Below are 115343 nucleotides of genomic sequence, written 5' to 3' on the forward strand. Positions count from 1 at the left end.
AAATTATTCGAAGCGCCTTCAAATTAGTTAGCAATTCAGGAGGTGTTGCTGCCGGAGGGCCTGGGATTAGTATGAATGGACCCGGTAAAGGCTCCAATTTTACGCCTGGCTATAGCTACAGGAACCTATATTCGCAAAAAGCTCCGGGAGAATTGCAATTGGCCAGACAAAGCTCCTATTATTTTGTCGATCAAAATGAGCGTATTTACCGGGCGCAGAAGGCTACCTTGCTGAAGCTATTTGGCAGGCACAAAAAGGCAATTGAACACTATGTAGATACCAATCAACTAGATTTTACCCGGGAAGAAGATTTGAAAAAGCTACTTGTGTTCTGTGCTCAATGGACTGAAAAGTGAAAAGATAAATGATGAAGATAATCATTGCCAGCATCAACCCCATTGTTAGTACTGCTTCCAGTATACTTAGCTCAGTGAGAAGCCCCAGATGCTGCTATAAGCAAACTAAACGATAGGGCTTTTTCTTATTTTGTAGGAATAAATAAGAGCTTTTTTAACTAAAAATGCTCTTTATGATATAAAATAATTTCCAAAGTATGGAATGCTGTTTTCCGCCTTTACACTTATAAGCGTAAGTATGTTATGTTCAAACTATTAATTTTGCTAAGTATACTCTGCTCAACGGGCAATTTGCATTCTCTTGCCCAATCTCCCCAACTTTATGAGCTAAAGGCCGGACAAATTTTCAAACAGGCCATGCCCCTTCATGCCAGATATGGCTATGAGAGCTTTCAGGCAGGAGAAGTATCCTTCATCGATGGAAAATCTGCCAAGGGTAGGTTCAATTACAATTATTTTTATGCGGCCATGGAGTTTATCTCCACAAACGGAGATACCCTGTTGTTAACCAATGCCTATAGAATCCAAAAGGTAGCTATCGGGGAAGATTTGTATCTGCACTATTACACGCAAGGCTATTTTCAACAGCTAGCTGAGTTCGCTCACCTAAAACTAGCCAGAAAAAGGCAACTCCTGCTGAAGAAAATTAAAAGTAAAAATCCTGTTCGAAATGGCTATGAACCACGTGGCCCATCCATTTCCGGCGTATCATTGCTCGATCCTGCAGTTGATTATTCCATTAGTTACAGCCGGGTGTATGAAAATCCCTGCCAAGAAGATCTGCTGTTTGCCAAGGAAACATCCTTCTACCTGATTGACAAAAATCAACGCCTTTATCCGGCGACAAAAACTACTTTTTTGAAGTTTTACTCCAAAAACAAGAAAGATATTCACCAGTACCTGCAAGCGAATAGCATTAATTTCAAGAAAGAGGAAGACTTACTCAACCTACTTTCTTATTGTAGTCAGTTGGGTACTTTGTAAGTAACTGTGCCGGAGGAAACAAACGTTTTTACCAGTAGCTGACCCAAGCAGGTGAAATAACAGCTTAGTCCATTGATTTATGATTTGATACTTGCCAACGAAAGGAATCTAACTAAAAGCTAGCTTGTAACTCCCATCCGGCAACAACTGGTCTTTAATCACAATGGACCTATCACGGGGATTTTTACTGCAGTATAGCAAGTAACAATGATAACCAGGTGTAGAAAATAGTGAATGATATAATGGAATATTTATTTTTAGTATGTTCTTTCTTTAAACCTCTAATCACTCTATGAAACTATATTACTTTTTGATTTGGCTAGTGTTAAGTTCTTTACTAAGCTGTAAAAAAGAGGATAGCCCTACGGTTACTTCTCCGCAGGCACAAGCGTACATAGAAGAAGTAGTGGCAATCATGCAACGCTACTCCGTAAATCGTAAACAAATTGATTGGAATGATTTCAAACAAAAAATTACGGGTTTGGCAAATGGTGCACAAACTATTGCCGATACGTATCCAGCCATTACGCTCGCTTTAAAAATGCTTGAAGATAATCACAGCAGCTATGTTGCCGCAACTGGTGGCAGGGTATTAAGTGGGAATACGAAGGCAATCTGCGTAGATTTTGCTCCGGTAAAGGTGCCAGAAACTGATGGTATAGGCTATATTCACCTACCATCCTCAGGAGGGTATGATGCCAATGGTGTGAAGTATGGATTGATAGGACTTGAATATGCACAACATATTCAGGCTTTAATCAAACAACAAGACCAGCCAGCGCTCAAAGGATGGATTATTGATCTGAGGGGAAACAAAGGAGGAGATATGTGGGCGATGTTAGCAGGGGTTGGCCCTTTATTGGGAGAAGGGACGGTAGGCTATTTTATGGACCCGGATGGAAATTATTATCCCTGGTCCTATACAAATGGGGTGGCTTCTGAACGTTCGCCTATTTACACAGTGGCTAATCCGTACATACTGCAAAACCCTGCCCCTAAAATAGCTCTTTTGACAGATGGGGCTGTTGCTAGTGCAGCCGAAGGCATCACTATTGCATTTAAAGCTAGAGCAAATACAAGAAGCTTTGGCCCGGCCACCTGTGGTGTGTCAACGTCTAATGCGCCATTCTACCTAAGTGATGGCGCTTTACTAAGCCTCACCGTTGGTATAATGGCAGACCGCACTAAAAAAGTGTATGGCGGCCCGGTACCTAGTGATGAAAATTTATCTTCTCTTACTGCTGTACAAAAAGCAATAGAATGGGTAAGCCAATAAATCGCACCATAGGGAAAATGACTGCTACCAAAATTGAAAAACCTACCATGCTTAATCCGTCCATCTGTGCTCCTCAGCTGATAGCCACAACTCAACACAGCGTGTGGGAGTTAATAGGCTATACATTTGGCAGTAAGCCAATAAAAAATACTGGCGTATAGCATTTAAAACGAATTTTGATTATTTAGGAAGGAAAATGGCCACTCTACCCATGAAATACATCCTGCTATGTGTTTTAGCCTGGTCTTCTGCGCATATGTGTTTACAAGCACAGCACAAACAAAAGTACACTATTCACACAGGAGAAATCGTAACTCAGGTGATACCAGCTGCTGAGCGAATGCACTATGAGCAGTTCAAACCTGCAACGGTAAATTATCACAATGGAAAATCAACGGCTATTTATAACAATTACAGCTATTTGCCTGGGGAGATGCAGTTCATTGGACCAAAGAAGGATACACTTATTATGATTGATGACCCGTTAATCAAAAGTATCCGCGTGGGAGAGGATGTATTTTATTACCTACCTGGAATAGGTTATTTGCTAGCCTTGCGTGACACTTACCCCGTAAAGCCTGTTGAAAACCATATTATCAAGATTATAAAGGGTGCTCCGCTGAGTGGATATCAACCGACTAATATAGTGGTCACCACGGATTTCAATACGGGAATTGCTCAGGGCACCGTGACTGACAAGTATGTAGGGCCAAAGCCGAGTAATGATCAGCTCTATTATCAACCAGCCCCCAATTTAATGCTGCTGTCCCGGAAAATATCCTTTTATCTGATGGATAAGAACCAGCGATTTTATGAGGCCAAAAAATCCAATCTTTTCAAACTCTTTCCTAGCTATTACAAGCCCATTAAACACTATATCCAAGAACAAGCAATAAACTTTAAAAGCAAAGAAGATCTAATTAAGTTAGTAGAGTTCTGCAATCAATTACAAAGAGACCATCCTGCTGAGAAATAATCTTGCGGAAACTAACCTGCTGACACGCAGAACCAAAACACGAAAGCCTCGCATTGTGAATAGTTGATATATGCGCATTCAATAAGATATATGCGCATTCAATAAAAAGATACAGATATGCCACTAAAACTCATGGTTATTTTTGCCCTTATCCTGCTGTATGGTAAGGATTCAATGAGCCAAACCGGTAAACACCAATTTCCCTTAAAAAGCATGGAGGGGCTTGAGCCTGTGCATGTAACCTTGAAAGCGGCTAATTACTTAGGCAAACAATCGGTACAAGTGACTGATACGGCAAAGGGGATAACGTCGGAAGTAAAATACGTCAAACTCAAAGATATCTCATTCCATAATGGAGTAATTGAAGTAGAGTTAGCTGGAAAACCCTCGGCTACAGCCGTAGAAACCGCGCGGGGTTTTGTAGGCATTGCTTTTCGCATCAGTGAAGATAACTCTAAATTTGAGTGCATTTACTTAAGGCCTACCAATGGCCGGGCTCCCGACCAGGTCCGGAGGAATCACTCAGTGCAGTATATTTCGTATCCGAACCTACCCTGGGAAAAAAGCCGGAAAGAAACACCTGAAAAGTATGAATCTTATGTGGATTTGGTAGTAGGGGAGTGGACAAAAGTCAAAATTGAGGTAGAAGGAGAAAAAGCTACCTTATATGTTCATGGCCAAGCGCAACCAACCTTACTTGTGAACGACCTGAAGCACGGCGCTACTCAATCTGGTAGTATTGGATTATGGATAGGATCTGGAACAGAGGCCTACTTTAGAAATTTGGTGATTACAAAAAAAGAGTAAACAAACGTATGCAACCACCTTATTACTGGTATCCGGCCTCTTTCAATCACCATCGCTCACTGCACCAAGAAGCGTTTACAGAAATAATTAATTGATTGACATGACAGAAAACACGAAGATAAGCAAGAAAATAACCCGCATTTGGCATGGGATAACAAAGGCAACGGATGCGGAAGCCTACCTGGCGTATTTAGAAAAAACAGGCGTTGATGGGTATAAGAAAACGCCAGGCAATCTGGGAGTACAAATACTTCGACGAATTGAAGGCGACCGCTGCCACTTCTGGACGGTGACACAATGGGATAGTTACGAAAGTATTAAGGGGTTTGCCGGGCCGGATTATGAGAAGGCACGGTATTATGAAGAGGATAAAAATTATTTATTATCGTTTGAGCCGCAGGTTATTCATTGCGAAACATTTGAATTTTAGAAAGTACTACCCTTAATCCTTGCAAGCCGTTGACTTGCTCTTTTCAAAGGCAAAGTCTTACCTCAGCGAACCCGAATCCAGTTGCCGTTGGTCTATTGGGTGTAACTAAATTGTTATCTTTCAAGTACATACTGAGTACTTCCTATGAAAATTACTATATTCAACTATCTTTTCATCTTTTAACACGAAAATTATGCTGATCTATCTGGGAGCTCTATCAGTTGGTGAAATCCTTTTTTCAATATTGCTAACAAGTTTGTTTTTCTATGGTATTTATTATCTGTTAAGAGGCATTATAAAAGCTATAGTAAAGGATGTTCTAAAAGACAGAAGAAGCTACTGAGTTACAAATGACATACTAATTAAAAAATAGTCCGGTTCTTTTCCAATACCGGCAATATTGCTAAGGATAAATCCATTTTATAGGTAAATCATTAAAAAGTATACGAAAAATAAATACCTGCATCTATGTTACAGCCTGTTTTTCCTTTGATACTTATTCGTAGCCAGGAAGGGTTACAAGTCATACCAACAGAAGCTGATCTTTGTAAGGCAACTCCTTTTGGCAAAATCAGAAACACAGACCAGGAACTGGTCTTTGATAAAGAAGGCAATAAATGGACCTATCGGTTAACGTCTCCTCAATCCAAAAAAAGCCTAGCAAAAAAAATATTAGATTATATTTTGTATAATCCAGTGATAGAAATTAAGCCGGAATGGACACAGCGGGACACGTATCAGATGCAGGAATTAAAAGAGCTAATGCACCAATGTATTACCAGACATACGGGCACTATTCCAATAGCTGCTAGGAATGCTATAAAAATGGGCATCGCTAAAGCAAGTTCGTTTACCGATTTATATCAATCTGTAAACCAGCTAGCTTTTTGATGTACGCCAGTAAGAAGTTTTCCCATCTTCATCCGGTTAGCTACGTTAAATAACCAATTATACTTCTGGCAGAAGTACTTGAATCTAAAATTGTGGAAAAAGTAGAAAAACTATCTTTACTTGACTAAATAGGGTAGAATTTTTCACAAGTTTTGGACTTCAGCCGAACTTAATTTCGATTTAAAAGATTAATTAGCTATCTTGCCAACCTTTCTAACTGAAATTTTATCAATAGTTTTTGAATAAAATTTTCCTAAATTCCGTAAACATACGAGCTCAACAAGCTCTTAAATATATCATTCACTTAAATCTTTTGTTACCGTGATTATTTTAGTTTTCTTCTTTGCGCACTGGTATTTATCCTTATTCTGCCAGACATTTTTCCTGCACCGTTATGCAGCACACAAGATGTTTACAATGAACAGATTTTGGGAAAGGTTTTTTTACCTGTTAACGTACGCTACCCAAGGATCTTCTTATTTGAGCCCCCGTGCCTATGCTATTTTGCACCGGATGCACCATGCGTACAGCGATACAGACAAAGATCCACATTCGCCACACCATACAGAAAACCTGATGACTATGATGTGGAAAACAAAAGATATTTATAATGGCTTTGCCAATGGTACAGTAGCCCCAGAACCGCAGTTCGACAGAAATTATCCGGTATGGGATAAGTTAGAGAAAGTAGCCGACACCTGGGTATCCAGAATCAGTTGGGGTGTATTTTACTCTCTGGTTTACATTGCTGCTTATTTGTTTGCTGATATGCACTGGGCTTTCTTCTTCTTATTACCTATCCACTTTTTAATGGGCCCAGTACATGGGGCTATCGTTAACTGGAGTGGGCATAAATATGGCTACCAGAACTACGATAACCATGATCAGTCTAAAAACTCGCTGATTTTTGATGTATTAATGATGGGAGAACTGTTTCAGAATAACCACCACAAATTACCGAACCGGGTAAACTTTGGCACCAAATGGTTTGAGTTCGACCCAACTTATCCGGTAATTAAATTTTTACATTGGACAAAAGTCATTAAACTGAAGCCTGAAAAAGTAAAAGCAAAACATAAAGCAGCTATTATAGAACATTAATCGTAAACTGCTTACCTACTAAAAAGGGGATACATTTCAAATGTATCCCCTTTTTGTTTTACCTGCTTCAAAGTTTTTCCGGTAAAGCGTTACTGATATTTTCTTTTAAAGATTTCACTCAGTATAAAAGCCGTTTTAACATTTTGTGGATCTCTTAGCAAACGGGCATATATAGTTGTTTTACTAGACGGAGCAGCCATATCAAAGGCAGCAAACCGCTTTTTCTGATCGTCCAGGCCTGCATAGGTTGATCTTTGCGGATCTTCATAGTCTACGTCGTTGGCTTCATTTCTATACACTGGCACATATTCTTCCTGTGAAATCTGCTCATACGAAAAAGGCTTTTCTCTGTCCGTTTGCTCAAGTTGTTTTCGGGTTTTGTCCTGCGCCCGTTCTAACTTCTGCGAAACTTTTTTTCTGGTTTTGTCAAGCGTTTGTTCCGCTTTCTTCCGGGCAGTTTCAGCCGTTGCCTGTTTAGTGGTTTGTTTTTTCTGAGTAACCTCCCCAAATTCATCCAGTAAATCATCAAACGAGAAGGGGCCAGTTTTGCGGGGCGGACGGTTTGTCTGAGTTGTAGGAACGGAAGGTTCGCCAGTAACTTCTACAGGAGGTGTGGTGCCCTCAGGTGGTTTCACGGCTTTATTTACCCCTTTCAGAATCAAATAAATAACCGCAATCGCAATATATACCAGAATTTGTATCCCATCCATACTATCAAATATGTAAAATAATGATAAATTTGAAAGCTATAAGAATGTATAAGGAAATGTGTATAGAAGTATACAAATAAATACATTTTTAAGCAGTAACAATTTTTATAAACATCTTATACAACTTGCAACCAGTTAAATTTAACACAAATAAGCTGATTTGTTACTATACTTCTAAGACTTATCCTGTACATACCCAAGTATATTATTGTTATAACGGCGGATGCAATTAAATAAATTAGAAATAAAAGGTTTCAAGAGTTTTGGGGATAAAGTAATTATCAACTTTGATGAAGGCATAACCGGCATTGTTGGGCCGAATGGATGTGGCAAATCGAATGTGGTAGATGCTATCCGTTGGGTGCTGGGTGAGCAAAAAACAAAAGCCCTGCGGTCTGAAAAGATGGAAAACATTATTTTTAATGGTACCAAAACCCGCAAAGCCCTGCAAATGGCTGAAGTATCGCTCACCTTTAACAATAACCGCAACCTGCTGCCTACCGAATATTCGCAGGTAACAGTTACCCGCAAATATTACCGCACCGGCGAAAGCGAATACATGCTTAATAATGTAGCCTGCCGCCTGAAAGACATTACCAATCTGTTTCTGGATACTGGTATTGGCTCCGATAGCTATGCCATTATTGAGCTAAAGATGGTGGATGAAATTCTAAACGATAAAGATAATTCCCGCCGGGGGTTATTTGAAGAAGCCGCTGGTATTTCCAAGTTCAAAATCCGGAAGAGAGAAACTTTACGCAAACTGGAAGATACCGATAATGACCTGAGCCGGGTAGAGGATCTGCTGCATGAGATCAGCAAAAACCTAAAAACCCTGGAAAAGCAGGCTAAACAAACGCAGAGTTATTTTAAATTAAAAGAAGAATACAAGCATTGGAGCATTGCCCTGGCCTGGAAAACCATTAGCAAGCATAGCGATGCCTTTATCAGCCTGGGAAAACATATAGAAACCGAACAAAACCGGCGTTCCAGTTTACAAGATTTGCTGCTAGAAAAAGATGCTCAGCTGGATAAAGAGAAGAACGAACTTTTGGAAAAAGAAAAACTACTTTCCGCCCGCCAGAAAACGTTAAATGAATACATAAACAAAATCCGGCAATACGAAAGTGAAAAGAAAATACGCAGCGAACGGCTCAACTTTTTATCTGATAAAGTGTCTTCTTTACAGACTGAAATAGAAACCGATACAGAGCAGAAAGAAAAATCGGAAGAATCGGTGCGGAGGTTGCAACTAGAAAAACAGGCGGCAGAAGTTAATTTCCGGGAAACCGAAGCCCAGGTAAAAGTATTGCTGGAAGAATATCAGGAGCAAAAGGAACTTACGCAGGATCTGCAACGGGAAGCTACACTTTTAAACCAAACGTACCGCAGTAAGCAGGATGAAATCTTTCAGCTGAAAAAGGCACTGGAGATTAAGCAGATTCAACTGTCGTCACTTAAACAGGAGTTGGAAAGAGCATCTTCAGATAATGCTGCCCAGAGTAGTAATCTTTCTTTGTTTGAAGAAAAGCTATATGAGGTAAATACGCAACTAGAAGAACACCAGGAGAAATATACCACCCTCCAGAAACAGGTTCAAACGTTACAACAAGAACTTGGGCAAACAGAGGTAGCTATAGAAACTACCCGCCAGGATCTTGCCCAGACAAACCGTACGCTAGATGCCAAACAAAATGAATATAAGCTGACTAAATCTCTGGTAGACAATCTGGAAGGATTTCCCGAAGCTATAAAGTACCTGAAAAAGCACCACGGATTTGATAAAAGTGCCCCATTGCTTTCAGATATTGTTACTTGCTCCAGCGATTACCGCATAGCCATCGAAAATTATCTGGAACCGGTAATGAACTATTATGTGGTGCAAACAGAAGAACAAGCCTACCAGGCAATTGGTTGGTTAAGCCATGCCGAGAAGGGGAGAGCCCACTTCTTTGTACTGGATAATGTAAAAGGCTACCAGTCTCCCAAGCCTGCTTTGGCTGATCCTGCGAAAGGAATTGTGGCTGCTATTGACATTGTGGATTATGAAGAGAAATATAAACCCCTGATTAGTATTTTGCTAGAAGGCGTGTATATTCTTTCTCAAAGCCATAGTTCTATACCCGGTAATGATGGAGCCATTTTTATTACGCAGAACGGCAAAATTACGCGCCGCCGCTTTAGTATTTCCGGAGGTTCGGTAGGTTCATTTGAGGGCAAACGGATAGGCCGGGCCAGAAACCTGGAAAGCCTAAAGACAGAGATAGCTGAATTATCAGAAAAATTAACTCAGTATACAGCGGCTCAGCAAAAGCTGCAACAGCGTAAAGGAGATTTGCTTAGCAAAGCCGGAGAGCTAAACAACCAGATAAGCCGCCTGCAAAAGGAGATAAATACATTGAGCCAGGAGCAGATCTCAATTAAAACAAGGCAGGAACAAACGGCTCTGTTACTTAGCAACCAAACTATGCGGCATTCGGCTATACTTGAGCAAATGGAAGTGTTACAGGAAGAAATAACTGAGCAGGAGCCGGAAGCCGAAAAGTGGGGTAAAGAGCTTAAGGCCATGGAATCAAAGATTAATACGCTTAACCAGGATTTGCTTACGCAGAATGAAATGCTGGGATTGCGTTCTTCGGCCTACAATCAAGAGACCATCCGGTTTCATCAGCAGCAGAACAAAGTAGCTGGTATTATACAGGAAATTACCCACAAGGCAAGCATATTACAAAGCAGCCACCTGCGCCTGGAAAAAAACCAGGAAGAATTAACCAAAGCACAAATGGCGCTGGAAGAGTTAATTGGCAGCGGCGAACGCAACGACGACGAACTAGTGGCTATGTACAAAGAAAAAGAGAACATAGAAACTGGTGTAAATGAAGCAGAAAAAAATTATTACCAGGCCAGAGGCACCATAGATAAATTAGAAAAAGAATCGAAAGAAGTACAACGGCAACGGGAAACTACCGATTCGCTGATTTCGGAACTGCATCACCGGCTGAATGAAACTAAACTCCAGCTGACCTCTGTAAAAGAAAGACTTTCAGTAGAATTCAGCATTGACCTGGATACATTTATTGAGGAAAAACAAACGGCTGCTGGTAAAATTATTATGGAAGGTGTACCAGAAGATATAACCGAACCAGCCATTAAAGAAAAGGTACAGGAAATCAAGAGCAAAATGGACCGGATTGGCCCAATTAACCCACTGGCTTTGGAAGCTTTTGAAGAAATGAAGAGCCGCTATGATTTTATTAACTCCCAAAAACAAGATCTGGTAAATGCCAAACAATCGTTATTAGACACCATACAGGAAATAAGCATGGTAGCTAAAGATAACTTTATGAAAGCCTATGAGCAGATCAGGCAGAATTTTATAAAAGTATTCCGCTCCTTATTTTCTGAAGAAGATACCTGCGACTTAAAATTATCTAACCCGGATAATCCGCTGGAATCAAGTATTGAAATCCTGGCCAAGCCCAAAGGAAAACGTCCACTGACTATTAACCAGCTATCTGGCGGAGAAAAAACATTAACAGCTATTTCTTTATTATTTGCTATATACCTGCTGAAGCCGGCCCCTTTCTGTATATTCGATGAGGTAGATGCTCCACTGGATGATGCCAATATTGATAAGTTCAACAATATTATCCGCAAATTTTCCAATGAGTCGCAGTTTATTATTGTTACGCATAATAAACGTACGATGGTATCTACTGATATTATTTATGGAATTACCCAGACGGAAGGAGATATTGGCGTATCTAAAGTAGTACCAGTAGACTTGCGGGCTTTAGTCTAACCATTCCATCTGTAGAATAGAACTATAAATTTTTGTTGAATTGTTGGGTTTAGATTTTACGCAAACGAAAAAGGCTGTCTTACGGAGACAGCCTTTTTTATATTCACTTGTGTATGTTCCGGTAATCATAGTTGCACATCTGCCTGTTGCAGCAGCACAACTACCAATTACTTACCAAATGCATAGTAATACACGGTTGGGTTGCCAGGATACATTCCTTCTAACATCACCCCGCCATCGGTACTTTCTATGGCTGCTTTCACTTCCTCCACTGTCTTTACTGCTTTCTTATTCACTTTGGTAATGACAAAACCTTCTTTAATTTCAGTTTGTGCACTTAAGGCACCAGGGTATAATTCTTCTACTTTTACGCCACCAGTTATACCTAATTGTTTGGCTTCTGTTGCACTAATAGCACTCAAGTCTGCACCCAGGCCTCGTAAGGTTTCACTGCTGCTGGCTCTCACTAGTTGAGGCGTTCCGGCGGCTCCTTTTAAGGCTACTTTCATATCTTTCTCCTTGCCATCTCTTACGATCACAATATTTACTTTTTCACCTGGTTTATGTCTGGTAACGGCTTCTTGCAATTGAGACACAGAGCTTACTGTCTTATCATCTACTTTAAGAATTACATCTCCTTTTTTCAAGCCGGCAGCTTTTGCAGCACCTTCTTCAGTTACCCCTTCAATGTATACTCCCTGTGTTACATTTAAGCCGGTTTCTTTAGCCAGTTCACTGTTCATATCACGGATCTGAACACCTAAATATCCACGTTTAACTTCCCCAAACTCGATCAGATCTTCTACCACCCGGCTTACAATGCTGGTTGGTACCGCAAAAGAATATCCGGCAAAAGAGCCTGTTTCAGAGAATATAGCGGTATTAATCCCTACTAAGTCACCATTCAAGTCTACTAACGCACCACCACTATTACCTGGGTTCACAGCAGCGTCTGTCTGGATAAAAGATTCAATGCTGCCTTCGCTACGGATTATCTGGTTACGGCCTTTAGCACTTACAATACCTGCGGTAACTGTTCCAGATAAGTTAAATGGATTACCTACCGCTAATACCCACTGTCCTACTTTTATATTATCTGAGTTAGCCAGGGCTAATTTTGGCAAATTTTTCGCTTCAATCTTTAGTAAAGCTATGTCAGTAGAAGGATCAGTACCTATTACTTTAGCGGTAAAAGCCCGTTTATCGGATAAAGTAACTTCCAGTTCAGAAGCACCTTCCACTACGTGGTTGTTGGTGACAATATAGCCATTATCACTAATGATAACGCCGGAGCCAGAGCCCATAGATGGTTGCTGTGGCATTTGTTCAAGTCCACCGAACTGATCTCCAAAAAACTCACGCAATTGTGGCGGAATAGATTGTGCCCGGCCACTGCGTGCACCTGCTTTCATAGTTGATTTGATATGCACTACTGCAGGGGTAACTTTAGCAGCAGCGAAAGAAAAATCAACTTGTACAGAACCATCCGGATTGGTAGTATAAGCAGCTACATTCTTAAAAGAAGCAGGTGTTTTTTCAATAATGATTTTTGAGTCGTTTTCGTTAAATGCTTGCGAAGCCCCAAAAGTAATGGCTCCTCCCAATACAGCAGCTACAACGGTTTTTCCAAATTCTCTCATGTTAGTTATACTTTTTAAAAGGGTTGATACAATACTAATTTTTAATGTCTTGCAGATAAAATCTGTCTGATGTTCAAATATAAGAAAATACTATGCCAGAAAATTGTTAAAAAATGTTAATTTTTGCATTTAAGCTATATACTAAATTATAGATAAATGCTTTACTGTGTTATTGTTGGCCAAATTTACCACTTATACATTATATAGGTATTTTGTACTTTTTATATACCACTGGTGTAAATATAAGTTAAAGGGCAGGCCATTTATAGAACACTTATTTGATAGATTTTTGTTCATTGTATACTAAATTTACTGCTATGAAGAAGATATGGAAAAGTGAAATTACCAGCTGGGCAGTCATGCTTACTGTCATCTTAACATTATACCTGACAGGTTTACATACGGAAGTGATCGGCCGTGTTCAGCAAGTCTTTCTGTCTACTGGTTTATTAAAGCCTTCAGTTGACCATAGTTTGCAGGAGTTACCAGCTCAAGTGCAGCAACCCATATATGATATTCCATTGGCCAAATTGAATGGAGAAAAAGTGAATATGAAAGATTTTGCAGGCAAGGTAGTATTTATCAATTTATGGGCTACCTGGTGCCCACCTTGTATTGCTGAAATGCCTAGTATTCATAAATTATACGAGCAAATAGATACCTCGCACATACAATTTGTGATGCTTACCCTGGACGAAGATCTGGAAAAGGCTAAAAAGTTTATTGATAGAAAGGGATATACATTTCCTGTGTATGCCACTACGCAGGAAATGCCTTCCGCTTTTGCAACAAGTAGCATACCTACCACCTTTGTACTTTCACCCAATGGCAAAATCGTACTTAGAAAAGAGGGAATGGCTAAGTATAATACCGAAGAGTTTAAAAATTTCCTGACTGATCTGTCTAAAAGTGCCAAGTAGGCTCCTTACAGGATTACTTAATGCCCTTACGATTTCATATTGGTGAATTGCAGCGGTAAGCCATAATCTTTTTGACGCAGGCGGGCAATCACTGCCTGAAGTTCGTCAATCTTTTTGCCGGTTACCCGCAACTGATCATCCATAATAGAGGCTTGTACTTTTAGGCCGGAGTCTTTAATATCTTTCACCATTTTTTTTGCTGCCTCTTTATCAATACCTTCTTTTAGTTTGATATCCTGCTTCACAAAAGCACCTGATGCGTAGGGCTCCGCCGTTAAATCCAACGATTTAGCATCTAATCCTTGTTTTACCATCCGGTTAATAATTACATCCAGAATGTTTTTTAGGCGCATATCATTCTCAGATACCAGATGAATCGTAGACGTTTTTTTATCTAAGTCAATGGTGCTTTTAGAATCTCTGAAATCGAAGCGGGTTAGTATCTCTTTTTTAGCTGTATTGATGGCATTGTCCAGTGTCTGAGCATCTACTTTGCTAACAACATCGAAAGAAGGCATAGGTGGTTTGTTTAAAAGATTTATGTGAAAATAATCAAAAGCTGATAAAAATGAAAAGCTATACCGCCGCTGTAGGTATATAGGATAAATTATATATGATATAAAAATAAGTTTATCCATATGTTATGCATATTTGTCGAAAAAAATGCTGTAGAATAATTAGTTTCTATATGTTTACGTTTATTTAGGTATGTTCGAATGGAAAACTGGTAAATAAATGGCAAGCAAACAGCACTATAGCAACCACCGGTATTATAACCCGGTTTATTATTATTTATTAGTTCCAGCTGGTTTTGCTTTTCTTGTGTTATCTACAGCATATTTTGTTATACATGGGTTCATGCAACAGCAGTGGATGCAAGGAGTATATTATTTATTGGCTGGCGTCATAGTAGCAGCGGTTATTGTGTGGATGCAACAAAATGCTGTTACCACGCAGAAGAGAATTATTTTACAGGAAATGCGGCTCCGGTATTTTATTATTACCGGCAAACCCTTTAATCCAATTGAACACAAGCTCAAAACCGACCAGATTATAGCTCTCCGTTTTGCCAGTGATGGAGAACTGATACCATTACTGGAGATTACCCTCATGGAAGATCTTACCCCTTCACAGATCAAAAAGAAAATCAAGCACTGGAAAGGCGACTATCTACAAGTTTAGCTGCCCGGCCGTTATACGATTTTATAATTTTTAACAACTTTTTTGTAAGCACTGGGTTATATCTACCTGAACAAGATAAAACAGATGCTGAAAGTAGCCTGGACGCCAGCGTATGCACATCCTTTACCGGAAGGCCATCGGTTTCCTATGGATAAATATACCCTGCTTCCAGAGCAGTTGTTATACGAAGGAACCATTCAGGCGGACAGTATTTTTCACCCATCTCCGGTAAATGAAAAGTATATCTTGCTTACCCATGATGCACATTACTGGCACCGTCTAAAAAATTTAGACCTGACACCTGCCGAGATACGAAAAACCGGGTTTCCGCTATCGCCACAGCTGGTTCACCGGGAAATAACAATTGCCCAAGGTACCGTACAGGCTGCTTTGTATGCACTGGAATATGGCATAGCTATGAACATTGCCGGAGGAACACACCATGCGTTTACCGATAGGGGAGAGGGGTTTTGTCTGCTCAATGATATAGCTATTGCGGCTAATTATTTACTGTACCACCACCTGGCTACGCAAGTGTTAGTAATAGACCTGGATGTACATCAGGGAAATGGAACTGCTCAGATATTCCGGGATAATCCGGCGGTTTTTACTTTCAGCATGCATGGAGCTAGTAATTATCCATTACATAAAGAACAATCGGATCTGGATGTAGCACTGCCTGATTTTACTGATGACCGGGCCTATCTGCAGGCATTAAATACGCATTTACCGAAGATAGTAGATACTGTACAACCTGATTTTGTTTTCTTTCAGTCCGGGGTTGATGTGCTGGCAACAGATAAGCTAGGAAAATTATCCTTAAGTATGTTTGGCTGCAAGGAAAGAGACCGGACCGTATTATCTTTTTGTAAGGAAAATAAAATTCCGGTAGCTGTAAGCATGGGAGGTGGCTATTCGCAACGGATAGCAGATATTATAGAAGCACATGCCAATACCTACCGGCTGGCACAGGAGATATATTTTTAAAAGTGTATCCACCTGACATTAGGCAACTCAGTCATAGAGTCAAAAGTTATGCAAAGTTCAAGTGCCAAGTATAAAAAATAACTATAGAAACCGATGCAGCAAGAAAAACCTGAAGAGATGTACAAAACCACTCAAGCATATTATAAAAAATGGATGCTTTTTGCACCCATCGGCCTGCTTTTGATAGGTGCTGGTTTGTGTATATTTGGAACAGCCTTATTTAAAATGCGGGATAATGCAGCTTTTATTCACTGGTTTATGTGGGGTACCACCAGTCTGATAGTAATAAACGCAGGTATTTGTTTTTTTGGCTCCGCTGTAAAATATAGTATCCTGTATGAATTGACTAAACGTAAAAAAGAAGTGTAATTAATTCAAGTGAACGATCTGCCTTATCTGCTTAGTCTTCATCAAACATACCAGCTATCAGATATTTAGCTGTAGCCGGATTAGTAGCCAATGGTATATCGTGTAAATCACATAAACGCATAAGCATCTGTACATCGGGCTCGTGAGGGTGTTTACCCAATGGGTCTCTGAAAAATATAACAGCATCTAGCTGCTTTTCAGCTACCATGGCTGCAATCTGGGCGTCGCCGCCTAAAGGGCCCGATAATTTTTTCTCTACTATAAGGCCTGCCCTCTCTACATACTGGCCGGTGGTGCCGGTTGCTACCAGGGTGGCTTTATCTAACATAAATTTGTTATCCTTTAAAAAAGCTACCATTTCAGCTTTTTTTCCATCGTGTGCAATGACTGCAATCTTCTTCATATAAATAATAGGCAAATAATTCTTTCAAACAGTGTAGCTATCAAAGATAAGAAAGCCTTTGATACAATAAAGCAAATAGTAGAAATAGTATATATTGGTTTAAAATCTTAGTGTAAAATGTTGCTTAGGCTGTTCTGTCCGGAAGAACACTAAGCCTACATAAAATAAATCAATCGTAAGCCTTACCTGGGGATGAGCCTTAATTTGCTGCCAGGCTTCAGCCATCTCCGCAGACCAATATATATCATCAAACACAAATACTGACTGTGCATGCGACTTGGAAAGACAGATATTAAAGTAATTTAAGGTAGGCAGAAGGCGGTGATTGGCATCAAAAAAAACGAAATCCAGTTTTGCAATTTTGCCTACATGCAATGGAAGCGACTGGTCTATATTGCCCTGAACAGGCGTGATATGGTTATATCCAAAATGGGTAAAGTTTCTCTGTGCAACGGCTAGTGTTTGCGGGCATCCTTCAAAGGTTACTATGTGGGCCTTTGTATTTGGAGAGGCTAAATACAAGGTACTAATTCCCAGAGAAGTGCCTAGCTCCAGAATGGTTTGCGGATGAAAGTGATTAACTAAGCGGAAAAGTAATTGTGCTGTTTTTGTGTTTTTTAAGGAGTAACGGGCAATATCTTTAACTTTCCTTTTTCTGGAAAGCGTTGCTTTCGAGCCTGCACCCATATCTTCTACGATAATCTCTTCAGCAGAATTCAGCATGCGGGTACGGCAAGCTTCAATTTCCGGAAATATGTAGTACGGGTCTACTGCTAGAATTATACGGGTATACAACTCGAAAACGAACGGAGAATGTATGCCATGTTCATTTTTTGAATGCAGCAAGAATTGGATATACCGAAACAGCAAAAACTAAAAAATTTAGAAAGCCATGCAGAAATGAGGTAGTAATTTAATTCAGTTTATAAGGGACTACCATTACAAATTCAGGAATACGGGCCTGGAACGTACGGCCATCTACAATGCGTTCCATCAGATAGGTGCCATTCATTTTACCGATTCCGGTTTTTAGGTTGCATCCGGATATATATTCGTGGGTTTCACCAGGCTCCAATACGGGTTGTTGCCCTACTACGCCTTCGCCTTCTACCTCTCTTACTGTTCCATTGGCATCATGTATAAACCAATGTCTTCTCAGAAGCTGAACAGTATATTCGCTGCAATTTTCGATGCTGATTTTGTAAGTAAATACATAATGAGACTGAACAGGGCTTGAATACTCAGGTTGATATTCTGTAGCCACGGTCACTTTTACGCCTTGTGTGATCTCAGTTATCATATGATTGATTAATAATATTCGTAGGGATAATACTATGTAAACGGCTAAAATTAGTGATTAGTTTTTGCTAATCAATGCTTTTTAATGAAAACCAGTTAAACTAACTAAGTATAACTTTTTTTATGTATTAAAGGTTAGTTCACATACAGCTTACCTAAATTACAAAATTTTTAACTCAGATGCATAGCTTTTTATCATATAAAATATATTTACTTTTCGTCAGCTAATGCCTGAAATATTCACTAAACACTAAAATTATATGGACGTAAAACTGGAAAGTTCGTGGAAAAGCAGACTAATGCCGGAGTTCGAAAAACCTTATTTTCAGAAACTAATTGCTTTTGTTAAGGAAGAATATGCTACCCATACGGTATATCCTCCTGGAAATAAAATATTTTATGCCTTTGAGGCATGTCCTTTTGATGCAGTAAAGGTAGTATTGATTGGCCAGGACCCGTATCATGGGGCAGGCCAGGCTCATGGATTAGCTTTTTCTGTGAATGATGGAGTAACCAAGCCACCTTCTCTAATCAATATATTTAAAGAGATAAAAGACGACCTGGGTAAACCTATTCCTCAATCTGGCAATCTTTCCAGATGGGCGCAGCAAGGAGTATTGCTGTTAAATGCCACCTTAACCGTAAGGGCCAACACTGCCGGATCTCACCAAAAAAAGGGTTGGGAAGAATTTACTGATGCCGCTATTAAAGCACTTTCCGATGAGAAGGAAGGAGTAGTTTTTATGTTATGGGGCGCTTATGCTCAAAAGAAAGGCGCTATTATCGATAGTACCAAGCATCACATATTAAAGGCGGCCCATCCATCCCCTTTTGCTGCCGATAAAGGTTTTTTTGGATGCAAGCATTTCAGCAAAGCCAATGCATATTTGCAGGAACAGGGCAAGCAAGAAATAGATTGGTAAGTAAACCGGCAAGTAACGCTCCTGCTTTAGTAGTGTAAGCGTTACTTGCTACAGCGCTGTTTCGTCTGCAGGGTTTTTGATTATGCTGCGTTTTGTTTTGCTCACAATGGCAGGCAACTCCACCGTAAAAATACTTCCTTTATCTATCCCCTTACTTTTGGCTTTTACCCTTCCATTGTGTAGTTCTACCAACTTTTTTACAATAGATAGGCCAAGCCCGGTAGAGCCTTCTCCTTCAGTAGGCCGGGCCGATAGTTTTTGGAAAACGCCAAACAACATATCCATTTCATCTTCCGACAAGCCAACGCCCTCATCTTCTACCTGTATCTGAATAAGACCTTCTTTTTTAGTTACATCAATATAAATGCTTTTCCCTCTGGGAGTAAATTTAATGGCATTGCTGATCAGGTTTTCCATCACCTCTTTTATCATACACACATCCACCATAGCCATACACTGGCCTTTAATGTATAAATGTATTTGCTGTTGCTTCCACTGGGCTTGTATGCGGTTCCGTTCTATCATCTCTTCCAGCAGGGTACCTATATTTTGCTTTTCTTTTTTCAGCGAAACATGCCCACTATCCAAACGCACTGTGTGAAGCAAATCAGAAATTAAAGTTACCATATACTGTGAGGTGTTTTTAATCACACCTGCGAGTTTTTTAACTTTCGTTGTGTCGGTGGGTGTATCTTTTATCAGGTCGGCATACAGCATAAAGCAACCAATAGGGTTCTTTAAGTCATGTGCCGCAATACCTAGTAATTCTGTTTTAAATTTATTCGCTTCTTCTGCTTTTGTGCGTTGTTTAATAGCTTCGGCCTGTTGAGCCTCTGCTATATGCAAGGCTTCTTCTAGCTGGGTATTTTTCTCTTGCAGTTCATCACGCTGCCGGGATATAATAATGCCTTGTTGTTTTAATTGTTCTGTGCGTTGTAGCACCTGGCTTTCCAGCTTTTCATTTTGTGCCTGTATGCTTCTGACTCTGAGTTTATAAATTACATACCCTATAAGAACTACACTTATAGCAAGCCCTGACTCAAACCACCAGGTTTTCCAGAAAGGAGGCGTAATAATAAGCTTTATTTGGGCTTCTTCTTTTCCCCATACCTTATCGTTATTGGCCGCTTTTACCCGGAAGGTATATTCCCCCGGATCAAGGTTCGTGTAGCTAGCGAATTTTCTGGTACCTGTATAATTCCATTTCTTGTCAAACCCATCCAGCCGATAGGCATATTCGTTTTTTTCTGGCTGTGTAAAACTTAACCCCAGGAAATCGAAGGAGAAAAAGTTATCACTGTAAGGTAGGATAATGGTTTTGTTTTCAAGGCTTCTGGGCTTATCAAAAACCTTAAAGCCGGTAATTTTCACTTTGGCTGGGTACGGATTATCATGAATGCATGAGGGATTAAATTTATTAAATCCATAAACTCCACCAAAATATATTTCCCCGTTTCTGTTCTGATGTGCTGCGTAAGTGAATTCAATATTCTGTACGCCATCCCGTTCATCATAGTAGCGTAGCGTATTTTCTTTGATAGAATATTTACATATCCCATTTCGGAGTGTACTTAACCACAAATTCCCTTTGTTATCTTCTACTATTCCATTGATGACGATTTTAGCTAGGGAAGCAGGGGTAGTTATTTTATGAAACGTAAGGCTATGGGAGTTTAGATAGTAGAGGCCTCCATGATCCGAAGTAAACCACAACCTACCTGAATTGCCTTTATAGAGCACCTGTATTTTTTCATTGAGCAAACTCTGCGGTGTCCGGTCAATATATCTGGTAAAGATGCCTTTTTTATCAAAACTCATTAATCCATGGCTATATGTAGCCAGCCACAATACGCCCAGGCTATCTTCATGCATATCCATAATCCTCAAGGTATTTCCCTTTTCAGAAGTTAAGGTATTGTAATGGGTAAGAGTTTCTGTATCCAGGTCTAATTTGTCTAATCCGTTGCGGGTACCTATCCATAAATAGCCATCTTTCCCCTGAAGCAAGGCCAGAACTTCATTATGGGCTAAGCTATTTTTATTAGCCGGATCATGTAAAAACCAGGTAAATTTTTCAGTAACCGGATCAAATTTTAGCAAGCCGCCTCCAAAGAGTGCAATCCATAGCTTTCCATAACGGTCTTCCACAATGCGTAAGGCTGTATTTCGGCTCAGTTCGCCGGGAAGCGTAGATTTGTACATGTAATGCGTAAATTTGCCGCTTGGCAGATGGTACTTGTCTATACCTTTGCGGTTTCCAATCCAAAGATTCCCTTTCGCATCTTCATACAAAGCACTTACCTGGTTATCCTGCAGGCTGTTGGGGTTATTTAATTCATTTTTAAATAAAGTGAATTTTATGCTGGTTTTATCAAGTTTAGAAACTCCCCCTGCATGGGTACCAATCCACAATCTTTTTGCCCGGTCTTCATACAAAGACATAACCGAGTTATTGCTTAGCGTGGTAGGATCATACGGATTGTTTATATAATATTCAAATGTATTTTTGTTCTGGTTGTACTTGTTTAATCCACCATACTGGGTCCCTATCCATAGATCGCCGGCCGCATCCTCCTTAATGCACAGGATGGAGTTATTGTTAATTGATTGATTATTTGCAGCACCTTGTTTATAAGTAATAACTTCTTTGGTGGCAATATTCATTTTGCGCAACCCATGCCCCATGGTGCCTATCCACAGAAAACCTTCTTTATCCGCATGAAGGGCCACAACCCGGCAATTCACTGAAGAATCTTCGTTCAGCTGCAGGTAACGTGTAAACTTTTGTTGTTGGCGGTTAAACAAACTTACCCCTTTGTGGGTACCTACCCACAAATTGCCAAAGCCATCTTCATAAATAGTTTGAATGGAATTGATAGCCCAGGTATTTTTTACATCGTGGGGTTCGTGTTGATATAAAGTAAAACTCTGGGTGTTATGATCGAATTTGCTGAGGCCGAATCTGGAGCCAATCCATAAAGTACCTGCCCGGTCTACATAAGCTGCCAGGAGATCATCGTCACTGATGCTACCAGGCTCGCCAGATTTATGTATGTAATTTTTAAACTTACCGGTATGGGGATTATATGCATTCAGACCCGATTGCGTAGCTATCCAGATAGTACCACTTTTATCTTTACAAATGGCTCTGATATTATTGTTACTTATGCTAGCAGAATCAGCAGGATTGTGTTCATAGACTGTAAATGTATACCCGTCGAACTTATTAAGCCCACCTCTGGTACCAAACCACATATATCCCTCCGAATCTTCTAGGATGGCAGTAACTGAATTCTGAGAAAGGCCCTGCCTGGAGTTGAATGTCTCAAAAATGACACTCTGCGCATGCAGTGTTTGTGTAAACAGCAAACTTATGTGTACCAGTAAAATCCATTTGGATCTGCACCTCATAAAATCCGGCAGATAGTTAGTAAGTGTAAGTAATAGACCTTTTGCAGCAAAAATTATGCTCTTTTATCAAAAAAAAGTATCTGTTCTAAAGATAGTTTACAAAATCAACCAGGTACATAAATTTTTTTTCGCATAAGTATTCCTATAAATAAAAGTTACTCTTAGTTGGCAAATGCTTGAGAATTCATGTCTGAGATAAGTAAATTATTGATTTAATTGGGAGAACGCAGCACAATATCGTATCATCTATGAAATTTACAGTAATGAAAATAGTGAAAGATATGGTAGTAACCTGCATTAAGCTTATAAAAGTTCCATAGATACGCATCTCTATTTACAAAATTCCTTCCGAAAATCCTATGTAATATTTTTTAAGATTTTGAAGAATAATATACTTGCAAAAATATACCGATTGGTATATTTTTGTGGTGTATAATTTAGTATACAGTATTCAGGTGATAAAGTCAGAACGGACGAAACAATTTATTATAGAAACAGCGGCACCCATCTTTAACAAAAAAGGGTTTGCCGGCACCTCTCTAACCGACCTTACTTCCGCTACCGGATTAACCAAAGGCAGTATTTACGGGAACTTTGAGAACAAAGAAGATATTGCAGTAAATGCATTTACCTATGCAGTGGCCAAAATTCGCACAACTGTACATACTAAATTATCAACCAAACAAAAAGCGGTAGAAAAACTTCACTTATTTCTGGACTTTTTCTTAGAATATGTTTTTGATCCACCTGTTGCCGGAGGCTGCGTTTTGTTGAATACCGCTGTAGAAGCCGACGATAATCAGCCTGCATTAAAAGAACAAGTTTCTAAGGAGCTTACCAGATCTATACATCATGTAGCAGAACTCATTAGGCAGGCTCAACTATCAGGTGAGCTCAACAATTCATTGAATGCGGAGCGGATGGCCTATACTATTTTCTGTGCGGTAGAAGGAGCCATCATGATTTCCAGAGTGCAAGGCGATTTAAAACCTATGCAGGAAGTAGTGAACTACTGGCGCGAGCAGATTACCTAATTACAACTTTTATAAATTTTCTCATGTTATACCGCAAGGTATATTAACTATTGCTATGCAAACAAGAAGAGTCGTTATTACAGGGTTAGGCGCAATTACCCCAATCGGCAACAATTATCAGACATTTTTTGAAAACTTATTAAAGGGCAAAACCGGAGTGGGACCCATTACCAAATTTGATCCTACCCATTTTAAAACCAAATTTGCCTGCGAAGTAAAAGACTTCGACCCCCTGGCTTATTTTGATAGCAAAGAAGCTAGAAAACTGGATTTATATTCTCAGTATGCCATGGCTACGGCTGCAGAAGCCCTGCAGGTATCTGGTCTTGATCTGGAAAAAGTAGATAAAGACCGTTTTGGCGTGATCTGGGGATCAGGTAATGGAGGATTCAAAACCTTCGAGGAGCAAATCGCAGAGTTCACCGAGAACAACAATGTACCCAGATTTAATCCGTTCTTTATTGCCAAAATGCTGGTTAATATGGCCGGTGGCCACATCTCTATTAAATATGGGCTGCGTGGGGTAAACTATTGTACTGTATCCGCCTGTGCTTCTTCAACACATGCCTTGATTGATGCCTTTAATTATATTAAGTGGAACAAAGCAGACTTATTTATAGCCGGTGGCTCTGAGGCGCCAGTTACCATGGCCTCTATCGGCGGGTTCAATGCCATGAAGGCTCTGTCAACAAACAACGAAAACTACCAGGTGGCTTCCCGTCCGTTTGATGCCGATAGAGACGGATTCGTAATGGGTGAAGGTTCAGGTGCATTAATTCTGGAAGAATACGAACATGCCAGAAGGAGAGGAGCTACTATTCTTGCAGAAATTGTAGGCGGAGGCATGTCTGCGGATGGCTACCATATGACGGCTACGCATCCGGAAGGAGCCGGAGCTTATCTGGGTATGAAAATGGCCCTGGAAGAAGCAGGTATTCCGGCAAGTAAAGTGGATTATGTAAATGCACATGCTACCTCTACGCCACTAGGCGATGTATCAGAACTGAAGGCTATCTATAATTTGTTCAAAAACTCTCTGGATACGCTCAATATCAGTGCTACCAAATCTATGACAGGCCACTTATTAGGTGCTGCCGGTGCTATTGAAGCTATTGCTTCGGTAATGTCAGTTTACCAGGATGCTATTCCGCCTACCATGAATACGGCCAATGTAGACCCTGAAATTCCCCGGGAGCTGAATTTAACGTTAGGAAAAGCCGTGAAGAAAGAGGTCCGGTATGCCCTGAGTAATACCTTTGGCTTTGGCGGGCATAATGCCACACTGCTAGTAAAGAAGTTTGAAGAGTAATAAATACATGGTATAAAACAAAAAGCAGGCTCTTGAGCTTGCTTTTTGTTTATCTGGGTTCGGCGATTCTATTATTCTACCAGAAAAAAAACTGTACAGGTGTATCTTTAATCAGCATTTCTGTATCGTGCGGGTGAAGGGCAATTCCATCGCTGCCGAGGGTAGCTCCTATATCGCCGCTGCTGTTGTTGCGCAGAGAAACAAGGCCGGAAATAGCACCTTCTGTTACAATCTTGCAAGGAAAATACTCATCAAACTTTGCTTTTTTAGGTTTCTGGCTTAGAAAAGGCAATAGCATAGGTTCTCTCAGCCTGGTACCAAAACAAGTCCGTAAGTAAGGTTCAATAAATAACCGGCAGGCAACTTGTACCGAAACCGGATTGCCAGGTAAACCAAACACAGCACCTCCATTAGGTAAAGTTCCAAACCACAAAGGAGCGCCAGGCTTGATCTGAATGCGGTGGAAAATTTGTTGTACCCCTAATGCTTGCAATACTTCCGGCACATAATCCGCATCTCCTTTGGATACTCCCCCAGATAGCACCAGTATATTTGTATCCAACACTGACTGGATAGCTTCTGTAAGTGCCGTTTTGCTATCAGGAGCCAGTATAGTTACAGGAGATTGGATTTGATAATGCCTGAAAAAAGACCGGATAGCATAGGTATTAGAATCACGGATTTGATGAGACTGCACTTCCTGGCCTACCTGAACCACCTCATTGCCAGTGGAAATAATGGCTACCTTAGGAAGCTTTTCTACCAGTACTTCTGCATAGCCGGTAACCGCCATGCCACCCATAACTGTAGCATCAATCCACTGATTTTGAGGAATAAGAATATCATTTTTTCGGGCATCTTCTCCCTGTTTAGCAATGTTTTGCCCGGCCCTACTAGCGGTAGTTGTAAAATAGACCGTTTTTCCTTCCTGCCTAGTATCTTCTACCCGGATTACAGCATCGGCGCCTTGCGGAACAGGCGCACCAGTCATAATTTTAATGCAAGTGCCAGAGGTAACTTGTTGTGTAGCTACGCCTCCGGCAAAAAGATTTTCCAGTACTTGCAGAGAATTCATGCCCTTTTCCAGAAAATCCGCTGCTTGTACAGCATAGCCATCCATGGTTGCCCGGTTAAAGGGAGGATAATCACGGTCGGCAATAATAGGCTGTGCCAACACGCGGTTATACGCCTCATCAATGGATATTTTTTCCTTCCCGAAGGATTTAGCTTGAGCCGTAATCAGTTGAACAGCCTCTGCAACAGTGGTCATAGACTACATAATTTAGAGTTTTATAATGTCCCCATTTTTAAATCTTATTCATGTCCTCCGCCTTTCAGCATCTTGCGGGCATGAAACACGGCTGGCAGAATAGCATCTAACGATTCCCGGACTCCGCTTGGGCTTCCGGGTAAGGTAACAATCAAGGTTTCTTTTACAGAACCGGCTACTGCCCGCGACATCATAGCCAGGGGGGTTCGCATTTGGCCATGAGTACGCATAGCTTCGGTAATGCCATTGGCTTCTTTCTCTATAATGGCCCGCACCGCTTCTACCGTAGTATCTCTGGGGCCTAAACCGGTACCGCCAGTAGTGAAGATAAATGGAATATCCTGCGATACCCAACTGCGGATATGCTGTTGGATGGCTTCTACCTCATCGGGCACAATCTGATGGTCGGCTATTTCTATGTTATGTGAAGTCAGCATTTCCCGGATAACCTGACCTGATCTATCTTCCCGGTTCCCGGCAGCAGCTGCATCTGAGCAAACCAAAATAGCTGCTTTTTGGCGAGTTTGACTGAACTTAGTTCTGTCGGACTTGCCACCTGTTTTCTTTAATAGTTTTATGGAAGTAATCTCAATCTCTGGGTCAGCTAGTGGTTTCAGCAGGTCATAAATAGTTAAGGCGCTTACAGATACAGCCGTTAGGGTTTCCATTTCTATTCCTGTGCGGCCGATAGATTTTCCTTCGCCGTATACAATTACACCCCAGGCTTCTTTTACATTCACATCTTGATTGGGTTTGCCAGGTTCCAGATAGTCGTAGGTAATCTGCAATCCATCAATAGATACCGGATGGCAATGAGGAATTAAGAGCTGTGTATTTTTAGCTGCCAGAAAACCGGCTGCTCTGGCTACATCCAGAAGGTTTCCTTTAGGCAAGGCATCTCTTTTTACTAAGTCTAAGGTTTGCTGGCTGCAGATAACAACCGCTACTGCTCTGGCTGTACGTAAAGAAATTTGTTTGGCCGAGATGTCACGCATGGCTTTAATAGGTATGTTTATACTACAAAAAACTTTAAAATCTGTAGCAATACCAAATATTTTATAATTTTCGGTAATTTATTATTAACTAGAAATTATACGTAGCCTGGTTGTGTTAGCTTACTGTAAAAGATGGACGGAGTTTTTGGCCTTTGATCTTTTGCTGCTATTGAATAATATGCATAAAATAATGTAAATTAGAGTCTAGATTAGAATACAGGTGCCCCCATGGAAGAGATCATAGACAGATTTGGCCGGACTTTTAAAACGTTGCGGGTAAGCTTAACGCAGGTTTGTAACCTGGGTTGTGTCTATTGTGTGGATGAGTCCGATAAACTGGCAGATGTACCTGCATTGGCGTCTATTCCTCCTAACAGACCTGCCCTTACCACTGCCCAGTTTGCCGATACCATCCGTGTGCTTCATGAGGTGCTTGATCTGGAGACTATCCGCCTTACCGGTGGAGAGCCTACCTTATACCGCGAACTGGTACCTTTGGTTGAGGCCATCCGGCAAATGGGTATCCCGGCTATTAAAATGACTACGAATGGGTCGTTGCTGGCACAAAAAATAACTGACCTCTGGAAAGCTGGATTAACCTCTCTGAATATTTCCTTAGACGCAGTAGATCCGGTAGTTTACAATAAGATCAGCCGCAGAAAAAATTTACATAAAATACTGGATGGCATTGATAAGGCCATAGCTTTAGGAATTTCTGTGAAGATAAACTGTGTGGTAATGAAAGGGGTAAATGATACACAGATTCTGCCACTGCTGCAGTTTGCCAAGGAGCGGAACATTCGTATCCGTTTTCTGGAAGTGATGCAGATGGGGCATTTATATGAAAACTTCGAACAGCATTTCTTCTCTGAAAGGCAAATTATAGAAACTATTTCCCAGGCATATTCTTTTATAGAACTCCCCCGCGAAGAATCGGCTACGGCCAAATATTTTCTAATGAAAGATGGCTACCGGTTTGGGGTGATTTCTAACGAATCTGATCCCTTCTGCAACGACTGCAACCGCCTTCGCCTGGATAGTTATGGCAATGTATATGGCTGTCTGAGTAACAATACAGCTATCAACATCTCTGACCAGTTGCACAACCCGCAGGAAGTTACCCGGCGTTTACAGGAGGCTTTAACCCAAAAGAAATTAAAATTTTCTGGCAGCAAACTCTCTATGCTTGCCATTGGAGGCTAGAGGTACAGGCGGGTTTCCTATACCCATACATGGCTTTCGTCTTCATAAATCTCCTTTTTCCAGACTGGCACTTTGGCTTTGAGTAATTCTACAATGTCGCGTAAGGCATCAAACGATTCTTTGCGGTGTTTGCAGGACACGAAAACAAATAAGGAAATTTCTCCGGCTTTTACTGTACCTACGCTATGGTATATATGCATACAGGTAATAGGATACCGGCTAAATAGGTCTTCCCGGATTTCGGATAGTATACTTTCAGCCATTTCCGGATAGGCACTATACTCAATAGCTTTTACAGCTTTGCCCTCTTTGGCATCAGCCCGTACCTGGCCCAGAAATATAGCATGTGCCCCTATATCTGTTTTGGAGCTATGTTTGGCAATGGAATCGGCAATAAACGATGGCTGAACAGGCCCTTCTAGTAACACTTTATGTTTCTTTTTCTTTGTTTCCATATAAATCACTGTCTGAATCTTAGTTAAATTACTTCTTTATTCTTCTCTTTTTCCCATTCGTTCAACCCGCCTACCAAGTTGTATACTTCCGGCAATCCATAATCTATGAGTAAAGTAGCGGCCATAGCACTAGTGCGGCCAGACTGGCAGTAGACCACTACTTTGTTTTCTTCCATTAACTCATCTACATAGGCGGCCAGATGGCTGTAAGGTATAGCTGTGGAATGGGAATAAGCAATTCCTTCGTCATGCAAGCCTTCCCGTACATCAATCAGGTAAAGATCTGCCTTGTTGGCAAGTAACTTTCTGAGTTCCCTGGAGGTAATCTGCTGTACACCAGAAGATTGCACAGGAGTTTTTGCTGCTTCTGTAATTAATTCTGGCTTCTCTTTCAATACAGCTTCAATAATTGTCTCATTTCTGTTGATTCGTATTACCCGTTGCGTATTATATAGAGTATCGACCACTAATAATTTACCTGAAAGTGGCTGACCAATGCCTGTGATTACTTTTATGGCTTCCATTGCCTGATACGTACCGATAATTCCCGGCAATACACCAATAACCCCTACTTCACTGCAATTAGGGGCTTCTCCGGCCTCTGGAAATAAACAACGATAAGAGGCACCCTTTGTGCCGGTTTTATCCCGCCAGTTAAACAAGGCTACCTGGCCTTCAAACCGGTGAATAGAGCCATAGATAAATGGTTTATCAGCCCGGATACAACTGTCGTTAATGGCATATCTGGTGTACAAATTATCTGTACAATCCATTACCAGATCGTAGTCCTTTAGTATATCAGGAGCATTTTTTAATGAAAAGCGCAGTGTATACGTAGTAATCTGTACTTCCGGATTCATCGCCAGTAATTTTTCTTTAGCTACGTCTGCCTTATGTTTGCCTATGGTATCTGTGCTATATAAAACCTGCCGTTGTAGGTTAGAGAGAGAGACTACATCATCATCTACAATGCCTATGTTGCCTACACCGGCGCTTACCAGATATAACAATACCGGGCAACCTAAGCCACCAGCGCCGATTACCAGCACTCTGGCTGCTTTCAACTTTAGCTGTCCCTGTTCGCCTATTTCAGAAAGAAGTATGTGTTTCTGATACCGGTCCTTTTCTCTGTTAGATAAATGCATGGTCTTAGAAGAGTTTAAACCTGTTGAATTTTGATAACCTGACAAGTTTAATTCAACATAAATTCTATACTAAGGGGATTTTAGCGCTGCTAACCTCCAGAGAATGGAGGCAGCAAGGCTACTTCATCGCCTGCCTGCAGCGGATGCCCTGCACTGGAGATAGCCTGGTTTACAGCATACTGAAAGGTTTTATCCTGTAAGCCTGGGTGTTTTTTTACAAGCCATGTATGTAAATCATTCAGATCATGAATGTTTTCTGCATCTACCTGTAGCTGTGTTTCGCCGGTTACCTCGGTAAGTACGCCAAACAGCAAAATATTAATTTTCATGTTAGGTGATATTTGCTTAAATTCCTTCTACTTCAACGTTCGATATTTTACTTCAAGTTCATTATTTTTTATCAGGAATTCAATTATTTGGAAATAAAGCCATTTTAATAGTGTATTTTTCTTGGCAGTATATTCTTATGTGATGTATGTTACTGAAGCACTGCTTAAATGTGCCTAATTTTGTCATATCACCTAACTATTCAGACCCATGATTGTAGAACAAATTTATACAGGTTGCCTGGCACAAGGCGCCTATTATATAGAAAGCAAAGGAGAAGCCGCTGTAATAGACCCTTTACGGGAAATTACTCCGTATATAGAGAAAGCTAAAAAGAATGGCGCAAAGATAAAATATGTACTGGAGACTCATTTTCATGCCGATTTTGTATCCGGCCATATAGACCTGGCCAAAGCTACTGGTGCTGCCATTGTATACGGGCCTAATGCCCAGCCTGCCTTTGAGGCACATATAGCTACAGATGGTGAAGTGTTGCTACTAGGCGATATTACTATACATGTCCTGCATACACCGGGGCATACGATGGAGTCCACCACCTATTTACTTCGGAATGAAGAGGGAAAGGATTATGCCATATTCACTGGCGATACCTTATTTATTGGAGATGTTGGCCGGCCAGACTTAGCTGCCAAAAGCACGTTTACCCAGGAAGATTTAGCGGCTACTTTGTATGATTCGTTGCAAAGCAAGGTTATGCCCCTGGCCGATGAAGTTTTGGTATATCCGGCGCATGGCGTAGGGTCAGCTTGTGGCAAAAATATGAGCAAAGATACCTACGATACCTTAGGCCGCCAGAAGCAAACCAATTATGCCTTACGTGCAGGCCTTACAAAAGAGCAGTTTGTGAAGGAAGTAACCGATGGATTATTACCGCCGCCAGCCTACTTCCCGATAAATGTGCAGATGAACAAGGAAGGCTATGATGCCATAGAGGAAGTACTGAACCGCGGACTACATGCCCTAAGCCCGGATGCTTTTGAAACTGCGGCTAATGAAATGGATGCCTTGATACTAGATACCCGGAAACCTGACGTATTTACTAAAGCATTTATTCCAAATTCCATAAACATTGGCATTGACGGCAGTTTTGCTCCCTGGGTGGGTACCCTAATACCAGATGTAAAACAACTTATCTTGCTGGTAACAGACAAGGGCAGGGAAGAAGAAGTAGTAACCAGGCTTGCCAGGGTAGGATACGACTATGCCATAGGCTATCTGGATGGTGGACTGGAGGCCTGGCAAAAAGCTGGAAAAGAAACAGATCGTATAGAATCTATTTCAGCTACCGAACTAGCCAAACGCTTACAACAATCGCCACTGGAAGTAGTGGATGTACGCAAACCTACGGAATATGAAACAGGCCATATGGAAAATGCCAGTAATGTACCTCTGGACTATATAAACGACCACATGGCAGAACTCAATAAATACAGTGAACTCTACCTGTATTGTGCCGGAGGGTATCGGTCTATGATTACCGCCTCTATATTAAGAGCCAGAGGTTTTGAGAAACTGGTAAATATAGAAGGCGGATTTAAAGCAATAGCTGCTGCTGACATACCCTGTAGTGCCGCAAACTATACCTGTAAGTCCGGAAAATAAGATTTAAAGATGCTCAAATCCGGATTTGAGTAGATTATCGCAAGAAATTCCCTTTGTATTGCTCATAATTCAATAATTGCTATTATGCGTACTACAAAGGGAATTTTATTTTTATACAGTATCATCGTTCTTGTCTGTGCAAGTTCAGTTGCCTTTTCCCAGACAACTTTTATTACCCTTTCAGGGATTGTGGTTGATAAAGAAACTTCCAAGCCAATACCTTTTGCCAATGTAGGTATAGCCGGTAAAAGTATAGGCACAGTTTCCAATACAGACGGTACATTTATCTTTAAATTTCCCGCCCTTTATCAAAAGGACAGCCTGAAGATATCGTATACAGGTTATCAATCTTATATGAGGCTAGTATCGGGTATAGGTTCCGAGTTGTTGACTATACGCCTACAGCCAGCTGTGGTCGAGTTACAGGAAGTGCAGGTGAAAGCCAAAGGGAAAACTGCTCTGGATATTCTAAAGGAAGCAATGGCTGCGGTTCCAACTAATTATGATACGTCTGCTACGCAAATGCTGGCTTTTTACCGGGAAGATACCAAGTTAGGAGATGAGGAAGTTGTATTTGTGGAATCTGTGCTGGAGGTAAACCGTCCGGCGCATACCGTTAAAAACGCCGATGACCAGATTACAAGGGTAAAAGAACGGAGAAAAAACATAGACCATTCTAAAGACATTCATTTTTATATCTGGATGCAGTTAGGTGGGGGCCCCAAGTATGCCTTAATGAATACAGATTTAGTGAGAGGGTATCAGAATACACACAAGCAGAAAGCAAGTATTTTCAATTCTAAAAACTATAAGCATTACGACTATAAGCTCAATACTATAATTAACGATGGGCAGAGGAGTATGTACTTAATAGAGGTGCTTCCAAAAAATAATAGTAAGAAAGCACTCGCAAAAGTGAGGTACTATATTGATGTGGAGACACTGGCTATTACCAAATGGGAATGGGAGTTGACACCTACCGGTCTTGACAGAGAAAATAACCGCAAACTGGCTTTGAAGAAGATTGGTAATGCCATTGTAAAAGCAAATTTGAAGTTATCGTATGCGAAAGAAGTAGCAACGTTTGAACAGTATAATGGTAAATGGTATACCAAAGATGTACACCGCCATTTTGAGGCTTTGGTTAACAGCAAGAAACGCAACATGGAAGACCGTCTATGGAAAACACTTGTGGACCTCACCATAACCGATATTAACAAAGGCAAGGAACAAGGCAGAGAAGCCATATTTGCTGCCCAAAACTCTGCTGGTAAACTGATGGGTAAGGAGAAAGGAGATAGTTTCTGGGAAAATTTTAATGTCATCAACCCAACCAAAAGCAGTACAACAGGTGAATTCAGGGAATATACAGATACTACCTATCTGGCTGCCAAAACGAATGCAAAAGTAAAACCAGTATTCTCCAATCGTGAAAATGGCTTTACCAGGGCCGATACCTTGCGGGGAAAACTTACGCCCTTGCGTACATGCTATGACGTAACTTTTTACGACCTGCATGTAAAGGTGGATATTGACAATAAATCTATCAGCGGCAGCAATACTATCCGGTTTAAGGTAGTAGAACCATTTAATAAAATGCAGGTAGACTTATATGCCAATATGCAGATCCATAAAATTCTGTATGGTCAAAACGAACTGCCTTATACCAGAGAATATAATGCGGTGTTTATTGAGTTTCCGGAAACTATGCAGCTTGGTAATGAGCAGGAAATTAGTATTCATTATTCAGGAAAGCCAAAAGAGCCAAATTATGATATACCTATGGATGGCGGCTTTTTATGGGACAAAGATAAGGAAGGCAATCCCTGGGTGCAGGTAGTATGCCAGGGCTCCGGTGCCAGCCTGTGGTGGCCTAACAAAGATCACTTATCTGATGAACCCGACAGTGTACGGATTGCAGTTACCGTACCAAAAGGACTTACGAATATATCCAACGGCCGGCTGCGCAGCACAACAGAACTCCCCGGCAACCTCACCAAATATGAATGGTATGTGAGCTACGCAATTAATAATTACAATGTTACCTTAAACATAGGCAAATATGTCCACCTGCAAGATACCTATGTTACTACTGATATCTTAACCCTGGATTACTATGTACTACCTTACAACCTGCAAAAAGGAAAAGTAATTTTCAATCAGGTAAAACCCATGTTAGCCTGCCTGGAAAGCAACTACGGCAACTACCCTTTTCCCAGAGATGGTTTTAAACTCATGGAATCTCTTTACCCGATGGAGCATCAGAGTGCTGTTTCGTTCGGAAAAATACCGGAAGCCGAAATACGCGATTCCACAGAGGCACCTATGGGCCTGGTCTGGCATGAAGTATCGCATGAGTGGTGGGGCAACAATGTCAGTTGTAAAGATGTGGCCGATATGTGGATCCATGAAGCTTTTGCTGTGTATGCAGAGAGATTGCCCTTGAAGAAATCTTTTGGTAAAGAAGGAGAAACAGCTTATATATCAGGACTGCCGGAACAGGTAGTAGGTAAAGAACCTATTATTGGCGTGTATAATGTAAACCATATTCATTACGATATTGAAGATATGTATAGCAAAGCGGCCTTAATGCTGCATACATTCAGCAACGTATTGAATAATGACAAACTCTGGGCGGATATTCAGAAAGGCATACAAAAGGAATTTAAGTACAAAACAGTTACTACTGAAGATATAGTTACGTATATCAATACCAAAACCCAGGCAGATTATACCTACTTCTTTGACCAGTACCTGAAACACACGGCCATTCCTACACTGTCTCTAAAATACACAGTGAAAGGCGAACTGCTTCAGGTGTCTTATAAATGGAAAGCCGATGTGCCAGACTTCCGTATGCCTGTTAAAGTAACAACAGCCAAAGGTAAGTTTGAATTTATTTATCCTGCCAGCACCTGGCAAACCATTACCTTACCAGCTATGGCACCTGAAGATTTTGAAGTAGATGAAGATAATTTTTATATTAATGTGGAAGAGGAGGAAGAATGATTATTTTACCACGGTTACTCTAATTTTTCTGCCTTTAATTTTACCAGTATTCAATTTATCCAGTATGTCTTTGCCCTGAGTATAAGGTACGGCTACATAGCTATAATGGTCATGCACCTCAATTTTGCCTATTTCACTGGCCGATAAGCCGGCTTCTGCCATAATAGCTCCCACAATATCCCTAGGGCTGATTTTCTCTTTCTTCCCGGCTTTAATGTGCAGTGTCAAAAACTCCGGAGTATGGACTTCCGATAGATTACGGGCTTGTGCAGGCGCAGAAGTATCTAGCTTTTTCCATTGTAAATGAACATCCTGGCTCCATTTCTGCATATAACCTTCTTCCTCTGGCGATAGTAGCACATATACATTGCCTTCTGCTCCTGCTCTGCCAGTACGGCCACTCCGGTGTAAAAAGCTAGCTTGTTCGCGTAAAATTTCCAGATGTATTACCGTACCCAACGCTGCAATATGAATGCCCCGGGCTGCCAGGTCAGTAGCTACTAACAACCCTGCAGAGCCATTTTTGAATTTAAGCAGGGCCTTATCCCGGTTTAGTTGCTCCATAGCCCCATGCAAGGCTTCGGCTGTTAGTCCTTTTTTATTCAACTGCTGGGCTACTTCTTCTACACGCTCGCGGGTATTGCAAAAAATAACTGCTCTAGGCTGGCCAAGCATAGCCAATAATTGTAGCAAAGCAGTTACCTTTTGTAAATGAGGCACTTTGTATGCAATGAAAGAAATTTGTTCAGGGTTGGCTTGCTCGCCAGCTTGAATAAACACAGGAGTAACCAATGTCTGGCTTATCAGCATTTTTACCTTGTCTGGAAGGGTAGCAGAAAACAATAGACTTTGCCGTTTTTTTGGAAGAAATGCCAGTAATTGGTTAAGTTCTTCTTCAAAGTTCATTTCTAATAGCTTATCGGCTTCGTCAATTACCAGCTTCTCCACTGTTTGCAAAGTAACCGTATTCCTGCGCAGATGGTCCAGTAATCTACCGGGCGTAGCAATTAGTATTTGAGGGGGATGCCTGAAAGATTTCTCTTCTTCTGAGAAAGAATGTCCGCCATATACAGCAGAAATCTTCAGGCTTTGAATGTGTTTGCCTAACCTTTTAAGCTCTTCTCTTACCTGTGTCGCCAGCTCTCTGGTAGGTACAATAACTAATGCCTGAACCTGTTGAACATTGCCATCTATGTGCTGTAAAATAGGCAAGCCATAGGTGGCTGTTTTTCCGCTACCAGTTTCAGCTTGTGCTGCTACATCTTTTCCTGCAAGTATGAATGGAATGGCTTCCTGTTGAATAGCCGTTGGCTGGGTATAGGCTAGCAGCCTAAGATTTTGCAATAAATTTTCCGATAAGGGTAGTTTGCTGAATCCGGACATAACTGGAATTTATATGTTTATCTGAAGTTACTGGTAAGCTACTTGATTAGTGGATAGTGCAGTAACACAGTGTGTTTAATCTACTTATTATCAATAAAAAACCTTAGCTTGTTTACGGGCTAAGGTTTTGGAATACATTTAAAGTAAGGTTATACAAAATACTTTAGTTTTATTACTTCCTTTTCACTCAGGAAACGCCAGTTTCCTCTGGGTAAATCCTTTTTGGTTAGCCCGGCATAACTTACTCTGTCCAGTTTTACTACTTCATAACCCAAATGTTCGAATATTCTGCGGACAATGCGGTTTCTTCCAATATGTATTTCTATACCCAATGTAGTTTTATCAGGCGTAATAACAGCTACTTCGTCTACAGTAGCCAAACCGTCTTCCAGTTGTACACCATCTATTACCCGTTGAAAATCTTCTTTGGTAATAGGCTTATCTAATTCTACCTGGTATATCTTTTTAATATCATTGCTGGGATGAGCCAGTTTTTCTGCCAGTTCACCATCGTTGGTAAAGAGTAACAAACCAGATGTATTGCGGTCTAATCGGCCTACCGGGTAAATTCTTTGCTCGCAGGCATTGCCTACTAAATCCATTACGGTTTTCCTTTCTTCCGGATCGTCGGTGGTAGTAATATAGCCTTTTGGTTTGTTGAGCAGTACATACACTAGCTTTTCCCTGTTCAGAACCCGGTTGCCATACTTTACAATATCATTGGTTCCAACCTGGTAACCCATTTCTGTTACTACTTTGCCGTTTACTTTTATTTCGCCAGATTCTATCAGCTTATCTGCTTCTCTGCGGGAGCAAATACCGGCATTGGCAATGTAACGGTTAAGCCGGGTAGTATCGTCTTTCACTTCTTTGCCTTGCTTAGCTCTCGGGTTTTTATTGTCGTACTTCTTTAAATTATAGTCAGGCGCTTGTTGCTTAGCTGAGGCAGGAGTATACTTGCGTTTTTCTGTATAATAGCCCTCTCTTTCCGAACGTTTTTGAGGACGTTCTTCCATAGCAGCTTTTTTATCGAATTTGCCTTTGAAATCGGCTGATTCTTTTTTTACTCTCGAAGTGTCTGCAGATCTGGATCTGCGGCCAGACAAATCTTCACTTGTGCGCTTTTTCCCAAACGGACTACGTTTTTCACCGGAAAAATTAGGCTTCTGCTCCGAAGCATTGCTTGAATCTTCGGAGTATCTACGTTTCTCACCTGAGAAGCTGCGTTTGCCACCAAAAGGGCTACGCTTGTCACTGGAAGATTTGCGTCTGTCATCAGAAAAAGTACGCTTTTCACCAAAAGGTTTATTGGTTCTGCCTGCAAAGGGCTTACGTTCTGTATCCTCGTCCTCTTTGCGTTTATACGTACGTTTTGCAGCAGCCCCTTTTCCAATGGGCGAGCGTCTTTCAAAAGGCTTTTCGTCAGCGGCAGATTTGCCATTAAAGCTACTTTTTCTTCTGGGTGGCTGCGTAGCATCTGTGCTTCCTCTCCGTTTAAAAGCAGGCCTTTCTCCTAAATTATCTGCAGTTGTAGAACGCGTGGTGCGGGGCTTTCTCGTAAAATCTGTCTGCTGGTTTTCTTCGTCTGACCGCCTGAATGATTGTTTGCGTGGTTTAGAAGAGTCGAAAGTGGGTTTAGTTCTGCGGATTGGTTTTTCAGAGCCCTCTGCTCTGTTGCCTCCGGGCTTTGAGTTGTTATATTTCTTCATTTGATATGCAGTATCACTACTGGAATTATAATTATGTAAAATGTAATGTAATTAGCAGCCGTAACTAAACACGTTCCATGGATGGGTAGTTCATCAAGAAAGTATATATTCTTTAAAAATTACGAAGTCAGGCAAAAATACTGGTTGTCAATAGTTCTTTGTTTATTCACTTCCTTCACCTATTTCATTTTCTAAAGTAGCAAAATCTTTAGGCTGGGGTAAATCCCGGAGTGTATTTATTCCGAAATATTCCATAAACCTCTGGTTTGTCCCATATAAAATGGGCCTTCCAACTGATTCGGATTTTCCTTTAATCATGATTAGTTCTTTTTCCAAGAGCCTTTGCAGGGCATAATCGCAACTCACGCCACGTATCTGCTCTATTTCTGTTTTAGTTACTGGTTGCTTGTACGCGATAACCGCTAGGGTTTCTAGCGCTGCTGTAGAAAGACGTTTTTTCGACTTTTGTTTAAGCAATACACTTACACTGGCCTGATATGCAGGTTTGGTAAGAAACTGATATCCATCAGCAATCTGATATATTTGAAAAGCATATTCTTCGGCTGTATATTTTTCTACCAGTTGCATCAGCGACGCTATAATATCTGCCAGAGGTACTTCCGTTTGAAGCATCTCGTTCAAGCAGGTTTGTATTTCGTCGGCTCTCATGGGAGATGGCGAGCAGAATATAAGGGCTTCTATATGATTTTGTAGAAAGTTCAAGAATGATTAATGATATGATGTCAAGATTATACTGGTGACACCTAAAGTAATAAGCCAGCTCACCTGGAATCACCGGTTTCGGATTCAGCCATTGATCCGGATATGTAAAGATACAAAAAACGCCCACATTCACATGCAGGCGTTTTGGTATCAACTTACGTATTATAGATTATTTTATAATATAAAAATTTCTGGGCTTTTGAGGCTATGTGTAGCTAGAAGCGTTAATTAGCTTTTTTAAGCTTGGCTTCTATAGAATGTTGTGTATGGGGCACAGCACGCAACCTTTCTTTTGGTATGAGCTTACCTGTATCTACGCATATTCCATAAGTTCCGTTTTTAATACGGATCATAGCATTCTCCAGCTGTTGAGTAAACTTCTGCTGACGGGCTGCCAGCTGGCTCAAATTTTCCTTTTCTGTAGTATCTGCTCCATCTTCAAGAAGTTTTGAGGTACCGGAAGTATTATCTGTGCCGCTGTCGTTTCTTTTGCTTAGCGCTTGTTTAATGTAATTAAGTTCTTTTCTGGATTGTTCTAACTTTTGCGAAATAAGTTCTTCGAACTCTTTAAGCTCTTCTTCAGAGTACCGTAGATTTTCTTCTTGATTGGAAATTTTCATAGTTATAAAAATAAAGTTTGTTGACACTACAGATAATCTACTATCCTAAAATATAGCTTTTATCCAATACTCTATATCAAATATTATACAAAACTACAAAAAAAATATTAATATTTACAATCTTCTTATCCTGCCATTTTTATATTTTATAACGCCTTTTTCAGATAGATAGTTCTTTATTAAATAGTTGGTATATAAAAACCATAGAATATTTTTTATTTATAATAAATACATGTCATATGTAACCTTCTACAAAATCTCCCTTGCTTACTAAATTTTCTCTCAACAAAAACTTGTATTATTCCGTATGTTACTATCGGGAAAGGTAAACACAGGTTTATTTTTTATTTCAAAACTTATGTAGGTTTAATCATTACTACCGTGGAAAAATTAATAGAAAACATCACCAGATATTTGGAAGCCAGAATTGAGCTACTAAAAGTAGAGTTACAACAGAAAGTTGCCAGTGGCATTGTCAGTGGTATTCAAATAGGTTTAACTGCTTTTACATTGTTATTTGCCTTTATTTTTGCAAATTTAGCCTTAGCTAATTTTCTTAATGATGTTATTGGAAATTCGTATGCCGGTTATCTGATTTTAGCTGGTTTTTATGTAGTGCTGTTTTTTATTGCTAAAGCATCTCAGAAAGCCATCCGTTCTAAAGTGGAGGACATGACAGAAGGTATGTTTAGTGACAAAAATAATGGGGCGCATGCCAACGAAGAAGTAGAAGTTGTAGTGGATAGTGCTGCTACCCATACTATTACTACTGCTAATTACGAAGATTTAGATCAGCCAAGTGAATTGAATCAGCCAAGTCAATCCAGATAATGGCCGTATTGTTTTGCTATTCATTAATTAATCAATAACTCCACATCACATATATCCTATTATGAGCACAGAATCTACTTCTCTTGAGGCTAAAAAAGAAGCTTTAAGCAGGCAAACAGAAATTTACAAACAAGCTATTGGAGAACAGGTAAATTTATTGAAAGATAATGCCGGACAGGCCACCAAACGGATAATACTTATTGGTGCAGGACTAGCGGCCGGTTATTTTCTGGTAAAAACAATTGCTAATAGAAGCGGAAAAAAAAAGTTAAAGCAATTAAAGCCAGCTACTAGACAGAAATTAATAGGGCCCGGAAACTATGCTCAGCAAACTAGATTTGCCGGAAATAGCTATGTGCAACCAGGTTCTGCTAAGGAAACAAATCTAACTGGTTTGATAACACAACAAATTGCTATATTTTTGATAGGAATAGCAACTCAGAAACTGCAGGAGTATTTTGACAACTCCCGTAGAAAAAATTTAGAGCCTATCAGAAGAGATGACAAAGAATATATTGAACCAATTTATATCAAACAGAGCTAATGGAATAAAATCCTTTGCCGTTCTTATTGATCCTGATAAAACAGATACATCTACTTGTCTTCAACTTATTCGTAATTGTGTTGAAAACAAAGTAGATTTCTTTTTTGTGGGAGGTAGCCTGATTACCGGCAATACTATGGGGCAGGTTATTAAACTAATTAAAACACATACCTCTATTCCAGTTGTATTATTTCCTGGAAGCAATTTGCACATAGATATGTCGGCAGATGCCATTCTGTTTTTATCACTTATCTCTGGCCGTAATCCTGATTTTCTAATAGGTCAACATGTTATATCAGCGCCTATTCTTAAAAAAAGCAGTCTTGAGATTTTGCCAACTGGTTATATATTAATTGATAGCGGAAAACAAACGACAGTTTCTTACATGAGCAATACTACTCCTATTCCGTATGATAAACCCGAGATTGCTGCTTGTACAGCTATGGCTGGGGAAATGTTAGGGCTAAAACTGATGTACCTGGATGCAGGAAGTGGTGCTCAGCGTGCTATCTCATCAAAAATGATTTTAAATGTTAGAAAATCTGTAGATGTTCCTTTAATTGTGGGTGGAGGTATACGCTCTGCTAATGAAGCTCACGAAGCAATAGTAGCCGGCGCAGATACCATAGTAATTGGCAATGGAATAGAAATTAATCCGGGGTTATTGGCAGAGGTATCTGAAAAAATAGATGATTTTAATAAGGCCAAGATATAAATGAAAACAGGATAAACATTTACGTCTATCCTGTTTGTTAGGTAAACCTTAAGCGTTATATGTTCATTAATGACTCACGCCGGCGCATTTTTCCAGCTGGTATTCCAAACATCATTTTGAACCTTCTGCAGAAGTAGGCTGTGTCTTTGTATCCTACTTCAGCGCCTATTTCTCTGATGCTTTTCTTAGAGGTACGAAGCAGGTTAACAGCCATCTCCATCCGCTGGTACTCAATATAATCTTGTGGGTTGATTCCCGTAAGCATTTTAAAGTACTGCCCTACATAATCTTCAGAAACATTGGCCACATTAGCCAGGACTTTGTTAGACAGATCTCCACCCAAATATTCTTTTATATAAGCAAAAATATCTATCAGGCGCGGATCTTTAAAATATGTACTGTTAGTAGCCAGCTGTTCGACAAACAAACGGTTCTTTAATATATACCGGATTACTTCAACTACTATTTCTTCTGTCTTCAGCTTTATGACCCGTTCTTTACCCGGGTACATAGAAAGTTCCTCTACGATTAATTCATTGATGGTTTTGGCAAGCTCCTGCGTTCCATTTATTACAAAAGGAGGAATATCTAAGGATGCAAAAAAGTTAACCGAATCAAATACTTTAGCCTCGAAAGTTATATATCCAAAAGAATCGGATAAGGTTCCTACCTTAGCTGTGTCTTTGTTTATAGCAAAGTATTTTTCTTTATTACTTACAAACTCTTCATTAGAGAGAGTAGTTGGGTTAGAACCTCCATATGTCAGAGAGACCATTTTCCCGCCGGGAATAAATAAGATGTCTCCTTCCTTTACTTTTTCCTTTTCAGGTCCAAAAGAGATTTCGCCTTGATGCAGTAACACAATGGTGTTTTCCACGTCATAGAAATTCTTAATATGTATGGGCTGTAACAATTTTATGTTTTTAGCCTTTATGAATCTTACTCCTAAAGATTCAATAATCTTATTATAATCTTCCATTGGCAAATCTGCTTATTTGTTGTATAAGGTTTATATGTTGATTCGTTTTATGACGAAACTAATAAAAAAATGGATAAAAGCAAATATTTAAAAAAAGCACATTATAAAAAAAATACACTTTATAAAATATATAGCACGTCAACCTGTTTTACGATGGATTATTTAAGTATCTCCCGTGAAATTACAATTTTTTGAATCTCAGAAGTGCCTTCATAAATCTGGGTAATTTTGGCATCCCTCATCAAACGTTCTACATGATATTCCTTAACATAGCCGTAGCCGCCGTGAATTTGAACAGCTTCTACGGTGACTTCCATGGCTACTTTAGAGGCAAATAATTTAGCCATAGCACTAGCTTTCGTAAAATCTGCATGCTGGTCTTTGAGGTAGGCTGCCTGCAGGCAAAGTAGGCGGGCAGCATCAATGTTTGTCGCCATTTCGGCTAACTTAAATTGAATAGCTTGGTGCTGAGAAATTTCTTTACCAAAAGCTTTACGTTCCTTAGAATATTTCAGTGACAACTCATAGGCGCCGGAAGCTATACCTAAAGCCTGGGCGGCAATACCAATCCGGCCACCATTCAAAGTTGACATGGCAAATTTAAACCCGAAGCCATCTTCTCCAATACGGTTTTCTTTAGGCACCTTCACATCTGTAAACATCAGCGAATGTGTATCTGACCCACGAATACCTAGTTTATTTTCTTTTTTACCTACCACAAACCCTGGAGTACCCTTTTCTACAATAAGTGCATTTATGCCTTTATGGCCTTTCTCCGGATATGTTTGGGCAATTACAATATAGACAGATGCGCTGTTACCATTGGTAATCCAGTTTTTTGTGCCATTAAGCAGGTAATAGTCACCCATGTCCTGTGCAGTGGTTTTCTGAGAGGTAGCGTCTGACCCTGCTTCAGGTTCCGATAAGCAGAAAGCACCTATAATTTCGCCAGTAGCCAGCCTGGTCAGATATTTTTGTTTTTGCTCTTCGGTGCCATACTTTTCTATGCCCCAGCATACCAATGAATTATTTACAGACATCGCTACCGAAGCGGAGGCATCTATCTTTGATATTTCTTCCATAGCTAATACGTAAGAAATAGAATCCATCCCTCCGCCATTGTACCTAGGATCAACCATCATTCCCATAAAGCCTAACTCACCCATCTTCTTTATTTGCTCCGCCGGAAATTTTTGTAGTTCATCCCTTTCTATTACCCCCGGTAATAATTCTGAATTAGCGAATTCACGGGCCGCTGCCTGAACTGCTAATTGCTCTTCTGTCAATTGAAAGCTAAAACCTGGGGTAAGTACTGTAGAAGAAGCCATTTTTTGCTATTTAAGTGGTATTAGATTGTAAAAATACAAAATTTAATTTATTTCACAAAATTGTTCTATTATCTATTAAGAATAGTAACTTACCAGCGGGGTATAATTTTAACTTAAAATAGTTATAATTATATCAACAAAGCAATATTATATAATAAAAAAATTATATAGATATACATATTTATAAAAAAATCCCTTGTAGAATCAAATATCTACAAGGGATTTGTGTGGGGTTGTAATATTAAAATAATATTATTAGTCTCTTCTACCCATTAACAAAGAAGCATAATAGAGCAACGTAGCCAGTGAACCTAAAGCAGCAACTACATATGTCATGGCTGCCCACCACAACGCATCTTTAGCCATCGTATGCTCTCTACTGGTAACAACACCTTTCTGATCTATCCATGCTAAAGCTCTGCGGCTAGCATCAAACTCCACAGGAAGCGTAATAAAACTAAACAAGGTAGTTAATGCAAAAAGAACAACTCCTATCGCCAATGGAATGGGTGTGGTATTTAACAATAGTATACCAGCCAAGATGATCCATTGCATATATTGTGAAGCCACACTAAGCACAGGAACCATGGACGAACGGAATTTCAGCATAGTATAGGCTGTGGCGTGTTGTACAGCGTGTCCGCATTCATGTGCTGAAACAGCCGCTGCAGCCGCACTCCGGCCATGATACACTTCCGGACTAAGGTTTACTGTTTTGTCAGCAGGATTATAATGGTCAGTTAATGTTCCTTCCACAGATACTACACGTACATCATAAATACCGTTATCCCGTAGCATTTTCTCTGCTATTTCTTTTCCACTCAAATTGGAAGCTAATCCAATCTGAGAGTATTCTTTAAATTTACTTTTTAGGCGCCAGCTAACAAATAAGCTGATCAGCATAAATACAATACCTATTAAATAAGCACCAGCCATATCTTTTTTAAGTTAAGTTTAATAAACAGTTTTAATTTTCTCAATTATATTGGAAGTTGAGAAACCTTCTACCAATGGAATAGTCTCTACTTTTCCTCCATTACCTATAACAAAATCTGCGCCGATGATGTTTTGAAGTGAATAATCATTCCCTTTTACCAAAATGTCAGGTTTTATTGTCTGAATCAGACGTAATGGCGTATCTTCATCAAAAAATATCACTACATCTACAAATTCTAAAGCCGCCATTACTCTGGCACGGGCGTTTTGTTCTACAATGGGTCTTTTTTCGCCTTTGATCCGCCTGATAGAATGGTCAGTGTTTAAACCTAGAACCAGCTTGCTTCCCAGATTACGGGCTTTTTCTAAATAATCTACATGGCCAATATGCAAAATATCAAAGCAGCCATTGGTGAATACGATGCTTTCGCCCTGAAGTTTCCATTTATTTATTTGCTCTACGGCTTCGGGCAGCGGTAGAATCTTAGAAGCACTATTGGTCATACGGCAGGAACTTCTTGAGTGGACGGTTTAGAAATAAATAAACTTATAACAAAGCACACTCCCCCTACAATTAATGTTAATAGAGTTTGGGAAGCCCAGATAAAGGTAGCCAGAATCAATCCATCTTGCTGGTTCCATCCATAAAGTAATAAGGCTCCGCTAACTAATATATGGAAAGGCCCGGTACCGCCTTGTACAGGAGCCGCCATACCTAAGCCGCCCATCATTAATATAGTTAAACCTGCCAGCCAGGTTAGCCGTTGGGTATCAGGCAAGGCAAAGGTAAGGGAGTAGGAGGCTCCATAATAAAATATCCAGATTAGGATAGTTTGCAAAACAAAATCCCACTTGTGTTCTAGTTTACGCACACTTAATAAGCCTTCTATCATTCCTCTTACGAAAGTTCTGATTTTGCCTATAAAGGCTATCTGGCTCAGCTTTGCTCTATATTTATAAATGGCTATAATAAAGGCTAAACCTAAAATAATCAAACTAGTTAAGATTATATATACATTCTGCGATACTCCTGACAATCCACCGAATTTTGATGAGAAAAACTCGATAAAAAATCCGCTTAGCCGATTAAACTCAAGTACAAAATTGAGGCTAAGTAATAATACCAGCATAATAACGTCGAAAATTCTTTCGGCTACTACGGTACCAAAAGCTGAGTTTACTGGCACTCTTTCCATACGATGCAGCAAACCGCACCTGGTAACTTCGCCCATACGGGGTAAAATCAGATTGGCAAAGTAACCTACCATTACAGCCACAAAGGTATGAAACAGCCTAGGCCGGTAGCCTAAAGGTTGTAATAACAGGTTCCAGCGGTGCGACCGGGAGAGGTGAGCTAATAAAAGCATTATTCCAGATAAAACAACCCAATAATAATTAGCTCTTTTAAACTCTTTCACCATATCAGCCAAGCTGATTTCCTTAAATACATAAAACTTCAGGAGTAGAAAAGCAACTACTAAAGGCAAGGCGTATTTGAAAAAAGAAAGGGCTTTTGCTTTCATGCAAATTATCGGATTAAGCGGTTGCTGGCGTCAGGAAATACAATAGTAGGTTTAAATTTTTTGGCTTCCTCGAAATCCATAGATGCATAAGAGATAACAATAATCATGTCGCCAACTTGTACCCGGCGGGCGGCAGGGCCATTTAGGCAAACTGTACCTGTGCCACGTTCACCTTTGATAATGTAGGTTTCGAACCGCTCTCCATTGTTAATATTTACAATTTGCACTTTTTCGTTTTCAATCATATTTGCTGCATCCAGCAAATCTTCGTCAATAGTGATGCTTCCCACATAGTGTAACTCTGCCTGAGTCACTTTTACTCTGTGTATTTTAGATTTTAATAATTGAATATGCATTGTTAAATTTATTAATGCTATAATCTTAGCAATAAGGTTAGTTTTTTAAGTTTTTTGTAACCGTACACATAACAACATCTGGCAACAATTAGTTACTTTTCGAATAAACCGGCGTAAAATTAGTAATATATTTTGAGTATAAATTATGTATTATGCTGACCTTCGTCTGTTCATACAAGTATTGGAGGATATTATTTAAAACAATTAACAGTGGTTTTCTAACATATTCTTAATAGATGGCTGGCTATCTGTTCCAGCGAAAGAATTTTATCAGCGGCATGTAACTTGATGGCTTCCTTGGGCATACCAAAAACCACACACGATTTTTCGTCTTGTGCGATAGTACTTGCGCCTGCTTCTTTCATTTCCAGGAGTCCTTGTGCTCCATCCGCTCCCATGCCAGTCATAATAATACCTACCGCATTTCGGCCGGCATACCGGGCAGTAGAGCGGAATAGTACATCTACTGCCGGCCGGTGGCGGTTTACTAAAGGGCCATCTTTTACCTCCACATAATAGCGGGCACCACTTCGCTTCAACAACATATGTTTATTGCCTGGAGCAATTAAGGCCCGGCCCCGTAAGACCGTATCCCCATTTTCTGCTTCTTTCACTGTAATGCGGCATAGTTCATTTAAGCGGTTAGCAAATGACTTGGTAAATAATTCTGGCATATGCTGCACAATTACAATACCCGGTGCATCCAGAGGTAGAGCTTCCAAAAATACTCTCAGGGCTTCTGTTCCTCCCGTTGAAGCTCCAACAGCCACCACTTTTTCTGTAGTTTGGATCATACTGGTTGAAACAGTATGACTGATTACTGCATCCGCTGACAACTTTGGAGGTACATTTATGGGGGCAGACTGTATTGTTTTCCGTCTGATTCTGGCAGCTGATGCGGCTTTAATTATATCAAGCAATTCCTGGCGTGAGTCTTCTAAGAATTGCTTGGTGCTGCTTATCTGAGGTTTGGTTACTATTTCTACAGCGCCATATTCCAGTGCCTTGACTGCCGTTTCTGTACCTTTAGCTGTTAAGCTGGAAACAATAACGACCGGAATAGGATGTTGCGACATAATTTTTCTAAGAAAGGTAATCCCATCCATCCTGGGCATTTCTACATCTAAGGTAATTACATCTGGTATTTCGTGAGCTATTTTTCCGGCAGCTATGTACGGATCGGCGGCTGTTCCTATTACTTCTATTTCCGGATCACTTTCCAATATACTGGCTAACGTCTGCCGGACAACAGCAGAATCGTCTACAATTAATACTTTTATTCTATTTTTCATTCCAGTTACAAAATGACTACAGATGATTAAATGACTAATACTACAAGAGTTTTAATAATACTTCGCCGGTATGTGTAGCAAACTTAATTTTACGGCCCTTTTCACCTCCTACATGGTGGCTAACTACTGGTATACCGGCCTCTTTAAGCATATCAAAAGCTAGTTGTATATTTCTTTCTCCTATATTAAATACACTCTTTCCTTTTTCCAGTTGTTTAGCTCCACCAAATACTTTGGCAACTAATTTTTTTTGGTTGCAGCCTAGGAACAGCATTTTTTCTAAAAGTTTTTCCAACGCAATATTCCCGAATTTAGGTGTAGGCAGGCCATCTCCATTCCACAAAGGCAGCATAAAGTGGTTAATTCCACCAAATTTTACGTGTGTGTCCCATAAGCAAATCGATACACAGGAACCTAGTACAGTAGAGACTTCATGTGGTTGCTGGCTGGCAAAGATAGCAGACGGGTATAGGTAATGAGTTGCAATTATTTCCACGTATTCGTCCTTAAAAACCACTCGCCTTCTGTAAAAAACAATTCGTTTCCGCCGCTGGCAAAATGATCTGCCTCTGTTACTGATTCAGGAATACATACAGTAAAAATGCTTCCTTTGCCAGTAGAGCTTGTTAACTCCATTTGCCCACTCAATACTTCCAATATACCTTTGATAATAGATAACCCCAGACCATGGCCTTTATGTAACTTAACACTCCCTTTATCTAGTTGCGTGAATGGTGCAAATATCAATTCCTGCTCAGCTGCCTTCATGCCTATACCGGAATCCTTCACCAGTAAGTGAAGTGTATTTTTTTCAATAGAAGCAGTTATAGTTATTTCATTTTGCGGATAACTAAACTCTATAGCATTGGCAAGCAAGTTGGAAACAATTAGCTGAAGCTTGGCTGGGTCTGTCTTAAACAATCTTTTTACCGCTGAATCGGCATTATCCAAATATTTTACTTCTAGCTGCTTTGCTTGTAACTGGTGCGCATACATATCTACTACATTCTTGACTAAAGTGTAAACGTCTACTTGCACTACTTCCAGTACCAGTTCGCCAGATTCCAGTTCGGCGGCTGCAAAAATATTTCGTAGCTGAAAATCCAGGTTAAAAGCTTCTGCATGTATCAATGCGGCCATTGCTCTGGTTTTTTCCCATTGATCATTATCGGGCGATTGAATATTCTTGGAGAGACCCAGAATAGAAGTTAACGGATCGTTTAGCTCATTGCGGATGTTGGCTAGAAACAGGCTTTTTATTTTTTCGGATTCTTTTAATTTATCATTCAGCGCTTGCAATTGCTTAGTCAAAGCAGATAATTCTTCTACTGACCTTTTATTCTCAGAAAACCTGTGTTGCAGTTCTTCCAGTAGTTCTTTATCGGTAAGTTTACTCATACACTAGTTGCGGTTATGTGCAGAAAGCACTATTGCTCTCATGCGGCTATCGGATCTTTTTAAAAACAGTGGGTTTCAATTGTTCCAGCGGTACTTGCATACCAGTGATGGATTCTGAATGGCCTAAGAAAAAATAGCCTCCAGGCTTTACTTTATCGCAGAGTTTATTAATTACTTTTTCCTGCGTGATCTTGTCAAAATAAATAATGACGTTACGGCAGAATACAATATCAAAGTCACTGGCTATATCCAGGCTGTCATCCATAAAATTTAACCGCCCGAAGCTTACCCGGTTTCTCAGATATGGAACTATTCTTACTGTTTTTTTAGAAGGGTCTTTGCTTTTTAAGAAGTATTTACGCTTTAGTTGGAGGGGGATGCCTGCTACCCGTTCCTCACTGTATACAGCTGTTATAGCTTTATTTAAAACATGTGTAGATAAATCAGTAGCCGAAATGGAATAATTGATTGGTTGCTGGCTTTCGCAAAACTCATTAATCACCATAGCCAAAGTATAAGGCTCTTCTCCACTGGAACAACCGGCACTCCATATTTTTAGAGGTCTGATAAGGGTGTTCGACGTAAATTCCGGCAGAATCTGATTAGTCAAAAAATCAAAGTGAGCAGGTTCTCTGAAAAAATCTGTTTTATTTGTTGTTACCAGATCAATCATGTGAATTAACTCTTGCTGCCTGCCCTGCGTACTGAATACAAAATCACAATAATCTTTGTAGGAGTCCATTTGCAAAGCATTGAGCCTTTTTTGCAAACGGCTTTCCAGCATTGTTTTTTTTACAGGGGTCAGTTTTATTCCATATTCATCATAAATAAAATTACTCAGTTTAGTAAAGTCATACGAAGACATTTTAACATGAGAGAGAACCATAATTGATAGATAAAATAACTAATGTTACTAGAAAGGGAACCGCTGTATGGCTCCCTTTCTATTTCATGGTTAATGAATACTTATTAAAAATTCATCTTCGGTGTCAATTAGTATTTTTCGTACTCTTGATCCAAAGAATCGGAATTCATATTCAATTGCACGCCGTTTCCATGAGATGTATTCTTTGCTTGGTGTAACACATTACCCACAGATTTACTCTTGGCACTTACTTTCACTCCTGAAAATGTACGGCCTGGTTTTATTACGACAGATGAGGTATTCTTTCTGCTTATCTGGTGCGTATCAAGTTTAAAGAAAGCAATGGTCTCTTTGAGTTGCTCGGCCTGGGAAGAGAGCTCTTCGGCACTGGTGGCCATTTCTTCGGAAGCAGCTGCATTCTGCTGAATTACCTGGTTTAACTGCCCAATGGCACTGTTGACCTGCTCTGCCCCAGAATTCTGCTCCATGGAAGAAGCCGAAATCTCCTGCACCAAACGGGCCGTCTTCTGAATGTTAGGGACAATGCTTGCCAGTAGTTTGCCCGACCGCTCAGCGATAGCCACTGAGGACTTAGACAAAGCATCAATTTCGGTAGCTGCTGCCTGGCTTCTTTCGGCTAACTTTCGCACTTCAGCTGCCACCACAGCAAAGCCTTTGCCATGCTCTCCGGCCCGGGCTGCTTCCACAGCTGCATTCAAGGCCAGGAGATTGGTCTGTCGGGCTATCTCGCCAATGATGGTGATCTTATCGGCAATTGTTTTCATCGAGTCTACCGTTTGGTTGACTGCTAAGCTGCCTTCTTTGATATCTTCGGCAGCCTGCAGGGCAATCTTTTCGGTCTGATGGGCATTGTCTGTGTTTTGTCCGATGTTGGCGGCCATCTCTTCCATGGAAGAGGAGACTTCTTCGGCAGAGGCAGCTTGTTCGGTAGCTCCTTGCGATACCTGTCCGGAGGAGGAAGACATCTGCATACTAGCTGAAGCGATATTATCGGAGGCCGTAGTGACATATCCGATAACTTCTTTTAATTTACCTGCCATGGTATGCAGGTGACTAAGTAATTCGCCAATTTCATCTTTTCTGGATGTGTCAATAGAAATACTCAAATCTCCTTCTGCTATGGCTCTGATAGATTCTTTGGCTTCCTTAATAGATTGAGTGATCGAGTTGATGATCCAATATGAAACTCCAATGGCTATAAATATGCTGATAGAAAGTAATGCAATCATGTTGTTTTTTGCATCAGCATAAATCTCGTCTGATTCTGCTTTAGCTTCAGCTAATGCCTTTTCATTTTTAGTCACTATTCGTGCCATTATATCTGCTGCAGCTTTAGCAGAAATTCTTGCCGTAGTACGGGAAATTTCATAGGCTTGTGTTTTAGCAGAATCAGAGTTGATAACTACTGCTAGCCTTCTGATTTTAACTAAATCGTTTTGATACTGACTCCAGGTGCTAGAGAAGTCATCTAGGATAGCTAAGCCTTTTTCGTCAGAAATGCTGCGTAATTTTTCTAAGCGCTCATCGAATAAGGTGTTGCGCTCATCAATCTCTTTGCTAAGGTCCTGTAATAGTTCAACATCACTGGTGAGTATAATATCTTTTTCGCGCTTAGTAATGTACTGAATGCCCTCATTGATGCGGTTGGCTAGGTTCATCCGCTGAGCATTTACATCTACTATATAATTTAAACGATCGTTCAGAATAGACGCATTGCTGTTACCTAAATAAAAAATGGCACCTGCCAATAAGATAAGTATAGAAAAAGCCAGAATTAGCTTTCCTTTAATGGTTAATTGCATGATAGTTAACTGAGTATAAGATACAAAAATGAGAGAAACTGCCGGATAGCCTTAGGCAATTGTAGGCAGAGCCAGAGATTCTTTTACTGTAACGAGCTCATCAGAAGAAAACACTTTGTCTAAATGGAGCAGCATAATGAATTGTTCATCCGTTTTTACCATTCCTTCAATAAACTCTGACTTGTATTTACTGCCTATGCTTGGAGCTGGCTTTATTTCATCGTCGCTTATCTCAAATACTTCCTGTACAGTATCTACCAAGGCGCCTAATATAAATGTTTCAGTATCCATTTGTATGTTCAATACCATAATACAGGTATTTACTGTATCAGTAGTGGCTGTCATGCCAAATTTCAACCGTGTATCTATAACAGGCAGAACACTGCCACGCAGATTCAGCACACCCCGCATATAGAGAGGAGACTTTGGTACTTTGGTAATTTTAGGCACTTCCAGTATCTCTATTACTTTTGCAACGCTTGCTGCAAACACTTCTTCGCCTAATTTGAATGAAAGGTAAGATTGAGCGATGGTTACTTGTTCGTTATTCATAACTTAATATATTTACTGTCTCTGATTTCAAAAATTGATTAATCATTTTATTTATATCCATAACCAGGGCAATAGTGCCATCGCCCAGAATGGTGGCACCAGATATATGATCCTGGTTTTTATATAACTTTCCCAAAGGTTTTAATACAGCCTGGTACTCTCCAATAACAGCATCTATTACTAAGCCTACTCTTTTTTCTTCATACTTTATTACTACAATCTGCTCTATAGTATGGTTAGTAAGACTCATATTAAACTCTTTGCGCAAATAAAAAAAAGGTACTTTTTCGCCATCTAGCGTAATGAGATTGTTAAATTTATCTACTAGTTGTGTATGTTCAGCTTCGTAGCATTTATCTACCAATGCTAAAGGCACTACAAAATGGGTGTTTTCGATTTTTACCAGAAGCCCATCAATAATAGACAGGGTAAGAGGTAATTTAATAGTAATGGTCGTACCTATGTTTACCTTAGATTGTAAGAAAACTTCGCCCCGGAGTTCGGTAATTTTCCGCTTCACTACATCCATGCCAACACCTCTTCCGGATACATCTGTTATCTGATCGGCGGTAGAGAAACCCGGTAAAAACAATAGGTCTATCGTTTCTGCTTCCGAAAGATGGGCATCAGCAGTAATTAAACCTTTAGCGATGGCTTTGCTGCGGATTTTCTGTAGGTTTATTCCTCCTCCATCATCTGAGATTTGAATATGCACATTGGTACCAGAGTAAAAGGCTTTTAATAGAATTTTACCTTGTGCAGGTTTGCCATTTTTTATCCGTACTTCTGCCGGCTCAATTCCATGATCGATACTATTTCTTAGAATATGCAATAAGGGATCGGCCAGACTTTCAATAATAGATTTATCTAATTCTGTCTCGGCACCTTCCGTAACTAGTATGATATCTTTATGAAGTTCAGCTGAAAGGTCTCTTACTAAACGCTGAAATCGGAGTAAGATAGTTTCCAGTGGAACCAGGCAAATACTAAATGTATTGTCGCGTAACTGGCGCGAAATTTTTTCAATGTTCTCAGCGATAGAAACAAGCTCCGGAATAGAATTTTGCTCAGAAAATAAGCTTAGCCTGGCTTGGGTTGTAACCAATTCACTGACTAAATTCATTAAATCGTCTAATTTCTCAGACGCAACCCGTATGCTGGAAACAAGTTGCTCTTTGGCTACAGCGGATGTGGGTTCGTCTTCACCTTTTTTTTTTGAAGATGTGACGACTTGTTCTCCTGCATTGATCTTATTATTTGCGGATGGTTTTGCAGTAGTATAATTAGGTAAAGTATTGTTTATAGATAAACTATTGGTAGCGAGTTCTTCTATTTTAATCTCACATTCATCTTCTACAAAAATAAACACATCTTTAATTGCATTTATATCTAGCTGTGTAGTAAGGTATATCTCCCAATAAATGTAGCACTTAGCTATAGCAAATGAATCTAATGTTGGAATATCCTTCAGGTGAGCTGTTACTTTGGCTTCTCCCAGGTTGCTTAACTCATCTAGTAAGTATAAGGGATTGGTTCCGTTGATTAATATATCTGCATGTGGCTGGAATATAATATGATACGTGTTTTGAACCGCCTTGGCTGAATTATCATTTTCCGTCTTTTGTTCGGTTAGCTCATTTTGAGATAGCTGAGCGGTATCTGCTTGATTGATTAAGCGGTGTATCTGCTCCATTACCTGCTCATGTGCCAGGGCTGCCGTAGCATTGGTAAGATGCGGATCGGTAAGTAATACCTTAAAATGATCCAGAGAAGTAAACGTTATGGAGAGTAGTTCTTTTGTAACAGGCCGCTTACCTTCTCTTATAAAATCATATATGGTTTCGAGGTGGTGCGTAACGGCCCCCATTTTCTCAAACCCAAACATGCTGCTATTTCCTTTCAAGGTATGCATTACCCGGAAGACCTTCTCTACAAGGCTTTTATCTCCGGTGTTTTGTTCAAGGGAGAGAAGTGTTTTTTCTAAGGTGGCAATGAGGTCATTTGCTTCCTCAATAAACTTTGCCTGAAACTGATCCATCATCTGATTAACTTTTGCACTACAGCCAATAATTTATCTTGTACAAAGGGTTTTACTATCCAACCGGTAGCGCCAGCAGCTTTAGCTTCTTCTTTTTTGGCTGTCTGAGATTCTGTGGTCAGAAGCAATATGGGTACATATTGGTAGGTTTCCTTTGCCCGGATTTCTTTTATTAAGCCGATACCATCCATATGGGGCATGTGAAAATCAGTAATAACCAGATGTATGTCTGTGCCATTCAAATGCTTAAGTGCATCCCTTCCATCTACACCGATTAACACTTTGTAGCCGGCATTTTCTAATGTAAAGTTTACTACGTCCCGTATACTTTCTGAATCATCTACTATCAAAATAGTCTTTTCCATACTCTTATGCTTGTCTATTTATTTTTTGTATAGCCTGTTAGTTAACCATAGCCGGAAAGTCAGCTAAGCCACCATGTTCCATTACATTAGTAATCTCTACTGGTAGTTCTACTTTACAGGTAATGCGTTTTTGCTGGGAAAGGGCCGTTTGCTTGGCAGAAAGCAGCAGCTGAATGCAGGCCAGATCCAGGTTTATAATATTTTTTAATTCGATGGTGATTTCATCGTACTGCTTGATTATGTCTTTTACTTCTGCTGTTAATTCATGCAGGTTTTTCAACACCAACTCTCCTTCAAGAGTAAGATTAACACGCTTGGTATGTTCATCAATCTGGGGAGTAATAGAAATCTGTATGTTCTTCATTTGTTTGCGTTAATAAGAGCGTATCAAAATAATTCTAAATTATCGTCCGAGGAATCCTGGTTATTTTCTGTCACCTGATTTTCACTTGAACTTGCTTCTGCTTCGAGTACTTTGCGGTGTATAGCTCTTTCACTTTCCATGGTGTATAAATTCTGAAGCTGAGCCAGAACTTCTTTATGTGTATCTGTTTTGATGCCTGATACCTTGCCTGTAAAAATTTTCTGTAACTGTGTATTGATGGCCTCTACTTCTGAAGAAAATGCATTGCAAGAAGTAATCTCTGTTAACAAATGGGTAATTTGCCGGATAAGTTGTTTGGTCAGTGCAGAGGCATTTGCCAGTTTTGCTTTAGTTTCGGCAACTTCTTGCTGAGCTAGTAAAGTAACTTTCTCATCTATATAGTTGCTGTTTACCTGTACACCTTTCAGGTTTGCTTTTATACCTGCAAACGCATTCTGATAATCCTGATTGGTTTGTTCGAGCTGGGCAGCATGCAGTTTGGTAATTTCAGAAAGGATAGATACATATTTTATTTCCTTTTCATGAGTTACACAGGCGTTTTGTTGAATCAGCAGTAACTCTTCAATAATTTCATTGATGGTTTGCTGTATATGTTCCAGCTTTTGCCGCACAATGTCATCAAATTGAATGACAGTAATAATATTGCTCATGTGCAGTAAGCTCTCTTTCGCTTCTTTGATAGGAAGCATTTGCACTGAATTGATGTCAGTAGCGGCTTCTCCTAACAACTCATGTATAGCATGCACCTGCTTATAATAATTTCTGGTAGCTATACTCAAACTTTTAAAATTCTCCGATGAATTCTCATATAAGGCTTGAATCCTGGTATTGCATAGCTGAAATACATGAATCAATTCGGCAACAGAGTATACTGAATGCGAAAACTGGAGGTGTATATGGGTATTATTTTCAGCCATTACTTACTGGATTAAAAAAATGAAGTATATGAAGTAGTGCCAGTTTTATAAGTATTAAAATAATTCTACAGAAATCTTCTGAACAAAGAGTGTGTACGTATGCTCTTCGCCGTGTTTGGCTTGGGTAAGTGTAAGCAACACCGCTACATCTTCGCCATCTTTATCTGTGAAGGATACTTCTGTACGAATACCGATATCTTTTATAGTATCCTTATCTGAAAAAATTACTTTGGAAGATCCGTCATCCAGTCCGTTGTCCACAAACTTTATAGGCATGAGCAGTGTAATGCTTCTTCTGAGAACCTCTGCTCTCGAAATACGCCAGATATCTTCAGCTGCTTTGTTGAAAAATTCTACTGTTCCCCGGTGATTAAAGGCAACTACCCCATCTACACATCCTTCTAAAATAGCTGTATTTTTAGCTTTTTCAGCTTCCAAATCTTTAATCTGGATCTTCATTTCTGCTTTGGCCTCCTCAAGTTTCTTGCTGAGTGTCCGCTGGAGTTCTTCCAATTCAGCAGTGTATTTGCGAAGCTTTTCTCCCTGCTGGCTTAATTCCTGTGCCTGTTTCTTAGCCTCAAGTTCCAGATGCTTTTCTGAAGTGATATCCTGTACAAACTTTATAATTCTGCTGGGCTTCCCATCAATATCCAGAATGACATTATATATCCCTCTAACCCATATTTCCTTACCCGATTTAGTATTACGGATAAAGTCACCCGAAACAAATTCATTGTTGTTCAGTTTTTGCCACAGCTGCTTATACTCAGGCATATTCCTGCGGACAGCACTTACAAAGATGCTATGGTGTTTGCCCTGGATTTCTTCCAGTGAATATTCCATAAGCTTTAAGAAGTTCTCGTTGGCCTGTAGAATATTGCCCTGCATAGTGAACTCTACCACACAATTAGATTTACTGATAGCTTCCAGTTTCGAGTTATATTCCAGGTTTTTAATTTTGGTATCGGTAATGTTGGCTTGTACAGAAATAAATTTATCAATATCGCCTTTCTCAGTAAACACCGGATTAATAGATAGAGAAATCCAGTAAGTTTCCTGCTGCTTATTGTAGTTGAGTACTTCTCCTGTAAATGGCTTTTTTTCCTGAATACATTTCCGCATGGCCAGTACAGTTTCCTGGTTGGTATCTGGGCCTTGCAGCAAACTGCCGGGAGTTTTATTCAGCACATCTTCCAGCGTATAGCCAGTCATTCGTGTAAATCCTTCGTTTACGAATTCTATTTGACCATCTTTGTTAGTAATGATTACAGAGTTATCGGTGTTATCGGCTACAAGCGACAATCTTCTGGCCTGTATTTCATCCCGCTTTTTTTCGGTAATGTCGTGCGCCAGGTGAATAATTTTATAAGGATTTCCCGACTTATCTAATACAGGTGTATAGGAGCCGCTTATCCATCGTTCTTTGCCAGTTTTAGTGTAATTCTTTTCATCGCCTGCTTTAATTACCCCCCTTTTTAGCTCCTGCCAAAGCTGGCTGTATTCTTCTGAACGCATATATTGCTTGTCTGAAAACAAGCCATGGTGTTCGCCTTTAATTTCTTCCAGGCTATAATTCATTAAGCGGCAAAAGTTTTCGTTAGCTGTCAGTACAAACCCATTCAAATCGAATTCTACCGTCAGTAACGTATTGTTAATAGAGGTAAACAAACCGGTAAGTTCTACCTCTTTCCGCTGCATTTCTTCTTGTGTTGAATTGAGTTCCTCCAGGTTTTGCCGCATTACTTCTTCCTGCTGGCGCATCTGGTCATTTAACCGGCGGGCATCGGATAATAATTTCTTGGTCCGTTCATTTGTTTTAACAGTAGAAAGCGTAGAGGCAATACTTTCAGAAAGTTTTTCTACATATTCAATCTCATATGGAGCAAATTCTTTGAAAGAAGCCAATTCAATTACACCATGTACTTCTTCATTCACTTTGAGAGGCACAAGCAGCATGCAAGTCGGATTAGCTTTACCTAGGCCGGACGTAATGGTAACAAAGTCTTGCGGAATATCTGTTAGGTACACGGTGTCTTTATCCCGGTATACCTGTCCTACTAAGCCTTCGCCTGGTTCTACTCTTCGTTTGAGGTGTTTTTTACGGTTCCAGGCATATGCAGCAAGTAGTTCTAAGTATACATTTTCTTGCTCTTCTTGTGTAATGAAGATAGCGCCCTGATTAGCCTGCAAATACTTTATTAAATCTATAATTATTTTTTCGGCCAGGTGCTCAATAGTGTCGCTGTTAGATCTGAGTAACTCTCCGAATTTGGCCATACCCTCGGTAGCCCATATTCTTTTTCGGTCTTCTGCTGAAATTTTTTGAAGTTTTTCGCGCATAGTTACCAGCGATTGCCCAAGTTTATCGCCTTCGCCTAACTGGGTGTATTGTATCGTAAAATCTCCTTCGCCAATTTTCTCAGCAAAATCAGATAATTGAAGCTGGTTTTGTGTAACTCTGTTTAATGACTGAGCAATTTTGCCTAGTTCATCGTTAGCTTCATAGGCTATTATATGAGATAAATCACCTGAAGCTGCCCGTACAGAAACTTCGGCAATTTGCTGAATGGGAGTCTTAAAGAACTTTTCTAACAGAAGATAAACAAAACCTATCATAGCTAACATAACAATAGCTAGTAAGGCCATGGCCATATGCATCCATTGCGTATGTCTGGTGCTGAGCTCCTGAAAATGAGTATTTAGTTCCCATGTCTGCTTTTCGAGGTTGCTCAAAATGTCTTGTATAGATGCCTGTTGATTAGCCGATTTCATGGAGGCATTTCTCTGAGATTCCTGCTTATACTGGCTCCAAAGCTTATCTATTGTACGCAACAACTTGCTTGCTTTCTTATCTTCATCATCGGCCTGCGGTAGTACATAGAGGGTATTGGCTACTTTCCCCCCCTGTAGTAAAGCTACCTGAGCTGACTGGAATAAAAAGCTGTTATTTTGGATGAGTTGTGCAGATTGAGCAGTTGAATTAGCATTAGGAGGGGTACTGGCAGACAGTAATTTCAGGATCATTGCTTGCCGCTCAGTTACTGATAGCAAGTTTCCGTATTGTACTTGTTTGGTATACATCCGGTTCAAAAAATACCCGGAAACACTACCTATAATGGCTATTAAAACAATTACTACACTTTGCTTAACCCCAACATTAAAGTCTTTATATTTTTTCATCTGCTTGTATGAATGATAAATTAAGCCAACTCTTTTTAAATAATTTTTGCAATAACTTTTAGCAACGATTATGAATATGGATTATTCAGCAGATATGAACCAAAAATTGCTTGCACGTACCAACATTTACCTCTAGCTAAAAAAATTATAATTACAAGATTGAGGAAAAAAATAGACTTGCCTGATGCGGATGGTTTTAAAACAATGCAGATGTAATAGTCTATGGCAGTTTAACGGTTACTTTTCTTTACCTTACTGTCAAGCGATGGCTTAAAGCAAGGCACTAGCGTAGCTTAAAATTGTTTTTAAGCTAAAATAGCCACGCTCAAATTCTGAACTTACCTGACTGCCTGGTAGGATGTATTGGCAAAGGAACATAAAGCACTAGTAGTTAGTGTAATGTTTGGCGGAGTAGCTACTGGACAAAGGCTTAGAAAAGAAAATAATATCAGCAAACCTTTGTAAGTAATTGAAAATATTTATGCTAAATAGAAGTAAGTCCGGCTTATACTAGTATAAAAAAATAGAGTAATAAGCTGATTTATTTGTAATTAGCAGAGTTGTTCAGAAATATATTATCTATGAGCCGTATTTCCCCTATGTAAGCAGCTATGCATAAAGAAACCATCTCATGCTCGTCTACTTCTTTTACTGGTTGTAGCGTATAACTATCCACTATTTCAAAGTATTCTAGCTGTATACCTGCTGTTGCAGCCAAGTGCCTTGCAACCGCTTCTTTAACCTGCTCCACCGACATAGCTGAGGCCCATTTTTGAGCCAATTGTAAGCTTTGATAAAGCAGCGGGGCTAAGGCTCTATCGTTTGCTGTAAGACGTACATTTCTGGAAGACATAGCAAGGCCATCTTTTTCGCGTATAATTGGGCAGCAAACCAATTGTACACCAAACGATAAATCGGTTACCAATTGACGAATAACAGCGAATTGTTGTAAATCTTTTTGGCCAAAGTATACTTGATCCGGCTTTACTATATGTAATAGTTTAGATACTACGGTAGCAACACCATTAAAATGTCCGGGCCGGTATTTTCCTTCCATTACATGTTCAAGATAACCAAAGTCAAATTTCAGCAATGTTTTTTGTGGATACATCACCTGGTCATCCGGTAAGAATAATACATCACAATTTACAGACTCTAATAGTTGGCGGTCGCTGGAAACAGTTCTGGGATAATGAACAAGGTCATTAGGATTATTAAATTGAGTAGGATTTACATATATACTGCACACCACCAGGTCACATTCTTGCCGGGCTTTCTCAATCAGTGATAAGTGACCGCTATGCAAGGCGCCCATCGTTGGTACCAGCCCAATTTTTTTTCCAGCATATTTATAAGCAGTTAAAAATCCCTGCAGGGAATGTATATCAGTAAAAAGATGCATAAAACCTGGATATGAGAAGCAACTAATAGTAAAGAAATAAACAGATGGCTAGGATATGATAAGCAGATTAACCTTTACAGCTTTTGATACTTATTTTTGTTGGAAGAAATTTTGTGAACTGTTTTTAAAGCAGGATATATTCTGTCAAAAATGCTTTTGTAAGGACACACATGCGCAATAATACACCAATCCAGGTAAAAAATCTTGAAATGCGAGAATTTTTTTGTATTTTTGCAAGCCATCAAATGGGAAGTATCAAATCCACACATATATGTCAAAACTCCGAATACTTTATGTAGCAAGCGAAATCAATCCTTTTCTCCAGACCTCTGAGGTAGCAGACTTTGTAAGAAAACTACCACAGGCTATGCAAGAACGAGGCATGGAAATCAGAATTCTTGTTCCCCGTTTTGGTTTGATCAATGAACGTAAAAATAGGTTACACGAAGTAGTAAGACTTTCCGGGATTAATATTGCTGTAGGTGAAGAGGAAAAACCCTTAATTATTAAAGTTGCTTCGGTGCCGAGTGCCAAATTGCAAGTATACTTTATTGACAATGAAGACTATTTTCACCGGAAATCCGTTTTCTTTGATAAAGAGAACCGGTTTCATGAAGACAATGATGAGCGGGCTATCTTTTTCTGTAAAGGAGTAATAGAAACAGTAAAAAAATTGGGTTGGTCGCCTGATATTGTTCATTGCAACGACTGGATGACAAGTTTGATTCCTATGTATCTGAAAACTACCTACAAAAACGATCCGATGTTTAAAGATACTAAAACTGTATTCACTGTTTACAATAGTTTCTTTTCACATAAATTTGATGAAAACTTACTCGATAAAGTAAAGATGATTGACATTGAAGATGAAATGTTGACCCATCTTAAATCAGCAGATTATGAAGGGTTTATTAAAATTGGCCTGGAGTATGCTGATGCCATTATTAAGGCAGACGAAGATTTTAGCGAAAGCCTTAATAATCTGTTCGAAACATTCGATAATAACAAGAAAATTAACTTTATCGAGCCGAACGGAAATTTCTCTGATTCCTATTATAATCTGTATAATGAGCTTTTTAATTAAGAAAGTATCACTTTTCTCTCTTCTTGTATTTACTCTGTTTGCTTGCGAAGAACCTGGAGATATTGGCCTGGACATAAAAAACCCAGGCCAATCTTTTGGAGTACAGTATACAGATACTGTAACTGTTCAAACTTCTACCGTGCTAGTGGATTCTGTCCGGACTTCTCTTAGAAATGGTTTGATTATCCCTGCTTCTAACCGGTATTTGCTTTCCGGAGCTTATACAGATCCACAGCTGGGAAATGTTTCAGCTACTAGCTACTTTCAGATTTATTCCGTCACCGATTCCATTTTACGTTTTGGCGATTCGCCTTCCATCGATTCTGTTGTGCTGTCTTTGAGAAAGAATTATATTTATGGAGATACCACGACAGCACAAAGCCTGAGCCTATACCAGGTAGAAAATCAGATAGACACGATACGTTATTATAACAACAGTAGTATTTCTTTTTCCCCTGCTATCCTTGGAAGTGCACAATGGCGTCCTGCACCAAGAGTTACCGGTGATACATTGAAAATTAAATTAGACCCAAGTGTAAGTAACCAATTAATTGCATTAAACGGACAAAACAGACCAGCTGTTCGGGAGGCACTCAAAGGCTTTGTATTAGTTGCTGACCCAGGTTCAAACAGTGCTGTTGTTGGATTTAATATTTTAAGTGCAGCTACCCGCATGAGAGTATATTACCGCAATGCTGCCTCTCAAACACAAAATACTTTCGATTTTATATTGGATGAAACCCGTGCTTTTAATCAGGTAACCAGCAACAGAAATTCACCCTGGGATATGCTTTCAATGAACCAGCCCGTTTCTTCCACTGTTACTTCGCAGGAAACAGCCATTGAAGGTGGTGGTGGTGTAATGACTAAAATCGAAATACCCCACTTTCAAAAATTAAAGGAGGGTAAAACAGTTAGACTCAATCAGGCTTATATAATTGTACAGCCAGTACAAAGTAAAACAGGTAACACTACTCCACCGCCGGCTGAATTAATTCTCTACCGGGCAAATTCCAGCGGGCAACCCTTAAAAACTTCCAATGGTATATATGTACCAATAGAGGCTTTCTCTAATCTAAATGCAAGCAGAGCTCCTATAACATCTAATTACAATTCTGTAGATAACTCTTACAGATTTGATATAACCCAATATTTGCAACAAATTCTAAATAGTAGCGAAACAATAAGCCCGGCTATGTATTTAACTGTTCCTTCGCTTACATTGGAATCTTTTTATCCACCTACTTCAGGTAGACCTTCTTATCCTGTTATTGCTGGTTCTTCACTTGAAAACTCAGTTAGCAGGCTGATTTTAGGAAATCAACAGCATCCTACAAACTCTTTAAAGCTGCAGATATATTACACAGAAATAAAGCAGTAGGGATTAGTAATAGATATATAATTGTATTTATTTAATGTACCATTCATTAAGTAAATACAATTTTTTTATTTTATCAGAACGGTACATTTGTAGTTTCGCCAGTATTTGAATAGATTATCGGCGTAAAGACTGGTAACATCTGTAAATAAACTATTTCATTAAAACTTATAAATCATGTGTGGTATTGTAGCTTACACAGGCCATAAAGAGGCTTATCCAATTATTATTAAAGGTTTAAAACGCCTGGAGTATCGTGGATACGACAGTACTGGTGTGGCTTTGTTAAATGGAGGATTAAATGTATATAAGAAAAAAGGTAAGGTAAGTGATCTGGAAGCCCATTTAAAAGATGTTCATCTGGCTGGTAATATCGGGATTGGCCACACCAGATGGGCCACTCATGGAGCACCAAACGATGTAAATGCCCATCCGCATTACTCATCTGATAAAAAGCTGGCTATTATACATAATGGCATAATTGAGAATTACAGTGTAATCAAGCAAGATTTAATTAATAAAGGCCACATCTTTTTGAGTGAAACAGATTCTGAGGTGCTGATTCATTTTATTGAAGATATTCAGGTACATGCCAATTGCTCATTGGAAGAAGCAGTAAGGCTGGCACTTCAGAAAGTAGTAGGCGCATATGCCATTGTCATAATGTCGGAAGATAATCCCAGAAGGCTTATAGCAGCCAGAAAAGGAAGCCCTTTGGTAATAGGCGTAGGGAAAGATGAATACTTTCTGGCTTCAGATGCTACACCCATTATAGAATACACCAAAGAAGTTATCTATCTGGATGATCATCATATTGCGGTCATTGCCAATAACCACTTAAGTATAAAAAGCCTGGAAGATATTCCAATTATTCCTTATGTGCATACATTAGAACTGGAGCTGGAATCTATTGAAAAAGGTGGGTACGAGCATTTTATGTTAAAAGAAATTTTTGAGCAGCCCAAGTCAGTAAAAGATAGTATGCGTGGCCGGATAAATGCTCATAAAGGACATATTTTATTAGGTGGCTTACGTGAATACATCAATAAACTTACCCAGGCACAGCGGATCATTATATTAGGTTGCGGAACGTCATGGCATGCAGGCTTAGTAGCAGAGTATGTATTTGAAGAGCTGGCCCGTATACCTGTAGAGGTAGAATATGCATCCGAATTTAGATACCGCAACCCGATTATAAACGAGGGCGACGTTGTAATAGCCATATCGCAATCTGGTGAAACTGCCGATACCCTGGCTGCGATTGAACTGGCAAAATCTAAAGGAGCTATTATTTTTGGTGTATGTAATGTAGTAGGTTCTTCTATTCCGCGAGCCACCCATGCAGGGGCTTACACGCATGCCGGACCAGAAATAGGAGTTGCTAGTACAAAAGCATTTACTGCTCAAGTAACGGTATTAACTATGATGGCTATAGTAGTAGCAAAAACGAAAGGGACTATCTCAGATTCTTTGTATCGCGAGTTACTATATGCCTTAGAAGCGATTCCTGATCAAATACAAAAAACATTAAATAATCATAGTCAGATAAAGTATATATCGAGCATTTTTAGAGATGCACGTAATTTTCTGTATTTAGGTAGAGGATATAATTTCCCTGTTGCCTTGGAGGGAGCCTTAAAACTGAAAGAGATATCGTATATACACGCTGAGGGATACCCGGCTGCCGAAATGAAACATGGCCCCATTGCCCTGATTGATGAAGAAATGCCTGTTGTATTTATTGCTACGCAAGACAGTTCGTATGAAAAGGTAGTATCGAATATTCAGGAGGTGCGAGCGCGTAAGGGGCGAGTAATAGCTGTGGTTACAGAGGGAGACAAATTAATTAAACAGATGGCAGAGTTCGTTATTGAGATTCCTGCTACGCATGAAGCATTAGTTCCGTTGTTATCTGTTATACCTTTACAATTGCTTTCTTATTATATAGCTGTGATGCGTGGATGCAACGTAGATCAGCCCCGTAATTTGGCAAAATCTGTAACAGTGGAATAATTGATTAAAATTCAGTTTGAAGCCTTCTGGAAGTAAAGATCTGGAAGGCTTTTTGATAAAATTCTATCTGAAACTCTCCACTCTCAACTAAACATTAGCAAATTATATTATATCGGAATATACAGAAGTACCGTTTTCAGGTAAATGCATGGTAACTATTTGCTTATCTATTTGCTTTATGGCGTAAAAATTGACAAGACGTATCCATTGATTTCATCTGTTTATTATCTATCACAAATAAAAGCTTCTATGAAGTATTATTTTTGTTTTCTAGCAGTGTATTTAGCTTTTACTATAGCTGGTAAGGCGCAATATGCTAGCCATTATACTTCTGCCAGAACCTATACACCTGGCTCATTGGCTGTATCAAAATTTGATATTTTAGATGCACAAGCAGCTAAAGCAAAATTGTTTCAGCGGAACTATGGCGTAATACTAGGCGTGCAGCGCGGGAAGTCTACTTTTTTTGAATTCGGCAGCGAAATCCATTGGCGTAAAGTAAGGTTAACTAATCCAAGATTAATAGCTGCTACAGCCAATGTAACGTATAATATAGCAGATAATGTATTGGGCTACCAGGCAGGTTTCTGGACGAAGCGTGGTAGAATAGCGCTTACTTTAGGAGCCAATGCCGGATATTATACAGATTTTGACCATGGAAGCTTCGCTGTAGGGCCTGCTGTAGGGTTTAGATTATTAGGATTTCACCTGACTACCGGATACAATTATTTATTTAATAAAGGAGTTGCAGAAACCACAGGGGAAAAACGCTTAGCTGATAAAGTAAATAACTTTCACATAGGTTTGCGGTATTATTTTCCGCTGGATAACAAGTTTAGCTGGAACAAAAAAGACACTAATAGCAAAGACAAAGAAAAGTCTAAGAAAAAGAAGCGCAAAGAGAAAGTAAAAAAGAAGAAACAAAAAGCTAAAGAAAAGCAGAAAAAAGCAAAACAACGGGAAAAAGAAAAAAAGAACAACAAGAAAAGCGAAGACACAACAAGGAAACCCTTCGATTTTCTGAAGAAAAAAAATTAAGCATAAAACAGAAAAAAGGCTTACAGTATGTAAGCCTTTTTGGTGAATTTATTGTGCTACGCTCAATAGCAAATGCTTATAGCTATCGAAGTCTGCATCAAACATCTGGTAATCAGAAACTATTTCTTCCCCAGGAAAAATATCTTTAGATGCAATGGTTAGCCCTTCTACATCATCCATCGTATCTATTGTATTTGGTTCATATGAATGATTGATAAATCTGGCATCATCCGTACAGAGTATATAACATCCGCTGATTTTGCTCTTATAAATATAATTATCTATTCTTTCACAATCATGTTTTTGCTTAAAGGCCTGATATTCCTTCTCATTAAATTTCAGGTCTAGCTTAGGCACGAAGCGCCAAATAATCGTGCCTTTGGGTATAAACGTATCGGCGTATAAGCCAATGCCACTTATCTTACTTAAACCAAGTTTGGTTTTTACTAGCAACATGTTATTCTTTAGTTAAAGGTTATAAGATTTTTTAAATGGATGAAATTTTAAATTTTGCTCTGGGTAATAATGAAAAAAAAGTAATTAAGTAACTAAATGTGTTGGTCTTTTACGTTGATTAGTTGAGTTAGTTAACATTTTAAATCGAAAGCTTATGCTTTCTTTTGGCTTATTTAAATTCTTATAAAATCTTACTATTTATAGCATTAATAGCACAAATACAAATTAAAATTTATATAAGTTCTATTTATTTTTATCAAATAGGTTTTATTCCTACATTAGGAGGGAATATGCTATGAATGTATTTTAAATCGCTGATAATCAAGATTTTGTATTTAGTTTCTGACTAAACTGCTAAATAAATTTGTATTGAATCAGAGTTGATTTACCTAATATCCTTTCATTTTGATTATCGAATTGGCACTATTTAATCAGAAACATACATAAGTGAATTTCTGATAACACATGCTGCCATTTACAAAGTCAGCCGAAATATAAAAGGTATGAATTGAATACGTCTCTAATAAAAAGTTATGCTAGTCAAGCAACTTGATTTAAGTTATCTAACGCAGAATAAACTTCAACTACTTTTTTCATGTTAAAGTAATGACTGTAAAATGGTATGAAAGTTGCCAAACCTTACATAACAGCAGTAGGAAGCATATTTTCATACCTAAAAACTTTTAGTAGAATTATATAATTATCATAAAGTTTTTGACTACTCTGTATACTAACACATACCTTTGAAGCCTGATAAATTACAAAATTGATAGACTCATGAAGAAAGCACTTTTAATAATCCTCGGTATAGTTATAGTTTTGCTTGGCGCAGCATTCATTCTTCCGGTTATATATAAGGATGAGATCAAGGCTAAAATTGATCAGGAAATAGCTAAAAAAGTAGATGCCAACGTGTATTTCGATGCAGATGACTTCAGTGTAAGCCTATTTAGGCATTTTCCAAATATTACCGCTTCCATGCAAAATTTTGGGATAGTTGGTAAAGGAGAATTTAAAAACGATACGCTAGCAGCTATTAAATCCTTCGAAGTTACCGTAAACATCATGAGTGTTATCAAAGGCGATAAAATCGGAGTAAAGGCCTTAGACTTGGAAGAACCGCGTATTTATGCCAAAGTACTCAAAAACGGAAAAGCAAACTGGGACATTTATATACCTTCTCCGGAAGATACTGCTTCTGTGGCTGATACAGCCAAGTCCGAATTCGCTTTTGGTATTGATAACTGGTCTATCAGTAATGGGTACGTGGTATACGATGACAGAAGTATGCCGATGTACGCACGCATTGTTAATTTAAATCACCGTGGCAGTGGGGATTTTACTCAGGATTTATTTGACATGAAAACCTTAACAGATGTAGGAGCACTTACGGTATTATATGATGGAACAGAGTATCTGCGTAATAAAAAGCTGAATGCCGACATGACGTTGAGTATGAACTTGCCCGAATCCAAATATACTTTTAAAGATAATACTGTTCAATTAAATGATTTTGCCTTTGGCTTCGATGGGTATGTTGCTATGCCCGACACGAATATTAACATGGATATTACGTATAAGGCAAAAGAAAATACTTTCAAGAGCCTGCTCTCATTGGTGCCAGGTATATACACGGAAAGCTTTAAAGATGTAAAAACAGAGGGAAATATTGCTTTTGATGGCTATGCCAAAGGAACGTACAATGCCGTACAACTGCCTGCTTTCGGAGTGAATATGCAAGTTCGTGATGCGATGATGAAATACCCTGATTTGCCAACAGCTGTGACTAATATCAATGTGGATATGAAGGTAGATAATAAGGATGGTATACTTGACAATACAATAATAGATGTAAAGAAATTTCATGCAGACTTTGGTAAGAATCCTATAGATGGACGTGTGCTCGTAAAAGGATTAACCAATTATGATGTGGATGCCAATGTCCAAGCTAAATTAAACCTGGCAGAACTAACCCAAATGTTCCCGATCGAGGGAATGACCCTGAAAGGATTGTATAACCTGAATTTAAAAGCCAAAGGAGTATACAGTGAGGCTAGAAAAACCATGCCTGCTATTGATGCCAATATGAGCCTGCAAAACGGCTATGTAAAATCAAAAGATTTTCCTGCCCCTTTAGAGCAATTACAGTTTACATCAACTGTCAAAAATGAGTCAGGGCAGATGGCAGATACAAAAGTATGGGTAAATGATTTTAATATGGTGCTGGAAGGAGAACCGCTTCAAGCCAATGCCTACATCGAAAACTTTGATGATTACACCTATGATGTACAAGTGAAAGGTACAGCTGACCTAACCAAATTGACTAAAATTTATCCGTTAGAAGGGATGACCTTAACCGGAAAAGCAAAGGCCGATATTGCTACTAAAGGTAAAATGTCTGATGTAGAGGCTGAGCGGTACGATAAACTGCCAACTAGCGGCACTATGGAGCTTAACAATTTTACCTATATCAGTGCAGACATGCCTCAAGGTGTAAAAGTTGATCATGCAGCAATGAATTTTACGCCACAGTACATCAACCTGACAGATTTCAAAGGTTTTCTAGGGAAGAGTGATGTAACTATGACAGGTACATTGTCTAATTATATAGCCTATTTGTTTAAAGAAAATCAGACTATCCGGGGAAATCTGTCATTCAAATCCAATCAGTTCGATGTAAATGAATGGATGACCGAAGATCCCAATGCTCCTGCTACTGAAGAAGAACCACTTACTGTAGTGGAAGTACCCAAGAATATTGATTTTACACTGGTATCTACCATGGGCAAAGTATTGTACGATAATATGACTATGACCGATATGGCAGGTACTATTATAGTAAAAGATGGGGCGGTACGTATGGATAAATTAGGTTTTAATAGTTTAGGTGGCCGGTTCCTTACTAGTGGTACGTATGATACTAAAGACCTACAGAATCCTGCATTTGATTTTACGTTAAACATAGCTGATGTAGCTGTATCCGAAGCCTATAAGACATTCAATACAGTTCAAGCACTTATGCCCTTAGCTAAGAATATTCAAGGTAATTTCTCCACAGATTTTAAAATTGCCGGTGGTTTAGGCCAGGACATGATGCCGTTATATAATACGTTAACCGGTGGGGGTATCATCAAATTATTAAGTGCTGTAGTAAAAGATGCTCCTGTTTTGAGCAACCTGAGCAGCTTTACAAAATTAAAAGATCTAGAAACCATTCAACTGAAAGATGTTATAATGCAGGCGGAAGTGAAAGAAGGCCGTATCCATTTTAAGCCGTTTGATGTAGCCGCAGGCCCCTACAAAATGAATATAGCAGGAAGCAATGGCATTGATGGTTCTTTGGATTATAAAGTAGCAATGAATATTCCGGCCGGACAATTAGGGAATACAATAAATACAGCACTTGCCTCGCTTACCGGAAAGCCAGTTGCCAATGCTGAAACCATTAAACTAGATTTGAGCATCGGAGGTTCTTATGCACAGCCTAAAATAGGATTGGCAGGCAGCAGTGCAACAGGCACGGTAAAAGAAGCCGTTACAGAAGCTGTGAAAGATAAAGTAAATACAGAAGTAGATAAGGTTAAAGCAGAAGCAGAAGCCAAAGCACGCGAAGAAGCAGACCGGTTAAAAACAGAAGCAGAAGCAAGAGCCAAGGCTGAACAAGAGCGGATTCAGGCAGAAGCAGAAGCCAAGAAAAAGCAATTGGAAGAGGAAGCCAAAAAGCGCATAGAGGAAGAAAAGAAACGTCTCAAAAATAAAATATTTGGTGCTCCCAAGAAAGACACTACAGCTACTACCGGTAATTAAGCATATTTTTAAAACAAACGCCTGTCCGAAAAACTCAGACAGGCGTTTGTTTTTATTAGGTACTCACCTTTAATAGATGCTACCTATTTTATAGGAAATTTCATCCGGTATTCAGCTTTGACCTGTCCGCGGCTAATATCAGTCAATTTAGACTTTAGCAGACGTTTTTTCATAGCAGAGAGATAATCCGTAAATAATATTCCCTGTATATGATCATACTCATGCTGAATTACCCTAGCAGCATACCCATCAAACTCTTCCGTATGTTCTTGCCAATCGGTATCGAAATAGCGGATTTTAATAGTCTCTTTCCGGTAAATATCTGCCCGTATACCAGGTATGCTTAAACAGCCTTCTTCAAAAGCCCATTCTTTGCCACGTTCTTCTATGATAACCGGATTGATAAAAACCTTTTTAAAGCCTTTTAACTTGTCTTCATCCAACGGCTCAGCATCTATTACAAACATCCGGATGCTTTTTCCAATTTGTGGAGCTGCTAAACCTACCCCATGCGATTCATACATGGTTTCAAACATATCGTCAGCTAATTGTTTTACATCTAAGGAGCCTTTTTCTATATCTACAGCTACTTTTTTTAATACTGGGTCGCCATAAGCAACAATCGGATAAATCATTATAATGTATATTGAATATTGATTAATAAATTACGGAGCAACAGCGAAAAATTAACGATTATGTTAACTAATGAAGAAACTGCCTCATTAGTTAATTTTTCTTATCTTTTGCTCTCCATAAAACTTTGCAGAATCAAAACAGCGCTTATCTTGTCAACGTTCGCTTTGTCGCGGCGGTCTTTCTTTTTCATGCCTCCACTTATCATGGTATGCAGGGCAATACTGGATGTAAACCGCTCGTCGGCCAAATGTATAGGCGTACCGGAAAATTGCGTCTGCAGTTGTTTTACAAATTGTTTTACTAAAGGAGCATTGGAAGAATCAGTGTTATTTAATTGTTTTGGCATGCCTACAATAAAAGCTTCTATACCTTCCTTTTGCTCATATACTTTTAAGTAGTCAAAAATATCTTTGGAAGCTACAGTATCCAGTGCAGTTGCAATAATTTGCATAGGGTCAGATACTGCCAGGCCCACTCTTTTAGCTCCATAATCTATAGCCATCAATCTACCCATAGGCATACTACATACAATTAGCCGGATTTAGTTCATAGGTATAATTTTATGGATATAGTCTCTTACTTCTTTTTCTAAAGCAAGGGCTTTTGGGAAAAGAATTTCATTTTCTATACGTGCATGTAATTTTAGCTCTTGTTCAAAGGCTTTCAATTCTGAAAATATTACCTTTATATGCAATCCATACTGTTTTTCTAACAAATATCCATTTGTAATCTGGCGGATGCCCTGCATTTCATCATCGTGTGTATCGTGATCCATGGCATATTTCTGAAGAGAGTGCTTTTCCATTTCTAAAAATACCCGGCTGGCATACGATTTTTTCTTCTTAGCAGAAGCCAGTAATGCGATATAGGTGAATAGGGTATCTTCTTCTTCATAGATATGATAGATAAAATCTTCTACAAATAAAGGAAACACAATTTGTAGATCTTTGGCTAGCGGTATAAGGCTAGGATTCAGCTTCTCAATTAGCCGGGCAATATACGGCAGCTTCTGCTTTATAAATAGATGATGGGTATGTTTCAGGTATTCTATTACCAGATCTATTGGCAGCTCATCAACGGGTACTTTTGAATAAGGTGATTCTGCCGGCTCAGAGATAGATTCCAGACTCTGCACTACTTGATGCACATTTAGCCCTTTCTGTATACACACCTGCTTAAGCGTATTTTCAGAATATTCATAAAACTGGATTCCAAAATAATACAAAACATAGGCGAATACATAGTTTTCGTCTACTAGGTCTGTAATCTTCTTGTTGCTAATTTCCACAGTATTGGTAGTATTAAGAGCCTTTTACAAAGATAATTATTTTGTCAGATTAAGTCCACTGCTATATTTTATATGTCGTGTTTTTAAATGGAAATTTAACGCATAAGCCGCTCATACAGTTTAATTAGTATTTTGTAGGTTAATTAGCCAACTTTATACTACACTCTTTTGTTATACTAACGAATAACTATATGAAAATAAGTAAAGCACAGGACAGTATTTATAAAATTTTATAGACTTTCGAATTTACTTTTCTTTTAGCTTATTCGTATATTTAATTTACTTAATCTTATTATTCAGCCATTAACATCGGTCAGCATTCTCTTAACTCAAAATTTCATACAAGGTGAGTAAAATTAATAATTCAAAGTTCTATGTCAGATTACCTCTGCTTATGGCTATTGCCATTTCAGGAGGTATATTTATTGGAGCCACTATGTTTGGGGGTAGCTCTAATATGAGTAGTATAACCAAAGGTTATATGAAATATAAAGAAATATTAACGCATATCGACAGAGATTACGTAGATACTGTAAATACAGAAGACCTCATAGATTATTCTATTGAGAAGATGCTGGAAAAACTTGACCCACATACGGTGTATATTCCTGCCAAAGATCTGCAAATGGCCAGAGCCCAACTGGAAGGCGATTTTGATGGAATTGGAGTAGAGTTCAATATTTTTAAAGACACTGTTTTTGTGGTAGCCCCGATAGCAGGCGGCCCTTCTGAAACTGCTGGCATACGTGCCGGAGATAAAATTGTGGAAGTAGATGGCAAACCGATGGTTGGTAAAGAGGTGGACAACTCTACTGTATTTAGCCGGTTGAGAGGTCCAAAAGGTTCTAAAGTAAAAATAGGAATCAAACGTGGCCTGGCTAATGATTTGTTGAACTTTACTGTAACGCGCAACAAAATACCAACCTATTCCATTGATGCTACCTACATGATTGATAACAAAACTGGATATATTAAAGTAAACCGTTTTGCTGCCAATACCTATGAAGAGTTTAAGAAAGCCATGAATACTCTTAAAAATGAAGGTATGCAGCAGTTAGTACTCGACTTGCGAGGAAACCCCGGCGGCTATATGGACCGGGCAACTAATATGGCAGATGAGTTTATAGCAGGAAATAAGCTAATTGTGTATACCGATGGAAAAGAATCGCGGTACGATTCCAGAGTGAATGCTTATATTAATGGTGTATTTGAGAAGGGACCAGTAGTAGTGCTGATTGATGAAGGGAGTGCTTCTGCTTCTGAAATTGTAGCAGGCGCCTTACAAGATAATGATAGAGCCCTAATTGTGGGAAGGCGTTCTTTTGGAAAAGGTTTGGTGCAAGCCCCTATTCCTTTGGAAGATGGATCTGAGCTTCGGTTAACTATTTCGAGATATTACACGCCGAGTGGCCGTAGTATACAAAAACCATATACCCACGAGGGAGAAGATGAAGATTATACTATGGATGTGATGAAAAGGTATGAACATGGAGAACTTTTCCATGCAGACAGCATCAAGTTTAATGATTCTTTAAAATTCCAGACGGTAAAAGGCCGCACAGTTTATGGTGGAGGTGGTATTATGCCCGATGTATTTGTACCCTTAGATACAAGTTACAACACCAAATACTTGAACAAATTAGTTAATGCCAACATCATCCGTGAATACGCCTTTAACTATTATACCAAAAATAAAGCTGAGCTGGAAAAAATGAAGTTTGAAGACTTCAAAAATAACTTTGCTGTGACAGACCAGATGATGAAAGACGTAGTCAACAATGGTACGGCAGCAGGAGCCCAATTTAATGAACTAGAATACAACCGTTCCAAAGAATTTATACGTACACAGTTAAAAGCACTAATTGCCCGGAGTGTATGGAAAAGTGGCAGTGGAAGTACAGGATTGAATAATGAATACTATCAGGTAATGTCATCTAATGACGAAGTATACAACCAAGCGCTTAATCTGTTTGATAGAGCTGCCGAAATTGAAAAAGGGAAAGTAGCCGTGAAATAAACTTCGGTTACCGATCCTTTCACAGCCGGTAGTCTATAGGTTAATGAGTTGTATTAGCCTATAAACTACCGGCTGTTTCTATTGAAGAATCATTATAACCCAATTTATATGAGTTATTATTATAAATTAGGAGAAATACCTCATAAACGCCATACTCAATTCAGGCAGCCCGATGGTAGCCTGTATAAAGAAGAGCTGGTAAGTTCCAAAGGTTTTCACGGTATTTATTCTATACTCTATCACAAAAATCCTCCTACTAAAGTAAAACAAGTAGATAAGCCTATCCCTTTTGGGTATACGATTGCCAAAGATAATCCTTTGCTGCAAACTCATCTGAAAACGTCTGTTTTACAAAGTACTGGCAAAGATTTTCTGGAAGCCCGTAAAACGTTGCTAGCCAATAGTGATGTATCTCTAGCTATGTGTAATCCTACGGGCAAGCAAATGGATTATTTTTACAAAAATGGCGAATCTGATGAGGTGATTTTTGTACATGAAGGTAGCGGATATTTGATTTCCCAGTTTGGCAAACTCCGGTTTTTAGCCGGCGACTATGTGGTAATTCCACGCACCACTATTTATAAGATTCAGTTTGATGATGCCCCGGTACGGTTGCTGATTATTGAGTCTGCCGGCCCAATAGAAACAGTAAAACGATACAGGAATGAGCTAGGCCAGTTGTTAGAGCATTCACCTTATTGTGAGCGGGATATCCGGCCTCCGGCCGAATTAGCGATAGACGATGAAAAAGGAGAATATCTGCTAAAAATTAAAAAAGGCGGGTACCTGCATCAATACATCTATGAATTTAGTCCGCTGGATGTAGTAGGTTGGGATGGCTTTTTGTATCCTTATGCGCTTTCTATCCATGACTTTGAACCCATAACCGGACGGATTCATCAGCCACCTCCTGTGCATCAAACCTTCCAGGCACATAATTTTGTTATTTGCTCATTTGTGCCCCGGCTATTCGACTATCATCCATTATCTATTCCTGCCCCTTATAATCATTCTAACATAGATTCAGATGAGGTACTGTATTATGTAGAAGGAAATTTCATGAGCAGGCGAGGCATAGAAAGAGGTTCTTTCACCTTGCACCCTGGCGGCCTCCCTCATGGCCCTCATCCGGGTACAACGGAAGCCAGTATAGGAGCCACAAAAACAGAAGAACTGGCTGTGATGATAGATACTTTCCGTCCTTTGCTGCTGACAGAAGATGCACTTGAATATGTAGATAAGAACTATCCTATGAGCTGGAATTGATTATTTCTCATTGGGGAGGCATCAACAAGTACTTACAAACCAATCGGTAGGAGATACTAATAGTCTGCTGAAAATGGGTTAGGAATAAATGTTTAATCTTTTATACGTTGAAATTTGAAAAATCTAAGTTTTCCATTAACGTTTACCTTTAAAATATCTACGTTTTCTAATGACTTTATTGTAGAGGATGCCAATGGCACAGTCATTCATTTTGTCAGACAAAAACTCTTTAAGTTTATTGAGGAAGTACAGGTTTTTAATAATGAGTCTAAGTCACAGGTATTGTATACTATAAAAGCCAACAAATGGATTGATTTTTCAGCAGCCTATATTTTTGCTGATACCAGGGGTTTGGAAATAGGACGGGTAGCCAGAAAAGGATGGGCTTCTATCTGGAAAGCCCGGTACGAAATATATGATGAAAACAGGATACAAGATATGTTTATTAGTGAAGAGAATGGCTGGGTAAAAGTAGGTGATGCAATCCTGGGAGAAATACCTTTGCTAGGCATATTTACCGGCTATTTGTTTAACCCCGCTTATATAGTAACCAGGCCAAATGGAACTAAAGTAGCTAAATTGAAAAAAGAGCCTTCATTCTTTGGGCGCCGTTTTACAGTATCAAAAATATCCGATTTTCAAGAAGGCGAAGAAGAACGCCTTGTTCTAAGCTTGATGATGATGATTCTTTTGGAAAGACGCAGAGGCTAACTTAAGTTTCTTACAATTCAGGTAAGATGCCCTACTCTTTTGCGGAAGGATATATTTTCAACTCCTTATATCCACTTACTGTATCATGTTCTCTTGCAAAGCGGTAGTCTGGCATAATTCCTATAATAATTTCAGCCGTAGTATATATTTGGCTGCCTTCTACCAGGTGTCCACCAATAGTTACTCCGGTAGAGTCAGCCAGCGAAACGTGCAGATGTGATCCCTCTGTAGATAAGATGCCTACCAAAGAGACGATTTCCATTTTTTGCGGGTACACTTTATACTCTGACTGGTTTGCTAAACGTAATGTGCTTTGCTGAAGACTTCCTACACAAGTTAGGATACAGGCAGCTTTAATAGCATGGGCCTCTGTAAATTTTTGTAATTCAAGTTTTAAATCTTGGCCGGGGTGCAGACGTAGCGCATACGTTTGCATAGTAGATGGCTGAAAGGCGGGAGTAGTCATAGAACAGGCAGTGAGGATAAACAAAGCTATACTAATCAATATCTTTTGCATCAGTTGCTATAATAGTGGATAGCTTCTTTAATTTCTGCTAACGAAAGTTTCTGGTCATACACTGGATTTCCTATTCCTTGTAGGAGCACACTTTGAATAGTTCCTTTCTCATTTTTTTTGTCCTGCATCATTAATGGAATAATAGCTTCTGCATCCTGACTGGTAATTTTTGCTTTTCCATAGATAGAAAAAATAAATTCTTCTATATGATACAACGCCTGTTCATCCAGAAAATCTCTCTTATGAGAAATATAACTTTCACAAATCATCCCAATAGCAATCGCTTCGCCATGCAACAATTTTTTGCGAGGCTGTTTCAAAAAGTAGCTTTCCACGGCATGGCCAATGGTATGGCCAAAATTTAATATCTTCCGTAATCCTTTTTCCGTAGGATCTTCTGCTACCACACGTTTCTTTATTTCTACAGAATGAGGTACTAATTCTGCCCAGTTTTGTTTTTCTAAATCCCGCTTCCGAATTTTCTCCCACATGGTGGCATCGGCTATGAGGCAATGTTTGATAATCTCTGCAAAACCAGATCGTATTTCTTTAGCAGGTAATGTATGAAGAAAGTCTGTTGCTATCAGCACAGCAGCCGGTTCTTTAAATACGCCAATATGGTTTTTAAAGTCATTGAAGTCAATACCCAGTTTACCACCTACGCTGGCATCTACTTGTGCAAGTAAAGTAGTAGGCGCTTGTATAAAATCTATCCCTCTCTTGTAAGTGGCCGCACAAAAGCCACCCATATCGCCTATTACACCACCTCCCAGGTTAATGAGTAATCCTTTCCGGTCAAATTGTTTATCCGTCAGTTGCTGCCATATATAACTACAGGTTTCCAGATTTTTTCTTTCTTCACCGCTTTTTATGGCAATGAGTGTATGCCTGGGTAGTAATGCCTTGACTTTAGGATAGCAATATTTTTTTGTGTGTTCATCCACTAAAACGGCTATTTGGGAGTAAGTATTTGCCGACAGTATGGGAGAAGCAATTGGCTCAAAAGACTGGTTTATGTAAACCTTATTCATTTTAGTACAGCAGGCTTAATTCAAGAATAACTCATGCAAAGTAAAACCAAAAAACACTCTTAAACTATATAGTCAATACTTCTTTTACCTCCAGGGGTATTCTATAAATAAACAAATAAATGATTAACATATTCACCTTGATTGAGTTATTACAAAAAGAGCCTATACACATCTGAAAATGCAGAAATTTCACAATACCGGGAATAGAATTATTTAAAATGGTTCTAAATTAGAAAAACAACGACGGAAATTAATTTGCAAGCAAATGAAAATCAAAAAAATAGTGGAATATATCATCTGTTGCAGCTTGTATAATTTATTTTATGGCGTAAGGTATTTGATTAGACAAATTCGCATACTACATTTGTGGGGTTTATGCAAATACCCATCAAATTACAGATAAAATAACCAAATTGTATGTATTTTATTTATTCAGTCAAACGATTTGTATGCCGTCAACTGCTGGTGTTCTTCCTGGCTTTTCTAGGAGGATCTGCTTATGTAGTGGCGCAGAGTGCTAATCAAGACTCTACTGTAACAGGCGGAGTTGTTGATACAGATGGCGGACAAGTACCTGCTGGCGGTTCGCAACCAGTTGCACTTGATCCAGCTAAAGTAGAAGCAGGCAAAACACTTTTTAATAACAATTGTACTGCTTGTCATGCGCTTTCGGATGAAGTGCTGGTTGGGCCCGGTTTAAAAGGCATTAACGAAAGACGTCCCCAAACATGGCTTATCAACTGGATCAGAAATTCTCAGAAGGTAATTCAGAGTGGCGATAAGTATGCAGTAGACTTGTTTAACAAGTTCAATAAGACGGTAATGCCAGCTTATGACTTTAGCGATGAGCAAATCGTTTCTATCTTACAATACATTGATCAGCAGAATACGGGAGGAGGAGCGAATACGGCGGCAGGTGGTGCTACGGATGGCCAGGCTGTACCTTCTGGCGGCGGGGCCTCTGTTACGCCTGGTGAAGGTGGAGGAGGTATTTCTTCGCAATATTTTACCATCATTATTGGGGCACTTCTGGTTATTTTACTCCTCATCTTGCTGGTACTGGTGTTGATTGTTTCGTTGCTTGGCAAATTCTTAAGTGAGCGTAAAGATTTGCCTGAAGAAGACAGAGAACTAGTTAATCAGCGGATAGATGTTAAAAAAGTAGTAAACAGCAATGCTTTTAAAGGTGGAGTAGCGCTTATCTTCCTGCTGATCGTAGGTAAAGTAGCTGTAGATAGCTTGTTTAATATAGGTATCAGCCAGGGATATGCACCCAAACAACCTATTGCTTATTCGCATAAACTTCATGCCGGCCAGTATCAGATCGATTGTTCGTATTGCCACACAACGGTATATAAAGCAAAATCTGCGAGCATTCCATCAGCTAATATCTGTATGAATTGCCACAATGCTATTCAAACGAGCTCACCAGAAATCAAGAAAATTTACGATGCTATTGAAAATGACCGTCCTATAGAATGGGTTCGTGTGCATAACTTGCCTGATTTTGCCTACTTTAATCACTCCCAGCATACCAATGTTGGAGGTATCGAATGCCAGAATTGCCATGGTGAAATCCAGACAATGGAAGTAGTGCAGCAGGTATCGCCACTTACCATGGGCTGGTGTATCGATTGCCATAGAAAAACGCAGGTTAATACGGAAGGCAATGATTATTACGACAAGCTTCTGGCGCTGCACAATAGCAAAGAACCTTTAAAAGTAGCAAATATTGGCGGTCTGGAATGTTCTAAATGCCATTATTAAAATATACATATTCTCCCTTTATTTAACTAGATACGTCAGTAAAACACATATATGGAAGATAATAATAAAACATACTGGAAAGGTATAGAAGAATTATCTAACAATACAGATTTTGTAAAGTCAGCACAAAACGAATTCCCTGAATATTTATCTGTAAAAGAAAAAAAGAAAGGCAAATCAAACGTTCCAAGCGATGATATAACTGGTACTAACCGCAGAGATTTCCTGAAAATGCTTGGCTTCGGCGTTACAGCGGTTTCACTGGCAGCCTGCGATGCACCAGTAAGAAAAGCTATTCCATATCTGAATAAACCAGAAGAAATAGACGCATCTATTGCAAACTACTATGCTTCTACCTATGTAGATTCAAGTGGAGACTACAGCAGCGTTTTAGTAAAAACACGTGAAGGCCGTCCAATAAAGATAGAGCCTAACGCTATGTCTAGCATTACTCCAACGGGTACTAGTACACGGGCGCAAGCTTCATTACTTGACCTATACGACCAAGAAAGATTAAAAGGCCCTTGGGTAAAAGCTACTAATAAGTTAACTACCTGGGAAGATGTGGATGGTAAAATCAGCAGCCAGCTACAACAAGGTGGTGCTATACGCATTGTTTCCTCTAGTATTATTAGTCCTACTACCCGCAAAGTTATACAAGAGTTTATCAGCAAGTACCCTACAGCTACGCATGTGGTGTATGATGCTGTGTCTTACTCAGGCATAATCAAAGCAAACAATGCTTCATTCGGTAGAGCTGTTATTCCTTCCTATAATTTTGCCAATGCTGATATAATAGTTGGCATCAGTGCAGACTTTCTAGGATCTTGGCCAAATAGCACAGAAAATAGCTATCAGTACGGACAAACACGTAAGGTAGGGCAGAACAAAAAACAAATGTCCCGCCATTACCAGTTTGAAACCATTCTTTCGCTAACCGGTGCCAATGCAGATTATAGATCGCCTATTAAACCATCGCAGGAAGGGTTGGTAGTTGCGGCACTATATAATCGGATAGCGAGACAAACCGGCGGTTCAGCTGTAAATACCCCTGATCTGAAAATAGCGTATTTAGAGGAAGCCGCCAAAGATTTGCTTGCTGCAAAAGGCAAAGCTGTTGTCGTGAGCGGATCTAATGACGTGAACGTTCAAACAATGGTAAATGCTATTAACAACTTGCTGGGTGCTTATGGACCTGTTATCGACTTGAATACGCCAGTTAATTTGAAGCAAGGTGATGATTCAGCGATGGCTAATTTCGTACAGGAGGTAAAGAATGGACAAGTAGCTGCGGTTATTTTCTATGATGCCAATCCGGTATATAATTACCCGGCTGGAAAAGAGTTTGCTACCAACCTGCAGAAAGTAAAGTTAAAGGTATCATTTGCCAGCAGCTTGGACGAAACAGCCGCTTTGTGCGATTATGTGTGTCCTAATCATAATTATCTGGAGGCCTGGAATGATGCAGAGCCTAAAAGAGGTTTTTATAGCTTAGGTCAGCCCACGATTAGCCCGGTATTCAAAACCAGAGCCGCACAAGAAAGTTTATTAACCTGGTCAGGCAATCCGCAAGATTATTATACCTATTTAAGAAACAACTGGCGGCAAACAATATTCCCTTCCGCCTCTGGTTTTAATTCATTTGATGATTTCTGGAACAAATCCCTGCACGATGGGGTATTTGAAACGCGTAGCGCAGCACCTGTTAATGTAGCCATTCCAAGTATACAAGAAGTGCCTTCCTCTAATGCTGCTCCAGCGTCTACAGGATCGGCGGTAAGTTTTTCAGGTGATGTAAATGCTGCAGCAAGTGCAATAGGTAGTACCTACAAAGCAGCTAATCAAACTGTAGAGTTATGTATCTATGAGAAAACTGGTTTAGGTAACGGCGAACAGGCAAATAACCCGTTATTGCAAGAATTCCCAGATCCAATTTCCAGAGCTTGTTGGGGTAATTATGTAGCTATTCCTCAAAGCATGGCTAACAGTATGGAGCTTGAGCAGGATGAAATAGTACGGGTAGACATTCAAGGCAAACAGCCACTTGAATTACCAGTGCTTATTCAACCAGGCCAGGCAGATGGCACCATTGCTATCGCGGTGGGGTATGGAAGAGAAATTGCAGGGAAAGCGGGTAAAAACGTAGGTAAGAATGCCTATCCGTTTATACAATACAATGGAACTACACTTTCTTATACACAACCATCAGTAAAGCTTACTAAAACTGGCGAGAAGCATCAGATAGCCCAGGTACAAACACACCATACCATTATGGCGCGTCCGATTGTACAAGAAGCTAACCTAAAAGAATACCAGGCTAATCCGGCTGCTGGTCGCTATGCTCCAAAAATTGCCACAGCAGAAGGCCCTAAAAAACCAGGTGAAATTAGTATCTGGGATGAACATAGCTATACTAATCACTCCTGGGGTATGGTAATAGACCTGAATTCATGTATAGGGTGTGGCGCTTGTGTGGTAAGTTGTAATGTTGAAAATAATATACCAGTAGTAGGCCGTCAGGAGGTAATTAACCGCCGTGAAATGCACTGGTTACGTATAGACCGGTATTATAGCAGTGACGCAGATCCTGAAGATAAAAGCATTAGTGGCTATAAAAACCTTGAACAAGCTTCTGCTAATCCTGAGGTAGTATTCCAGCCCATGCTTTGCCAGCAATGCGGTAATGCACCTTGTGAAACAGTTTGTCCGGTTATTGCCACTGCACACAGTTCCGAAGGTTTAAATATGATGGCTTATAACCGTTGTATTGGTACCAGATATTGTGCAAACAACTGTCCATATAAAGTGCGTAGGTTCAACTGGTTCAAGTACAATAATAATGAGGAATTTGATTACCATATGAATAACGATCTGGGTAAAATGGTATTGAACCCAGATGTAACCGTTCGTTCAAGAGGAGTGATGGAAAAGTGTACATTCTGCGTACAACGGATTCAGTTAGGTAAACTGGAGGCGAAAAAGCAAAGAAGAAGACCAGTAGATGGAGAAATTGTAACTGCTTGTGCCAGTGTTTGCCCAACAAATGCTATTGTGTTTGGTGATCTTCTGGACCCTGAAAGCCGGGTAGCTAAAATTCGCCAGGCAGAATACGAGAAGCGGGCATTTGAGGTACTCAACGAAATTAATACCAAGCCTCAAATTTCTTATCTGACAAAAATCAGAAACAAAGAAGTGTCTAATAAACAAGCGTAATCTATCACATTATTAATTAATAAAAAGTATGAGTCAAGTTGTTTCACCAGTAAGAGAACCTTTAGTTATCGGAGGTAAAACTTACGCTGACGTTACAGAAGATGTGTGTCGGCAGGTAGAAGGTAAACCAACCAAGTTATGGCTAATTTGCTTTACACTTGCTTTGATAACATTAGGATATGGATCTTACTGTTTATTCTATACCTGGTGGACGGGTATTGGAGTTTGGGGATTGAACAAAACCGTAGGCTGGGCATGGGACATTACCAACTTCGTGTGGTGGGTAGGTATCGGCCACGCAGGTACACTAATCTCCGCCATTCTGCTGCTGTTCCGCCAGAAATGGAGAACTTCTATTAACCGTGCAGCAGAAGCTATGACTATCTTTGCGGTACTTTGTGCTGCCAGCTTTATTTTGGCACACATGGGTCGTCCCTGGCTGGCACATTGGGCCTTGCCACTACCAAACACCTATGGTTCTCTTTGGGTAAACTTTAACTCACCACTGGTATGGGACGTGTTTGCGATTAGCACATATCTAACTGTATCCCTTGTATTTTGGTACATTGGTTTAATACCTGACTTAGCTACTATACGTGACAGAGCCCGCAACAAAGTATCTAAATTTGTCTATGGAGCAATGAGCTTTGGATGGGACGGATCAGCTAAAACCTGGGCACGCTACGAATCAGTTAGCTTAATATTAGCTGGTTTATCAACTCCACTTGTATTATCTGTACACACCATTGTAAGTTTCGACTTTGCTACATCAGTAATTCCAGGGTGGCATACTACTATTTTCCCTCCCTATTTCGTAGCAGGTGCCATTTTTTCAGGGTTTGCGATGGTATTAACTTTGATGCTGATCACCAGGGAAGTATTTAACCTGAAGGAATATATCACCATTGGTCACATGGAATCTATGAATAAGATCATCATGCTGACTGGGTCTATAGTAGGGGTAGCCTATATTACTGAGTTATTTATTGCCTGGTACTCAGGCGTGCAGTATGAGCAATATGCTTTCCTTAACAGAGCAACAGGTCCATACTGGTGGGCATACTGGTCTATGATGACTTGTAACGTAATCTCTCCACAGTTATTCTGGATACGTAAAATCAGAAGAAGTGTAGCCGCTACCTTTATCTTATCTATCATTGTAAACATAGGAATGTGGTTTGAGCGGTTTGTAATTATTGTTACTTCGCTTCACAGAGATTATCTGCCATCCAGCTGGGCGATGTTCTATCCAACCATGTACGACATTGGTGATTACATATTTTCCTTCGGTTTATTCTTTACGCTGTTCCTATTGTTTGCTAAGTTCTTGCCGGTAGTAAATATGGCAGAAGTAAAAGCAATCTTGAAATCTTCATCAGCGAAAGTGGCAGAGAAGAGAGGCGCTGCTGTACAAACTGATTTTCAAGCCCGGCCTGCATTTAATAAAGATGTTGAATAGATGATATTCCAACATCAATAGCTCAGATAAGAAAATACAAGGCATGAGTTATTGATAGGAGAGCAAAGAAAACAATATATGGAAACAAACAAGAGATATTTAGTGGGAGTATTTGATGATGAAGATGTACTCCTGAAATCAGTAAAGAAAATACGAAACAGCGGTGTCAAAATTCATGAAGTGTACACACCTTTCCCCATTCATGGATTAGACGAAGCTTTAGGATATAAAAGATCTAGATTGCCTATTGCTGCCTTTTTGTTTGGCATTACCGGAACAACGTGTGCAGTAGCTATGATTAGTTTAATGCTGGGCTATGACTGGCCCATGATAATCGGTGGTAAACCATTTGTTCCCATTCCGGATTTGGTGCCAGTATCTTTTGAGTTAACCGTACTCTTTGCTGCCTTAGGTATGGTAGCTACGTTTTTAATTACAAATAATTTATGGCCGGGTAAAAAGCCCATATTGTTCGATAGCCGCAGCACTGATAATAAATTTATTATGGCAGTAGACCTTAGTAAAAATAAATTAGCTTCTGATGAAATAACTTCCATCTTAAGAAATTTCGGAGCCACAGAGGTAAACACCAAATTAGTAGAAGAAGAAGTAGTAGTTTAATCATTGAATTAAAAGATCATAAGATCATATGCATTTTCAGTTAAGATATAAAGTAGTTTTTGCATGGGTAATTGGCCTAGGCCTTTTTACCGCTTGTGGCAAAAACTATGACGACCCAGGTACTGAGTTCGCACCAAATATGTATCATCCGGTAGCCTATGAACCCTATGTGCAAATAAAAAATGAAGAGGACGCAGGGAAGCGGGTGGTAGCCGAAGGTGAACCAAGCGATTATGAAAGTGCCAACTCTTATAATCCTTATGGGATGTCTATGCGATTGCCAGTAAAAGGAACTATTCCCCGGAGAAATTTCCAAACCGTGTATGGAGAAGGAACCAACGCTGTAACAGACCTGATGATTTATGATATTCATCGTGATAGCATAGAGGTTGCTGAACGGACACTGAAAAATCCTGTTCCGGCAACAGAAGAAGTATTAGCAGAGGGTAAAGTATTATATAGCCGCTATTGTCAGCATTGCCATGGCGAAAATGGCAAAGGTGATGGGTTGGTAGGAAAAGCCTATAAAGGTGTACCAAATTACTCAACAGGAAATTATAAAACCATGAACAGCGGACACATTTACCATGTAATTACACATGGGAAAGGCCGCATGTGGCCACACGGCTCGCAAATAAATCCTTCCGAACGATGGAAAATTGTTCATTATGTACATACACTTCAACAATTAGATTAATCATTACGCATAAAACCTTTAAAAATGGCTGACTCAACACATCATGCGCCCATTGTTTTAGATGAACATTATACATTTCCGCCTTTGGTACGCCGGAATTTGTTTATAGCAATAGGTATTGGGCTGTTGTTATTTATTGCAGGAATTCTTTTACTCATATATGCTCCACATGAGGCGGCTCATGGGGCAGAAGAAGGTGCCGCCGCTGGGGGCGAACATCATTTCCGGTGGCAATCTCGTCTCTGGACAAACCTATGGCTGAACAATGTATATTTTACAGGTATTGCTGCTATTGGAATCTTCTTTGTAGCCGTGCAATATGTGGCTTATGCCGGTTGGTCATCGGGTATTAAGAGAATACCTGAAGCCTTTGGGAATTTTTTGCCGATTACAGGCGTGCTGATGATTATCTACTTTTTCTTAGGTGGTCATGATATATTCCACTGGACACATGAATATTTATATGATACAGCCGACCCAAGGTATGATGAAATTATAGCAGGAAAAAAGGGATTTCTGAATACTCCTTTCTACTTGTTCAGAATGGTATTTTACTTTGCCGCATGGTACATTCTATACCGTTTGTTGCGGAAAGAATCGTTGCAGGAAGATCTTACCAAAGATGTAAGACACTATGACAAGAGCATTGTTCTCTCGGCTATATTTATAGTAATTTTTGCAGTAACCTCTTCTACATCAGCCTGGGACTGGGTTTTATCTATCGACACACATTGGTTCAGTACTATGTTTGGCTGGTATGTATTTGCCAGTTGGTTTGTAGCAGGTTTAGCTACCATAACGTTAACTGTGGTTTTTCTGAAGGAAGCAGGCTACTTATCTATTGTAAATCAGAATCATTTACATGACCTGGGTAAATTTATGTTTGCCTTCAGTATTTTCTGGACCTATGTCTGGTTTGCGCAGTTCTTGCTGATTTATTATGCAAACATTCCCGAAGAAACTATCTATTTTATTGAGCGCTTACACGGATACAACGGCACATACAAAGGGTTGTTTTTCATTAACATTTTCATAAACTTTTTGTTTCCTTTCCTAGTTCTAATGACAAGGGATGCAAAGCGTCATATGATTTTCCTCAAAATTGTATCAATTGTTCTGCTTGTAGGCCATTGGCTGGATTTCTACCTGATGATGATGCCAGGTACAGTAGGGGAGAACGCGGGATTTGGACCGCTGGAAATCGGTATAGTTATGATATATGCAAGTGCCTTCATTCTAGTAGTAGCTACTACTTTATCTAAAGCACCACTCATTGCCAAAAATCATCCGATGTTGGAAGAAAGTATACACCACGAAATCTGATAATTATACATATTAATAAAATCTATTGAACATGATGAATATATTATTAGGTATTGGGGCTATTTTGATTGGAGTCATACTTTTTATGATCTTCAGAGTAGGCACCCTAATTTCCGTAGTCAGGGGTTCTCATCATAAACGGGCGGGAACCAGTAACAAGGTAAATGCTGCTTTACTTCTGGTGTTTTTGGTTTTGGGGACAATTGGTGCAGTTTGGAGTTCTTACTCAGCAGCGGATGATTTTCTTCCGGCACCTGTATCTGTACATGGTGAACAAATAGATACATTGTTCTGGGTAACCATGGGTATTTTATGCGCGGTGTTTTTTGCCACCCACGTACTACTCTTTTACTTTCCTTTTAAATATCAGTTTAAAGAAGGCAACAGAGCTGCCTTTTATCCTGACAATAACAAACTGGAAGTAATATGGACTATTGTGCCAGCTATTGTATTAACTCTGTTGGTGTTATCGGGTTGGAAAGTATGGCGGGATATCACAGCTGATGCTCCTCAAGAAGCTGAAGTAATAGAAATAGTAGGGCAGCAATTCAACTGGTGGGTAAGATATCCTGGCAAAGTAGATAAAGAACTGGGAGCTTATAATTTCCGGATGATCGATGCTTCGAATGCAGTAGGCATTGATTTATCGGATGAAAAAAGTTTTGATGATTTTATGGGCCCATCCGGAGAACTCCGGGTACCAGTAGGCAAACCAGTATTGCTAAAAATACGGGCAAGAGATGTGTTGCACAGTGTATATATGCCTCATTTCCGTCTAAAGATGGATGCTGTACCAGGTATGCCAACCCGTTTCTGGTTTACACCCACCAAAACGACTGCTCAAATGCGGCAAGAAACAAACAATCCAGATTTCAATTATGAACTTGCCTGTACAGAGGTATGTGGACGCGGACATTTTAGTATGAGATTAATAGTCGTGGTAGAAGAGCAAGCAGATTATGTAAAATGGTATAACACGCAGAAACCTTGGTTAGCATCTACCAGGGAAGACAACCTGCAAAAAGTACCTGCCAATCTGCGTGAAAAGGCTTTGCAGATAATTGGGGCGGGAGATAATCCTTCAGCCGCTGTAACGCCTGTTCAAGAACCAACAACAGAGGCTCCAGTCAATCCCGCAGTAGTTAAAACTAGTACTTCTGCACAGTAAATATTTGTATTCCATAACTTAACATACTTTATATGTCAGCGGTAGATATTCACTCAACACATGGCGTAGGACATGACGCCCACCTGGATCATGACCATGAGCATGAACACCACGACAATTTTATAACAAAATATATATTTAGTACTGACCATAAAATGATTGCCAAACAATACCTGATCTCAGGTATCTTTTGGGCAATAATAGGTATAGGTCTTTCAAGCATATTTCGTCTGCAATTAGGTTTTCAGGATATAAAATTAACCTGGCTTAAACCTATTCTAGGAGAATGGATTTTAGACTCAGGTAAAATAGATCCAAATTTTTACTTGGCCTTAGTTACCATGCATGGTACTATTATGGTATTCTTCGTGTTGACAGCCGGGTTGAGTGGTACGTTTAGTAACTTCTTAATTCCCTTGCAGATTGGAGCCCGCGATATGGCTTCCGGATTTATGAACATGCTTTCGTATTGGTTTTTCTTCGTGGCCAGTGTAATTATGTTTGTTTCATTATTTCTGGAAACTGGTCCGGCATCGGGTGGTTGGGTTATTTATCCTCCGCTAAGTGCTCTGCCTCAAGCTATGCCAGGGTCAGGAATGGGGATGAACTTATGGTTGATCAGTATGGCTCTGTTTATTGTTTCCCAGTTGCTGGGTGGTATCAATTATATTACTACCGTAATCAACTTGAGAACAAGAGGGATGTCTTTTTCCAGATTACCTCTAACCATATGGGCATTCTTTTTAACAGCAATTATAGGTTTGTTGTCATTCCCTGTGTTAATGTCGGCAGCCCTACTGCTTATATTTGACAGATGGTTTGGTACCAGCTTTTACTTATCTGAAATATACATAGGTGGGGAGGCGTTGCCAAACGTAGGTGGTAGCCCAATATTATTTCAGCACTTATTCTGGTTTTTGGGCCATCCAGAGGTTTATATTGTACTATTACCTGCCCTAGGTATTACTTCAGAAATTATTGCTACAAACGCCAGGAAACCTATATTTGGCTATAGGGCTATGATCGGTTCTATGATGGCCATTACTGTACTGTCATTTGTGGTATGGGCTCACCATATGTTCGTATCAGGTTTAAATCCGTTCCTGGGTTCAATATTCATGTTCCTGACATTGATTATTGCAGTACCATCCGCAGTAAAAGCCTTTAACTATATAACTACTCTTTGGAAAGGAAATATTGTATTTACACCTGCCATGTTGTTTTCCATAGGCTTAGTATCTTTCTTTATTTCCGGAGGGTTAACAGGTATAGCATTAGGAAACTCTGCTATTGACATTCAATTACATGATACATATTTTGTAGTTGCTCACTTCCACTTAGTAATGGGTGCAGCCTCTGCTTTTGGTTTACTGGCTGGTGTATATCACTGGTTTCCAAAGTTCTTCGGTAGAATGTTGGATGAAAAACTAGGCTATATTCACTTCTGGTTTACATTTGTTGGGATCTATCTGGTATTCTTCCCTATGCACTATATTGGTATAGCAGGTTTCCCAAGAAGATATTATTCATTTACCGGATTCCAGGTATTTAATAAATATATGGACCTGAACCATTTTATCAGTGCAGCAGCAATCTTAACTGGTATTGCACAATTTATCTTCTTATTTAACTTCTTCTATAGTATGTTCAAAGGAAGAAGAGCTCCACAGAATCCATGGCGTTCCAATACCCTGGAATGGACAGCGCCTATTCATCCGGGACATGGTAACTGGGTAGGTGAGATACCTTCTGTGTACAGATGGCCCTATGACTATAGTAAGCCAGGTGCATCAGAAGACTTTATTCCGCAAAACGTACCATTATCAGCTACGCCAGAGTCTAACCTGCCACATGAACAAGGCTTAATTGGTGATGAAATTGAAGATATGGAAACTGGTGTAGTGTTTGATAAAAAAGAAGAAATCAATGCACCAACCGTTAAAGACCATAAATTACCGAAGGGCAGTGCAGGTGCGGATCAGAACATCCGAAATATTGGCGGAGACCCTGAGAAATTGTAAGGAAGTACAAACAAAATAAATGTCAGATACTCATAGAAACAGCCACAATGCTTTCCGGAAGATGGGAATTGTCACAATTGTGGCTGTTTATTTACTCATTTTGGTTGGAGGCATCGTACGCAGCACAGGTGCAGGGATGGGATGCCCAGACTGGCCACAATGTTTTGGCTCATGGGTACCACCAACAGATGTAGCACAATTGCCAGCCAATTACCAGGAAATATATAAGGATAGGGGATATGCCGATGTTGAATTTAACGTCTATAAAACCTGGACAGAATATATAAACCGGTTGATAGGCGTACTGATTGGGATATTTATTTTTCTGACACTACTCTTATCTGTTCCATATCTCAAAACTGATAAAACCGTTTTTTTTCTAAGCTTAGTCAGCTTTATTTTAGTAGGTTTTCAGGGATGGCTGGGCTCAGTAGTAGTAGCCACGAACCTGGCTCCATGGATGGTAACTGTCCATATGCTGGTAGCAATTGTACTAGTCTTTCTGCTCATATATACAGTTGCTAGATCATTCACGGGCAAAATCACTTTAGCTACTATTGAAGGGAAATCACGTATCAACAAAATACTGTACTTTTTGCTAGCAAGCTCTGTTTTACAAATAGTATTAGGTACGCAGGTAAGAGAAGCAATAGATGAAATAGCCGCAAGTTTAAGTGGCAATGGCAGAGACACTTGGATAGAGCAATTAGGTTTAGGATTTTATATTCATCGGTCGCTATCAAGTTTAATTCTTGCTGCTCACCTATACTTGTTATATCTGCTAAAAAGGAATACGATAAAAAATCCGGTCATAACCAAATATACTGTAGCTCTGGTGAGTATAGTGCTTTTAGAGATACTTGCAGGAATGGGAATGGCTTATTTAGGAATTCCAGCTTTTTTACAGCCGATACATTTGTTACTAGCTGTAGCTGCCATTGGAATTCAGTTTGTATTATTGTTGTTCATAAACTATGATGTTGTTTTTGTAAAATCAGCTGCAAAAACTTTCAACCAAGCATATTCTTACAAATGATTATTACTAGGCCACACCAAGCAGCAGAAGTAAATCAAATCTTAACAAAAGCCAGGGCTTATTTTGACCTGCTAAAATTCAGACTTTCAATTACTGTAGTATTCTCAGGTGCTATCGGATATTTATTAGCAGCCAAACAACCTATTGATTGGGTGCATATGCTGATTTTCTGTATAGGTGGATTTCTGGTTACAGGCGCCTCAAATATTATTAATCAAATCATTGAAATAGATCTGGATAAACTAATGCGGCGTACAGAAAACCGGCCTTTACCTTCTGGCAGACTGTCTGTTGTAGAAGCGGCTGTGTTTGCAAGCATTATAGGCTTTGCCGGATTGTTTTTGTTGTTTACTTTCATAAATCTGTTAGCCGCTTTATTTACTTTGCTTTCGCTTGTTTTGTATGCATTTGTGTATACACCTTTGAAGAGGGTAGGGCCTATAGCCGTATTTGTAGGTGCGTTTCCGGGCGCATTGCCTCCACTAATTGGATGGGTAGCAGCCACAAATATGTTAGAAGTAGGAGCATTTACTTTATTTGCTATACAGTTTGTATGGCAATTCCCTCACTTCTGGGCTATAGCATGGGTGGCAGATGAAGACTACAAAAGAGCAGGGTTTAAGCTATTGCCTAATAATGGAGGTAAAGATTTGCAAACAGCTTTTCAGATCATGATCTACACACTATTCTTGTTGCCTCTTAGTGTGCTGCCTGCCAAATTCGGTATCACCGGATTGAATGCAGCCTTAATTGCTGTGGTGTGTGGATCGTTGTTTTTAATACAAACCTTTTATTTAATGAAAGAATGCTCCCGGAAAGCAGCCTTACAAATGATGTTTGGTTCATTTCTCTACCTACCACTGGTACAGATTGCGTTTTTATGGGATAAAGTTTAAAATTATGGATAGAAATATAAATTTATTGCAGGAGGAGCCACAGCAAACACTAGCAATGCATCCTAAAAAGTTTGCATTATGGTTGTTTATTGTGAGTATTGTGATGATTTTTGCAGCCATGAGCAGTGCCTATATGGTTAGGCAGGCAGAAGGCAACTGGTTGGATTTTGAGATGCCAACGATATTCTGGGTTAACTCAGGTATATTGCTAGCGAGCAGCGTAACAATGCAATGGGCGTATATGGCTGCTAAAAGGGATAACCTGGCTATGCTAAAAGTGGCTATGATTATAACTACTTTCCTAGGGCTTGGATTTTTAGTAGGTCAATGGTATTCATGGGTGGCATTGGTAGATATGAAGGTATTTTTTGCAGGTACAGCTTCTAATCCGTCTGGCTCGTTCTTATATGTGATTACAGGTTTACATGCATTTCACTTAGTTACAGGGATTGTATATTTGGTGATTATCCTAGGTGCCTCGTTTCAATATAAGATTCATTCAAAAAATTTAGTCAGAATGGAAATGTGTGCAACCTACTGGCATTTTTTAGATATACTTTGGATATATTTGTTCGCATTTTTATTACTCAACCATTAAAAATAGATTTAACTCATGTCTACTACAACTACAGTAATTGATAAAAGAAGAAAGGGGAGTATATGGGATGGGGGAAATGAACCGCTTAAAGCCAGCTATGGTAAGCTGATGATGTGGTTCTTCCTGTTGTCAGATGCTTTTACTTTTTCCGCTTTATTAGTTACGTATGGAATGATCCGGTTTAGCCATCAGGCATATGACCCTGAAATCCACGGAACTTTTAAATTTTCCCAAGACTATTGGCCAATACCAGAAAAAGTTTTTGAAGCAGTACCATTTTTGCATGGATATGAGCTTCCGCTGGTTTTCGTAGGTATCATGACTTTTATTCTAATTATGAGCAGTGTTACCATGGTATTGGCTGTAGAAGCAGGACACAGGAATGATAGAAACGATGTCGAAAAATGGATGTTGTGGACCATCATTGGTGGTTTTGCTTTTTTGGGCAGCCAGGCTTGGGAATGGACACACTTTATTGTAGGTACCGAAGAAGGCTCAGTTGCGCGGTTTATGGAAAACGGAAAATGGGTAGAAAAAACAATATTCGGTGCAAACTTAGTAGTGAATCAATATGGTCCTCCTGCATTTGCAGATTTATTCTTTTTCATCACAGGATTTCATGGGACACACGTATTTAGTGGAGTGTTGTTAAATATATTAATATTCTATAATACGGCGACAGGTGTATATGAACGGAGAGGCCACTATGAAATGGTTGAAAAAGTGGGTTTATACTGGCACTTTGTAGATTTAGTCTGGGTATTTGTATTTACGTTTTTCTATTTAATTTAATAAAAAAGTATATAAAAGATGGCTGGACATTCTCATTCTCAACATCCTGCATCTACTGGAGGTGCAGCAAAACCAAATACAAAATTAATCTGGCGTACATTCTGGATATTATTTTTCATCACCGCTCTTGAATTCCTAATTGCTTTTACCATGCCCTCAGGCTGGTTACGGGTTTCTATCTTCGTTATTATGACGTTGGTAAAAGCTTTTTATATAGTAGGAGAATTCATGCACTTGAAAGGCGAAGTAAAAACCCTGATATGGTCAATCGTTCTTCCTTTGGTGTTTGTAATTTGGTTAATTATCGCTCTCTTACTGGAAGGAGATTCTATCTTACAGGTAAGATAGAAAATGTGACAGGTTAGAAATTTGAAATCGATTTTACGTGTTATTAAAATCAAAAGCATACGAAGTAATATTGCTTTTTTCAATTTTCACTGTTTCAACTTTTCAAATTAAGGTATATGAATACATACATAAAAGCCGGGTTGCTAGTGGTTGTGCTGGTAATTCCGGCTTTAGCTTTTTTATTTCTTAAAAATTTTGGCGAAAACCATTATAGTTTGCCTAGGTATATTCCCAGAATAGATTCTACCACAGGCAATATAATGATGGAGACAAAAGTAGTAGATGGCCAGGAGGTAACTGATACGGCTTTTCATACCATACCCGACTTCAAATTAACTGACCAGTATAACAATCAGGTTACATCAGCAGTTACTAAAGATAAAATCCATGTGGCAGATTTCTTTTTTGCACGTTGCCTGGGTATATGCCCTAAAATGACATCACAATTACAACGGGTACAGGAAGCTTTTCTGAATAATCCTGATGTACTTATTATGTCGTATACAGTAGATCCTGAAAATGATACAGTAGAGGCCTTGCAAAGTTATGCGGAGCAACACGGGGCGGTAAAAGACAAATGGTATCTGATGACAGGCGAAAAAAAGGACATATATAAACTTGCCAAACAAGGCTACTACGTAACGGCTAAAGAAGACAATGTGCAAAGCTCAAATTTGGAGGAAAAATTTGTGCACACCGACAAATTTGTGCTTGTAGATAAGCAAGGACATATACGTGGATTTTATAACGGCACTGATCCCAAAGAAGTAGATAAACTGATTCTGGAGATTAAGGTGCTGCTAGATGAATATAAGAACCAACAAGATCAGAGTTAACTATGAACCATCCGGTAGATCTGTCAGAAAAGACAAATAACCTATACCTGATTGTAATCAGTGTATTATCTGTAGCCATTCCAGTAGTAGTATCTTTACTTATATTTATACCACAAACCGGTAAATTAGGCGATTTGGACGTGTCCTTCTTGCCACATTTGAATGGCGTGCTCAATTCAGCAACTTCAATTGCACTAATAGCAGGTTTTGTATTTATAAAGCAGGGGAATAGGCGCTATCATACCGCGGCTATGATTACAGCTTTTGCCCTATCTGCATTATTTCTGGTTTCGTATGTTGTTTATCACTTTCAGGCGCCACCTACAAAATTTGGTGGCGAAGGAGTGGTTCGGGGGATTTACTTCTTCATCTTGATTACCCACATTATATTAGCTGCTATAGTAGTTCCGTTAGTATTGCTAAGCATCTATTTTGCAGCATCAAAACAATTTACAAAGCACAGGAAAATCGTAAAATGGACTTTCCCTATCTGGCTGTATGTATCGGTTACAGGGGTGGTTGTTTATTTGATGATAAGTCCGTATTATGCAACCTGATTGAACCCACTATATACACTTTTTGTTTTTTGAGGTAAGAGATAGTACTATGAATCGTCAATTAAGAAAAATACTAGTTATAATAAGTATTATAACCTGTTTTGTTATACTCTCACAAGATACATTCGCTCAATGCGCCATGTGCCGTGCAACCGTTGAAAATAACGTAAGCAGCGGTGAAAGTTCGATTGGTGCTGGGTTGAATAAAGGAATATTATTTCTGCTGGCTACCCCTTATACTATATTTTGCGTAATAGCATATTTATGGTATAGAAACAGCAGAAAGGAATATGAAAAACGTCTCAAAATTGCAGGCTATATTAGGAGCAAAATGTCCCCGATGTAGACAAGGAAATATTTTTGAATATAGTAACTGGAATTTAACCAGATTTACTGCTACGCACGAATATTGTCCGGTTTGCAAACTTAGATATGAGATAGAACCAGGGTTTTTTATTGGAGCTATGTATATAAGCTATGCCATGTCAGTAGCATTGGCATTTGCCTCTGGGGTAGCCGTATATGTGTTAGGAGATGACCCTGATTTGTGGGTGTATTTAGTAATTGTTACTGGCTTAGTAGTAGTCTGCTTACCTTTAATGTTTAGGTACTCCCGGGTGTTGTTTTTGTATATGTTTTCGGGCATTAAATATGATGAGCACGCCGCCCAGCAAACTTAACTAAAGAATAAGCAAACCTTATATTATCTTTCCCTGAAGGAAAGATTTTTTAATTTAAAACAATTCTTGACTATCAATTGCATGAAACTGTGTTTTGCTACCAATAACCTTCATAAGATAGAAGAAGTAAGTGAGATGCTGGGAAATACATTTGAACTACTCAGTTTAAAAGATATTGGATGTGAGGTGGATTTGCCGGAGAATCAAGATACCCTGGAAGGAAATTCTTTGGAAAAAGCACAATATGTTTGGCAGCATTACAACATCAATTGTTTTGCGGATGATACCGGTCTAGAGGTAGAAGCACTACAAGGAGAGCCAGGCGTGTATTCGGCTAGATATGCAGGTCCACAACGTAATAGCGAAGATAATATCAATTTATTATTGCAAAAGCTTCAGGAAGTGCCCAATAGAAAAGCCAGGTTTCGTACGTCTATTACCTTAATCCTTAATAATCAGGTTCATCAGTTTGAAGGTATTGTGCAAGGTAGAATAACAGAGAGACGTCAAGGCGGAAGAGGTTTTGGCTATGACCCAGTGTTCATGCCTGAAGGATTTAACAAAACTTTTGCAGAAATGAGTATTACTGAAAAAAATAAGATAGATCATCGGGGAAAAGCTATACAAGCCATGGTAGCCTTTCTGCAAAATGTATCCTAGTGCCAAAGGATGTTTATAGCAGCCCTGTTTTCTGCATAAAATCTATATTTCAAATCCCTGTAATACTACTTATTTTAGAGGCGTTCATACCCATAACATAAACCAATAAATACAGATCAGTGAAGAACATTACAGTATTAGGTGCCGGATTAGTAGGATCGTTACTTGCAGTAATGTTGGGTAGGCGGGGACATACCGTACAACTGATAGAAAAAAGGCCAGATTTGAGAAAAGTAAAGTGGGAAGACGGGCGTACCATTAACCTGGCGCTTAGTGAGCGTGGCTGGCGGGCGCTGGAAAGAGTAGGTTTGGTAGAAGAGGTAAAGCAACTGGCTATTCCTATGTATGGGCGCATGATGCACAATGAAAAAGGTGACTTAACCTTTCAGCCTTATGGCAAGGAAGGGCAATCTATTTACTCGGTATCCAGGAGCCAGCTGAATGAAAAGCTGATGAATCTGGCAGAAGAGGAAGGAAAGGTACAGCTGTTTTTTGAGCAGAAATGTACCCAGGTAGACTTGGAAAAGCCTGCTGTTCATTTGACACATGTCGTTAGTGGTGAAGAGAGTATACTACAGCCAGATATTCTTATAGGTGCCGATGGTGCTTTTTCAGCTGTACGGAGTGCTATGCAACGGACAAACCTTTTCAATTATCAGCAATATTTTATAGAGCACGGATACAAAGAGCTTACCATTCCCCCCAAAAGAGATGGAAGCTGGGCTATCGATAAACATGCCTTGCATATATGGCCTAGAGGTAATTTTATGCTGATTGCTTTGCCTAACCCAGATGGAAGTTTCACCTGTACCTTGTTTTTTCCTTTCAAAGGAGAGGTGTCCTTTGATAAAATACGTACGCAGGCAGATGTTATTCACTATTTTGAAACGTATTTTCCAGATATACTTCCACTTATGCCCAATGTAGCAGAAGAATACCTGCAAAATCCAACCTCGTCTCTGGTTACTATCCGTTGTTACCCGTGGACCTATAAAAATAAAGCAGCCATTATCGGAGATGCTGCTCATGCCATTGTGCCTTTTTATGGGCAAGGTATGAATGCGGGGTTTGAAGACTGTATCATACTAGACCAGTTAATGGAAAAATACTCCCAGAATTGGGAGCAGATATTTGAAGAATATCAAGGGCAGCGGGTAGATAATGCAGAAGCTATAGCTGACCTGGCTTTACAAAATTTTGTGGAAATGCGTGACTATGTAGCTGATCCAAAGTTTCTGCTGCGCAAAAAAATAGAAGCACACATTCACCAGCTCTACCCAGACTTGTGGACACCCTTGTATACCATGATTGCTTTTAGTCATATACCCTATGCAGAAGCTTTGCGCTTAGGCAAAAAACAAGATGCTATTATGCAGCAAATTATGGCGACACCCTCCATAGAAGAAAAATGGCCTCAGCTAGATTATAAAACTATTCTGCAGGAGCATCAGCAATAGTATATATGTAGAAAGTACAGTTTCCGTAAAGAATATACCCTGCTAAAACCCTCTCTTGCATAAACCATCTCAGCCACAAATCGTACACTGCCTGTAAACCCTTGTACTTATATCAAAGTATAGGTCTTTCTTCTCGTCTAATTAATCACCACTATGAACAGTCAGAATAACAACAATGGATTGCTATGGGCAGCAGCGGGTTTTACTGCTTTTTTAGCCGCACGGGCATTGTATAGAAATATCAATAAATATAGTTTCAGTGATAAAACCGTACTCATTACCGGAGCCTCCCGTGGGTTAGGATTGGTATTGGCCAGGCAGTTAGCAGCAGAAGGAGCCAAGCTTGCCATCTGTGCCAGAGATGTAGATGAATTAGAAACAGCCCGCCGCGAATTTGCCGGTATGGGTGCAGAGGTAATGACTATCACCTGTGATGTCACAGACCGCAACCAAGTACATGAGATGATCAGCAGCATCCGGGAAAGATTTGGAGGCATAGATGTACTTATAAACAACGCAGGCGTCATTCAGGTAGGCCCCATGGAATCTATGACCTTGCATGAGTATGAGGAGACGATGAAAACTCACTTCTGGGCACCCTTATATACAATGCTTGCCGTAATTCCCCATATGAAAGAACAAGGTGCCGGGCGTATTATTAATATATCGTCAGTAGGAGGTAAAATTAGTCTGCCTCATTTGGTTCCTTATAGTGCTAGCAAATTTGCCCTGGTAGGTTTATCCGAAGGCATGCATGCAGAGTTAAAGAAAGATGGAATTGTAGTAACCACTGTATGTCCCGGCCTTACACGCACTGGTAGTCCAAGAAATGTAATCGTAAAAGGGCAACATGAAAAAGAGTATGCCTGGTTTAAAACAGCCGATTCTCTCCCATTTATGACCATGGATGCCGAACAAACCGCCTATAAAATACTTGAAGCCAGCCGTCAAGGTGATGCAGAGCTGGTAACTACCCTGTCAGGAAAGTTTATTACAGCATTCCATGGCTTTTTTCCAGGAGCCACCTCCGAACTCTTGGGTATCGTTAACAAAATATTACCTGCTGCAGGAGGCATTGGTAGTACCGAGCGGAAAAAAGGCTATGAAAGTGAATCAGGCAAATCAGAAACAATTGCTACAGTACTTACTGACAAAGCAGCCCAGAAAAATAACGAAATGGGTGCCTCAAAATAATCTCACTTGCTGCCAAAGTATTTTATAAAAGCAATGGCTAAGCATGCCTCTATCAGAAGAAAAGCCAATAAAGAAGTATAGTAATTTTAGTAGATTTGTTTAAAATACAGGAAACAGTCTTCGTTCGATGCTGCTTTTTGTACTTGCAAATCTACATCTTCTGAACTATCTTCTCTTATGAAATGGGGCTGTCTGTTTTTCTTCTGGATAAGCATGGCTATAGGTTTACCTGGCCTTGCTCAAACAGATATTACTACCCTGGAAAACCGATTAAAAACTGCCTCTCAGGAAGAAAAAGTTATTCTACTAAATCAGCTTGCAAGCAGTTATTTAAAAGATAGCCCTGACAAAGCAATTGATTATAGTACTCAAACACTAATTATAACCCGTCAGTTATTAGATGATGGAGTGAAAATATCTCATCATCGGCTTTCATTGGAAAATGAGCCCAAAGAACCTATTCACCTAGAACGCGAAGAAGCCAAAGCCTATAACACTATGGGCAGAGCTTATTATGCCAAGGGACAATATCCCAAATCCATCAAACAATTTAAAAGCAGCCTGGAAATAAGTGAACGTATAAACTACGAAGAAGGAAAAAAAGAAGCGCTGGAAAACCTGGTAATACTCGATGAAACTCTAAAAGCTGAAAGAACAGATGGAAAAATAAAATGGGACCGTGCACTCCGCAACAAAGTAGAGTCGCTACGCTTGGGGAATAAGCTGGGAGAAGCCACTCAACAACTGAGCCTTGCAACGCTGGAAAAAATTGCTGCCATTCATGAAAAAAAACTGAATTATCAATCAGCCATAGATTTTCATCTGAAAACGATCCCCCTTTATGAGGCTACATATAAAAAAGAGAAGGTAGCCACTAAACTTAATCATATAGCCGATTTATATAAAGAAACGGGTAACTATAAAGATGCCCTAAAGTATTATGATCTGGCTATGCAGGCAAAAGAGGCGATAGGCGACACACTAGGTGTTACCCACTCTCTGGACAGCGTAAAAGCGATCTACCAAGATCTGGAAGCTTTTAACAAAACATTGCGTAAACCTGTGATCATTTCCAGGGAGAGTACCACAGATAAAGCAGTAGAGGCTGGTAAGCCGAATGCCGTAAAAGAAAATACGTACAAAGAATTGTCGGAGAATTTTGCTGAGAGAGGCGACTATAAAAAATCTCTGGAATACTTTAAACTATATGTAGAAGCAAAAGATAAATTAACAGCAGAAGAAAAAAACAGACAATTTGAGCAGTTACAAGCCGAATACCTTCTTACCAATAAATCGCGGGAAATAGAGTTGTTGCAGAAACAAAAACAGATTCAACAATTAGATTTGAATAAGAAAGAACTTGAGTTAACCCGGCAACGCGTTTTTAAAAATTCACTTATGGCTGGGTTAGTATTTATTCTGGCGCTGGCTTTTATGTTTTATCTACAGTTCCGCATTAAAAGAAAAGCACATACCCAACTCCAAGCTGCTTACACAGAGCTAAAAACTACCCATAAACAGCTTCAGTCCGCACAGATGCAGCTGGTGCAAGCTGAAAAAATGGCCTCATTAGGCCATCTTACTGCTGGAATAGCTCATGAAATTAATAATCCTATCAACTTTGTTTCAGCGAATATTGAACCGTTGAAAAACGATGTTTCGGACGTATTGGAGGTTTTGCACAAGTATGAAGAAGTTGTAGAAAGTAAGGGTCTGGCAACTCACTTTAGCACGGTTGATAAACTTAAACACGACCTGGAGCTGGATTATATCCGCAGCGAAATACATGCCTTACTTAGAGGGATAGAAGAAGGAGCTATACGTACGAAAGAGATTGTAAAAGGTTTGCGGGTGTTCTCGCGTCTGGACGAAAACGATAGTAAGCATTTTGATATACACGAAGGATTAAATTCTACGCTTACTCTCCTCAAAAGTAAATTAGGCGACCATATTACCGTGCTAAAGAACTATGGCCATTTGCCCTATATTGAAGGCTATCCCGGGAAAATGAATCAGGTATTTATGAACGTACTTACTAATGCCGTGCAAGCCATGCCGGAAGGTGGAGAAATTCATATTACGACCTCTATGCAAGACGATTTCGTTAGAATTAGCATCCGCGATACTGGTATAGGGATGACACCGGAGGTAAAGAACCACATATTCGAACCTTTTTTTACCACGAAAGATGTAGGCGAAGGCACCGGATTAGGCCTGGCTATCAGTTTTGGTGTAATAGAGCAGCATAAAGGAAAAATTGTAGTAGAAAGTGAACCAGGCAAGGGAACAGAATTTATTATTCTCATCCCAGTAAAACAATAAAAGGATCTATTTGATAACTTTAGACATAGGCAGATAACAAAAAAACCTGCAGATTTTATCTACAGGCTTTATAATTTATCAATTCTAAATTTATATTTTAATGCCTAAATCTACCAAATGCAGGGCTGTACGGACAATGCCTTCCGGATCAAACCCACATTCCCTGTGTAATTCTAATTGCTCTCCATGCTCTACTATAGTATCTGGGATACCTAACCGCTTTACTTGGGCTTGATATCCATGGTCTACCATAAATTCTACAATGGCACTTCCAAAGCCTCCCATTAAGCAACCATCTTCCACCGTAATAACTTTGGTAAAGTTAGAAAAAATTTCGTGAAGCATCTCTTCATCCAGTGGCTTTACAAAACGCATATCGTAATGGGCGGCATCTATACCTTCTTCCTGTAGCGCCTGGCAGGCCTTTGTGGCGTAGTTGCCAATATGTCCAATAGTAAGTATAGCTAGATCTTTTCCTTGTTTTACCAGACGTCCTTTACCTATTTCAATTTTTTCGAAAGGCGTGCGCCAGTTAGGCATTACGCCTTCTCCTCTGGGATACCGGATAGAAAAAGCTCCTTTTGTGTCTTCTAATTGAGCTGTATACATTAAATTGCGCAATTCCTGTTCATTCATAGGAGCAGATACAATCAAGTTAGGAATACAACGCATATAAGCAATGTCATAGGCTCCATGGTGTGTAGGCCCATCGGCTCCGGCAAATCCTGCTCTGTCCAGACAGAAAATTACTTTCAATTCCTGAATGCATACATCATGAATAACCTGATCATATGCCCGCTGCATAAAGGTAGAATAAATATTGCAGAAAGGCACCAATCCTTGTGTAGCAAGGCCGGCTGAGAAGGTAACTGCATGTTGTTCAGCTATGCCTACATCAAAGGCACGGTCAGGCATTTGCTGCATCATCAAATTAAGGGAACAACCAGATGGCATAGCCGGCGTAATCCCCATAATCTTACTGTTTTCTTTCGCTAGTTCTATAATCGTATGGCCAAATACATCTTGGTACTTAGGGGGCTGAGGTACCTCATACACCTTTTTGCGGATTTCTCCGGTTACTTTATCAAATAAGCCGGGAGCATGCCATTTGGTTTGATCTTTCTCTGCTAATGCATATCCCTTCCCTTTCGTGGTGATACAGTGCAGTATTTTTGGTCCTGGAATATCTTTTAAATCATTTAAAACACTTACTAGATGGTTGATATCATGTCCGTCAATCGGTCCGAAATAACGCAGCTTAAGCGATTCAAATAAATTGCTTTGTTTCAGAACCGAAGCTTTAATGCCACTTTCAATTTTCGATACTATTTCCTGTGCATTGGGCCCAAACTTACTAATCTTACCCAAAATATTCCATACTTCGTCTTTTAAGCGGTTATAGGTATGCGAAGTAGTAATATCTGTTAAATAATCTTTTAATGCCCCTACATTGGGATCTATAGACATGCAGTTATCATTGAGGATGATGAGCAGATTTGAGTTAGAAACTCCTGCATGGTTCATTGCTTCAAATGCCATACCGCCGGTCAACGCCCCATCGCCAATAATAGCAATATGTTGTTGTGTTTCATCTTTCTTATATCTGGAAGCAATTGCCATACCCAAGGCTGCCGATATAGAAGTAGAGGAGTGGCCTACGCCAAACGTATCATAAGGGCTCTCTTTGCGTTTAGGAAAACCGGAAAGGCCTTTATACAATCGGTTTGTATGAAATTTTTTTCTGCGCCCGGTTAATATTTTATGTCCATATGCCTGGTGGCCTACATCCCATACCAACTGATCTTTAGGTGTATTAAATACATAATGCAGCGCAACGGTTAGTTCAATCACACCTAAACTTGCCCCAAAATGCCCACCATACATAGATACATTATCAATAATGAACTGCCGTAATTCCGTACATACCTGGTAGAGTTGGGAAGGGTCCAGTTTCCGCAGATCGTCTGGGTTTTCAATTTGAGCTAATAAAGGGCCGGGTTTTATGAGCATGTGCTTTTCATCAGATGGATAATTCCTTTAACAAGTAAACGAAGTAAATGTTTCTGTTTTAGAAGTTTAAATCCGTTTTATATTCTATTCTATTTAACAAAAAAATAACTATTTCAAGTTGCAAACAGATGGTTTGTTTTTTATTAAAAGTAAAAATAGTATTTTTCTATATACTTACTATTAAACATTTTACCATTAATTTTGAAAAGATGCTATACTGCCCGGCTTTTTCAGGTTCTCTAAGGTATTTAAAGAATTGTATCTTGAAGCAAGCACGGCAAAGCTACTTGTTTGTCACTAATTAAATAGACTATATCCTTGACGTTTGAAATAAAACTTCCCCTTTTTGAAGGCCCTTTTGATCTGCTGCTTTTTTTTATAGAAAGAGATGAACTAGATATACATGATATCCCTATTTCTAAAATTACTGACGATTTTCTAGCGTATGTTAAACAGCTGGAAGCTATTAATATAGATCTGGCTAGTGAGTTTATTTTGGTTGCTGCAACCCTTATGCGTATTAAAGCTAAAATGCTTTTGCCGCGCCATGAAGTAGATGCACAGGGGAATGAGATTGATCCTAGAGCAGAATTAGTCCGCCATTTATTAGAGTATAAAAAATATAAATCTGTCATTGGGGAGTTAGCTACGCTTGAAGAAACACGGGCAAGTAAAGAAGCCAGAGGAAATGTAGTAAGAGAATTTCAGGCGATTGCAGATAAAAGTAATGTAGACATAGAACTACAAGACCTTAGTTTATATAAACTTCTGAAAGTCTATCAGCGGGTAATAAACCGGTATGAGCATGCAAAAAACAGACCTGTGCATACAGTGGTACAGTATCCATACACCATTACTCAACAAAAGGAATATATTTTGACTAAACTACAGGAGCATAAGCGGGTATCTTTTGAAGAGGTTATATTAATAGACCCGCTGAAGATAGCTGTTATTTATAATTTTCTGGCTATTCTGGAGCTGGCGCAGAGTGGTGCAGTTTCTATTCATATAGATCATGGATTTAATAACTTCTGGATTTCTACGTTTGAAGAAGAACCCATAAAAAAAGACCAATTACCTCAATAAAAAAGCGGCTGATCTAGATCAGCCGCTTTTTTATTGAGGTAATTAAGCTGCATTACGATTTAACACCTGCTGAAGCTGTTTGTGGCTTCTTGGTTGTAAGTTTCTTTTTGGAGAAATCCAATACCACTGGTGAGGCAATAAAGATAGAGGAATATGTACCAAATATAATACCAATAGTCAACGCAAATGAGAAACCACGCAATACTTCACCGCCAAAGAAAAGTAATATCAGCACCACAAGTAAAGTTACTAAAGAAGTCATAATGGTACGGCTTAATGTTTGGCCAATTGCCCGGTTAAGAATACTTGGCAATTCTTCTTTGGTTGTAGCCATGCTTGCAAATTCCCTGATACGGTCAAATACTACTACTGTATCGTTAATAGAGTAACCTACTACAGTTAGCATAGCAGCTATAAATACTTGATCTATTTCAAAGGATAAGCCGAATACCCGTGCAATAGCAAATGCAGACATGACAAACAACACATCATGAAATAAAGCTAATACGGCACCTAAGCTATATTGCCATTTACCAAAACGGATAAGGATGTATAAGAAAATGACAGCCAACGAAAGCAACACCGCGTTGCGTGAACTATCCTGAATATCATCCGCCATGGTTGCTCCAACTTTCGAAGAACTTACAATAGTAGGGTTCAGAGTTTGGTATTGTTGCAAGCCTTGCATTAAAGCTAGCTCTACTTGTTTATCAGCCTGCCCAGATTCGTCATCAATTAAATAACTTGTAGTTATTTTCAGTTGATCGTCTCCATCATAGGTCTTTACTTCAATACCGGTATTTTTGAAATCATCTACTAAGGCAGACCGTACTTCGGTAGCGGCCACGGCCTTATCGAAAGCTACTACATAGGAACGGCCTCCTTTAAAGTCAACACCCATATTTAAGCCCATAAAAGCCATTAATAAAATACCGATGCCTATAACAATGCCTGAAAATACATATGCCTTGTTTCTATTTCCGACGAAATCGAATTGAACACTATCAAACAGGTTTTTTGAAACAAACGTAGTTAACGTTACTTCCTTCGCATCTTTACGCTTGGCCACCCATTCCATAATTAGCCTGGTAATGAATACGGCTGTAAATAATGAACATACAATACCGATCATTAAGGTTACTGCAAATCCCTTAACACCTCCAGATCCGAACACATAAAGAATTACACCTGTGAGAAAAGTGGTCGCATTTGAGTCGATAATGGAACTATACGCTTTATCGTAGCCTAGTTCAATAGCTTTTAGCAGCGTACGGCCATTTTTAAGCTCTTCTTTGATACGCTCAAAAATAAGTACGTTAGCATCTACCGCCATACCCATAGTAAGCACAATACCAGCAATACCTGGCAGGGTAAGAACAGCACTAAACTGGGCAAGGATTCCTATAATGAAGAAGATATTGAAAAGCAAGGCCACATTAGCTACCATACCGCCTGAACCATAGTACAACAACATGAACAGCACAACCATACCAAGCCCGGCAGCCATGGATATCAACCCTTGTGTAATTGCTTCCTGACCTAAAGACGGACCTACAACTGCTTCTTCTACAATACGGGTAGGGGCAGCTAGTTTACCGGCCTTTAGAATATTGGCTAAGTCTTTGGCTTCTTCAATCGTAAAGTTACCGGAGATAACAGAACTTCCATTAGGTATTTCATTCTGTACAGTAGGAGCGGAGTACACATTGTCATCCAGAATGATGGCTATTCTTTTACCAATGTTACTGGCTGTTAAGTTTTTCCATTTTCTAGAGCCGGCCGCATTCATTTGCATATTCACCTCTACCTGGCCGGTCTGGCTAAAGTCCTGGCGGGCATCCGAAATGACGTCTCCTTCCATGGCCACTTTGTTGTCGCGGCTTTTCTTTACAGCATGAAGGGTGATAAATTCATCTTTTCCTGTAGTACCTTTCTCAGCTTTTACTTCCCATAAAAAACGCACATTAGAAGGAAACAGCGCCTTTACTTCCTGACGATTCAATAAACTGTTAACACGGGCTGTGTCATTTACATTGGCTATCAGTCCGTACATGGTAGGTGTCAGGTATCTTGCCAGGCCCCTTGTCTGATTTTGTAGACTGTTCAACGAATCTGCCTTGGTGGAATCAGCGCCAGCGGCATTTTTGCCGGCAAGCTGTTCTTCCAGAGAAGTGGCACCTTTGGCTGTATCAGACTGCGCAGTAGCTAAGGTAGTCGAATCTTTAGGAAGTTCTGCTGGGTTCTGAGCAGTAACAGCCGGGGAATCTGCTTCGGTTTTTACCAGGTATTCGTCTAACTGCTGTAAGTAAGCTGCCAGGTCTTGCATTTCCCATACTTCGGCAAACTCTAATTTAGCAGCACTCGACAATAAATTCCGTACTCTTTCAGGATTATCTACTCCAGGTAGTTCTATTTGGATACGGCCGGTACCAGGCAAACGCTGGATATTTGGGTTAGATACACCAAATTTATCAACCCTTGTGCGCAAAATTTCAAATGAGCGGCCTATCGCATCTTCTACTTCGCCATCGATCACACGCATTACTTCTGCATTGGAAGATTCATAGCTGATTTTGCCTTTGTTAGCTGCCGTAGAAAATATGCGGCTTAACTTACCTTCTGGGGCTACTTGCTGATATGCCCGGTAGAACAGATCTGTGTACTTATCTGTGCTGGTACGCTGCATTTCAGTAGCTCTTTTTATCGCTTCTTGAAATTTAGGATCGTTGCTGTTACCTGACATGGCTTTCAGTATCTCTACCGGAGATACTTCCATGGTAACGTGCATGCCTCCCTGCAAATCCAGGCCGAGGTTGATTTCTTTATCTTTTACCTCTTTGTAGGTAAAGCTGGTGAAGCCTAAGTCATACACTGGTTGCTTCCATAAAGAATCCAGGTACGTTTGTCTTTTCTTATAATCTATTTTGCCGTTAGTAGTTGCGAAAGCATTTGCTTCCTGTTGGATGTTGCGGGCTTTGAATGTAAAGGATAAGAAGTAAATACACAACAATGAAATTATTGCTGTGAGAATGATAATTCCGGTTTTATTACGCATAGCGTTAAACGAATAGTTATTAAAATTTTAATGGATAAATGGTAGATGATCAGCTGGTAAAAGCTGAAAATGAGCTAGTAAACCTACGAATAGTGTACCTTAGGTAAACAATAGGTGTTAAAACAGAATACTAAGCGAGGTAATCCGGAGCCTATGGGGCATTAATGGCTATATGATGGCAAAAGGTATTTTCAAAATACGTATTAACAAAAGCGGGCTCCTCAAAGCTATGGTGTACAAATAAAAAAAGCTTCGAAAAAGTGGGAGTAAAATCAAAATAAAAGTCTTGCGAGAGATTAAAGTGTACAAAGGATACAATAGCCTCAAAGCTAACAGCCTGGATAGTAGCTTTAGGTAGCTTTTCTTTTTCGGAAGACGCTGTTTTTTTTGCCTGAGCAGCCGAAGTTACTTTACTTGCCGTGTGCCGGTATGTAGCCATACTGGTACCTAGCAAAGTAAGGAAAACTAAAAGAAGGCTTATTAAGCGTAATATGTTGACTTTCTTAGACATGAAGAGATACAAAAGTAACTATTCTAAAAGTAATAACGAAGAACATTCTTGATTTTGTTCCTCTGCTCAGATTGTATTTATATACTATTTGATGTAATTTTTTCTACCGATTTATCTCAATAAATTTATCTACATCATGTGTCTTTCCCATAATAATCATAATATCTGAGTCATAAAGAACGGTGTTTCCTTTAGGAACACCAATAATATGCTGCACTTTAATTACTTCTCCGTGGTGTTTCTCTTCAAATATCCGTTTTACGGTAATCAGATTCAGGTTGTACCGTTCACGCAGGCCTATTTCACTGATTGTCCGGTTAGCTGCTCTTTTGGGCGTATTAACTTCTACAATTTCATAATCATCCGGAAGTGGCAGGTAAGATTTAATATTAGGATGAATCAATGTTTCGGCTACTGTACGTCCAACTTCATCTTCCGGAGAAAGTATTTCTTTTACTCCCATCTTGGTAAGAATCATTCGTTGATGGGCATTAGCGGCTCTGGCAATCAGCCGTTTAACATTCATTTCCAACAGTAGCACAGTAGTTAGTAATAATGCTTCAAAATCTTCCCCAATAGCTACCACAATGGCATCCATGTCATGAATGTTCTGGGCTTTTAGTGCTTTATCATCGGTAGAGTCGAGGGCTACAGCATAGGCTACATCATCTTTCAGCATTTCCACTGTTTCAATATTTAAATCTATAGCCAGTACCTCTGCACCTCTGGAGGCTAATGACCGGGCTATGGAGGTGCCAAACTGCCCTAAACCAATTACTGCAAATTTACCAATCATCTGATTTTACTTTTTAAGAAAATGATGAGCATATCCAATGCTTTTTCGAAATGGAGATTATTAGGAACAATTATATCCGCGTCTGATTTAAAAGGGGCAATATACTTTTCATACGTAGGCATTACATGTTTTTCATACCGGTAAAGTACATCTTCCAGGTCGTATCCACGCTCATCTTTATCCCGGACAATCCGCCGTTTAAGCTTTATATGCTCTGCTGCATCAATGAACACTTTTAAATCTAAAAGGTGCGCAATTTCCGGAAAATAAAATACAAATATACCTTCTACTACTATAACGGGAGCCGGCTGGAAGGTAAGCATCTTTGGCACTACACTGGGATTATTAAATGTATACTCCTGTTTTAGCACGGGTTTTCCGCTTCGTAAATCTTTAATATGTTGTGCATACAATTCAAAATCAATAGATTGAGGAGTGTCAAAATTATATATTCCGTTTTCATCTACTGGCTGCTCGTTCCGTGGCTTGTAATAATTATCTTGCGATATCAAGCTTATTTCTTCCGGCAAAAAGGCATTTAATAAACTCCGCAAGAACATAGTTTTTCCTGAAGCGCTCCCTCCGGTAATGCCAACGATAAAGGGTCTGTTCATCATGGCTATAAAATTACGGCTTTTGTTGAGGAGTTTAAAATGATTCTGTGTTTTAGTATAATAGAGGATTGAGTATTAACGACCTATGATCAAATTTACCTAAAACAATTTTTGTAACAGATGGTTACTAATTAGTAATCTACCAAGGATGAATGGCATTATGTAAAAATATAATTTTGAACTATATGCTATAATTAATATAATTTTTTTTATATTTTGGAAGTATTACTTATTTATTCTTTGCATTGGAAGTAGCAATCCTATGAAAAGCTTTACAAAACATTGGGCAGGAAATATACCAAAAATATGCGTAGCGGCTTTGTTAAGCTTATTGGTTGGGAATTGCCTATGGTTAAAGCCTACAGTGGATGTACTCTTATCTGATGAAATAACGAGTATTGCCCGTGCTGTGCTCGTATCCTCATCACATACGGAACTTTATGCAGAAGCAAGCTGTACAGAGTCTTTTACTTTAACTCCAGTTCATCGGCCAATCAAGGGTAAAGTAAAAAATTATTTTGCTTGTCAATATTCTCAAGATGCAATTACTGCTGCAAATGCGCAGCTGAATAGTTTAACCAAAACGTATTTTGCTAATTGGTTATTTTCTAATCCTCTCTATCTGCTTCACCGGGTTCTGTTGATTTGAATCGTGATTCTATCCGTTCAATTTTTTACTGTTTGGCTGGTTCATACACTTTTAAACCGCCAAGCAATAGGTAATTATTCTATATAATCCATTAAATCTAAATCAACTGTTACTATGCAAGGAGTAATAACTGTTCCGAAAGAAGATATCGGACAAATGAAATTTTGTAAAGAAGATGTACTACAAGATGCTATCAGCCGTAAATTGAGAAAATACGACCTGCAAAGGGCACTTTCTCTGGGAAATCTGTACCATCAAAAAGTAACTATGGTATACAAATTACGAACCGGAGAACTTCAACAAGTAGAAACCACCGTATGGGCTGTAGGGGAAGAATATGTAATTTTAAAAGGTGGTGTAACTATACCTGTTCATGCAATTGAACGAATAGAATTTTGATATAGCGTACGCCTTTCAAACAAAAAGCCGGAAATATTTCCGGCTTAGGTTAAAGTTCTATCTATTGCACTAATTTTAAAAAACAGAAGTAGAGTTTTGCAGGAGCATTAGGTATTTAAATTTTGTAATAAGTAGGCTTATCGTAAGCAGTAGAATTAGGCATAAATAACAGAAGGAGGCTTCCAAAGTCTCCTTCTGTTATTTATGCAACTTTTGCAGTGGCTTCTGCTAATTTGTTTTCAATATATGCTACGGCTTGTCCTACAGTTTTAATTTGCTCTCCTTCTGTATCAGGAATGCGGATATTAAACTCTTGCTCAAACTCCATAATCAGCTCAATGTAATCCAGAGAGTCAATTCCTAAGTCCTTTATGAAGTTGGCATTGGGCGTAATCTGCGATGCTTCTATACTTAACTTGTCTATTAGCATCTTTGATACTTTTTGGTGTACACTTTCCATACAGTCATTAAATTAATTTCAAAACAAATACAAAATAAATTGTGGTTTTGCACCAAATTTTAATACCTTATAATCTTATCAATTATTGAACCAATTTGTTTTAAGCTGTATAAATTTTTTTGTGCCTATACTATGAAAAAGATGTAGTATACACTAGTAAAGTGTTGTAAATAGTTTCCTACTAAAGCAATGGAAGCCTTAGTAAATTGTTATCTAGTAGGTTTATTCTGTCGCTATACTGTTCAGAGAATCAGTGTGTAAAGCTTGCCATATCAAATCTTTTAACTGTAAAATGCCATGCCTGGTAACAGAAGAGATTAAAATGCTGGGTATTTCTTTGGGTAATATTTTAAGTAAACTTTTTTGCTCATCTGCTGGTATAAGATCAGCTTTAGAAATGGCTAGTATTCTTTGTTTATCTAATAATTCAGGATTGTATTTTTGTAATTCGTTTAACAGAATTTCATATTCCTTGGCTATATTCTCACTGCTAGCCGCTACCATAAAAAGTAACACGGAGTTTCTCTCAATATGCCGTAAGAACCGTGTTCCTAATCCTTTTCCTTCAGCGGCTCCTTCAATAATACCTGGTATATCAGCCATTACAAACGACTGATGATCTCTGTAGGCAACCACGCCTAGGTTAGGTACCAGGGTTGTAAAAGGATAATCGGCAATTTCAGGTTTGGCTGCCGATACTACAGAAAGTAACGTTGATTTACCTGCATTCGGGAATCCTACTAAGCCTACGTCGGCCAGAATTTTTAGTTCTAAGATTATCCATTGCTCTAATCCTGCTTCGCCAGGTTGGGAAACTCTAGGTGCTTGGTTAGTTGCTGTTTTGTAATGGTCGTTTCCTTGACCTCCTCTTCCTCCGGGCAATAATATACTTTCCTGCCCATCCTCCGTAATCTCTAAGAGTAGTTCATTGGTTTCTGCATCACGGGCAACCGTACCTATGGGTACTTCGAGTATTACATCCTGCCCCTGGGCTCCGGTACGCCGCCCGCCTTCCCCAGATGAACCTGCTTCTGCTACCACATGTTTGCGGTACTTAAGGTGTAGTAAGGTCCAGAGTTGAGTATTTCCCCGAAGAATGATATGGCCACCCCTACCACCATCGCCACCGTCCGGCCCTCCCTTGGGTACATGTTTTTCCCGGCGGAAGTGAATAGAACCCTTACCCCCAGCACCTGAACGGCAAAGTATTTTTACATAATCTATAAAGTTGGAGGATGCCATAGTTACAAGTAGGGTTATGTTGGATTGCTCTCTTACGTCACCGCAGAAATAAATTATTTCCGGTTATCCTAGAGAAATGTACGATAAGTGACTAATAGAGTTTTATGTTAGTTTTAAGAATGAACAAGAGGTAAGAAGCCGGAAAAATCCTTCCTTGTTCTTACCTCTAATGTTGTTTTCAGCAGAATTTGCTTATACCGGTTCTCAGGATATAGTATCTATCTTGCTGCAAATGGTTGAAAAGATTTCATCAATTTCGCCTATCCCATATACAGAAAGGTATTTGTTTTGTTTTCTATAATAATCGGCTACCGGCAAAGTTTTTTCATTATACTCTGTAATACGTTTGCGAACCAATGTCTCATTCTGGTCGTCGGGACGTCCGGAAGTTTGGCCGCGTAAAAGTACCCGCTTAAATAATTCTTCGTCTTCCACTTCCAGGGCTATCATGCAGGTAATAGCTGTGTTATTCTGGCTAAGCATATAATCTAAGGCCTGCGCCTGAGTTACCGTACGGGGAAAGCCATCAAATATAAAACCTTTAGCCATGCTGTTTTCTTTGATTTTGTTTTCGATCATCCCGACTACTACCTCATCAGGCACCAGTATGCCTTTATCCATTAGTTCTTTTGCCTTCAGACCTAGGGTAGTACCAGCGTTAATTTCTCCCCTTAATAAATCGCCAGTAGATAAATGCACTAACTGGTATTTTTCTATTAACTTTTGGCTCTGTGTGCCTTTTCCTGCTCCCGGAGGTCCAAATAAAACGATATTCAGCATGTTATTTCAGTAAATTAGTAATATAGCTATAAATTCATTTTGTAAACTATTCGCTTTCTGGCATTAAAACTTTTAAAGCATGTTTCTACGATCTTCTTGCAACACATGGATGTCTTTCAAATTACGGCCTAATTGATCATAATCAAGCCCATAGCCTACTACAAACTGATTAGGTATAGAAAACCCAATGTACTGTAACGGCAGTTGTTTGGCATAAGCATCAGGTTTGTGCAGGAGTGTAGCAATCTGAATAGATGTCGGATTTTTCTTATGCAAATCGTTTACTATACCTTCTATCGTTATGCCTGTATCCACAATATCTTCCAAAATAATAATATGCCTGCCGCGTACTTCGTCTGACAATCCAATCAGTTGGGTGAGTTTGCCTGTTGAATGAATTTCTTGATAAGAGGCAACTTTCACAAAAGAAATTTCACATGGAATTGTAATATGCTTCAGCAAATCTGCTGCAAACATAAATGACCCATTGAGCACAGCCAAAAACATAGGAAGTTTATCTACATAATCCTGACTAATCTGCTCGGCCATGTTCTGAATCCTAGTCAACAGTTTTTCCTCAGGAATGAGTATATCAAACACCTTGTCTTTCAGTTGTACCATTAGTTTTTGTTTGCTTCCGGTTTCAAAGATAATAAACCTGTGATGTTTTCGGAAAAATAAAAAACTTCAAAAGAAAATAAGTTCTTCTGAAGTTTTTAAGGCAGTACGTATTAGTATTTATTTACTGTTAGTAAGCTGCGTAGAAATATTTGCCAGCATGGCTACCAATGCAATAACGATTCCATATAAGCCTACCAGCTTATAGGAAAACAGAATAGAAAGGAGAATGAGTATAACTGGTAAAAAAGTAGAGAGTGTGTTAATAAAAAAATGGAAAACAGCATCCATACTAGTTACTCTAAAAGATTTTTTCGCCAGGTAAGAGAAGTATTTGCGATGCAAGGCATAATAGCCCTGAATTACTTTGTTGGTAAGCAGGCCTCCAATAATACCAGCCTGGGCAGCATAGAATACTTGCATGGATGTATACTCAGTACCATTGCAAACCCAGAATGTTGGAAGCATGTATTGGGTTATAACAAAAGAAGCCATAATCATAAGTAAGGCACTCACCATTTTCTCTATAAGGTAGGCCACTGCATCTTTCTTCCAGCCATAAATTTTTGCCAGCATAGCTGCTACAGAAGAAATACCTACGCCTGAAATGGCCAGAAACAGAGGTAAAATAATTGGGCTGGCAGGTATTTGCATCCGCTGAAAACTAGTGATTTCAGCCATTGTAGTTCCCAGGAGCATAGCTGCAACCAGCGTTCCCATTAAGGCATCGAAGCGGTCGTTGGTTAAAATTTTTGTGGAATGCCCAGCATACACAGAAGAACCAGATGTCATATGGCTGCTAAAGCATTCGTAAAGATGCATGCATAAAAGCAAGCCTGATGCCCCAACAGTGAAACTAGCTGCCAGGGATAATACTGTAAATGTATTCCAGTCGTAGCCATTCTGGTAGTTCATCACCACCATAAGCAAACTTGTTAATGAAATAAACAAAGCTCCTCCATTGCTAATATGCTTTTCATCTAAAATAATATGAATTGCTTTGCCCTTATGATTGTGCATGACTCCTGTAGTTACCCAGGCCATACCAGACTTAAGCACTGTGCTGAGGCCAATACTTACTATACCTCCTATAACCGCACTTACCCAGATAGCCATATACCGATCTGCAGTAATTCTGTAGCACACGAAAAGAATAAAACCTGATAGAATAAATAAAGTAAAGGGCTTATAGGCTTGCTGCATAAACAGATGGGCTTTCTGTAAGGCAGAGTGAATAACTAACGTAGTTTTTGTAGCCTTATGAGGTAAACTTCTTTGTAGCATCATCTTCAATGTTGTCAACAGCACTAGTATGGCCCCCCCGATAGACATATTCGTCAGTATATTTTCCATAAATCTTCCAGTTAATCATTACATGACCGTATAGTTTCCTATGCTTTGTATAAAAGTAATATATCAGGATTTTTAATAAGCTATTCGAACATAATTTGTTGAATATAAGATATATATTTATTGCATTATATACAAAATGTATTTTTACAGCCGTTGCAACAATACCATAGTAACCATTTTCA

The 115343-nt window shown here is 39.4% G+C and carries 103 protein-coding genes and 1 pseudogene (1 of these 104 running past the window's edge); 54 read left to right on the top strand and 50 right to left on the bottom strand.

The window, feature by feature from the left end:
• The 9 genes from Q0590_RS14470 to Q0590_RS14510 all read left to right on the top strand — a co-directional run.
• Positions 1 to 356, top strand: the end of a protein-coding gene (locus Q0590_RS14470) for a hypothetical protein (protein ID WP_302038272.1). 388 nt of this gene lie to the left of the window's left edge; only the last 356 of its 744 coding nucleotides appear in the window; its start codon lies beyond the left edge, outside the window; the stop codon is at positions 354 to 356.
• 243 nt (positions 357 to 599) lie between these two features.
• Complete coding sequence (locus tag Q0590_RS14475) at positions 600 to 1340, top strand: hypothetical protein (RefSeq protein WP_302038273.1); 741 nt, start codon at positions 600 to 602, stop codon at positions 1338 to 1340.
• Between the two features lie 292 nt (positions 1341 to 1632).
• Positions 1633 to 2616, top strand: coding sequence for a S41 family peptidase (locus tag Q0590_RS14480; protein ID WP_302038274.1), 984 nt, complete (start codon positions 1633 to 1635; stop codon positions 2614 to 2616).
• 17 nt (positions 2617 to 2633) lie between these two features.
• On the top strand, positions 2634 to 2777 hold the full coding sequence (locus Q0590_RS14485) for a hypothetical protein (protein WP_302038275.1): 144 nt from the start codon (positions 2634 to 2636) through the stop codon (positions 2775 to 2777).
• 50 nt (positions 2778 to 2827) lie between these two features.
• Entirely contained in the window at positions 2828 to 3592 is a 765-nt protein-coding gene (locus tag Q0590_RS14490; protein WP_302038276.1) for a hypothetical protein, read from the top strand.
• A 117-nt stretch (positions 3593 to 3709) separates the two neighbouring features.
• Positions 3710 to 4399 (top strand): 3-keto-alpha-glucoside-1,2-lyase-like domain-containing protein, encoded by a 690-nt coding sequence (locus tag Q0590_RS14495; protein ID WP_302038277.1) that lies wholly within the window; start codon positions 3710 to 3712, stop codon positions 4397 to 4399.
• 100 nt (positions 4400 to 4499) lie between these two features.
• Complete coding sequence (locus tag Q0590_RS14500; RefSeq protein WP_302038278.1) at positions 4500 to 4829, top strand: antibiotic biosynthesis monooxygenase; 330 nt, start codon at positions 4500 to 4502, stop codon at positions 4827 to 4829.
• 468 nt (positions 4830 to 5297) lie between these two features.
• Entirely contained in the window at positions 5298 to 5720 is a 423-nt protein-coding gene (locus tag Q0590_RS14505) for a hypothetical protein (protein WP_302038279.1), read from the top strand.
• A 321-nt stretch (positions 5721 to 6041) separates the two neighbouring features.
• Positions 6042 to 6821: an acyl-CoA desaturase gene (locus Q0590_RS14510; protein WP_302038280.1), complete on the top strand. Its 780-nt coding sequence runs from the start codon at positions 6042 to 6044 to the stop codon at positions 6819 to 6821.
• 89 nt (positions 6822 to 6910) lie between these two features.
• On the opposite strand, the gene Q0590_RS14515 is transcribed toward Q0590_RS14510, so the two are convergent.
• Positions 6911 to 7531, bottom strand: a complete 621-nt coding sequence (locus Q0590_RS14515) for a hypothetical protein (protein ID WP_302038281.1) — start codon at positions 7529 to 7531, stop codon at positions 6911 to 6913.
• A gap of 223 nt (positions 7532 to 7754) precedes the next feature.
• Between Q0590_RS14515 and smc the strand changes: the two genes are divergently transcribed.
• Complete coding sequence (smc, locus tag Q0590_RS14520; protein ID WP_302038282.1) at positions 7755 to 11333, top strand: chromosome segregation protein SMC; 3579 nt, start codon at positions 7755 to 7757, stop codon at positions 11331 to 11333.
• A gap of 167 nt (positions 11334 to 11500) precedes the next feature.
• On the opposite strand, the gene Q0590_RS14525 is transcribed toward smc, so the two are convergent.
• Entirely contained in the window at positions 11501 to 12973 is a 1473-nt protein-coding gene (locus Q0590_RS14525; protein WP_302038283.1) for a Do family serine endopeptidase, read from the bottom strand.
• A gap of 317 nt (positions 12974 to 13290) precedes the next feature.
• On the opposite strand from Q0590_RS14525, the gene Q0590_RS14530 reads away from it, so the two are divergent.
• Positions 13291 to 13893 carry a TlpA family protein disulfide reductase gene (locus tag Q0590_RS14530; RefSeq protein ID WP_302038284.1) on the top strand — a complete coding sequence of 201 codons (603 nt, stop codon included), beginning with the start codon at positions 13291 to 13293 and terminating at the stop codon, positions 13891 to 13893.
• Positions 13894 to 13919: 26 nt separating this feature from the next.
• On the opposite strand, the gene Q0590_RS14535 is transcribed toward Q0590_RS14530, so the two are convergent.
• Positions 13920 to 14411, bottom strand: a complete 492-nt coding sequence (locus tag Q0590_RS14535; RefSeq protein WP_302038285.1) for a YajQ family cyclic di-GMP-binding protein — start codon at positions 14409 to 14411, stop codon at positions 13920 to 13922.
• 217 nt (positions 14412 to 14628) lie between these two features.
• On the opposite strand from Q0590_RS14535, the gene Q0590_RS14540 reads away from it, so the two are divergent.
• The 3 genes from Q0590_RS14540 (at position 14629) to Q0590_RS14550 (ending at position 16431) form a co-directional block, all read left to right on the top strand.
• The gene (locus Q0590_RS14540) at positions 14629 to 15075 is read left to right on the top strand and encodes a DUF6526 family protein (RefSeq protein WP_302038286.1); all 447 of its coding nucleotides are present in this window, start codon (positions 14629 to 14631) and stop codon (positions 15073 to 15075) included.
• A gap of 84 nt (positions 15076 to 15159) precedes the next feature.
• On the top strand, positions 15160 to 16062 hold the full coding sequence (locus Q0590_RS14545; protein WP_302038287.1) for a histone deacetylase family protein: 903 nt from the start codon (positions 15160 to 15162) through the stop codon (positions 16060 to 16062).
• 93 nt (positions 16063 to 16155) lie between these two features.
• Complete coding sequence (locus Q0590_RS14550) at positions 16156 to 16431, top strand: hypothetical protein (protein WP_302038288.1); 276 nt, start codon at positions 16156 to 16158, stop codon at positions 16429 to 16431.
• Between the two features lie 31 nt (positions 16432 to 16462).
• On the opposite strand, the gene Q0590_RS14555 is transcribed toward Q0590_RS14550, so the two are convergent.
• The 3 genes from Q0590_RS14555 to apaG form a co-directional block, all read right to left on the bottom strand.
• Positions 16463 to 16834: a methylglyoxal synthase gene (locus Q0590_RS14555; protein WP_302038289.1), complete on the bottom strand. Its 372-nt coding sequence runs from the start codon at positions 16832 to 16834 to the stop codon at positions 16463 to 16465.
• 99 nt (positions 16835 to 16933) lie between these two features.
• Positions 16934 to 17680, bottom strand: coding sequence for an O-methyltransferase (locus tag Q0590_RS14560; protein ID WP_302038290.1), 747 nt, complete (start codon positions 17678 to 17680; stop codon positions 16934 to 16936).
• Between the two features lie 67 nt (positions 17681 to 17747).
• Entirely contained in the window at positions 17748 to 18134 is a 387-nt protein-coding gene (gene apaG / locus Q0590_RS14565) for a Co2+/Mg2+ efflux facilitator ApaG/CorD (protein WP_302038291.1), read from the bottom strand.
• A 259-nt stretch (positions 18135 to 18393) separates the two neighbouring features.
• Here apaG and ung point away from each other — a divergent pair, with 259 nt between their 5' ends.
• Positions 18394 to 19056, top strand: coding sequence for a uracil-DNA glycosylase (gene ung, locus Q0590_RS14570; RefSeq protein ID WP_302038292.1), 663 nt, complete (start codon positions 18394 to 18396; stop codon positions 19054 to 19056).
• A 48-nt stretch (positions 19057 to 19104) separates the two neighbouring features.
• Here ung and Q0590_RS14575 read toward each other — a convergent pair whose 3' ends face one another.
• Entirely contained in the window at positions 19105 to 22467 is a 3363-nt protein-coding gene (locus Q0590_RS14575) for a sensor histidine kinase (protein WP_302038293.1), read from the bottom strand.
• Positions 22468 to 22922: 455 nt separating this feature from the next.
• On the opposite strand from Q0590_RS14575, the gene Q0590_RS14580 reads away from it, so the two are divergent.
• Positions 22923 to 23501 (top strand): TetR/AcrR family transcriptional regulator, encoded by a 579-nt coding sequence (locus Q0590_RS14580; RefSeq protein ID WP_302038294.1) that lies wholly within the window; start codon positions 22923 to 22925, stop codon positions 23499 to 23501.
• Positions 23502 to 23556: 55 nt separating this feature from the next.
• On the top strand, positions 23557 to 24810 hold the full coding sequence (gene fabF, locus Q0590_RS14585) for a beta-ketoacyl-ACP synthase II (protein ID WP_302038295.1): 1254 nt from the start codon (positions 23557 to 23559) through the stop codon (positions 24808 to 24810).
• Between the two features lie 76 nt (positions 24811 to 24886).
• On the opposite strand, the gene Q0590_RS14590 is transcribed toward fabF, so the two are convergent.
• Positions 24887 to 26080: a molybdopterin molybdotransferase MoeA gene (locus tag Q0590_RS14590; protein WP_302038296.1), complete on the bottom strand. Its 1194-nt coding sequence runs from the start codon at positions 26078 to 26080 to the stop codon at positions 24887 to 24889.
• Positions 26081 to 26124: 44 nt separating this feature from the next.
• The gene (gene moaCB, locus Q0590_RS14595) at positions 26125 to 27075 is read right to left on the bottom strand and encodes a bifunctional molybdenum cofactor biosynthesis protein MoaC/MoaB (RefSeq protein ID WP_302038297.1); all 951 of its coding nucleotides are present in this window, start codon (positions 27073 to 27075) and stop codon (positions 26125 to 26127) included.
• Positions 27076 to 27303: 228 nt separating this feature from the next.
• Here moaCB and Q0590_RS14600 point away from each other — a divergent pair, with 228 nt between their 5' ends.
• The gene (locus Q0590_RS14600) at positions 27304 to 28278 is read left to right on the top strand and encodes a GTP 3',8-cyclase MoaA (protein ID WP_302038298.1); all 975 of its coding nucleotides are present in this window, start codon (positions 27304 to 27306) and stop codon (positions 28276 to 28278) included.
• A gap of 17 nt (positions 28279 to 28295) precedes the next feature.
• On the opposite strand, the gene Q0590_RS14605 is transcribed toward Q0590_RS14600, so the two are convergent.
• The 3 genes from Q0590_RS14605 to Q0590_RS14615 form a co-directional block, all read right to left on the bottom strand.
• Positions 28296 to 28733: a molybdenum cofactor biosynthesis protein MoaE gene (locus Q0590_RS14605; protein ID WP_302038299.1), complete on the bottom strand. Its 438-nt coding sequence runs from the start codon at positions 28731 to 28733 to the stop codon at positions 28296 to 28298.
• A 23-nt stretch (positions 28734 to 28756) separates the two neighbouring features.
• A complete protein-coding gene (gene moeB / locus Q0590_RS14610) occupies positions 28757 to 29878 on the bottom strand; it encodes a HesA/MoeB/ThiF family protein (RefSeq protein ID WP_302038300.1) in 1122 nt (373 codons plus the stop codon).
• A gap of 89 nt (positions 29879 to 29967) precedes the next feature.
• A complete protein-coding gene (locus tag Q0590_RS14615) occupies positions 29968 to 30207 on the bottom strand; it encodes a MoaD/ThiS family protein (RefSeq protein WP_302038301.1) in 240 nt (79 codons plus the stop codon).
• Between the two features lie 208 nt (positions 30208 to 30415).
• Between Q0590_RS14615 and Q0590_RS14620 the strand changes: the two genes are divergently transcribed.
• Both Q0590_RS14620 and Q0590_RS14625 read left to right on the top strand, forming a co-directional pair.
• Complete coding sequence (locus Q0590_RS14620) at positions 30416 to 31828, top strand: MBL fold metallo-hydrolase (RefSeq protein ID WP_302038302.1); 1413 nt, start codon at positions 30416 to 30418, stop codon at positions 31826 to 31828.
• An 84-nt stretch (positions 31829 to 31912) separates the two neighbouring features.
• Positions 31913 to 34837, top strand: a complete 2925-nt coding sequence (locus Q0590_RS14625; protein ID WP_302038303.1) for a M1 family metallopeptidase — start codon at positions 31913 to 31915, stop codon at positions 34835 to 34837.
• Here the strand turns inward: Q0590_RS14625 and Q0590_RS14630 are convergent, their stop codons facing one another.
• The 4 genes from Q0590_RS14630 to Q0590_RS14645 form a co-directional block, all read right to left on the bottom strand.
• Positions 34838 to 36220: a DEAD/DEAH box helicase gene (locus tag Q0590_RS14630; RefSeq protein WP_302038304.1), complete on the bottom strand. Its 1383-nt coding sequence runs from the start codon at positions 36218 to 36220 to the stop codon at positions 34838 to 34840. It abuts the gene before it with no gap.
• Between the two features lie 149 nt (positions 36221 to 36369).
• On the bottom strand, positions 36370 to 37929 hold the full coding sequence (locus Q0590_RS14635) for a pseudouridine synthase (protein WP_302038305.1): 1560 nt from the start codon (positions 37927 to 37929) through the stop codon (positions 36370 to 36372).
• Between the two features lie 162 nt (positions 37930 to 38091).
• Entirely contained in the window at positions 38092 to 38652 is a 561-nt protein-coding gene (scpB, locus tag Q0590_RS14640; protein WP_302038306.1) for an SMC-Scp complex subunit ScpB, read from the bottom strand.
• Between the two features lie 224 nt (positions 38653 to 38876).
• Positions 38877 to 39272, bottom strand: coding sequence for a TraR/DksA family transcriptional regulator (locus Q0590_RS14645; protein ID WP_302038307.1), 396 nt, complete (start codon positions 39270 to 39272; stop codon positions 38877 to 38879).
• Between the two features lie 381 nt (positions 39273 to 39653).
• Here Q0590_RS14645 and Q0590_RS14650 point away from each other — a divergent pair, with 381 nt between their 5' ends.
• From Q0590_RS14650 to Q0590_RS14660, 3 genes are all read left to right on the top strand, one after another.
• Positions 39654 to 40103 (top strand): phage holin family protein, encoded by a 450-nt coding sequence (locus Q0590_RS14650; protein WP_302038308.1) that lies wholly within the window; start codon positions 39654 to 39656, stop codon positions 40101 to 40103.
• 61 nt (positions 40104 to 40164) lie between these two features.
• Positions 40165 to 40647, top strand: coding sequence for a hypothetical protein (locus Q0590_RS14655; protein ID WP_302038309.1), 483 nt, complete (start codon positions 40165 to 40167; stop codon positions 40645 to 40647).
• The gene (locus Q0590_RS14660; RefSeq protein WP_302038310.1) at positions 40604 to 41362 is read left to right on the top strand and encodes a phosphoglycerol geranylgeranyltransferase; all 759 of its coding nucleotides are present in this window, start codon (positions 40604 to 40606) and stop codon (positions 41360 to 41362) included. Before Q0590_RS14655 ends, Q0590_RS14660 begins: the two co-directional genes overlap by 44 nt.
• A gap of 55 nt (positions 41363 to 41417) precedes the next feature.
• Here Q0590_RS14660 and Q0590_RS14665 read toward each other — a convergent pair whose 3' ends face one another.
• The 18 genes and pseudogenes from Q0590_RS14665 to panC all read right to left on the bottom strand — a co-directional run bounded on the left by Q0590_RS14665 (position 41418) and on the right by panC (position 60701).
• Positions 41418 to 42341 carry a helix-turn-helix domain-containing protein gene (locus Q0590_RS14665; RefSeq protein WP_302038311.1) on the bottom strand — a complete coding sequence of 308 codons (924 nt, stop codon included), beginning with the start codon at positions 42339 to 42341 and terminating at the stop codon, positions 41418 to 41420.
• Positions 42342 to 42499: 158 nt separating this feature from the next.
• Entirely contained in the window at positions 42500 to 43669 is a 1170-nt protein-coding gene (locus Q0590_RS14670; RefSeq protein ID WP_302038312.1) for an acyl-CoA dehydrogenase, read from the bottom strand.
• 255 nt (positions 43670 to 43924) lie between these two features.
• Positions 43925 to 44605 (bottom strand): zinc metallopeptidase, encoded by a 681-nt coding sequence (locus Q0590_RS14675; protein ID WP_302038313.1) that lies wholly within the window; start codon positions 44603 to 44605, stop codon positions 43925 to 43927.
• An 18-nt stretch (positions 44606 to 44623) separates the two neighbouring features.
• Positions 44624 to 45109 (bottom strand): D-glycero-beta-D-manno-heptose 1-phosphate adenylyltransferase, encoded by a 486-nt coding sequence (gene rfaE2, locus Q0590_RS14680; protein WP_302038314.1) that lies wholly within the window; start codon positions 45107 to 45109, stop codon positions 44624 to 44626.
• The gene (locus Q0590_RS14685; RefSeq protein ID WP_302038315.1) at positions 45106 to 46128 is read right to left on the bottom strand and encodes a lysylphosphatidylglycerol synthase transmembrane domain-containing protein; all 1023 of its coding nucleotides are present in this window, start codon (positions 46126 to 46128) and stop codon (positions 45106 to 45108) included. Before Q0590_RS14685 ends, rfaE2 begins: the two co-directional genes overlap by 4 nt.
• Before the next feature lie 5 nt (positions 46129 to 46133).
• Positions 46134 to 46484 carry an aspartate 1-decarboxylase gene (gene panD, locus Q0590_RS14690; protein ID WP_302038316.1) on the bottom strand — a complete coding sequence of 117 codons (351 nt, stop codon included), beginning with the start codon at positions 46482 to 46484 and terminating at the stop codon, positions 46134 to 46136.
• 218 nt (positions 46485 to 46702) lie between these two features.
• Complete coding sequence (locus Q0590_RS14695; RefSeq protein WP_302038317.1) at positions 46703 to 47776, bottom strand: protein-glutamate methylesterase/protein-glutamine glutaminase; 1074 nt, start codon at positions 47774 to 47776, stop codon at positions 46703 to 46705.
• A gap of 40 nt (positions 47777 to 47816) precedes the next feature.
• Positions 47817 to 48272: a chemotaxis protein CheD gene (locus tag Q0590_RS14700; protein ID WP_302038318.1), complete on the bottom strand. Its 456-nt coding sequence runs from the start codon at positions 48270 to 48272 to the stop codon at positions 47817 to 47819.
• A complete protein-coding gene (locus Q0590_RS14705; protein WP_302038319.1) occupies positions 48263 to 49174 on the bottom strand; it encodes a sensor histidine kinase in 912 nt (303 codons plus the stop codon). Before Q0590_RS14705 ends, Q0590_RS14700 begins: the two co-directional genes overlap by 10 nt.
• A 46-nt stretch (positions 49175 to 49220) precedes the next feature.
• Positions 49221 to 50060, bottom strand: a complete 840-nt coding sequence (locus Q0590_RS14710) for a CheR family methyltransferase (RefSeq protein ID WP_302038320.1) — start codon at positions 50058 to 50060, stop codon at positions 49221 to 49223.
• A 419-nt stretch (positions 50061 to 50479) separates the two neighbouring features.
• Positions 50480 to 51844 (bottom strand): annotated as a pseudogene (locus Q0590_RS14715) (methyl-accepting chemotaxis protein); the annotation flags it as partial.
• A 69-nt stretch (positions 51845 to 51913) separates the two neighbouring features.
• A complete protein-coding gene (locus tag Q0590_RS14720) occupies positions 51914 to 52414 on the bottom strand; it encodes a chemotaxis protein CheW (protein WP_302038322.1) in 501 nt (166 codons plus the stop codon).
• Entirely contained in the window at positions 52407 to 54455 is a 2049-nt protein-coding gene (locus tag Q0590_RS14725; RefSeq protein ID WP_302038323.1) for a chemotaxis protein CheA, read from the bottom strand. Before Q0590_RS14725 ends, Q0590_RS14720 begins: the two co-directional genes overlap by 8 nt.
• A complete protein-coding gene (locus Q0590_RS14730; protein ID WP_302038324.1) occupies positions 54452 to 54817 on the bottom strand; it encodes a response regulator in 366 nt (121 codons plus the stop codon). The genes Q0590_RS14725 and Q0590_RS14730 overlap by 4 nt, the downstream gene beginning before the upstream one ends.
• Positions 54818 to 54854: 37 nt before the next feature.
• Complete coding sequence (locus tag Q0590_RS14735) at positions 54855 to 55181, bottom strand: STAS domain-containing protein (RefSeq protein WP_302038325.1); 327 nt, start codon at positions 55179 to 55181, stop codon at positions 54855 to 54857.
• A gap of 23 nt (positions 55182 to 55204) precedes the next feature.
• Complete coding sequence (locus tag Q0590_RS14740; protein WP_302038326.1) at positions 55205 to 56119, bottom strand: hypothetical protein; 915 nt, start codon at positions 56117 to 56119, stop codon at positions 55205 to 55207.
• Positions 56120 to 56173: 54 nt separating this feature from the next.
• Positions 56174 to 59299 (bottom strand): PAS domain S-box protein, encoded by a 3126-nt coding sequence (locus tag Q0590_RS14745; RefSeq protein ID WP_302038327.1) that lies wholly within the window; start codon positions 59297 to 59299, stop codon positions 56174 to 56176.
• 541 nt (positions 59300 to 59840) lie between these two features.
• A complete protein-coding gene (gene panC, locus Q0590_RS14750) occupies positions 59841 to 60701 on the bottom strand; it encodes a pantoate--beta-alanine ligase (protein ID WP_302038328.1) in 861 nt (286 codons plus the stop codon).
• 271 nt (positions 60702 to 60972) lie between these two features.
• On the opposite strand from panC, the gene Q0590_RS14755 reads away from it, so the two are divergent.
• The 4 genes from Q0590_RS14755 (at position 60973) to Q0590_RS14770 (ending at position 66214) form a co-directional block, all read left to right on the top strand.
• Positions 60973 to 61785 (top strand): glycogen/starch synthase, encoded by an 813-nt coding sequence (locus tag Q0590_RS14755; protein ID WP_302038329.1) that lies wholly within the window; start codon positions 60973 to 60975, stop codon positions 61783 to 61785.
• The gene (locus Q0590_RS14760) at positions 61769 to 63166 is read left to right on the top strand and encodes a DUF4270 family protein (protein WP_302038330.1); all 1398 of its coding nucleotides are present in this window, start codon (positions 61769 to 61771) and stop codon (positions 63164 to 63166) included. Before Q0590_RS14755 ends, Q0590_RS14760 begins: the two co-directional genes overlap by 17 nt.
• A gap of 174 nt (positions 63167 to 63340) precedes the next feature.
• Complete coding sequence (gene glmS / locus Q0590_RS14765) at positions 63341 to 65176, top strand: glutamine--fructose-6-phosphate transaminase (isomerizing) (RefSeq protein WP_302038331.1); 1836 nt, start codon at positions 63341 to 63343, stop codon at positions 65174 to 65176.
• A gap of 249 nt (positions 65177 to 65425) precedes the next feature.
• Positions 65426 to 66214: a hypothetical protein gene (locus Q0590_RS14770; RefSeq protein WP_302038332.1), complete on the top strand. Its 789-nt coding sequence runs from the start codon at positions 65426 to 65428 to the stop codon at positions 66212 to 66214.
• A 48-nt stretch (positions 66215 to 66262) separates the two neighbouring features.
• On the opposite strand, the gene Q0590_RS14775 is transcribed toward Q0590_RS14770, so the two are convergent.
• Positions 66263 to 66670, bottom strand: coding sequence for an SET domain-containing protein (locus Q0590_RS14775; protein ID WP_302038333.1), 408 nt, complete (start codon positions 66668 to 66670; stop codon positions 66263 to 66265).
• A gap of 777 nt (positions 66671 to 67447) precedes the next feature.
• On the opposite strand from Q0590_RS14775, the gene Q0590_RS14780 reads away from it, so the two are divergent.
• Positions 67448 to 70477 carry an AsmA family protein gene (locus Q0590_RS14780; protein WP_302038334.1) on the top strand — a complete coding sequence of 1010 codons (3030 nt, stop codon included), beginning with the start codon at positions 67448 to 67450 and terminating at the stop codon, positions 70475 to 70477.
• Between the two features lie 83 nt (positions 70478 to 70560).
• On the opposite strand, the gene def is transcribed toward Q0590_RS14780, so the two are convergent.
• From def to Q0590_RS14795, 3 genes are all read right to left on the bottom strand, one after another.
• Complete coding sequence (gene def, locus Q0590_RS14785; protein WP_302038335.1) at positions 70561 to 71112, bottom strand: peptide deformylase; 552 nt, start codon at positions 71110 to 71112, stop codon at positions 70561 to 70563.
• Positions 71113 to 71213: 101 nt separating this feature from the next.
• On the bottom strand, positions 71214 to 71627 hold the full coding sequence (gene ruvX / locus Q0590_RS14790) for a Holliday junction resolvase RuvX (RefSeq protein WP_302038336.1): 414 nt from the start codon (positions 71625 to 71627) through the stop codon (positions 71214 to 71216).
• Between the two features lie 27 nt (positions 71628 to 71654).
• Positions 71655 to 72401 carry a hemerythrin domain-containing protein gene (locus tag Q0590_RS14795; RefSeq protein ID WP_302038337.1) on the bottom strand — a complete coding sequence of 249 codons (747 nt, stop codon included), beginning with the start codon at positions 72399 to 72401 and terminating at the stop codon, positions 71655 to 71657.
• Between the two features lie 481 nt (positions 72402 to 72882).
• On the opposite strand from Q0590_RS14795, the gene Q0590_RS14800 reads away from it, so the two are divergent.
• From Q0590_RS14800 to Q0590_RS14810, 3 genes are all read left to right on the top strand, one after another.
• Complete coding sequence (locus tag Q0590_RS14800; protein WP_436714346.1) at positions 72883 to 74418, top strand: S41 family peptidase; 1536 nt, start codon at positions 72883 to 72885, stop codon at positions 74416 to 74418.
• A 108-nt stretch (positions 74419 to 74526) separates the two neighbouring features.
• Complete coding sequence (locus tag Q0590_RS14805) at positions 74527 to 75684, top strand: homogentisate 1,2-dioxygenase (protein ID WP_302038339.1); 1158 nt, start codon at positions 74527 to 74529, stop codon at positions 75682 to 75684.
• A gap of 114 nt (positions 75685 to 75798) precedes the next feature.
• A complete protein-coding gene (locus tag Q0590_RS14810) occupies positions 75799 to 76395 on the top strand; it encodes an LURP-one-related/scramblase family protein (protein WP_302038340.1) in 597 nt (198 codons plus the stop codon).
• 31 nt (positions 76396 to 76426) lie between these two features.
• Here Q0590_RS14810 and Q0590_RS14815 read toward each other — a convergent pair whose 3' ends face one another.
• Positions 76427 to 76912 carry a PPC domain-containing DNA-binding protein gene (locus Q0590_RS14815; RefSeq protein WP_302038341.1) on the bottom strand — a complete coding sequence of 162 codons (486 nt, stop codon included), beginning with the start codon at positions 76910 to 76912 and terminating at the stop codon, positions 76427 to 76429.
• Positions 76912 to 77943 carry a 3-dehydroquinate synthase gene (gene aroB, locus Q0590_RS14820; RefSeq protein ID WP_302038342.1) on the bottom strand — a complete coding sequence of 344 codons (1032 nt, stop codon included), beginning with the start codon at positions 77941 to 77943 and terminating at the stop codon, positions 76912 to 76914. Before aroB ends, Q0590_RS14815 begins: the two co-directional genes overlap by 1 nt.
• A 417-nt stretch (positions 77944 to 78360) precedes the next feature.
• Between aroB and Q0590_RS14825 the strand changes: the two genes are divergently transcribed.
• The 20 genes from Q0590_RS14825 (at position 78361) to Q0590_RS14920 (ending at position 101588) form a co-directional block, all read left to right on the top strand.
• Entirely contained in the window at positions 78361 to 79710 is a 1350-nt protein-coding gene (locus Q0590_RS14825; protein ID WP_302038343.1) for a cytochrome c3 family protein, read from the top strand.
• A gap of 51 nt (positions 79711 to 79761) precedes the next feature.
• Positions 79762 to 82923: a TAT-variant-translocated molybdopterin oxidoreductase gene (locus Q0590_RS14830; protein ID WP_302038344.1), complete on the top strand. Its 3162-nt coding sequence runs from the start codon at positions 79762 to 79764 to the stop codon at positions 82921 to 82923.
• Between the two features lie 28 nt (positions 82924 to 82951).
• Positions 82952 to 84382, top strand: a complete 1431-nt coding sequence (gene nrfD / locus Q0590_RS14835) for an NrfD/PsrC family molybdoenzyme membrane anchor subunit (protein WP_302038345.1) — start codon at positions 82952 to 82954, stop codon at positions 84380 to 84382.
• A gap of 78 nt (positions 84383 to 84460) precedes the next feature.
• Positions 84461 to 85003, top strand: a complete 543-nt coding sequence (locus Q0590_RS14840) for a DUF3341 domain-containing protein (protein WP_302038346.1) — start codon at positions 84461 to 84463, stop codon at positions 85001 to 85003.
• Between the two features lie 28 nt (positions 85004 to 85031).
• Positions 85032 to 85700, top strand: coding sequence for a c-type cytochrome (locus Q0590_RS14845; protein WP_302038347.1), 669 nt, complete (start codon positions 85032 to 85034; stop codon positions 85698 to 85700).
• 24 nt (positions 85701 to 85724) lie between these two features.
• Positions 85725 to 87023: a quinol:cytochrome C oxidoreductase gene (locus Q0590_RS14850; RefSeq protein WP_302038348.1), complete on the top strand. Its 1299-nt coding sequence runs from the start codon at positions 85725 to 85727 to the stop codon at positions 87021 to 87023.
• A gap of 31 nt (positions 87024 to 87054) precedes the next feature.
• Complete coding sequence (locus Q0590_RS14855; RefSeq protein WP_302038349.1) at positions 87055 to 88191, top strand: cytochrome c oxidase subunit II; 1137 nt, start codon at positions 87055 to 87057, stop codon at positions 88189 to 88191.
• Between the two features lie 32 nt (positions 88192 to 88223).
• The gene (locus Q0590_RS14860) at positions 88224 to 90212 is read left to right on the top strand and encodes a cytochrome c oxidase subunit I (protein ID WP_302038350.1); all 1989 of its coding nucleotides are present in this window, start codon (positions 88224 to 88226) and stop codon (positions 90210 to 90212) included.
• Between the two features lie 19 nt (positions 90213 to 90231).
• On the top strand, positions 90232 to 91248 hold the full coding sequence (locus Q0590_RS14865) for a COX15/CtaA family protein (RefSeq protein WP_302038351.1): 1017 nt from the start codon (positions 90232 to 90234) through the stop codon (positions 91246 to 91248).
• Positions 91245 to 92144 (top strand): heme o synthase, encoded by a 900-nt coding sequence (cyoE, locus tag Q0590_RS14870; RefSeq protein WP_302038352.1) that lies wholly within the window; start codon positions 91245 to 91247, stop codon positions 92142 to 92144. The genes Q0590_RS14865 and cyoE overlap by 4 nt, the downstream gene beginning before the upstream one ends.
• Before the next feature lie 4 nt (positions 92145 to 92148).
• Positions 92149 to 92742: a cytochrome c oxidase subunit 3 gene (locus tag Q0590_RS14875; protein ID WP_302038353.1), complete on the top strand. Its 594-nt coding sequence runs from the start codon at positions 92149 to 92151 to the stop codon at positions 92740 to 92742.
• A gap of 15 nt (positions 92743 to 92757) precedes the next feature.
• Complete coding sequence (locus Q0590_RS14880) at positions 92758 to 93534, top strand: cytochrome c oxidase subunit 3 (protein WP_302038354.1); 777 nt, start codon at positions 92758 to 92760, stop codon at positions 93532 to 93534.
• An 18-nt stretch (positions 93535 to 93552) separates the two neighbouring features.
• Complete coding sequence (locus tag Q0590_RS14885) at positions 93553 to 93882, top strand: cytochrome C oxidase subunit IV family protein (RefSeq protein WP_302038355.1); 330 nt, start codon at positions 93553 to 93555, stop codon at positions 93880 to 93882.
• Positions 93883 to 93998: 116 nt separating this feature from the next.
• The gene (locus Q0590_RS14890; RefSeq protein WP_302038356.1) at positions 93999 to 94718 is read left to right on the top strand and encodes an SCO family protein; all 720 of its coding nucleotides are present in this window, start codon (positions 93999 to 94001) and stop codon (positions 94716 to 94718) included.
• 2 nt (positions 94719 to 94720) lie between these two features.
• Complete coding sequence (locus Q0590_RS14895; RefSeq protein ID WP_302038357.1) at positions 94721 to 95275, top strand: DUF420 domain-containing protein; 555 nt, start codon at positions 94721 to 94723, stop codon at positions 95273 to 95275.
• A gap of 290 nt (positions 95276 to 95565) precedes the next feature.
• Entirely contained in the window at positions 95566 to 95955 is a 390-nt protein-coding gene (locus Q0590_RS14900; RefSeq protein ID WP_302038358.1) for a DUF983 domain-containing protein, read from the top strand.
• Positions 95956 to 96036: 81 nt separating this feature from the next.
• The gene (locus Q0590_RS14905) at positions 96037 to 96615 is read left to right on the top strand and encodes a non-canonical purine NTP diphosphatase (protein ID WP_302038359.1); all 579 of its coding nucleotides are present in this window, start codon (positions 96037 to 96039) and stop codon (positions 96613 to 96615) included.
• Between the two features lie 119 nt (positions 96616 to 96734).
• The gene (locus tag Q0590_RS14910) at positions 96735 to 98072 is read left to right on the top strand and encodes an FAD-dependent oxidoreductase (RefSeq protein WP_302038360.1); all 1338 of its coding nucleotides are present in this window, start codon (positions 96735 to 96737) and stop codon (positions 98070 to 98072) included.
• 153 nt (positions 98073 to 98225) lie between these two features.
• Complete coding sequence (locus Q0590_RS14915) at positions 98226 to 99266, top strand: SDR family NAD(P)-dependent oxidoreductase (protein WP_302038361.1); 1041 nt, start codon at positions 98226 to 98228, stop codon at positions 99264 to 99266.
• A 177-nt stretch (positions 99267 to 99443) separates the two neighbouring features.
• A complete protein-coding gene (locus Q0590_RS14920; protein WP_302038362.1) occupies positions 99444 to 101588 on the top strand; it encodes a tetratricopeptide repeat-containing sensor histidine kinase in 2145 nt (714 codons plus the stop codon).
• Positions 101589 to 101678: 90 nt separating this feature from the next.
• Here the strand turns inward: Q0590_RS14920 and dxs are convergent, their stop codons facing one another.
• Positions 101679 to 103598 (bottom strand): 1-deoxy-D-xylulose-5-phosphate synthase, encoded by a 1920-nt coding sequence (dxs, locus tag Q0590_RS14925; RefSeq protein WP_302038363.1) that lies wholly within the window; start codon positions 103596 to 103598, stop codon positions 101679 to 101681.
• A 318-nt stretch (positions 103599 to 103916) separates the two neighbouring features.
• On the opposite strand from dxs, the gene Q0590_RS14930 reads away from it, so the two are divergent.
• Positions 103917 to 104684 carry a segregation and condensation protein A gene (locus Q0590_RS14930; RefSeq protein WP_302038364.1) on the top strand — a complete coding sequence of 256 codons (768 nt, stop codon included), beginning with the start codon at positions 103917 to 103919 and terminating at the stop codon, positions 104682 to 104684.
• A 52-nt stretch (positions 104685 to 104736) separates the two neighbouring features.
• Here the strand turns inward: Q0590_RS14930 and secDF are convergent, their stop codons facing one another.
• From secDF to udk, 4 genes are all read right to left on the bottom strand, one after another.
• Complete coding sequence (secDF, locus tag Q0590_RS14935; RefSeq protein WP_302038365.1) at positions 104737 to 107739, bottom strand: protein translocase subunit SecDF; 3003 nt, start codon at positions 107737 to 107739, stop codon at positions 104737 to 104739.
• 151 nt (positions 107740 to 107890) lie between these two features.
• The gene (locus Q0590_RS14940; protein ID WP_302038366.1) at positions 107891 to 108178 is read right to left on the bottom strand and encodes a hypothetical protein; all 288 of its coding nucleotides are present in this window, start codon (positions 108176 to 108178) and stop codon (positions 107891 to 107893) included.
• A gap of 175 nt (positions 108179 to 108353) precedes the next feature.
• A complete protein-coding gene (locus Q0590_RS14945) occupies positions 108354 to 109046 on the bottom strand; it encodes a potassium channel family protein (RefSeq protein WP_302038367.1) in 693 nt (230 codons plus the stop codon).
• The gene (udk, locus tag Q0590_RS14950) at positions 109043 to 109660 is read right to left on the bottom strand and encodes a uridine kinase (RefSeq protein ID WP_302038425.1); all 618 of its coding nucleotides are present in this window, start codon (positions 109658 to 109660) and stop codon (positions 109043 to 109045) included. The genes Q0590_RS14945 and udk overlap by 4 nt, the downstream gene beginning before the upstream one ends.
• A gap of 262 nt (positions 109661 to 109922) precedes the next feature.
• On the opposite strand from udk, the gene Q0590_RS14955 reads away from it, so the two are divergent.
• On the top strand, positions 109923 to 110309 hold the full coding sequence (locus Q0590_RS14955) for a hypothetical protein (RefSeq protein ID WP_302038368.1): 387 nt from the start codon (positions 109923 to 109925) through the stop codon (positions 110307 to 110309).
• 114 nt (positions 110310 to 110423) lie between these two features.
• Positions 110424 to 110708, top strand: coding sequence for a hypothetical protein (locus Q0590_RS14960; RefSeq protein WP_302038369.1), 285 nt, complete (start codon positions 110424 to 110426; stop codon positions 110706 to 110708).
• Positions 110709 to 110910: 202 nt separating this feature from the next.
• Here the strand turns inward: Q0590_RS14960 and Q0590_RS14965 are convergent, their stop codons facing one another.
• The 5 genes from Q0590_RS14965 to Q0590_RS14985 all read right to left on the bottom strand — a co-directional run bounded on the left by Q0590_RS14965 (position 110911) and on the right by Q0590_RS14985 (position 115161).
• Positions 110911 to 111168: an acyl carrier protein gene (locus Q0590_RS14965; protein ID WP_302038370.1), complete on the bottom strand. Its 258-nt coding sequence runs from the start codon at positions 111166 to 111168 to the stop codon at positions 110911 to 110913.
• Positions 111169 to 111390: 222 nt separating this feature from the next.
• Positions 111391 to 112410, bottom strand: a complete 1020-nt coding sequence (gene obgE, locus Q0590_RS14970) for a GTPase ObgE (protein ID WP_302038371.1) — start codon at positions 112408 to 112410, stop codon at positions 111391 to 111393.
• Between the two features lie 204 nt (positions 112411 to 112614).
• Positions 112615 to 113190, bottom strand: a complete 576-nt coding sequence (locus tag Q0590_RS14975; RefSeq protein ID WP_302038372.1) for an adenylate kinase — start codon at positions 113188 to 113190, stop codon at positions 112615 to 112617.
• A 72-nt stretch (positions 113191 to 113262) separates the two neighbouring features.
• Positions 113263 to 113811 carry a hypoxanthine phosphoribosyltransferase gene (gene hpt, locus Q0590_RS14980; RefSeq protein WP_302038373.1) on the bottom strand — a complete coding sequence of 183 codons (549 nt, stop codon included), beginning with the start codon at positions 113809 to 113811 and terminating at the stop codon, positions 113263 to 113265.
• A gap of 117 nt (positions 113812 to 113928) precedes the next feature.
• On the bottom strand, positions 113929 to 115161 hold the full coding sequence (locus tag Q0590_RS14985; RefSeq protein ID WP_302038374.1) for a sodium/proton-translocating pyrophosphatase: 1233 nt from the start codon (positions 115159 to 115161) through the stop codon (positions 113929 to 113931).
• Between the last annotated feature and the right edge of the window lie 182 nt (positions 115162 to 115343).

Origin of the sequence: Rhodocytophaga aerolata, assembly GCF_030503435.1 — a bacterium.
Lineage (GTDB): Bacteria > Bacteroidota > Bacteroidia > Cytophagales > 172606-1 > Rhodocytophaga > Rhodocytophaga aerolata.

Excerpts from the sequence above, each read along its gene's own strand:
- Q0590_RS14475 (WP_302038273.1), top strand. The coding sequence starts at position 600 with ATGTTCAAACTATTAATTTTGCTAAGTATACTCTGCTCAACGGGCAAT.
- Q0590_RS14480 (WP_302038274.1), top strand. The coding sequence starts at position 1,633 with ATGAAACTATATTACTTTTTGATTTGGCTAGTGTTAAGTTCTTTACTA.
- Q0590_RS14485 (WP_302038275.1), top strand. The coding sequence starts at position 2,634 with ATGACTGCTACCAAAATTGAAAAACCTACCATGCTTAATCCGTCCATC.
- Q0590_RS14490 (WP_302038276.1), top strand. The coding sequence starts at position 2,828 with ATGAAATACATCCTGCTATGTGTTTTAGCCTGGTCTTCTGCGCATATG.
- Q0590_RS14495 (WP_302038277.1), top strand. The coding sequence starts at position 3,710 with ATGCCACTAAAACTCATGGTTATTTTTGCCCTTATCCTGCTGTATGGT.
- Q0590_RS14500 (WP_302038278.1), top strand. The coding sequence starts at position 4,500 with ATGACAGAAAACACGAAGATAAGCAAGAAAATAACCCGCATTTGGCAT.
- Q0590_RS14505 (WP_302038279.1), top strand. The coding sequence starts at position 5,298 with ATGTTACAGCCTGTTTTTCCTTTGATACTTATTCGTAGCCAGGAAGGG.
- Q0590_RS14515 (WP_302038281.1), bottom strand. The coding sequence starts at position 7,531 with ATGGATGGGATACAAATTCTGGTATATATTGCGATTGCGGTTATTTAT.
- smc (WP_302038282.1), top strand. The coding sequence starts at position 7,755 with ATGCAATTAAATAAATTAGAAATAAAAGGTTTCAAGAGTTTTGGGGAT.
- Q0590_RS14525 (WP_302038283.1), bottom strand. The coding sequence starts at position 12,973 with ATGAGAGAATTTGGAAAAACCGTTGTAGCTGCTGTATTGGGAGGAGCC.
- Q0590_RS14530 (WP_302038284.1), top strand. The coding sequence starts at position 13,291 with ATGAAGAAGATATGGAAAAGTGAAATTACCAGCTGGGCAGTCATGCTT.
- Q0590_RS14535 (WP_302038285.1), bottom strand. The coding sequence starts at position 14,411 with ATGCCTTCTTTCGATGTTGTTAGCAAAGTAGATGCTCAGACACTGGAC.
- Q0590_RS14540 (WP_302038286.1), top strand. The coding sequence starts at position 14,629 with ATGGCAAGCAAACAGCACTATAGCAACCACCGGTATTATAACCCGGTT.
- Q0590_RS14545 (WP_302038287.1), top strand. The coding sequence starts at position 15,160 with ATGCTGAAAGTAGCCTGGACGCCAGCGTATGCACATCCTTTACCGGAA.
- Q0590_RS14550 (WP_302038288.1), top strand. The coding sequence starts at position 16,156 with ATGCAGCAAGAAAAACCTGAAGAGATGTACAAAACCACTCAAGCATAT.
- Q0590_RS14555 (WP_302038289.1), bottom strand. The coding sequence starts at position 16,834 with ATGAAGAAGATTGCAGTCATTGCACACGATGGAAAAAAAGCTGAAATG.
- apaG (WP_302038291.1), bottom strand. The coding sequence starts at position 18,134 with ATGATAACTGAGATCACACAAGGCGTAAAAGTGACCGTGGCTACAGAA.
- ung (WP_302038292.1), top strand. The coding sequence starts at position 18,394 with ATGGACGTAAAACTGGAAAGTTCGTGGAAAAGCAGACTAATGCCGGAG.
- Q0590_RS14575 (WP_302038293.1), bottom strand. The coding sequence starts at position 22,467 with ATGAGGTGCAGATCCAAATGGATTTTACTGGTACACATAAGTTTGCTG.
- fabF (WP_302038295.1), top strand. The coding sequence starts at position 23,557 with ATGCAAACAAGAAGAGTCGTTATTACAGGGTTAGGCGCAATTACCCCA.
- Q0590_RS14590 (WP_302038296.1), bottom strand. The coding sequence starts at position 26,080 with ATGACCACTGTTGCAGAGGCTGTTCAACTGATTACGGCTCAAGCTAAA.
- moaCB (WP_302038297.1), bottom strand. The coding sequence starts at position 27,075 with ATGCGTGACATCTCGGCCAAACAAATTTCTTTACGTACAGCCAGAGCA.
- Q0590_RS14600 (WP_302038298.1), top strand. The coding sequence starts at position 27,304 with ATGGAAGAGATCATAGACAGATTTGGCCGGACTTTTAAAACGTTGCGG.
- Q0590_RS14605 (WP_302038299.1), bottom strand. The coding sequence starts at position 28,733 with ATGGAAACAAAGAAAAAGAAACATAAAGTGTTACTAGAAGGGCCTGTT.
- moeB (WP_302038300.1), bottom strand. The coding sequence starts at position 29,878 with ATGCATTTATCTAACAGAGAAAAGGACCGGTATCAGAAACACATACTT.
- Q0590_RS14615 (WP_302038301.1), bottom strand. The coding sequence starts at position 30,207 with ATGAAAATTAATATTTTGCTGTTTGGCGTACTTACCGAGGTAACCGGC.
- Q0590_RS14620 (WP_302038302.1), top strand. The coding sequence starts at position 30,416 with ATGATTGTAGAACAAATTTATACAGGTTGCCTGGCACAAGGCGCCTAT.
- Q0590_RS14625 (WP_302038303.1), top strand. The coding sequence starts at position 31,913 with ATGCGTACTACAAAGGGAATTTTATTTTTATACAGTATCATCGTTCTT.
- Q0590_RS14630 (WP_302038304.1), bottom strand. The coding sequence starts at position 36,220 with ATGTCCGGATTCAGCAAACTACCCTTATCGGAAAATTTATTGCAAAAT.
- Q0590_RS14635 (WP_302038305.1), bottom strand. The coding sequence starts at position 37,929 with ATGAAGAAATATAACAACTCAAAGCCCGGAGGCAACAGAGCAGAGGGC.
- Q0590_RS14645 (WP_302038307.1), bottom strand. The coding sequence starts at position 39,272 with ATGAAAATTTCCAATCAAGAAGAAAATCTACGGTACTCTGAAGAAGAG.
- Q0590_RS14655 (WP_302038309.1), top strand. The coding sequence starts at position 40,165 with ATGAGCACAGAATCTACTTCTCTTGAGGCTAAAAAAGAAGCTTTAAGC.
- Q0590_RS14660 (WP_302038310.1), top strand. The coding sequence starts at position 40,604 with ATGACAAAGAATATATTGAACCAATTTATATCAAACAGAGCTAATGGA.
- Q0590_RS14665 (WP_302038311.1), bottom strand. The coding sequence starts at position 42,341 with ATGGAAGATTATAATAAGATTATTGAATCTTTAGGAGTAAGATTCATA.
- Q0590_RS14670 (WP_302038312.1), bottom strand. The coding sequence starts at position 43,669 with ATGGCTTCTTCTACAGTACTTACCCCAGGTTTTAGCTTTCAATTGACA.
- Q0590_RS14675 (WP_302038313.1), bottom strand. The coding sequence starts at position 44,605 with ATGGCTGGTGCTTATTTAATAGGTATTGTATTTATGCTGATCAGCTTA.
- rfaE2 (WP_302038314.1), bottom strand. The coding sequence starts at position 45,109 with ATGACCAATAGTGCTTCTAAGATTCTACCGCTGCCCGAAGCCGTAGAG.
- Q0590_RS14685 (WP_302038315.1), bottom strand. The coding sequence starts at position 46,128 with ATGAAAGCAAAAGCCCTTTCTTTTTTCAAATACGCCTTGCCTTTAGTA.
- panD (WP_302038316.1), bottom strand. The coding sequence starts at position 46,484 with ATGCATATTCAATTATTAAAATCTAAAATACACAGAGTAAAAGTGACT.
- Q0590_RS14695 (WP_302038317.1), bottom strand. The coding sequence starts at position 47,776 with ATGAAAAATAGAATAAAAGTATTAATTGTAGACGATTCTGCTGTTGTC.
- Q0590_RS14705 (WP_302038319.1), bottom strand. The coding sequence starts at position 49,174 with ATGAGTAAACTTACCGATAAAGAACTACTGGAAGAACTGCAACACAGG.
- Q0590_RS14710 (WP_302038320.1), bottom strand. The coding sequence starts at position 50,060 with ATGGTTCTCTCTCATGTTAAAATGTCTTCGTATGACTTTACTAAACTG.
- Q0590_RS14720 (WP_302038322.1), bottom strand. The coding sequence starts at position 52,414 with ATGAATAACGAACAAGTAACCATCGCTCAATCTTACCTTTCATTCAAA.
- Q0590_RS14725 (WP_302038323.1), bottom strand. The coding sequence starts at position 54,455 with ATGATGGATCAGTTTCAGGCAAAGTTTATTGAGGAAGCAAATGACCTC.
- Q0590_RS14730 (WP_302038324.1), bottom strand. The coding sequence starts at position 54,817 with ATGGAAAAGACTATTTTGATAGTAGATGATTCAGAAAGTATACGGGAC.
- Q0590_RS14735 (WP_302038325.1), bottom strand. The coding sequence starts at position 55,181 with ATGAAGAACATACAGATTTCTATTACTCCCCAGATTGATGAACATACC.
- Q0590_RS14740 (WP_302038326.1), bottom strand. The coding sequence starts at position 56,119 with ATGGCTGAAAATAATACCCATATACACCTCCAGTTTTCGCATTCAGTA.
- Q0590_RS14745 (WP_302038327.1), bottom strand. The coding sequence starts at position 59,299 with ATGAAAAAATATAAAGACTTTAATGTTGGGGTTAAGCAAAGTGTAGTA.
- panC (WP_302038328.1), bottom strand. The coding sequence starts at position 60,701 with ATGCATCTTTTTACTGATATACATTCCCTGCAGGGATTTTTAACTGCT.
- Q0590_RS14755 (WP_302038329.1), top strand. The coding sequence starts at position 60,973 with ATGTCAAAACTCCGAATACTTTATGTAGCAAGCGAAATCAATCCTTTT.
- Q0590_RS14760 (WP_302038330.1), top strand. The coding sequence starts at position 61,769 with ATGAGCTTTTTAATTAAGAAAGTATCACTTTTCTCTCTTCTTGTATTT.
- glmS (WP_302038331.1), top strand. The coding sequence starts at position 63,341 with ATGTGTGGTATTGTAGCTTACACAGGCCATAAAGAGGCTTATCCAATT.
- Q0590_RS14770 (WP_302038332.1), top strand. The coding sequence starts at position 65,426 with ATGAAGTATTATTTTTGTTTTCTAGCAGTGTATTTAGCTTTTACTATA.
- Q0590_RS14775 (WP_302038333.1), bottom strand. The coding sequence starts at position 66,670 with ATGTTGCTAGTAAAAACCAAACTTGGTTTAAGTAAGATAAGTGGCATT.
- Q0590_RS14780 (WP_302038334.1), top strand. The coding sequence starts at position 67,448 with ATGAAGAAAGCACTTTTAATAATCCTCGGTATAGTTATAGTTTTGCTT.
- def (WP_302038335.1), bottom strand. The coding sequence starts at position 71,112 with ATGATTTATCCGATTGTTGCTTATGGCGACCCAGTATTAAAAAAAGTA.
- ruvX (WP_302038336.1), bottom strand. The coding sequence starts at position 71,627 with ATGGGTAGATTGATGGCTATAGATTATGGAGCTAAAAGAGTGGGCCTG.
- Q0590_RS14800 (WP_436714346.1), top strand. The coding sequence starts at position 72,883 with ATGAAATATAAAGAAATATTAACGCATATCGACAGAGATTACGTAGAT.
- Q0590_RS14805 (WP_302038339.1), top strand. The coding sequence starts at position 74,527 with ATGAGTTATTATTATAAATTAGGAGAAATACCTCATAAACGCCATACT.
- Q0590_RS14815 (WP_302038341.1), bottom strand. The coding sequence starts at position 76,912 with ATGCAAAAGATATTGATTAGTATAGCTTTGTTTATCCTCACTGCCTGT.
- aroB (WP_302038342.1), bottom strand. The coding sequence starts at position 77,943 with ATGAATAAGGTTTACATAAACCAGTCTTTTGAGCCAATTGCTTCTCCC.
- Q0590_RS14825 (WP_302038343.1), top strand. The coding sequence starts at position 78,361 with ATGTATTTTATTTATTCAGTCAAACGATTTGTATGCCGTCAACTGCTG.
- Q0590_RS14830 (WP_302038344.1), top strand. The coding sequence starts at position 79,762 with ATGGAAGATAATAATAAAACATACTGGAAAGGTATAGAAGAATTATCT.
- nrfD (WP_302038345.1), top strand. The coding sequence starts at position 82,952 with ATGAGTCAAGTTGTTTCACCAGTAAGAGAACCTTTAGTTATCGGAGGT.
- Q0590_RS14840 (WP_302038346.1), top strand. The coding sequence starts at position 84,461 with ATGGAAACAAACAAGAGATATTTAGTGGGAGTATTTGATGATGAAGAT.
- Q0590_RS14845 (WP_302038347.1), top strand. The coding sequence starts at position 85,032 with ATGCATTTTCAGTTAAGATATAAAGTAGTTTTTGCATGGGTAATTGGC.
- Q0590_RS14850 (WP_302038348.1), top strand. The coding sequence starts at position 85,725 with ATGGCTGACTCAACACATCATGCGCCCATTGTTTTAGATGAACATTAT.
- Q0590_RS14855 (WP_302038349.1), top strand. The coding sequence starts at position 87,055 with ATGATGAATATATTATTAGGTATTGGGGCTATTTTGATTGGAGTCATA.
- Q0590_RS14860 (WP_302038350.1), top strand. The coding sequence starts at position 88,224 with ATGTCAGCGGTAGATATTCACTCAACACATGGCGTAGGACATGACGCC.
- Q0590_RS14865 (WP_302038351.1), top strand. The coding sequence starts at position 90,232 with ATGTCAGATACTCATAGAAACAGCCACAATGCTTTCCGGAAGATGGGA.
- cyoE (WP_302038352.1), top strand. The coding sequence starts at position 91,245 with ATGATTATTACTAGGCCACACCAAGCAGCAGAAGTAAATCAAATCTTA.
- Q0590_RS14875 (WP_302038353.1), top strand. The coding sequence starts at position 92,149 with ATGGATAGAAATATAAATTTATTGCAGGAGGAGCCACAGCAAACACTA.
- Q0590_RS14880 (WP_302038354.1), top strand. The coding sequence starts at position 92,758 with ATGTCTACTACAACTACAGTAATTGATAAAAGAAGAAAGGGGAGTATA.
- Q0590_RS14885 (WP_302038355.1), top strand. The coding sequence starts at position 93,553 with ATGGCTGGACATTCTCATTCTCAACATCCTGCATCTACTGGAGGTGCA.
- Q0590_RS14890 (WP_302038356.1), top strand. The coding sequence starts at position 93,999 with ATGAATACATACATAAAAGCCGGGTTGCTAGTGGTTGTGCTGGTAATT.
- Q0590_RS14895 (WP_302038357.1), top strand. The coding sequence starts at position 94,721 with ATGAACCATCCGGTAGATCTGTCAGAAAAGACAAATAACCTATACCTG.
- Q0590_RS14900 (WP_302038358.1), top strand. The coding sequence starts at position 95,566 with ATGAAAAACGTCTCAAAATTGCAGGCTATATTAGGAGCAAAATGTCCC.
- Q0590_RS14905 (WP_302038359.1), top strand. The coding sequence starts at position 96,037 with ATGAAACTGTGTTTTGCTACCAATAACCTTCATAAGATAGAAGAAGTA.
- Q0590_RS14915 (WP_302038361.1), top strand. The coding sequence starts at position 98,226 with ATGAACAGTCAGAATAACAACAATGGATTGCTATGGGCAGCAGCGGGT.
- Q0590_RS14920 (WP_302038362.1), top strand. The coding sequence starts at position 99,444 with ATGAAATGGGGCTGTCTGTTTTTCTTCTGGATAAGCATGGCTATAGGT.
- dxs (WP_302038363.1), bottom strand. The coding sequence starts at position 103,598 with ATGCTCATAAAACCCGGCCCTTTATTAGCTCAAATTGAAAACCCAGAC.
- secDF (WP_302038365.1), bottom strand. The coding sequence starts at position 107,739 with ATGCGTAATAAAACCGGAATTATCATTCTCACAGCAATAATTTCATTG.
- Q0590_RS14940 (WP_302038366.1), bottom strand. The coding sequence starts at position 108,178 with ATGGCTACATACCGGCACACGGCAAGTAAAGTAACTTCGGCTGCTCAG.
- Q0590_RS14945 (WP_302038367.1), bottom strand. The coding sequence starts at position 109,046 with ATGATTGGTAAATTTGCAGTAATTGGTTTAGGGCAGTTTGGCACCTCC.
- udk (WP_302038425.1), bottom strand. The coding sequence starts at position 109,660 with ATGAACAGACCCTTTATCGTTGGCATTACCGGAGGGAGCGCTTCAGGA.
- Q0590_RS14955 (WP_302038368.1), top strand. The coding sequence starts at position 109,923 with ATGAAAAGCTTTACAAAACATTGGGCAGGAAATATACCAAAAATATGC.
- Q0590_RS14960 (WP_302038369.1), top strand. The coding sequence starts at position 110,424 with ATGCAAGGAGTAATAACTGTTCCGAAAGAAGATATCGGACAAATGAAA.
- Q0590_RS14965 (WP_302038370.1), bottom strand. The coding sequence starts at position 111,168 with ATGGAAAGTGTACACCAAAAAGTATCAAAGATGCTAATAGACAAGTTA.
- obgE (WP_302038371.1), bottom strand. The coding sequence starts at position 112,410 with ATGGCATCCTCCAACTTTATAGATTATGTAAAAATACTTTGCCGTTCA.
- Q0590_RS14975 (WP_302038372.1), bottom strand. The coding sequence starts at position 113,190 with ATGCTGAATATCGTTTTATTTGGACCTCCGGGAGCAGGAAAAGGCACA.
- hpt (WP_302038373.1), bottom strand. The coding sequence starts at position 113,811 with ATGGTACAACTGAAAGACAAGGTGTTTGATATACTCATTCCTGAGGAA.
- Q0590_RS14985 (WP_302038374.1), bottom strand. The coding sequence starts at position 115,161 with ATGGAAAATATACTGACGAATATGTCTATCGGGGGGGCCATACTAGTG.